General features: G+C 73.5%; 93 protein-coding genes and 2 pseudogenes (2 of these 95 only partly in view). 39 read left to right on the forward strand and 56 right to left on the reverse strand.

Annotated features, from left to right (window positions below; genetic code table 11):
* Both mptB and VT52_RS39570 read left to right on the forward strand, forming a co-directional pair.
* Positions 1 to 945 carry the 3' portion of a polyprenol phosphomannose-dependent alpha 1,6 mannosyltransferase MptB gene (gene mptB, locus VT52_RS17730; protein ID WP_046422542.1) on the forward strand. Its footprint begins 459 nt before the window's first position, so the window shows 945 of its 1,404 coding nt (coding positions 460–1,404); its start codon lies off the left edge, out of view; it ends in the stop codon at positions 943 to 945.
* The gene (locus tag VT52_RS39570) at positions 942 to 2,261 is read left to right on the forward strand and encodes a glycosyltransferase 87 family protein (protein ID WP_046422540.1); all 1,320 of its coding nucleotides are present in this window, start codon (positions 942 to 944) and stop codon (positions 2,259 to 2,261) included. Before mptB ends, VT52_RS39570 begins: the two co-directional genes overlap by 4 nt.
* A 131-nt stretch (positions 2,262 to 2,392) precedes the next feature.
* On the opposite strand, the pseudogene VT52_RS35755 reads toward VT52_RS39570, so the two are convergent.
* From VT52_RS35755 to VT52_RS17750, 3 genes and pseudogenes are all read right to left on the reverse strand, one after another.
* Positions 2,393 to 3,262: pseudogene (locus VT52_RS35755) on the reverse strand (D-alanyl-D-alanine carboxypeptidase family protein); the annotation flags it as partial.
* 104 nt (positions 3,263 to 3,366) lie between these two features.
* Positions 3,367 to 4,515 carry a transcription termination factor Rho gene (gene rho / locus VT52_RS17745; protein ID WP_046422538.1) on the reverse strand — a complete coding sequence of 383 codons (1,149 nt, stop codon included), beginning with the start codon at positions 4,513 to 4,515 and terminating at the stop codon, positions 3,367 to 3,369.
* Positions 4,516 to 4,868: 353 nt separating this feature from the next.
* Positions 4,869 to 5,264, reverse strand: coding sequence for a nuclear transport factor 2 family protein (locus VT52_RS17750; protein ID WP_046422537.1), 396 nt, complete (start codon positions 5,262 to 5,264; stop codon positions 4,869 to 4,871).
* 74 nt (positions 5,265 to 5,338) lie between these two features.
* Here VT52_RS17750 and VT52_RS17755 point away from each other — a divergent pair, with 74 nt between their 5' ends.
* A complete protein-coding gene (locus tag VT52_RS17755) occupies positions 5,339 to 6,082 on the forward strand; it encodes a class I SAM-dependent methyltransferase (RefSeq protein ID WP_046422536.1) in 744 nt (247 codons plus the stop codon).
* A 14-nt stretch (positions 6,083 to 6,096) separates the two neighbouring features.
* Here VT52_RS17755 and VT52_RS17760 read toward each other — a convergent pair whose 3' ends face one another.
* The 5 genes from VT52_RS17760 to VT52_RS17775 all read right to left on the reverse strand — a co-directional run bounded on the left by VT52_RS17760 (position 6,097) and on the right by VT52_RS17775 (position 9,657).
* Positions 6,097 to 7,296, reverse strand: coding sequence for an EstA family serine hydrolase (locus VT52_RS17760; RefSeq protein WP_046422535.1), 1,200 nt, complete (start codon positions 7,294 to 7,296; stop codon positions 6,097 to 6,099).
* Positions 7,297 to 7,398: 102 nt separating this feature from the next.
* A complete protein-coding gene (locus VT52_RS37580; protein WP_143070881.1) occupies positions 7,399 to 7,548 on the reverse strand; it encodes an acetylxylan esterase in 150 nt (49 codons plus the stop codon).
* On the reverse strand, positions 7,527 to 8,105 hold the full coding sequence (locus VT52_RS17765) for an Rv1733c family protein (RefSeq protein WP_046422534.1): 579 nt from the start codon (positions 8,103 to 8,105) through the stop codon (positions 7,527 to 7,529). The genes VT52_RS37580 and VT52_RS17765 overlap by 22 nt, the downstream gene beginning before the upstream one ends.
* A 189-nt stretch (positions 8,106 to 8,294) precedes the next feature.
* The gene (locus tag VT52_RS17770) at positions 8,295 to 9,059 is read right to left on the reverse strand and encodes a ferredoxin reductase (RefSeq protein WP_046422533.1); all 765 of its coding nucleotides are present in this window, start codon (positions 9,057 to 9,059) and stop codon (positions 8,295 to 8,297) included.
* Positions 9,052 to 9,657: a molybdopterin-dependent oxidoreductase gene (locus VT52_RS17775; RefSeq protein ID WP_046422532.1), complete on the reverse strand. Its 606-nt coding sequence runs from the start codon at positions 9,655 to 9,657 to the stop codon at positions 9,052 to 9,054. Before VT52_RS17775 ends, VT52_RS17770 begins: the two co-directional genes overlap by 8 nt.
* Before the next feature lie 233 nt (positions 9,658 to 9,890).
* On the opposite strand from VT52_RS17775, the gene VT52_RS17780 reads away from it, so the two are divergent.
* Positions 9,891 to 10,628, forward strand: coding sequence for a GNAT family N-acetyltransferase (locus VT52_RS17780; RefSeq protein WP_046422531.1), 738 nt, complete (start codon positions 9,891 to 9,893; stop codon positions 10,626 to 10,628).
* A 54-nt stretch (positions 10,629 to 10,682) separates the two neighbouring features.
* Here the strand turns inward: VT52_RS17780 and VT52_RS17785 are convergent, their stop codons facing one another.
* Entirely contained in the window at positions 10,683 to 11,081 is a 399-nt protein-coding gene (locus VT52_RS17785) for a MarR family winged helix-turn-helix transcriptional regulator (RefSeq protein ID WP_046422565.1), read from the reverse strand.
* A gap of 308 nt (positions 11,082 to 11,389) precedes the next feature.
* Here VT52_RS17785 and VT52_RS17790 point away from each other — a divergent pair, with 308 nt between their 5' ends.
* Both VT52_RS17790 and VT52_RS17795 read left to right on the forward strand, forming a co-directional pair.
* Entirely contained in the window at positions 11,390 to 12,199 is an 810-nt protein-coding gene (locus VT52_RS17790) for a putative protein N(5)-glutamine methyltransferase (protein WP_046422530.1), read from the forward strand.
* Positions 12,200 to 12,206: 7 nt separating this feature from the next.
* A complete protein-coding gene (locus tag VT52_RS17795; RefSeq protein ID WP_046422529.1) occupies positions 12,207 to 12,770 on the forward strand; it encodes a GNAT family N-acetyltransferase in 564 nt (187 codons plus the stop codon).
* 22 nt (positions 12,771 to 12,792) lie between these two features.
* Here the strand turns inward: VT52_RS17795 and VT52_RS17800 are convergent, their stop codons facing one another.
* Positions 12,793 to 14,865 carry a SpoIIE family protein phosphatase gene (locus tag VT52_RS17800; RefSeq protein ID WP_206306546.1) on the reverse strand — a complete coding sequence of 691 codons (2,073 nt, stop codon included), beginning with the start codon at positions 14,863 to 14,865 and terminating at the stop codon, positions 12,793 to 12,795.
* A gap of 314 nt (positions 14,866 to 15,179) precedes the next feature.
* Here VT52_RS17800 and VT52_RS17805 point away from each other — a divergent pair, with 314 nt between their 5' ends.
* The 4 genes from VT52_RS17805 (at position 15,180) to VT52_RS17820 (ending at position 19,436) form a co-directional block, all read left to right on the forward strand.
* Positions 15,180 to 16,055, forward strand: coding sequence for a hypothetical protein (locus VT52_RS17805; RefSeq protein ID WP_046422527.1), 876 nt, complete (start codon positions 15,180 to 15,182; stop codon positions 16,053 to 16,055).
* A 112-nt stretch (positions 16,056 to 16,167) separates the two neighbouring features.
* A complete protein-coding gene (locus VT52_RS17810; protein WP_046422526.1) occupies positions 16,168 to 16,542 on the forward strand; it encodes a hypothetical protein in 375 nt (124 codons plus the stop codon).
* 268 nt (positions 16,543 to 16,810) lie between these two features.
* Positions 16,811 to 18,826, forward strand: a complete 2,016-nt coding sequence (locus VT52_RS17815) for an NADPH-dependent 2,4-dienoyl-CoA reductase (protein WP_046422525.1) — start codon at positions 16,811 to 16,813, stop codon at positions 18,824 to 18,826.
* A 31-nt stretch (positions 18,827 to 18,857) separates the two neighbouring features.
* The gene (locus VT52_RS17820; RefSeq protein WP_046422524.1) at positions 18,858 to 19,436 is read left to right on the forward strand and encodes a PadR family transcriptional regulator; all 579 of its coding nucleotides are present in this window, start codon (positions 18,858 to 18,860) and stop codon (positions 19,434 to 19,436) included.
* Positions 19,437 to 19,443: 7 nt separating this feature from the next.
* On the opposite strand, the gene VT52_RS17825 is transcribed toward VT52_RS17820, so the two are convergent.
* A complete protein-coding gene (locus VT52_RS17825; RefSeq protein ID WP_046422523.1) occupies positions 19,444 to 20,010 on the reverse strand; it encodes a hypothetical protein in 567 nt (188 codons plus the stop codon).
* A 207-nt stretch (positions 20,011 to 20,217) separates the two neighbouring features.
* Positions 20,218 to 21,195 (reverse strand): fibronectin type III domain-containing protein, encoded by a 978-nt coding sequence (locus VT52_RS17830; protein WP_046422522.1) that lies wholly within the window; start codon positions 21,193 to 21,195, stop codon positions 20,218 to 20,220.
* A 460-nt stretch (positions 21,196 to 21,655) separates the two neighbouring features.
* Between VT52_RS17830 and VT52_RS17835 the strand changes: the two genes are divergently transcribed.
* Complete coding sequence (locus tag VT52_RS17835; protein ID WP_046422564.1) at positions 21,656 to 22,501, forward strand: glycoside hydrolase family 75 protein; 846 nt, start codon at positions 21,656 to 21,658, stop codon at positions 22,499 to 22,501.
* A 30-nt stretch (positions 22,502 to 22,531) separates the two neighbouring features.
* On the opposite strand, the gene VT52_RS17840 is transcribed toward VT52_RS17835, so the two are convergent.
* From VT52_RS17840 to eccCa, 14 genes are all read right to left on the reverse strand, one after another.
* The gene (locus tag VT52_RS17840; RefSeq protein ID WP_046422521.1) at positions 22,532 to 22,939 is read right to left on the reverse strand and encodes a PTS-dependent dihydroxyacetone kinase phosphotransferase subunit DhaM; all 408 of its coding nucleotides are present in this window, start codon (positions 22,937 to 22,939) and stop codon (positions 22,532 to 22,534) included.
* Between the two features lies 1 nt (position 22,940).
* The gene (gene dhaL, locus VT52_RS17845; RefSeq protein ID WP_046422520.1) at positions 22,941 to 23,540 is read right to left on the reverse strand and encodes a dihydroxyacetone kinase subunit DhaL; all 600 of its coding nucleotides are present in this window, start codon (positions 23,538 to 23,540) and stop codon (positions 22,941 to 22,943) included.
* 45 nt (positions 23,541 to 23,585) lie between these two features.
* Complete coding sequence (dhaK, locus tag VT52_RS17850; RefSeq protein WP_046422519.1) at positions 23,586 to 24,578, reverse strand: dihydroxyacetone kinase subunit DhaK; 993 nt, start codon at positions 24,576 to 24,578, stop codon at positions 23,586 to 23,588.
* Between the two features lie 204 nt (positions 24,579 to 24,782).
* Positions 24,783 to 25,169: a hypothetical protein gene (locus VT52_RS17855; RefSeq protein ID WP_046422517.1), complete on the reverse strand. Its 387-nt coding sequence runs from the start codon at positions 25,167 to 25,169 to the stop codon at positions 24,783 to 24,785.
* Positions 25,170 to 25,411: 242 nt separating this feature from the next.
* Complete coding sequence (locus VT52_RS17860) at positions 25,412 to 25,852, reverse strand: YbaB/EbfC family nucleoid-associated protein (protein ID WP_046422515.1); 441 nt, start codon at positions 25,850 to 25,852, stop codon at positions 25,412 to 25,414.
* A gap of 79 nt (positions 25,853 to 25,931) precedes the next feature.
* On the reverse strand, positions 25,932 to 28,955 hold the full coding sequence (locus VT52_RS38010; protein ID WP_071387468.1) for a WXG100 family type VII secretion target: 3,024 nt from the start codon (positions 28,953 to 28,955) through the stop codon (positions 25,932 to 25,934).
* A 90-nt stretch (positions 28,956 to 29,045) separates the two neighbouring features.
* Positions 29,046 to 29,609: a hypothetical protein gene (locus VT52_RS17870; RefSeq protein WP_053055545.1), complete on the reverse strand. Its 564-nt coding sequence runs from the start codon at positions 29,607 to 29,609 to the stop codon at positions 29,046 to 29,048.
* A gap of 6 nt (positions 29,610 to 29,615) precedes the next feature.
* The gene (locus VT52_RS17875) at positions 29,616 to 29,903 is read right to left on the reverse strand and encodes a WXG100 family type VII secretion target (protein ID WP_037655754.1); all 288 of its coding nucleotides are present in this window, start codon (positions 29,901 to 29,903) and stop codon (positions 29,616 to 29,618) included.
* Between the two features lie 61 nt (positions 29,904 to 29,964).
* On the reverse strand, positions 29,965 to 30,306 hold the full coding sequence (locus VT52_RS17880; RefSeq protein ID WP_167377709.1) for a WXG100 family type VII secretion target: 342 nt from the start codon (positions 30,304 to 30,306) through the stop codon (positions 29,965 to 29,967).
* A 155-nt stretch (positions 30,307 to 30,461) separates the two neighbouring features.
* The gene (locus tag VT52_RS17885) at positions 30,462 to 34,061 is read right to left on the reverse strand and encodes a right-handed parallel beta-helix repeat-containing protein (protein ID WP_053055544.1); all 3,600 of its coding nucleotides are present in this window, start codon (positions 34,059 to 34,061) and stop codon (positions 30,462 to 30,464) included.
* The gene (locus tag VT52_RS17890; RefSeq protein ID WP_143070882.1) at positions 34,058 to 37,339 is read right to left on the reverse strand and encodes a hypothetical protein; all 3,282 of its coding nucleotides are present in this window, start codon (positions 37,337 to 37,339) and stop codon (positions 34,058 to 34,060) included. Before VT52_RS17890 ends, VT52_RS17885 begins: the two co-directional genes overlap by 4 nt.
* Positions 37,340 to 37,343: 4 nt before the next feature.
* Complete coding sequence (gene eccB, locus VT52_RS17895; protein ID WP_143070883.1) at positions 37,344 to 38,822, reverse strand: type VII secretion protein EccB; 1,479 nt, start codon at positions 38,820 to 38,822, stop codon at positions 37,344 to 37,346.
* A gap of 13 nt (positions 38,823 to 38,835) precedes the next feature.
* Positions 38,836 to 40,230, reverse strand: coding sequence for a type VII secretion integral membrane protein EccD (gene eccD, locus VT52_RS17900; protein WP_046422511.1), 1,395 nt, complete (start codon positions 40,228 to 40,230; stop codon positions 38,836 to 38,838).
* 58 nt (positions 40,231 to 40,288) lie between these two features.
* A complete protein-coding gene (gene eccCa, locus VT52_RS17905) occupies positions 40,289 to 44,290 on the reverse strand; it encodes a type VII secretion protein EccCa (RefSeq protein ID WP_476756024.1) in 4,002 nt (1,333 codons plus the stop codon).
* A 454-nt stretch (positions 44,291 to 44,744) separates the two neighbouring features.
* On the opposite strand from eccCa, the gene VT52_RS17910 reads away from it, so the two are divergent.
* Positions 44,745 to 45,095 (forward strand): DUF3040 domain-containing protein, encoded by a 351-nt coding sequence (locus tag VT52_RS17910; RefSeq protein WP_240509801.1) that lies wholly within the window; start codon positions 44,745 to 44,747, stop codon positions 45,093 to 45,095.
* Positions 45,096 to 46,089: 994 nt separating this feature from the next.
* On the opposite strand, the gene VT52_RS17915 is transcribed toward VT52_RS17910, so the two are convergent.
* Positions 46,090 to 46,455, reverse strand: coding sequence for a DUF6479 family protein (locus VT52_RS17915; RefSeq protein WP_206306548.1), 366 nt, complete (start codon positions 46,453 to 46,455; stop codon positions 46,090 to 46,092).
* Positions 46,456 to 46,565: 110 nt separating this feature from the next.
* On the opposite strand from VT52_RS17915, the gene VT52_RS17920 reads away from it, so the two are divergent.
* From VT52_RS17920 to ftsH, 7 genes are all read left to right on the forward strand, one after another.
* A complete protein-coding gene (locus VT52_RS17920; RefSeq protein WP_046422504.1) occupies positions 46,566 to 46,940 on the forward strand; it encodes a four-helix bundle copper-binding protein in 375 nt (124 codons plus the stop codon).
* Positions 46,941 to 47,012: 72 nt separating this feature from the next.
* Positions 47,013 to 48,191 (forward strand): acyl-CoA dehydrogenase family protein, encoded by a 1,179-nt coding sequence (locus VT52_RS17925; RefSeq protein WP_046422502.1) that lies wholly within the window; start codon positions 47,013 to 47,015, stop codon positions 48,189 to 48,191.
* 418 nt (positions 48,192 to 48,609) lie between these two features.
* Entirely contained in the window at positions 48,610 to 48,873 is a 264-nt protein-coding gene (locus VT52_RS39715; protein WP_079175104.1) for a DUF202 domain-containing protein, read from the forward strand.
* Between the two features lie 431 nt (positions 48,874 to 49,304).
* Positions 49,305 to 51,725 (forward strand): phosphoenolpyruvate synthase, encoded by a 2,421-nt coding sequence (gene ppsA, locus VT52_RS17930; RefSeq protein WP_046422501.1) that lies wholly within the window; start codon positions 49,305 to 49,307, stop codon positions 51,723 to 51,725.
* Between the two features lie 97 nt (positions 51,726 to 51,822).
* Entirely contained in the window at positions 51,823 to 52,395 is a 573-nt protein-coding gene (locus tag VT52_RS37590; protein ID WP_143070884.1) for a GAF domain-containing protein, read from the forward strand.
* Complete coding sequence (locus VT52_RS17935) at positions 52,373 to 52,600, forward strand: hypothetical protein (protein WP_046422499.1); 228 nt, start codon at positions 52,373 to 52,375, stop codon at positions 52,598 to 52,600. The genes VT52_RS37590 and VT52_RS17935 overlap by 23 nt, the downstream gene beginning before the upstream one ends.
* A gap of 178 nt (positions 52,601 to 52,778) precedes the next feature.
* Entirely contained in the window at positions 52,779 to 54,767 is a 1,989-nt protein-coding gene (gene ftsH, locus VT52_RS17940; RefSeq protein ID WP_276207950.1) for an ATP-dependent zinc metalloprotease FtsH, read from the forward strand.
* A gap of 135 nt (positions 54,768 to 54,902) precedes the next feature.
* Here ftsH and VT52_RS17945 read toward each other — a convergent pair whose 3' ends face one another.
* On the reverse strand, positions 54,903 to 55,985 hold the full coding sequence (locus tag VT52_RS17945; protein WP_079175105.1) for a lysylphosphatidylglycerol synthase transmembrane domain-containing protein: 1,083 nt from the start codon (positions 55,983 to 55,985) through the stop codon (positions 54,903 to 54,905).
* A 742-nt stretch (positions 55,986 to 56,727) separates the two neighbouring features.
* On the opposite strand from VT52_RS17945, the gene VT52_RS17950 reads away from it, so the two are divergent.
* The 5 genes from VT52_RS17950 to VT52_RS17970 all read left to right on the forward strand — a co-directional run bounded on the left by VT52_RS17950 (position 56,728) and on the right by VT52_RS17970 (position 64,324).
* Positions 56,728 to 58,203 (forward strand): bifunctional aminoglycoside phosphotransferase/ATP-binding protein, encoded by a 1,476-nt coding sequence (locus tag VT52_RS17950; protein ID WP_046422496.1) that lies wholly within the window; start codon positions 56,728 to 56,730, stop codon positions 58,201 to 58,203.
* A gap of 1,240 nt (positions 58,204 to 59,443) precedes the next feature.
* Positions 59,444 to 60,577, forward strand: a complete 1,134-nt coding sequence (locus tag VT52_RS17955) for a site-2 protease family protein (protein ID WP_046422495.1) — start codon at positions 59,444 to 59,446, stop codon at positions 60,575 to 60,577.
* 425 nt (positions 60,578 to 61,002) lie between these two features.
* Positions 61,003 to 61,422: a CBS domain-containing protein gene (locus VT52_RS17960; protein ID WP_046422494.1), complete on the forward strand. Its 420-nt coding sequence runs from the start codon at positions 61,003 to 61,005 to the stop codon at positions 61,420 to 61,422.
* Positions 61,423 to 61,841: 419 nt separating this feature from the next.
* Positions 61,842 to 62,483, forward strand: coding sequence for a CBS domain-containing protein (locus VT52_RS17965; RefSeq protein WP_046422493.1), 642 nt, complete (start codon positions 61,842 to 61,844; stop codon positions 62,481 to 62,483).
* A gap of 350 nt (positions 62,484 to 62,833) precedes the next feature.
* A complete protein-coding gene (locus tag VT52_RS17970) occupies positions 62,834 to 64,324 on the forward strand; it encodes an AAA family ATPase (RefSeq protein ID WP_046422491.1) in 1,491 nt (496 codons plus the stop codon).
* Between the two features lie 257 nt (positions 64,325 to 64,581).
* Here VT52_RS17970 and VT52_RS17975 read toward each other — a convergent pair whose 3' ends face one another.
* From VT52_RS17975 to VT52_RS18005, 7 genes and pseudogenes are all read right to left on the reverse strand, one after another.
* The gene (locus VT52_RS17975; RefSeq protein WP_046422489.1) at positions 64,582 to 64,827 is read right to left on the reverse strand and encodes an acyl carrier protein; all 246 of its coding nucleotides are present in this window, start codon (positions 64,825 to 64,827) and stop codon (positions 64,582 to 64,584) included.
* Entirely contained in the window at positions 64,824 to 66,158 is a 1,335-nt protein-coding gene (locus VT52_RS17980; protein WP_046422487.1) for a dihydrolipoamide acetyltransferase family protein, read from the reverse strand. Before VT52_RS17980 ends, VT52_RS17975 begins: the two co-directional genes overlap by 4 nt.
* Positions 66,159 to 66,161: 3 nt before the next feature.
* Positions 66,162 to 67,109, reverse strand: a complete 948-nt coding sequence (locus tag VT52_RS17985) for an alpha-ketoacid dehydrogenase subunit beta (protein ID WP_240509795.1) — start codon at positions 67,107 to 67,109, stop codon at positions 66,162 to 66,164.
* A 50-nt stretch (positions 67,110 to 67,159) separates the two neighbouring features.
* Positions 67,160 to 68,245, reverse strand: coding sequence for a pyruvate dehydrogenase (acetyl-transferring) E1 component subunit alpha (gene pdhA, locus VT52_RS17990; protein WP_206306550.1), 1,086 nt, complete (start codon positions 68,243 to 68,245; stop codon positions 67,160 to 67,162).
* Entirely contained in the window at positions 68,242 to 70,032 is a 1,791-nt protein-coding gene (acsA, locus tag VT52_RS17995; protein ID WP_046422484.1) for an acetate--CoA ligase, read from the reverse strand. The genes pdhA and acsA overlap by 4 nt, the downstream gene beginning before the upstream one ends.
* 546 nt (positions 70,033 to 70,578) lie before the next feature.
* Positions 70,579 to 71,212, reverse strand: a pseudogene (locus VT52_RS38860) (CBS domain-containing protein).
* Positions 71,213 to 71,868: 656 nt separating this feature from the next.
* Positions 71,869 to 72,432 carry a GNAT family N-acetyltransferase gene (locus VT52_RS18005; protein ID WP_107481367.1) on the reverse strand — a complete coding sequence of 188 codons (564 nt, stop codon included), beginning with the start codon at positions 72,430 to 72,432 and terminating at the stop codon, positions 71,869 to 71,871.
* Between the two features lie 360 nt (positions 72,433 to 72,792).
* On the opposite strand from VT52_RS18005, the gene VT52_RS18010 reads away from it, so the two are divergent.
* Positions 72,793 to 73,560 (forward strand): SDR family NAD(P)-dependent oxidoreductase, encoded by a 768-nt coding sequence (locus tag VT52_RS18010; RefSeq protein WP_046422481.1) that lies wholly within the window; start codon positions 72,793 to 72,795, stop codon positions 73,558 to 73,560.
* Positions 73,561 to 73,591: 31 nt separating this feature from the next.
* Here the strand turns inward: VT52_RS18010 and VT52_RS18015 are convergent, their stop codons facing one another.
* From VT52_RS18015 to VT52_RS18095, 17 genes are all read right to left on the reverse strand, one after another.
* Positions 73,592 to 75,631 carry a radical SAM protein gene (locus VT52_RS18015; RefSeq protein WP_046422479.1) on the reverse strand — a complete coding sequence of 680 codons (2,040 nt, stop codon included), beginning with the start codon at positions 75,629 to 75,631 and terminating at the stop codon, positions 73,592 to 73,594.
* 102 nt (positions 75,632 to 75,733) lie between these two features.
* Positions 75,734 to 76,693 (reverse strand): aldo/keto reductase, encoded by a 960-nt coding sequence (locus VT52_RS18020; RefSeq protein WP_240509796.1) that lies wholly within the window; start codon positions 76,691 to 76,693, stop codon positions 75,734 to 75,736.
* Positions 76,690 to 78,186 carry a GMC family oxidoreductase gene (locus VT52_RS18025; RefSeq protein ID WP_079175106.1) on the reverse strand — a complete coding sequence of 499 codons (1,497 nt, stop codon included), beginning with the start codon at positions 78,184 to 78,186 and terminating at the stop codon, positions 76,690 to 76,692. Before VT52_RS18025 ends, VT52_RS18020 begins: the two co-directional genes overlap by 4 nt.
* The gene (locus tag VT52_RS18030) at positions 78,183 to 79,118 is read right to left on the reverse strand and encodes an adenosine kinase (RefSeq protein WP_046422477.1); all 936 of its coding nucleotides are present in this window, start codon (positions 79,116 to 79,118) and stop codon (positions 78,183 to 78,185) included. Before VT52_RS18030 ends, VT52_RS18025 begins: the two co-directional genes overlap by 4 nt.
* A 113-nt stretch (positions 79,119 to 79,231) precedes the next feature.
* Entirely contained in the window at positions 79,232 to 80,044 is an 813-nt protein-coding gene (locus VT52_RS18035) for an HAD family hydrolase (protein WP_046422475.1), read from the reverse strand.
* Entirely contained in the window at positions 80,041 to 80,586 is a 546-nt protein-coding gene (locus tag VT52_RS18040; RefSeq protein ID WP_046422474.1) for an NUDIX domain-containing protein, read from the reverse strand. The genes VT52_RS18035 and VT52_RS18040 overlap by 4 nt, the downstream gene beginning before the upstream one ends.
* The gene (locus tag VT52_RS18045) at positions 80,583 to 81,473 is read right to left on the reverse strand and encodes an SDR family oxidoreductase (RefSeq protein WP_046422472.1); all 891 of its coding nucleotides are present in this window, start codon (positions 81,471 to 81,473) and stop codon (positions 80,583 to 80,585) included. Before VT52_RS18045 ends, VT52_RS18040 begins: the two co-directional genes overlap by 4 nt.
* Positions 81,470 to 82,498: an ROK family protein gene (locus VT52_RS18050; RefSeq protein WP_046422470.1), complete on the reverse strand. Its 1,029-nt coding sequence runs from the start codon at positions 82,496 to 82,498 to the stop codon at positions 81,470 to 81,472. Before VT52_RS18050 ends, VT52_RS18045 begins: the two co-directional genes overlap by 4 nt.
* Positions 82,491 to 83,597 carry a sugar phosphate nucleotidyltransferase gene (locus VT52_RS18055; protein ID WP_046422468.1) on the reverse strand — a complete coding sequence of 369 codons (1,107 nt, stop codon included), beginning with the start codon at positions 83,595 to 83,597 and terminating at the stop codon, positions 82,491 to 82,493. Before VT52_RS18055 ends, VT52_RS18050 begins: the two co-directional genes overlap by 8 nt.
* Positions 83,590 to 85,686 carry a glycogen/starch synthase gene (locus tag VT52_RS18060; protein WP_046422466.1) on the reverse strand — a complete coding sequence of 699 codons (2,097 nt, stop codon included), beginning with the start codon at positions 85,684 to 85,686 and terminating at the stop codon, positions 83,590 to 83,592. Before VT52_RS18060 ends, VT52_RS18055 begins: the two co-directional genes overlap by 8 nt.
* A gap of 8 nt (positions 85,687 to 85,694) precedes the next feature.
* Positions 85,695 to 87,140 carry a hypothetical protein gene (locus VT52_RS37030; RefSeq protein WP_046422464.1) on the reverse strand — a complete coding sequence of 482 codons (1,446 nt, stop codon included), beginning with the start codon at positions 87,138 to 87,140 and terminating at the stop codon, positions 85,695 to 85,697.
* 3 nt (positions 87,141 to 87,143) lie between these two features.
* On the reverse strand, positions 87,144 to 87,959 hold the full coding sequence (locus tag VT52_RS18070; RefSeq protein WP_053055540.1) for an ABC transporter permease: 816 nt from the start codon (positions 87,957 to 87,959) through the stop codon (positions 87,144 to 87,146).
* Positions 87,956 to 88,768 (reverse strand): ABC transporter permease, encoded by an 813-nt coding sequence (locus VT52_RS18075; protein WP_046422462.1) that lies wholly within the window; start codon positions 88,766 to 88,768, stop codon positions 87,956 to 87,958. Before VT52_RS18075 ends, VT52_RS18070 begins: the two co-directional genes overlap by 4 nt.
* Positions 88,765 to 89,760 carry an ABC transporter ATP-binding protein gene (locus tag VT52_RS18080; protein ID WP_046422460.1) on the reverse strand — a complete coding sequence of 332 codons (996 nt, stop codon included), beginning with the start codon at positions 89,758 to 89,760 and terminating at the stop codon, positions 88,765 to 88,767. Before VT52_RS18080 ends, VT52_RS18075 begins: the two co-directional genes overlap by 4 nt.
* Positions 89,757 to 91,058: an aspartate aminotransferase family protein gene (locus VT52_RS18085; protein ID WP_046422457.1), complete on the reverse strand. Its 1,302-nt coding sequence runs from the start codon at positions 91,056 to 91,058 to the stop codon at positions 89,757 to 89,759. The genes VT52_RS18080 and VT52_RS18085 overlap by 4 nt, the downstream gene beginning before the upstream one ends.
* Positions 91,055 to 91,471: a cupin domain-containing protein gene (locus VT52_RS18090; RefSeq protein ID WP_046422456.1), complete on the reverse strand. Its 417-nt coding sequence runs from the start codon at positions 91,469 to 91,471 to the stop codon at positions 91,055 to 91,057. Before VT52_RS18090 ends, VT52_RS18085 begins: the two co-directional genes overlap by 4 nt.
* A gap of 53 nt (positions 91,472 to 91,524) precedes the next feature.
* On the reverse strand, positions 91,525 to 92,757 hold the full coding sequence (locus VT52_RS18095; protein ID WP_046422454.1) for a sedoheptulose 7-phosphate cyclase: 1,233 nt from the start codon (positions 92,755 to 92,757) through the stop codon (positions 91,525 to 91,527).
* A gap of 150 nt (positions 92,758 to 92,907) precedes the next feature.
* On the opposite strand from VT52_RS18095, the gene VT52_RS18100 reads away from it, so the two are divergent.
* The 5 genes from VT52_RS18100 (at position 92,908) to VT52_RS18120 (ending at position 99,771) form a co-directional block, all read left to right on the forward strand.
* A complete protein-coding gene (locus VT52_RS18100) occupies positions 92,908 to 93,780 on the forward strand; it encodes an oxygenase MpaB family protein (protein WP_046422545.1) in 873 nt (290 codons plus the stop codon).
* A 72-nt stretch (positions 93,781 to 93,852) separates the two neighbouring features.
* Positions 93,853 to 95,418, forward strand: coding sequence for a phytoene desaturase family protein (locus tag VT52_RS18105; protein ID WP_046422453.1), 1,566 nt, complete (start codon positions 93,853 to 93,855; stop codon positions 95,416 to 95,418).
* A 67-nt stretch (positions 95,419 to 95,485) separates the two neighbouring features.
* Entirely contained in the window at positions 95,486 to 96,598 is a 1,113-nt protein-coding gene (locus VT52_RS18110; protein WP_046422451.1) for a nitronate monooxygenase, read from the forward strand.
* Positions 96,595 to 98,154 (forward strand): acyl-CoA synthetase, encoded by a 1,560-nt coding sequence (locus VT52_RS18115; RefSeq protein WP_420856289.1) that lies wholly within the window; start codon positions 96,595 to 96,597, stop codon positions 98,152 to 98,154. The genes VT52_RS18110 and VT52_RS18115 overlap by 4 nt, the downstream gene beginning before the upstream one ends.
* 93 nt (positions 98,155 to 98,247) lie before the next feature.
* The gene (locus VT52_RS18120; RefSeq protein ID WP_046422448.1) at positions 98,248 to 99,771 is read left to right on the forward strand and encodes a fatty acyl-CoA synthetase; all 1,524 of its coding nucleotides are present in this window, start codon (positions 98,248 to 98,250) and stop codon (positions 99,769 to 99,771) included.
* A 49-nt stretch (positions 99,772 to 99,820) separates the two neighbouring features.
* Here the strand turns inward: VT52_RS18120 and paaK are convergent, their stop codons facing one another.
* The gene (gene paaK, locus VT52_RS18125) at positions 99,821 to 101,131 is read right to left on the reverse strand and encodes a phenylacetate--CoA ligase PaaK (RefSeq protein WP_046422446.1); all 1,311 of its coding nucleotides are present in this window, start codon (positions 101,129 to 101,131) and stop codon (positions 99,821 to 99,823) included.
* A 169-nt stretch (positions 101,132 to 101,300) separates the two neighbouring features.
* Here paaK and VT52_RS18130 point away from each other — a divergent pair, with 169 nt between their 5' ends.
* On the forward strand, positions 101,301 to 102,137 hold the full coding sequence (locus tag VT52_RS18130) for an alpha/beta fold hydrolase (RefSeq protein ID WP_046422543.1): 837 nt from the start codon (positions 101,301 to 101,303) through the stop codon (positions 102,135 to 102,137).
* Here VT52_RS18130 and VT52_RS18135 read toward each other — a convergent pair.
* A complete protein-coding gene (locus VT52_RS18135) occupies positions 102,103 to 103,755 on the reverse strand; it encodes an acyl-CoA synthetase (RefSeq protein ID WP_046422444.1) in 1,653 nt (550 codons plus the stop codon). The genes VT52_RS18130 and VT52_RS18135 overlap by 35 nt on opposite strands.
* 168 nt (positions 103,756 to 103,923) lie before the next feature.
* On the opposite strand from VT52_RS18135, the gene VT52_RS18140 reads away from it, so the two are divergent.
* The 7 genes from VT52_RS18140 (at position 103,924) to VT52_RS18170 (ending at position 110,454) form a co-directional block, all read left to right on the forward strand.
* A complete protein-coding gene (locus VT52_RS18140) occupies positions 103,924 to 104,724 on the forward strand; it encodes a crotonase/enoyl-CoA hydratase family protein (protein WP_046422442.1) in 801 nt (266 codons plus the stop codon).
* 58 nt (positions 104,725 to 104,782) lie between these two features.
* Positions 104,783 to 105,724: a Zn-ribbon domain-containing OB-fold protein gene (locus VT52_RS18145; RefSeq protein WP_046422441.1), complete on the forward strand. Its 942-nt coding sequence runs from the start codon at positions 104,783 to 104,785 to the stop codon at positions 105,722 to 105,724.
* Positions 105,721 to 106,770, forward strand: a complete 1,050-nt coding sequence (locus VT52_RS18150) for a thiolase domain-containing protein (protein WP_046422440.1) — start codon at positions 105,721 to 105,723, stop codon at positions 106,768 to 106,770. Before VT52_RS18145 ends, VT52_RS18150 begins: the two co-directional genes overlap by 4 nt.
* Positions 106,767 to 107,933, forward strand: coding sequence for a thiolase domain-containing protein (locus tag VT52_RS18155; RefSeq protein ID WP_046422438.1), 1,167 nt, complete (start codon positions 106,767 to 106,769; stop codon positions 107,931 to 107,933). The genes VT52_RS18150 and VT52_RS18155 overlap by 4 nt, the downstream gene beginning before the upstream one ends.
* A gap of 83 nt (positions 107,934 to 108,016) precedes the next feature.
* Positions 108,017 to 108,259, forward strand: a complete 243-nt coding sequence (locus tag VT52_RS18160) for a DUF397 domain-containing protein (protein WP_046422437.1) — start codon at positions 108,017 to 108,019, stop codon at positions 108,257 to 108,259.
* A 145-nt stretch (positions 108,260 to 108,404) separates the two neighbouring features.
* Positions 108,405 to 109,322, forward strand: coding sequence for a universal stress protein (locus tag VT52_RS18165; RefSeq protein WP_046422435.1), 918 nt, complete (start codon positions 108,405 to 108,407; stop codon positions 109,320 to 109,322).
* A gap of 634 nt (positions 109,323 to 109,956) precedes the next feature.
* Positions 109,957 to 110,454 carry a hypothetical protein gene (locus VT52_RS18170; protein ID WP_046426219.1) on the forward strand — a complete coding sequence of 166 codons (498 nt, stop codon included), beginning with the start codon at positions 109,957 to 109,959 and terminating at the stop codon, positions 110,452 to 110,454.
* Positions 110,455 to 110,467: 13 nt separating this feature from the next.
* Here VT52_RS18170 and VT52_RS18175 read toward each other — a convergent pair whose 3' ends face one another.
* Both VT52_RS18175 and VT52_RS18180 read right to left on the reverse strand, forming a co-directional pair.
* Entirely contained in the window at positions 110,468 to 112,438 is a 1,971-nt protein-coding gene (locus VT52_RS18175; protein WP_046426218.1) for an N-acetylmuramoyl-L-alanine amidase, read from the reverse strand.
* Positions 112,439 to 112,790: 352 nt separating this feature from the next.
* Positions 112,791 to 113,933 (reverse strand): aminoglycoside phosphotransferase family protein, encoded by a 1,143-nt coding sequence (locus tag VT52_RS18180; protein ID WP_046426217.1) that lies wholly within the window; start codon positions 113,931 to 113,933, stop codon positions 112,791 to 112,793.
* A gap of 246 nt (positions 113,934 to 114,179) precedes the next feature.
* Between VT52_RS18180 and VT52_RS18185 the strand changes: the two genes are divergently transcribed.
* On the forward strand, positions 114,180 to 115,343 hold the 5' portion of the coding sequence (locus VT52_RS18185) for a DNA-binding protein NsdB (protein WP_046426215.1). It continues 330 nt past the right edge of the window; 1,164 of the gene's 1,494 nt are visible here — the first part of the coding sequence; the start codon lies at positions 114,180 to 114,182; the stop codon falls past the right edge of the window.

Raw genomic sequence — 115,343 nt, forward strand, 5'->3', positions numbered from 1 at the left:
TCCGTGCTGTCCGGCCTCACCCGGGGCGAGCTGCCCGCGGGCCTGATCGGCATGCGCCTGCTCGCGCTCCTCGGGGTGGCCCTGATGGCGTTCGCGCTGCCCCGGCTCGCCCGGCACAGCGGTGCCGACCCGGCCGCCGCGCTCTGGCTCGGCGCCCTCAACCCGCTGGTGCTGCTGCATCTGGTCGCGGGTGCCCACAACGACGCGCTGATGCTCGGACTGCTCGGGCTCGGCCTGGTCGCCGCCCGGCGCGGGCCCGTTCCGGGCGCCGTACTCGTCACCCTCGCCGCGCTGGTCAAGGCACCGGCCGCGCTCGGACTGCTCGCCGTGGTGGCGTTCCAGGTCCGCGCCGGGCGACGCCTCCTGCCAGCCGCCCTGACCACCGCGGCCGTATGCGCCGCGACCACGGTCGCCGCCACCGTGGCGGCCGGCACCGGCTACGGCTGGCTCGGCGCCCTCGGCACCCCGGTCTCCTCGCGGAACTGGGCGCTGACCAGCCTGCTCGGCCGGGCCACCGGCGCCCTGCTGGACCGCCTCGGCACCGGTCCGGCCCCGTCGGCCGTCTCCGGCTGGCATCTGCTCGGCCTGGTCGCCACCGCCTTCGCGATCCTGTTCATATGGCTGCGGCCGCGCCTCGGACCGGTGTACGCGCTCGGCCTGAGCCTGCTCGCCCTCGCCGTGTTCGGCCCCGCGATCCGCCCCTGGTACGTCCTGTGGGGCCTGTTCCCGATCGCCGCCGCCGCGCCCAGCACCCCGGTGGGGCACCGGGCCGCCGCCCTCGCCGGGGTGCTCGCCCTCGCCGTCCTGCCCGGCGGCGGCCCCGCCGACGCGGGCGAGCTGGTGCTCGCCGTCTGCGGCGGGCTGCTCGGCGTGGTCGTCCTGTGGCAGGCACACCAGGCGGCCCAGGCGCCCGCCGTGTCCCCGGCCCCGGGGCGCGTCGCGTGACGGGTCCGCGCACCGAGCGGGGCAGGCTGCTGCTGGTCCTCGCCCTCGCCGCCGCGGTGACCGCGTTCACCGCGACCGTGCCGCTGCTGCGCGGCTTCTTCGACCTGCGCGTCTACTACGGCACCGTGCACACCTGGGTGCACCACGGCGGCCTCATCTACGACTACCGGGTACCGGGCACGCGGTACGGCTTCACCTATCCGCCGTTCGCCGCGGTCCTCATGCTGCCCCTGGCCCTGCTGGACCGCACCTCGGCGATCGCCGCCTCCCTGGTGGTGAACGCGGCGGCCCTCGGCGTCGTCCTGCGCGTCCTGGCCGGCGACCGCTGGCGGCGGCACGGCTGGTACCGCTGGTCGCTGGCCCTGTGCGCGCTCGCGCTGTTCGAACCCCTGCGGGACACCTTCAGCTTCGGCCAGGTCAATGTCGTACTCCTGGCCCTCGTCCTCACCGACGCCTGGCTGCTGGCGAGCGGCCGGGGCCGCTGGGCAGGCGCCGGGATCGGGCTCGCGGCGGCCGTCAAGCTGACTCCGGGCCTGTTCATCGGGACGCTGCTGCTCGCGGGGCGCCGCCGGGCCGCCGCGCGCGCGACCGCCGTCGCCGCCGCCGTGACCGCGCTCGCCGCCCTGGTGGATCCCGCCGCGTCCCGGTTCTACTGGACCCGGGCGCTGTGGGACACCGGCCGGGTGGGCCGCCTGGACTACGTCTCCAACCAGTCGCTCCAGGGCGTGCTGGCCCGGCTCGGTGCGAGCGGCCGCCCGCTGTGGGCGCTCGCGGTGCTGGCGACCCTGTGCGTCTGGGCGTGGCGGACCCGCCGGGCGGCGCGGTCCCGCGACTGGACCGCCGCCTTCGCCCTCACCGGGACGGCGGCCTGCCTGGTCAGCCCGATCACCTGGGTGCATCACCTGGTGTGGCTGCTGCCCTCCTTCGCGGTCCTCGTACGCGCCGGGCACCGGCGCGTCGCGGGCGCGCTTCACGCGGTGCTGTGCACCAGCGTGGTCTGGCTGTGGTCCGACGACGCCTCGGGCCTCGGCGGCTTCCTCGGCGGCAACCTCTACACCTGGATCGCCCTGGGCCTGCTGCTCGGTCTGCCGACCGGTCAGCCGCGCGCCGCCCTGTCCCTGCCCCGGGCCCTGCCCCTGGCGCGCAGCGCGAGCGCCATCGCGGCCGCGCCCAGCCCGGCGAGTCCCGCCCCGACGGCGGTGCCCGACCAGCCGTCGTCCGGCGTCCCGGACGTGGCCGCGGCCACGGGTGCGGCCGACGCGCTCGGCCGGGGCTTGGGGCGCAGCCCGTCCAGCGAGCCCACCGGATCCACCTGACCGTCCGCCGCGAAGCCCCAGTCGAGCAGTTCGCGCGCCTCCTCGTACACCTCGAAGCCATTGCCGGCCTGAGGGTTCATCACGGTCACCTCCAGGGTGCGCCCGCCCCGCCGGGCGGCGGCCACGAGGGTGTTGCCCGCGTTGGTGGTGTATCCGTTCTTGACGCCGATCAGGCCCGGGTAGGGCGCCACTCCGTCGGCGCCGGTGAGCAGCCGGTTGGTGTTCTCGATGGCGTACGGCGCGCCGTCACCGGGGAACTCGGCCTGCGCGGTGGAGCAGTACTCGGCGAAGTCGGGGTTGCGCAGGCCCTCGCGGCCGAAGACGGCCAGGTCGTAGGCGGAGGACACCTGGCCGGGGGTGTCGTAGCCGTCCGGGGACAGCACCCGGGTGTCCAGGGCGCCCAGGGCACGGGCATTGGTCTGCATTCGCTCGGCGGTGGTCTTCCAGCCGCCGTTCAGCGAGGCGAGCACGTGCACCGCGTCGTTTCCGGAGCTGAGGAAGACCCCCCGCCACAGGTCCGCCACCCGGTAGCTGTGACCCTCCTCGACCCCGACCAGGCTGCTGCCCTCGGCGACGTCGGCCAACTCCTGGTAGCGCACGGTGTGCTGCATCCCGCTGGGCAGTTTCGGCAGCACGGTGAGGGCGAACAGGGTCTTCAGCGTGCTGGCCGGCGGCAGCGCCCGGTGCGCCTCGCTGGCGGCCAGCACCTGCCCGCTGCCCGTGTCGGCGACCAGCCAGGACAGGGCGGAGAGGTCCGGCAGGTCGGGGGCGCCCCGGCGCGGGCGCACCTGCACGCCGGAGCGGTAGAGCAGGGCTGGGGCCGGGACGGCCGCCCGGGGCGCGGGGGGCGCGGGTTCGCCGTCGCGGGGCAGCGCGCCGCTTCGGTGCCGGGCGGCGGCGGCCGGTGCGGCGCCGGTCAGGGCCGGGGAGAACGCCAGCAGGCCCGCCACGCACAGGGAACAGACGGGTACGACAGCCCGATATTTGAATCTGGTGATCATATGATCAACGTACGAACGGGAGTGGTGTGCGCGCGTCGGCCGCGCCGTCCGGCCCAACGGAGCAACCCGGATGCCAGCGGAGCAACCCGGTTGCCGTACCCGGGTCAGGCCGCGGGCAGCGTCGGCAGGACCTGCCGCAGAAAGGCCGCGTTGCCGGGGGTGCGCCGCATCCGCTCCAGCAGGGTCTCCAGGCCCGCCGGGGAGCCCTCGCGCGGGCGCAGGGCGCGGCGCAGCCGGTGCACGGCGCCCAACTCGGCCGGGGTGAGCAGCAGTTCCTCGCGCCTGGTGCCGGAACCGTCGAGGTCCACGGCGGGGAAGACGCGCCGCCCGGCCAGTTCCCGGTCCAGCCGCAGCTCCATGTTGCCCGTGCTCTTCAGCTCCTCGAAGAAGTAGCCGTCGGCACGCGACCCCGTGTCCACCAGGGCGGTGGCCAGGACGGTGAGCGAGCCGCCCTCCTCGGCCTCGCGGGCGGCGCCGAAGAACCGCTTGGGGCCCAGCAGCGCGCCCGCGTCGACGCCGCCGCTGAGAGTGCGGCCGCCCGCGCCGGAGGCGTTGTTGTGCGCCCGGCACAGCCGGGTCAGCGAGTCCAGCAGCACGACGACGTCCTCGCCGGCCTCGACCAGCCGCTTGGCCCGTTCGACGACGAGTTCGGCGAGGGCGATGTGCTCCTTGGCGGCGCGGTCGAAGGTCGAGGCGTACACCTCGCCCCGCACCGTGCGGCGCATCTCGGTGACCTCCTCGGGGCGCTCGTCCAGCAGCAGCACCATCAGCCGGCACTCGGGGTGGTTCCCGGCGACGGCCGCGGCCAGCTGTCGCAGCAGCACCGTCTTGCCGCTCTTCGGCGGGGCAACGAGGAGCCCGCGCTGGCCCTTGCCGACCGGTGTGAACAGATCGGCGACCCGGCCGGCCGGCCCGGCGTCCGGGTGTTCCAGACGCAGGCGCCGGCGAGGGTGCAGCGGTGTGAGGTCGCGGAAGTGCCGGCGGGCGGCGGGGTCGCCGGGCGCGCGGCCCTCGACCCGGGTGACCTCGGTCAGCGTGCGCCGCGCGCCCGTGGCGCCCTCGACGAGGTCGCCCTTGCGCAGCCCGTACCCGCGGATCAGTGCGGCCGGCACCTGCGGGTCGGCGGGGGTGGGGAGGAGACCGGCGGGCCGCAGGTGCCCCTTCCCGTGCCCGTCGATGTCGAGCACGCCGGTGACGAGCGGGGCGAGCGGGGCCTGGAGCCCGGCCGGGGGATGTTCGGCTGTGGTGGTCATGGAGGGGTGTCCTTTCGCGGACGAAGAGCGGGGAAGAGCGGGGGAGGGAGGAACGGCCGCGAACGGGAGGCGGATACGACCTGCCTCCGGGCGGCGGGGAACACGCCCCGGACACGACGGCGCGAGCCATGGTCACGAGGTGGTGCGGAGAAGAAGCCCGGGGCCGTGGAAACGGTTCGGCCGGGGGGGCTGGAGAGAAGACGGCGGCATCGGTGCCGGTACGAGGGGCACGCACATGCGCTGTTCGCACTATACCGGTGCGCTCGGTGTCGTCAACAGACCGGTGCGCGGGGTTGGTCCCGGGGGACGGACCGGCGGGAGGGGCGGCCCCGGTGCGAGCCGCCCCCGGAGCGTCAGGAACGCGCCTGCGCCTCCTCGGCGATCTGTTCGAACCGCGCTCCCATTGCCTCGGCGAGGGCGTGCGCGCCCGACAGCGGACGGACCATGACCATCAGTTCGTCGATCAGCCCCTGCGCGTCGACGTGCAGGAAGTCGCAGCCGGTCAGCTCGCGCCCGCCCACCCGCGCGGTGAAGACCAGAGCGTGGTCGGGGGAGTCCGGGGCGCCGAGCTCGCGGACGTAGCGGAAGTCCTCGAAGACCTGGGAGACCGCGCGCAGGATCGCGGCGGTGACGGCCTTGCCCGTATACGGTTTGAAGACGACGGGACTGGTGAAGACGACGTCCTCGGCCAGCAGCGCCTCCACGGCGTCCAGGTCCCCGGCCTCGACTGCCGAACGGAACGCGTGCATCGGATCACCCCTGTAGGTTGGGTCGGTGCGGATGAGACTGATCAATGGGTACGAGAGCTGACGGGCTGACGGACATGTTCGGACCCGAGGGCCCCTCGCTGCGCGAACTCGCCGTCCAGGCGCTGTCGTCCGTCGAGCACGGATACGACCTGCTCGCGCCGAAGTTCGACCGCACGCCGTTCCGCACCTCCGGCCGGGTGCTCGACGCCGTGGCGCGGGCGCTCGCCCCGCTGGGACCGTTCGACGACGGGCTCGACCTGTGCTGCGGGACCGGCGCCGGCGTGCGGGTGCTCGCCGGGTTGTGCCGCCGCGCCGCCGTGGGTGTCGACTTCAGCGCCGGGATGCTGGACGTCGCCCGGCACCAGGTCCGCGCCGCGGACGGGCCCGCGATCGGCTGGGTGCGCGGCGACGCACGGGCGCTGCCGTTCACCGCCGCCTTCGACCTCGTCGTCAGCTTCGGGGCGTTCGGCCACTTCCTGCCGCGTGAGCTGCCGGGGCTGTTCGCCCGGGTCCACTCGGTGCTGCGGCCCGGCGGCCGCTTCGCCTTCCCGCTGCCGGCGCCGGCCCCCGCGAGCGACCCCCTGTTCTGGACGCTGCTCGGCTTCGACGCCGTGATGCGGGTGCGCAACGCCCTGTGGTGGCCGCGGTTCGTCATGTACTACCGGACGTTCCGACTGGGCACGGTGTCGGCGGAGTTGGCGCGTGCCGGGTTCACGACCGAGCTGCGCGCCCTGCCCGAGTTCGGCCGGCGCGCGGACGGCAGCCCCCGGGTCCGGCTGGTGGTGGCCACCAAGCCGACGACGCAGCAAGGGAGTTGAACCCGGTCCGCCGATCACAGGGCGCTGTACAGGGCGTCGATCAGGGCCATCTTCCGGGGGTCGTCCATGATGTGCGGGCCCATCCGGTTCATGACGTAGCCCAGCGACACCCCCGCCTCCGGATCGGCGAGCCCGCACGAACCGCCGAACCCGTCATGGCCGAACGCCCGCGGATTCGGCCCGTACGCCCCCCGCGGTCCACTGAGCCACAGGCCGAGCCCCGCCTCGCTCGCGCCGCCGAGGCCCGCCCCGAGGACCAGGTCGACACAGCCGCCCTGCCCCTCGCGCACCCGCTCCGCAGCCCCGGGCGTGAGGATCCGCCGTCCGCCGAAGGAGCCGCGCCCGGCGAGGACGCCGTACAGCGCCGCGACCGCCCGCGCGGTGCCGTGCCCGTTGGCCGCCGGGATCTCCGCCGCCCGCCACGCTGGTGTGTTCGCCTGGGCCGTGCCGATCGCCGGGTTGGCCATCGCCGCGAGCGTGAGCCGGTCCAGGCGCCCGAACGCGGATGAGCGTTCCTCTTCCCGGGAGGCCGGGGTGCGCGTCAGCTCGGCGGCCCGCCCGTACTCCCCGGCCGGCAGGCCCACGCTGAAGTCGATGCCGAGCGGCCCGGTCACCTCCCGCTTCAGGAAGGCCCCCGGCTTCAGCCCGCTGATCCGCCGTACCACCTCGCCGACCAGGAAGCCGTACGTCAGCGCGTGGTACCCGGAGCGGGTGCCCGGCTCCCACCAGGGCTCCGTGGCCGCGAGCCGCGCGGTGGTCAGCTCCCAGTCGTACAGGTCCTGGAGGCTGTGCGGTTCGCGCAGTCCGCTCAGCCCGGCGCGGTGCGACAGCAGATGCCGTACCAGCACCTTCTCCTTGCCGGCCGCCGCGAACTCGGGCCAGTACCGGGCCACCGGCGCGTCCAGGTCGAGCAGCCCCCGGTCGGCCAGCAGATGCGCGCACAGCGCCACCGGACCCTTGGTGGTCGACCACACGTTCACCAGCGTGTCCCGCCCCCAGGCCCGGGTGCGGTCCCCGTCCGCCCAGCCGCCCCACAGGTCCACCACGGTCTCCCCGCCGAGGGTGACCGCCACCGCCGCGCCGAGTTCGCGCCGGGTGCGGAAGTTCTCCTCGAACGCCTCGCGCACGGCACCGAACCGGGGATCGCAGAAGCCGTGGATCCCGGCCGCCCGGGGATCCGGCGGGGTCTGCTGGGCTTCGTGCGTGGCTGACATGGGCCCTCCGTGGTCGCGGGAATGCCCGGTCCGTGCCGGTCCCGGACCGCTCCCCCCGAACATACCGACCGGTCGGGCTCCGAGGAAGAGGTGATCTCAGGCTCACGACGGCAGCCGGCGCGTCTTCACCGTGTCGTGGAAGGGGCCGCCGCCCTCGTGGTCGTCGAACTCGTACACCTCGATCGTCTTGTCCGGGTGCGCCCAGCGGTCGTGGCCCGGGACGCGGTTGTTCACGCCCTCGGCTGGGTCCATCTCGGCCCCGTGCGGGCCCACGCCCGCTCCCACTCGGCGAGCCGGTGGCGCAGCGCGATCCGCCGCACGACGGCGCAGCCGAGGAACACCACGCCACCGGCGCAGGCCGCCGCGCACACCCCGACGGTCACCGCGTGCTGCAGGACCGCCGCGCCGGACGACGGCGCGGCGACGACCCGGCCCCGGGAGTCGACCCACACGGGAACCGTGTCCCCGGTCCGGGCCCCGGCCGGCACCCGTGCCCAGGCGGTCCTGGTCCCGCTGCCCGGCTCGGTCCAGTGGATCTCCGCGCCGCGCGGGTGCCCGCGCTCGACCCGGACGGCGGGCGGGGCCGCCGACAACGTGGCCGACACCCGGTGGCGCGCGGCCCGCTGCGCCGCCGCGGTCGCCGCGTCCCGGTCCTGGGCGCGAAGGCCCGCGGCCACCCCGGTCAGGGGCACCACCACGAACAGCAGCACGGCCGCGACCAGCACCGTCCACGCCTCGACGACATCACAGCGCCGCCGCAGCGGATTGCTCCGCCAGCGCCAGCCACGCACACGCACCCGGGTCCGCATGTCCGCCTCCTCGCCGAAGCCGACCGGCCGCCCGCCCCCGCGCCGTCACCCGCTCCGGTGTGCGCGCTGAAGCGTCCACACCCGTCTCGTACCCCGTACGGCGCACCCGGCCCACCCGATGAGCCGCGAGTTCAGGCCCACTTGGGGCACGTTCGGGCCAGGTGCCCCGCTGAGCACCGGCGGCGCGGCTCAGCCGAAGCGTTCGATGCGGATGCGGTCCGCCGGCTGACCCGCGCGGACCAGCAGCCGGGAGACGTGCTCGGCGAACCCGTTGGAGCCGCACACGTACGCCTCCCACCCGTCGGGCGGACGCTCGGCCAGCAGCGGCGCCAGATGCGCGGCCGTCACCCGGCCCACCGGCACCCCGGCGGGGGCGCCGCGCGTGAACACCCGGGTCGTCTCCGCGCCCAGTTCGGCCGCGTAGATCAGCTCCTCGGGGCTGCGCGCCGACACCAGCATCCGCAGCGGCACGGCGAGGCCGCGCGCCCGGTGGTGCCGGATCATCGACATCAGCGGTACGACCCCGGAGCCGGCGCCGAGCAGCAGCGCGGGCCGGTCGCCGGGCCAGGCGAAGAAGCCGCTGAGCGGGCCCCGCACGTCGATCGTGTCACCGGGCCGGGCCACGGTGTGGAACCAGCCGGAGACCTCGCCGTCCGGCACCCGGTCCAGGGTCAGCTCGATGTGCCCGCTGTCGTCGGGCGCGGAGGCGATCGAGTAGTGGCGCTGCGCGGTGTAGCCGTCCCGGGCGGTCAGCCGCAGCATCAGGTGCTGGCCGGGCAGGTGCCCCGCCCACCGGGGCACCGCGAGCCGGAACGTGGCCGCGTGCGGGGTCTCGCGGCGGATCTCCGTCAGGGTGGCCGTCTGCCACGTCGACTCGGCCTGCTCGCTCACGGCGATCCGGCCGGGCACCGCGAACCGGGGCGCGCCGCCGGGCGTGGTCGTCGTCTCAGTCACCCGCGTACCGCTGCTCTTCCCAGGGGTTGCCCCGCGCGTGGTAGCCGTTGCCCTCCCAGAAGCCGGGCTCGTCGTGGTCGAGGAGCGTGATGCCCGCGATCCACTTGGCGCTCTTCCAGAAGTAGAGATGGGGCACCACCAGCCGCGCCGGGCCGCCGTGCTCGGCCGGCAGCGGCTCGCCGCCGTACTCCCAGACGATCCAGGCCCGGCCGCCGGTGAGGTCGGTCAGCGGCAGGTTCGCGGTGTAGCCGGTGTGGGAGCGGGCGACCGCGTGGGTGGCGGCCGCGGCGGGCCGCGCCACGTCGAGGAAGGCGTCGAGCGAGACCCCGCCGAACCGCACCCCGAACTTGGACCACCCGGTGACGCAGTGGATGTCGCCCTCGTACGCCGAGGCGGGCAGGGCGTGCGCCGCGTCCCAGTCCCAGGTGCGCGGACGCTCGACCAGACCGTCGACGCGGAAGGTCCAGTCGGCGGGTGCGAGGTCGGGGGTGACCTCGGCGGACAGGACGGGCCAGTCGTCGCGCGCGTCGTACTGACCGGGCGGCAGCCCCGGATCGTGCTCGCGCGCGCGGCCCGTGAAGCCTCGCGTGACGTTCATACTTCAACCGTACGCTGCCCCGGCGGGTGCCCCATGCCTGGTCACCGGCCCGGTGCCCGGTGGCGGGGCCGGATCGTCCGGTTCCGGGAACAGGACGGGGAAGCGGGAATACCGGACGCGGGCCGCTCCTTGGTCATCCGTACCGGCCGTGGTGCTCCGGGGACGGCGCGAGAGAGGCGAGGGACGGGAATGCGCGAGGCGTACGGCTCCGGCGCGGTGATCGAGGTGGCCGAGTGAGCGTCGTCGGCCCCCGGCCCCATCCGCACGTCCTCGACAACCCGGCCCGCGCCTCCCTCGCCGGCCCGCACGCCCGCTTCGCCGAGCGGCGCGGCCGGGTGCTGCGTTATCCGGTCGACGTCTCCCCGTGGCTGGCGCTGCCCGACGAGCCGGAGGCCCGGGACTGGGCGGACCTCGGCGCGCTGGCCGGGGCGGGCGTGGAGGTCCCGCTGAACGGCTACTGCGGGGACGTCCCGGCGGACTGGGAGATCACCTTCCACGTGGACGGCGTCCAGCTCGTGGACGACGGCCTGGCGGCGGCCCCGGACGCGGAGGCGGTCCGCCTCGGCCCGGCCGATGTGCCCGAGATGCTCGACCTGGTGGCGCGCACCCGGCCGGGGCCGTTCCTGCCGCGCACCGTCGAGATGGGCACCTACCTCGGCATCCGCCGCGGGGGCGTACTGGTCGCCATGGCGGGGGAGCGGCTGCGGCCGCCGGGCTGGACCGAGATCAGTGCGGTCTGCACCGACCCCGCCGTGCGGGGCCAGGGCCTGGCCGGCCGGCTGGTCCTCGCCGTCGCGCACGGCATCCGGGAGCGCGGCGACACCCCGTTCCTGCACACCGGCGCCAGGAACACCGGCGCCATCCGGCTGTACGAGTCCCTGGGCTTCCGGCTGCGCCGGACCACGTCGTTCCTGGCGGCGCGGGCCCCGGAGCGGCTGACGGAGGGGCGGGCGGCACTGCCGGTGGGGTGATCGCCGTCCGGTCATATGAACTGTGCGACGGGGGTGCGGCGCCGGACGGGGCACTCAGTCGGGGCCGATGCCCTCGACCCCCGCGTTGTACCGCTCCAGATAGGCCGCGAACCGCACCAGGTCGTCCTCGGGCCACTCGGCGAGCCGCTCCCGGAAGGCGGCCCGGCGGCGCCGGGTGACCTGGGCGAGGATCTCCTGTCCGGCCCCGGTCAGCCGGAGCTCCTGGACCCGGTGGTCCTCCGGGTCCGGGCGGCGCTCGATCAGGCCCGCGCGCTCCAGCGCGGCGACCTGACGGCTCACCGTGGACTTGTCCAGGGCGTAGTGCGCCGCGAGATCGGTGGCCCGGCAGCCGCCGCTCTCCTCCAGATGGCCGAGCAGGGTGTACGACACCAGGGACAGCTCGGGGTGCATGCGGCCCGCCGAGGCGCGGGCCCGGCGGGCGAAGACCGTCATCTCCCGCTGGATCGTCTCGACGGCCGACTCGGCTGTGCGCACGGGACCTCCCTCCTGCGGCGTTCCCCGGTGGTCCACATTCCGGTTGCAGAGTACAACTCGCGACGTCAGGAGGCCGAACCCGGCCGCGTCCGGTGGGGTATGGTGACCGTCCGGCCGCGGAGATCGCGGCCCCGAGCGCGAGGAGGTGGGACCCATATCCGCTGTGTCAGCCGGGGTGCTCTCCCCTCGTGACGGCGCGGTGCACCGGCAGCGGTGACCGCGGGAGCGCCCTGTGGTCTCGCGCTCCCGAAAGGCATCCGTCATCCATGCCCACTCCTTCCTCCCTTTCCCCCGTGTCCGTCGTCTCCGCGTTGCGTGCCGCCGGGTGCGTGTTCGCCGAGGACGAGGCGGAGTTGATACTCGCCGCCGCCCGTGACGCCGCCGAACTCGCCTCGATGGTGGACCGCCGCGCGGCCGGTCTGCCGCTCGAACTCGTTCTCGGCTGGGCCGAGTTCCACGGGCTGCGCATCGCCGTCGAGCCCGGGGTGTTCGTCCCCCGCCGCCGTACCGAGTTCCTGGTGGACCGGGCGCTGGCCGAGGTCCCGGACGCCTCCGTCGTCGTGGACCTGTGCTGCGGCTCCGGCGCGCTCGGCGCGGCTCTCGCCGCCGCGCTGGACGGGGCGCGGGTGCACGCCGCCGACATCGACCCGGCCGCCGTCCACTGCGCCCGGCGCAACCTCGCCCCCTACGGCGGACACGCCCACCGGGGCGACCTCTACGCCGCCCTGCCCGCCGCCCTGCGCGGCCGTATCGGTCTCCTGACGGCCAACGTGCCCTACGTCCCGACCCCCGAACTCCCGCTGCTCCCCGCCGAGGCCCGCGAGCACGAGCCGCCCGCCGCCCTCGACGGCGGTCCCGACGGCCTCGCCGTCCTGCGCCGCGTCGCCGCCGAGGCCCCCGCCTGGCTCGCCCCCGGCGGCCGGCTGCTGTCCGAGACCAGCGAACGCCAGGCCCCGGCCGCGGTCGCCGCCTTCACCGAGGCGGGCCTGAGGGCGTACGTGGCGGTCTCGCGGGAGTGGTCGGCGCATGTGGTGATCGGGGTACGGGACGGCTCTCCGCGACGACCCTCCCTATGATCACCGCATGATCGAAGGAACACTTGTACGACTGCGGGCGCCGCGCGCCACGGATCTGGACGCCCAGCTGCGCTGGCGCAACGACCCCGAGGTGGTGCACTGGGCCACCGGGGGCGACCCGCATTTCGGGCCCATCACCCGGGAGATCCTGGAGCGCTTCCTCGACGCCCAGCTCCGTCAGGACCCGCGCGTCGAAGGCACATTCATCGTGGAGGACACGGCCGACGGCCGGGCGATCGGGATGGTGGACTACCGCGACGTCAACCCGTTCGCCGGCCGGGTCACGGCCGGCATCACCATCGGGGAGCGCGACCACTGGGGCGGCGGCTACGGCTCGGAGGCGTTGCGGCTGCTGCTGGGGCACCTCTTCGGGGCCTGCGGGTTCCGGCGGGTCGAACTCGACACCTGGAGCGGCAACGAACGCGCCGTCCGCGCCTTCCGCAAGGCCGGGTTCGTCGAGGAGGGGCGGCAGCGGGCCTGTGTGCGGGTGGGACGGCGGTGGTACGACAGCGTGCTGTTCGGGATGCTGAGCGAGGAGTGGGAGCGGCTCACCGACGCGACGGCGGGGTGAGGCACGGGCACCGGCGCCCCCGTCAGCATTCCTTCGCCCGTGCGATGAGCAGCGCCACGTCGTCGTGGTTGTCCGGGTGGTGGAGCGTGCGCAGGAGGAGGTCGCAGGTCTCCTCCAGGGGGCGGGTGGGGTCGGTCAGCAGGGACAGCATGAGGTCCAGTCGTTCGTCCAGGGTGTGGTGGCGGGTCTCGACCAGCCCGTCGGTGTAGAGGACCAGTTCGTCGCCGGGGGCGAAGTCGACGGTGACGGTGGAGAAGGAGACGCCGCCGACGCCGAGGGGGACGCCGGTCGGCAGGTCGAGCAGTTCCGGGGGGTGGCCGGGGCGGACGCGGGCCGGGGGCAGATGGCCGGCGTTGGCGATGCGGCACTGCCCCAGCTCCGGGTCGTGGACGGCGTACACACAGGTCGCGATGGAGTGGTCCAGGGCCGAGGTGGTCTTGTCCAGGTGCGCCAGGAGCACCGCGGGGTCCAGACCGAGCGCGGTCAGCGTGGTGGTCGCGGTGCGCAGCCGGCCCATCGTCGCGGCCGCGCCGATCCCGCTGCCCATGACGTCCCCGACCACCAGCGCGGTCCGCCCGCCCTCCAGCGGGATCACGTCGAACCAGTCCCCGCCCACCTCGCTGGTGGCGCCCGCCGGCTGATAGCGCGAGGCCACTTCGAGCGCGGTCGTCACCGGCGGCCTGCCCGGCAGCAGGCTGCGCTGGAGGGTGAGCGCGGTGTTGCGGGCGTTCTGGTACCAGCGGGCGTTGTCGATCTGCACCGCCGCGCGCGCCGCCAGTTCCCGGGCGAGCAGCAGGTCGTCGGCGTCGAACGGCCGTGCGTTGACGGTCCGTTTGAGGTCGAGCGCGCCCAGCACCTCGCCGCGCGCGATGAGCGGTACCGCGAGATACGAGTGCAGCCCCGCCCGCCCCAGCAGCACGGCAGCCTCCGGGGAGCGGGCGATGCGCGGCAGGTCCTCGTCCTTCACCCGCGGTACCAGCACCGCCTCGCCCGTGCGCACGCACTGGGTGACCAGGCGGTCCGGCCCGTACCGGGCGATCCTGCCGGGCGTGTCCGCGGCCCGTACGACGTCCGAGCCGTCCTCCGGGCGCAGCGCGAGGGCCCGGAGCACCGCCGTGTCCGCGGGGCCGAGGGTGCTCGGCCGGCCCTCCACCACCGCCTCCAGCAGGTCCACGGCGGCCACGTCGGCCAGCTCCGGCACCGCGACCTCGGCCAACTCCCTGGACGTACGGTCCAGTTCGAGTGTCGTACCGATCCGTGCCCCGGCGTCGGCGATCAGCGCGAGCCGGCGCCGCGCCGCCTCCGCCTCCATGGCGGCCCGGTGCTGCTCGGTGATGTCGGCCACCGAGCAGGCCACGCCCAGCACATGGCCCGCGGCGTCCTCCAGCCGGTACAGCGAGACCGCCCAGTAGTGGTCCGTGTCCGGGTCGGCGGGCGTACGGCCGACGATGGTGTCGTCGATGAGCGGGGTGCCGGTCTCCAGCACCCGGCGGGCGCCGGCCTCCATGCGGGCGGTGTCCAGCAGCGGCACCACCTCGGCCATCCGGCGCCCCAGGTGCTCGGCGGCCGGGCGCCCGTTGATCCGCTCCAGGGCGGGGTTGACCGAGACGAACCGCAGTCGCGTGTCGAACACGGCGAGCCCGGCCGGGGACTGCATGACCATCCGCTCGGACAGTGCCACGTCCTGTTCGAGGCGTCGTACGGTCGAGCGGTCGGCGGCGAGCCCGAGGGCGTACACCTTGCCGCGGGCGTCCAACAGCCGCATGTTGCGGAACTCCACCAGACGGGTGCTGCCGTCCTTGTGCCGGACCGGGAAGCCGCCGGCCCAGCTCTGCCCGGTGGCCATGACATCGGCGAAGAGCTTGCCGACCAGCTGCATGTGCCGTTCGTCCACCATCAGCCGGGCGGCGTGCCGGCCGAGCGCCTCCGCCGCCGTGTAGCCGAACAGCTCCTCGGCCTGCGGGCTCCACAGCACGATACGGCCGTCGGTGTCCAGGACCACCGATGCCACCGCGAGCACGTCGAGCAGACCGCCCGGCGGCACGGGGCCGCGGACCGGCTCGCCGCCCTCCGCCGGAGCCCCGGCTGCACTCATGCCACGCACCGCCTTCGCCCGTCCGCACGGCACGTCGTCCCCCGTGCCGGTTCCCCACGTCCTGTCGTGCTCACATCCGACTCTCCGACGCCGTCGCCGTCAACCTCCACCATCTCTCACCCCGGCGGCGGGTGTCCGCCCGAGCCGGCGCCCGGCCGGGGCGCCGGGACCGCTCGCGCGGACCGTACCGCGCGGTCGGGGGCCGCCGGGAGAGTTCATGCCCATGTTCCTGCATTGGCCTGTACATGACGATCTGCGCCGCGCCAGACTGTGCGCCGTTCGAGTGTCCCCACCGCCCGTTCGAGGAGTTGGTCATGCCCGCGTCCGCCCGGTTACGCCGCAACGGAGTCCTCACCGCTCTCGTCACCCTCGCCGCCGCCCTGTCCCTCGCCGTACCCGCGCCCGCCTCCGCGGCCGGCACCTGGACGGAGACCGGCTCGGACCGCGCCGATCCGCTGACCGAGAGCCAGGGGCTGGCCTCGGTCGAGGTCCCGGCGGGCAGTCCGAACCGCTACACCGGTATCGGCACCATCCCGCTGAGCGACTACCTTCGGGGCTGGAACCACGTCGGCGACCCGGACGCGTCGTACGAGGGCTATTACATCGAGCCCTACCAGGCGGACTCCGGCAACGCGAAGATGTACCGCGTCGAGGCGCCCGACGGTTCCTGGTCGGAGTACGTGCACCAGCTGAGCCCCGGTGAGGCCCTGAACAACTCCTGGGACGCGATCACCCCCGACGGGCAGTGGATGCTCTCCGGCGAGTGGGGCACGATGAACCGGCTGCTGGTCTTCCCGACACCGGGTGAGAACCGCGCCACCTCGCCCTCGGCGAACCTCCCGCAGGCCGCCACGGTGCGCCTGGACCACGCCGTCCGCGACGTACAGGGCTGCGACTTCTCCGGCCCCACCACCCTGCTCTGCTCCTCCGACGACTCCGACGGCAGCCTCTTCGGCATCACCGAGCCGTTGCTCCGGATCGATCTGTCGGCCCCGCCGAGCGGCTCCGGTGACGTGACCGGGCACGTCACGGCCCTGCGCCGGCTGCCGCTGCGCAGTGCCTGCTCCGGCACCTTCGAGGTGGAGGGCATCGACTACGACCGGCGCAGCGGCATCCTGCGCGTGATCGTGGTGTCGCCGGGCATCTGCGTGCTCACCGACAGCAAGACCTACAAGTTCTCCCTGGACTGACCCGGCGCAGCGCGTGCGGGTGGCGGGGGGCGGTGCTTTCCTGGGCGGGGGATGGAGCGCGGCGCGGCGGGGTACCCAGCGCAGCGCGGCGCGGCCGCGAAAGGAGCGATCAATGGCGAACAAGGACCGGTCGCATCCGGAAACCGTCATGGTGGAGATCAGCGGATGCTCCAAGGAGGACGCGCGTCTCGTCTTCGAGGCGCTGAGCGCGTGCTTCGCATCCGACCGGGGCAGCGACGAGGTGCCCCAGCAGCTCCACGAAACCCGCCCGATGGTGTGGCTCGGCAGCTACGAGGTCGAGGACACCCGGCGCCAGGGCTGTCCGCCGGTCCACCTCGGTTCGTCCGTCCAGGCGGACGTCCAGGGCGGCTACTGGGCCGTGGAGCGCTTCCGTCACACCCTGGACTCCATCTTCACCGTCCAGGAGACCTGCACGGCCTCCGGCGACCAGGAGCGCGATCTGCATCTGCGCCTGGAGAGCCGCTGAGCCGGCGCGACACCGCCGGCACGACGCCCCGGCCGGGCCCGTCCCGGCCGGGGCGTACCGTGCCGGGCCCGGCCGGGGGAAGGGCCCGGCCGACGTGTTCCCGGTGACGGTCGCGGACGAGCCCGCCCGAATCGGCCCCGTTGTGATTGTGCCCGTGTGCCCGTGTGCCGACTCCGTGATCCGCCACCCCGTTGTGCAACTAGTTGCATAAATGGGAGCGGGTGCTCTACAACAGGATGCGACCGCACCTGTGCACGGAGGGCCTGACATGAGCCGCTACCCCCACTTGCTGACCCCGCTCGACCTGGGATTCACCACGCTGCCCAACCGGGTGCTCATGGGATCCATGCACGTGGGCCTGGAGGAGGCCGAGCGCGGGTTCGAGCGGATGGCGGCGTTCTACGCCGCACGGGCGCGCGGTGGCGTCGGGCTCATCGTGACCGGGGGCATCGCGCCGAACGAGGAGGGCCGGCCGTACGAGGGCGGGGCCATGCTCACCACCGAGGCGGAGGCCGAGCGGCACCGGGTCGTCACCGAGGCCGTGCACGGCGCGGGCGGCCGCATCGCCATGCAGATCCTGCACTTCGGGCGGTACGCCTACCACCAGGACCTCGTCGCCCCGAGCCCCCTCCAGGCGCCGATCAGCCCCTTCGTGCCCCGCGAGCTGTCCGACGCCGATGTCGAGCGGACCGTCGAGGACTATGTGCGAGCCGCCCGCCTCGCCCGGCACGCCGGATACGACGGGGTCGAGATCATGGGCTCCGAGGGCTACCTGATCAACGAGTTCATCGCCGCCCGCACCAACCGGCGCACCGACCGCTGGGGCGGCTCCTACGAGAACCGGATGCGCTTCCCGGTCGAGATCGTGCGGCGGGTCCGCGAGGCCGTCGGCGAGGACTTCGTCATCGTCTACCGGCTGTCCATGCTGGACCTCGTCCCCGGCGGCTCCTCGCACGCCGAGGTCGTCACCCTCGCCAAGGCCGTCGAGACGGCGGGCGCCACCATCATCAACACCGGCATCGGCTGGCACGAGGCCCGCATCCCCACCATCGCCACCTCGGTGCCGCGCGGCGCCTACACCTGGGTCACCAAGAAGCTGATGGGCGAGGTGGCGATCCCCCTGGTGACCACCAACCGCATCAACACCCCCGAGCTGGCGGAGGAACTGCTGGCCGACGGATACGCCGACATGGTCTCCATGGCCCGGCCCATGCTCGCCGACCCCGACTTCGTCGCCAAGGCCGCCGCCGGCACCCCCGAGGCGATCAACACCTGCATCGGCTGCAACCAGGCCTGTCTGGACCACACCTTCGGCGGCAAGCTCACCTCCTGCCTGGTCAATCCGCGCGCCTGCCACGAGACCGAGCTGGTGCTCTCCCCGACCCGCACGAAGAAGCGCGTCGCGGTCGTCGGCGCCGGCCCCGCCGGTCTCGCCTGCGCCGTCAGCGCCGCCGAACGCGGCCACGAGGTCACCCTGTTCGACGCCGCGAGCGAGATCGGCGGGCAGCTCAACGTCGCCCGCAGGGTCCCCGGCAAGCAGGAGTTCGACGAGACCCTGCGCTACTTCCGCCACCAGCTCGACGCCCACGGGGTCGCCGTACGCCTCGACACCTGGGTGGGCGCCGAGGACCTGGCCGGCTACGACGAGGTGGTCGTCGCCACCGGTGTCACCCCGCGCACCCCCGACATCCCGGGCGTCGACCACCCCCGGGTGCTCGGCTACCTCGACGTGCTGCGCGACAACGCCCCCGTCGGCGAGCGCGTCGCGGTGCTGGGCGCCGGCGGCATCGGCTTCGACGTCGCCGAGTTCCTCACCGACGGCGGCGACAAGGCGAGCGAGGACCCGCGGACGTACTTCCGCAACTGGGGCGTCGACATGGAGTACACCGCGCCCGGCGGCCTCACCGAGCCGCGCCGCCCGGTCCCGCCGCGCCAGGTCCATCTGCTCCAGCGCAAGACCACCAAGGTCGGTGCCGGGCTCGGCAAGACCACCGGCTGGATCCACCGCACCGAGCTGAAGCACCGCGGCGTCACCATGGTCCCGGGCGTGCGCTACGACCGGATCGACGACGCGGGACTGCACATCACCGTCGGTGAGGAGAGCACCGTCCTGGAGGTCGACACCGTCGTCCTGTGCACCGGCCAGGAACCGCGCCGCGACCTGTACGAGGCGCTGGTCGCCGCCGGTCGCAGCGCCCATCTGATCGGCGGCGCGGACGTGGCGGCCGAGCTGGACGCCAAGCGGGCCATCAAGCAGGGCACCGAGGTGGCGGCGGCGCTGTAGGTCCCCTGTGGGCAATCCCTAGGATGAGCCCATGTCACTCCCGCACGCGATCCTCACCGCCCTGCTGGAAAAGCCCTCGTCGGGGCTGGAGCTGACCCGCCGGTTCGACAAGTCGATCGGCTACTTCTGGTCCGCGACGCACCAGCAGATCTATCGCGAGCTGGGGAAGCTGGAGGGCGAGGGGCTCATCCGGGCGCTGCCGGCCGCGCAGCCGTCCCGCGGGCAGAAGAAGAGCTACGAGGTCCTGCCCGCGGGCCGCGCCGAGCTGGCCCGCTGGGCCGCCGCCGGACAGGACCCCAAGCCGCTGCGGGACACCCTCCTGCTGCGGCTGCGTGCCTCGGCGGTGGTCGGCACGGCCGGTCTGGAGGCGGACCTGCGTCGCCATCTGGAGCTGCACCGGCGGCAGTTGGCCGAGTACGAGCAGATCGAGGAGCGCGACTTCCCGCCGGACCGGGACGCCCCCGAGGACCGGCTGCGCCACCTGGTGCTGCGGGCCGGCATCGACCTGGAGACCTTCTGGACCCGGTGGCTCACCCACGCCCTCGCGGAGTTCGCGGAGCTGCCGGACGCCGGGCCGGCCGGGTCCGGTCCCCCTCCCGCAGGGGACTGAGCGGCCCTCAGGACCGGTACGGCTCGGTGCGGCGGCGCAGACACCACCCGGTCGTGACGACCCCCGCGCCCACCAGCGCCGCGCCGAGGCCGAGCGTCAGCGGGCCGTAGTCGCGGGCGGTGCCGCCGAGTCCGCCGTTCACCCCCCGGTTGGGCGCGGGGCTGGTGGTCGTCGTGGTCCTCCCCGGCCGTGAGGTCGCCGCGAGCGTCGGCGTGGACCCGGCGGACACGATCACCGACTGGCTGCCCGCCGTGCTGCCGCTGGAGCAGACCACCACCACGGTGTACGTACCGGGGCTCACCTTGGACCAGCCCGCGGACTGGCTGATCGTGGTGCCCGACAGCGCCACCTGCCGGCCCTGCGCGAAGTTCGCCTGGTTGCTGGTGAGCAGGGCCGCCGTGCCCCAGCTGCCGTTGATCTGGGTGCAGGCGCTGGTGACCACGGAGACGCTGGATCCCGTGGTGCTGACGGAGATGCCGGAGACCGCTGCCGAGGGTGCCGCGAGCGCGGCCGGGAGCACGGCGGCGGCCGCCAGGGTCGGAGCGAAGCGGAGCACGGATATGGAGTTGCGCATCGGGGCCTCCGGCGGCACGGCCGGCGGTACGTCCCATGCGCCGCCCAGGGTCGGGGAACATCCGTGCTGCCTGGTCAGCAGCCAACGCGGCCCCGGCGCCCCCCGCACCCGGACGGCACCCGGCCGGGTGACGGCGACCCACGCCCGGCGCAGGGCGTGGTCCGCCGGGATGCGCCGGGCGGTGACCTGTGGTCGGGGGCGGCCGGGTCAGTGTCCCGTGGTCACCGTGCGCTCCGCCGACCAGCCGCCCCAGGTGCCGTCCGGCAGCCGGGCCCGCAGCCGCACCCGGTGCTCCTCCCCGGCGGTGCGGCCCAGGTAGAAGCTGTAGCGCTCCCGGCCGCGCGGCGGGGTGCCGCCCCACTCCAGCGAGGTCGTGGTGGTGCCGTCCAGCCGGATCGAGTACTCGGTGATCACCCCGTCGGTGTCCGGCGGGTCCCAGGCCAGGTCCAGATAGTAGGCGCCGTCCGTGCGGTGGGTCGCGGCGGTGAAGCCGGTCGGCGCGGTGGCCCGGCCGTCGTCGGTGCCCGGGGTGGTCAGGCGCACCGGCGCGCCGGCGGGGGAGAGGTTGCCGGCCGCGTCGCGGGCCCGAACCGTGAACACGTACCGGGTGCCGGGGCGCAGCCCGGTGACCACGGTCGAGGTCTGCGCCCCGCCGACGCTGTGGACCGGCACCCCGCCCTGCGCGATCTCGTACGACACCACGCCACGGTCGTCCCGGGCGGCGCCCCACGCCAGCTGGACCTCGCGGCTGCCGACGGGGTGCCCGGTGGGCGTGCCGGGGCGGGTCGGGGCCGAGTGGTCGGCCGCGACCCGGGCGGGGGTGCGGGCCCGTACCGTCCGGCTCGGCGGTCCCAGGCGCCCGGCCCGGTCCCGCGCGCGCACGGTGAAGGCGTACGCCGTGGACGGGCTGAGCCCGATGACGTCCACCATGCGCTCGGCGCCGGGCACCTCGGCCGCCTTGGTGCCGCCCCGGTAGACCTCGTAGGAGCGGATGCCGGGGCGGTCGTCGGGGACCGCGTTCCACATCACGTGCACGGTGCCGGCGCTGCCGGCCCGGGCGGTGACCCCGGTCGGGGCGCCCGGCATCCGGCCCTCGTCGCCGTCGCCGGGCCGGCCCGGTCCGCAGGACGCGAGGAGCAGCAGGGCTCCGGCGACCGGCACGAGCGGAAGGGGAACACGTCGCACGGTTCTGCCTCCACGGCTGTCCGGCATTCGATGACGGGTTCGGCATCGACGCCCCGGCAATGGTCCGGACCAATATGGCCCGGCCGGTGCGCCTGCGGCAAGGGGCCGCGGCGGAGCGCTCCGGAAGTTACGTATGCTGATGCTCTCTACGGCTGAACTCCCCTTCACTGGAAGGGAAGTTCAGCCCGTGGCGCGGAACGCTGTCGTCGCCGGATCCGCGCCGGCGCGGGCGGCCGGGGGGGCCGGGTCGAGCCGGTCCGGGCTCCCCGGTCCCCGCTGCCCCTGGGTGCCGACTCCCGTTTATGCGCTTTGTGCACCAAATGCCGAAAATATTCCCTCATGGGTTGTCAGAAGCGTGCTCCATCCGGTCGCTTCGGGGTGGTCCGGCCGGGCGGGTGTCCGGGCCGCGGAACACAGTGGCCTCGACATGTCCCCGAGGAGAGGGTTCCTCATCGTGCGTGTGCGTGTCCCGACAATGACGCTGGCCGCGGCCGGCGTCGCCCTGATCGCCCCCGCCACGCTGCCCGGCGCCGCCGCGGCCCTTCCGCCCGAGGCGCGCCCCGCCGCTCACGGCGAGGGCGCCGGCGCCGCCCCGGCCGCCATCGGCAGAGACGTTCCTGCCGTCGCGCGCCCCGAGCGGGGCGCCACCACCCCGAGCCGGGACAGGACCGCCACCGCCCCGCCCCGCGCGGCGGCCGGGAGCGCCCCGGACCGCGCCGAGGGCTCCGTGACCGCCGCCGACCTGCTGGCCAGGGTCGGCACCTGCGCGGAGATCTCCAGCGGCCGCTACCGCACCGACGAGGACAGCCCCGCGACCGTGCCAGTCTGCGGCGCCCGGGGCGCCGTCTTCTGGAAGGCCGACCTCGACATCGACTGCGACGGCCAGGCCTCGGCCCACTGCAACGCCCTGGCGGACCCGCTGTACTCGCCCAGCACCGCCTATGCGCAGTCCGACGGGCTGCCGCTGAGCGCGGAGACCCTGCCCTACATCGTCGTACCGGCCGCGAGCAGCCGCTGGAACCCCGCCGCGAGCGGATTGCGGGGCGGTTCCGTCGCCGCCGTCGTCTACCAGGACCGGGTGCAGTACGCGGTCGTCGGCGACACCGGTCCGAGCGACCTCATCGGCGAGGCGTCCTACGCCACCGCGCGGGGCCTCGGCATCCCCGCGGGACCCAGCGACGGCGGGGTGCCCTCCGGAGTCACCTACATCGTCTTCCAGGACTCCGAGGCGGACCCCATCGAGGACCACCAGGCGGCGGTGGCGACGGGGGAGCGGCTGGCCCGGCGGTTCGTGACCGACAACTGACCAGCCGCACCCGCGTGCCCCGGGGGCCGCTCACACCTTGCGGTAGTCGTACGCCTCCGTCGCCGCGGCCTCCACCGCGGCCAGGTCCGCGCCCGTGGAGGCCGTCACCACCGCGGCCACCGCCCCTTCGAGGAACGGGGCGTCCACCAGCCGGGTGTCGTCCGGCAGTTCGTCCTCGGCGAGCAGCGCCTTCACCGTCAGTACGGCGCTGCCGAGGTCGGTGAGGACCGCCACCCCGGCACCCCGGTCGACCGAGGCCGCCGCGGCGGAGATCAGCTCGGCACTGGTGCCGAGCCCGCCGCCCTCCGTACCGCCCGCCGGAGCCACCGCGACCGAGTCGGCCCCGCCCGCGAGCCCCTTGGCCAGCGCCGCGACCGCGGCGGCCACCTCCGCGCTGTGCGACACCAGCACGATCCCGACCCGTTTCTCCTCGCTCACCTCAGCCCTCCGCGGTCTCGGCCAGCGCGGCCACCAGCAGCGCCGAGGACGTCGCCCCCGGGTCCTGGTGCCCGATGCTGCGCTCGCCCAGGTAACTCGCCCGGCCCCTGCGGGCCAGCAGCGGGACGGTCGCCTCCGCGCCCTGCTCGGCGGCGGTCCGGGCGGCGGCGAAGCCGTCGCCGAGCGCGTCCACGGCCGGCAGCAGCGCGTCGACCATGGTCTTGTCGCCCGCCGCCGCACCGCCGAGCTTCATCACCCCCTGCACCCCCGTCCGCAGCGCCTCGGCGAACTGCGCCTCGGTGACCTCCGGGACCTCCCCGAGCGCCTTGCCCGTCCGGCGCAGCAACGTGCCGTAGAGCGGTCCCGAGGCGCCGCCGACCGTCGAGATCAACAGGCGCCCGGCGAGCATCAGCACGGCGCCCGGGGTGCCCGGCGTCTCCTTGTCCAGCTCCGCCTGCACGGCCGCGAAACCGCGCCGCATGTTGCTGCCGTGGTCGGCGTCCCCGATGGCCGCGTCGAGGGCGGTGAGCCTTTCCGCCTCGCGGTCGACGGACGCGGCGGTCGCCGTCATCCAACGGCGGAAGAAGTCGGCGTCGAGCACTGGACCTCCAAGCATAGTAAGGGCGTTGAGACGTGTACCGCCGTATCACATCCCCCAGCGCAACGCCGGGGTGCGCACCGGCGCGTCCCACAACCCGAGCATCTCCTCGTCGACCTGGCACAGCGTCACGGAGGCGCCCGCCATGTCCAGGGAAGTGACGTAGTTGCCGACCAGGGTGCGGACCACGGCGACCCCGCGCTCGGCCAGCACCCGCTGCACCTCGGCGTTGAAGCCGTACAGTTCCAGCAGCGGAGTGGCGCCCATGCCGTTGACCAGCACGAGCACCGGGTTGTGCGGGGGCATGTCCTCCAGGATCGCGTGCACCGCGAAGTCCGCTATCTCCCCGGAGGTCATCATCGGCCGCCGCTCCCGGCCCGGCTCGCCGTGGATGCCGATGCCCAACTCCAGCTCGCCGTCCGGCAGATCGAAGGTGGGGCTGCCCTTCGCCGGGGTGGTGACGGCGCTCAGCGCCACGCCGAAGCTGCGTGAGTTCTCGTTGACCCGGCGGGCCATCGCCTCCACCTGCTCCAGCGGCCGGCCCTCGGCCGCGGCCGCGCCCGCGATCTTCTCCACGAACAGCGTCGCCCCGGTGCCGCGCCGGCCGGCCGTGAAGAGGCTGTCGGTGACCGCCACGTCGTCGTTCACCAGCACCTTGGCGACCTGTATGCCCTCGTCCTCGGCCAGCTCCGCCGCCATGTCGAAGTTGAGCACGTCACCGGTGTAGTTCTTCACCACGAACAGCACCCCGGCGCCGCTGTCAACGGCGGCCGCCGCGCGCAGCATCTGGTCCGGCACCGGCGAGGTGAACACCTCACCCGGACAGGCGGCGGACAGCATGCCGGGACCGACGAACCCGCCGTGCAGCGGTTCGTGCCCCGACCCGCCACCGGAGACCAGGGCGACCTGTCCGTGCACCGGTGCGTCCCGGCGGATGATCACCCGGTTCTCCACGTCCACCGTCAGATCCGGATACGCGGCGGCCATCCCGCGCAGCGCGTCCGCCACGACGGTCTCCGGCACGTTGATCAACATCTTCATGCCCGTCTCCCAGAAGCTCAGCAGGTGGTCCCTGACCGGCGTTCTCCCTGCTCAGGCCGGGTGGGACCAGATAGGTGGTCGGAGCCTTGCACCTCAGTATCGACCTTGTGGCCGCGAAGGTCATGTGCGCTGCGGCATTCTGCCCGGCGGCGAACCGCCCGAACCGGCCCCGACGGGGCGCGTCGTGGCGCGGAACCGGCGTGCTCACTGCGCGTCACCTCCCCCCGGCCGGGGCAGCTCGACCACGACGAACGCCCGCCTGCGCCCGGCCGCCGGGTCCCCGTCCGGGTCCGTGGGCGCCCCGCCGGGCGGTGCGTTGCCCTCGGATCGGGTGGTGACCTCGATGTCCGCCAGGCGCGTGACGCTCCGCCCGTCGGCCTGGAGCCGGGCCAGGTGGACCGCGAGCGCCGGGCGGAACACCTCGGCCACCCCGTCCGCGCGCGCCTGGCCCCGGCGCAGCGACTCGCCGAAGTGGGGCAGGCCGCCGCGCGTCCCCTCGGCATGGCCGACGACCACGACCCGGGGCGGCGGGAGACCCGCACGCGTGTTCGCCACCGACGCCCACGCCACCTCGGCGGCCAGCCGGTGCACGGTCTCCGGTCGTAGTCGAAGCCGGTCTACCGCATACCGGTCGGCTCCTCGAACAGCGTCGTGCCGGGTCCGGCGCCGGTCACCTCGTAGTCGCTGGTCGTCAGCGGGCGGGCGCGCAGCAGGTCCAGCGGGTCCGCCGGGGCCGGTGGCGTGGCGCGGCCACCCCGGTCCGCGAGCGCCTCGGCCGCGTGGCCTTGGCCGTCCCTGGGTCCGGTGGTCGTGGCGGGGCGCGCTGCCGGGCGTCATCGGCCGGCACCGCGTCGTACGTCCGGCCGTCCCCGGGCGATGTACTCGCGTACCTCGTCGGGCATGGCCGGCTCCTCGGCGAGCAGTTCCGTGGCGTCGACCCTGCCCTCGATCAGGTCGGTGAGCCGCACCCCTGCCGGCAGTCCGTGCGAGCCGACCTCCGCGACGGCCTCCAGGGCGTTGGCACGGGCCTGGCGGATCGTGGACAGGAGCGCCTCGGAGAGTTCCTTGGGCGCCATCCGGTGGTAGGCGCCGGTGGGGAAGTCGATCGCGGTGACCTCGCCCTGCGCGCTGACGGTCGCCTTGACGGTCTGCCGGGGCGCGGTCGCCGTACCGGTCATCTCGCTGATCCGGCGCCGCGTCTCGACGGCCTCGGTGCGCTGCTTGCGGTACAGCGCCAGCAGGTCCTCTATCTCCTGGTCGTAGGGGCTGCTCATCCGTGTCTCCTTGCGTCGTGCGATGGTGCGGCGGCGGGGCGGCGCCGGGTGGCGGACGTCCGCCGGGTGCCGGACGTGGTCACAGCACCGCCCCGGAGCCGTCGGAGGCCGCCGTGCCCCAGGTGTCGCCCTCCTGGACCAGCAGGTCCGCGATGCCCCGGGACGGCTGCGCCGACTCATCCTCCGCCTCCGCCTCGTCCAGTGCCGGGTCCTGCGGAGGCAGTTCGGCGGTGAGTTCCGAGGGGTCGCCGGCGAACGAGCGCAGCGGGACGGCCGGGACGACCACTTCGCCGGGCCCGGTGGGCCCGGACCGGTTGGGGCGCCAGGTGGAGAGCCAGGGACCGGCCGGCTCCTCCGCCGTGGCACCGGCCTCGCCGGACCAGGTACCGGGGTCCTCCGTCGCACAGCCGGGCGCGAGGACCTCCTCCTCGTCCCCGGCCGGCACGGACCACAGCAGCGGTACGAACGAGGCCCCCGCGCTGTCCCAGGCCGCCGTGTCCTCCGCGTCGGCACCGGCGACCGGCGCCAACGCCACGTGATCATCGGGGAGTCCGGGCCGGTCCGGTCCGGCGGGATCGTCCGTGTCGACCGGCGCGGCGGTGGCGTCGCCGCCCGCCGGCAGCACGACCAGCGCCGCCGCTTCGTCCTCCCGGTGCCGATGCCGCCGATCGGGGGACACCTCCGCCGGGCCGGCCGCGCCCGCGCCGAGGACCGCCCCGGCCACCGCCGCGGCGCCGGTCGCCGCTCCGAGCGGTGTGGCGGGCGGCGTGTCCTCGCCCACGCCCTCCCGGGCCGCCACGACCGGACGCCCGCCGTCGGCCTCCGCCTCCGGCGTCCATGCCCGCGTGCCGGGAGTCAGCAGACCGGAGGCGTCCGACCGCTCCTCCCGCGTCCCCGCGAATGTGGCGCCCGCGCCGGGAATCGCCGGCCCGGCCTCGCCCGTCACGACGGCACTCGGCCCCCCGGCCCCGGCGAGGGGCTCCGCGGGAGCCGCCGCCGGCCGCGGTGCGAGGGGCAGCCCGTCCGAGCCGATCACCACGCCCTCGGTGGGATCCGGCAGGGCGAGACCCTCGCCTCCCGCTCCGGCACCCCCGGTGATCTCCTCCGGCACCCCGGGCTCATCGGCCCACGGCTCGCTCTCGGGCTCCAGCAGCCCCGAGGCGTCGCTCGGCTCGGTCGTGTCGTGCGCGGCCGGTTCGCCCTCTTCCGGGTCGGGGGTCGTGGGCATGCCCTTCATGCCGTTCATCCCCCCGGCCGCGTCCTCCCCGCCCTCGTCGGCCTCCTCGGCGGCGAGCGCGCCGGGAAGTGCCTCCGCCTCCTCGTCCAGCGGCAGCCCGAGCCCCTCGCCGCCCGCGAGCGCGCCGGTACCGCCCATCTCCTCACCCACCTCGGGGTCGCCGGTCCAGGGTGCGGCCTCGCTGTCGAGGAGGCCCCGGGCGTCGCTGGTGTCGAGTGGGGCGCTCTGGGGCATACCGCCCGCACCGGTGCGGGGCATCTTGGGCATGCCGCCCGCGTCGGCACCGGTGAGGCCCTCCTCGGTGGAGAGCCCGCCGGGAGGGCCCGCGGCCTCCGCCTCGTCCAGTGGCAGCCCGAGGCCGTCGCCGCCCGCCTCGGCGCCCCTGCCGCCGATCTCGTCGGCCACGCTCGGGTCGCCGGTCCAGGGTGCGGCCTCGCTGTCGAGGAGGCCCCGGGCGTCGCTGGTGTCGAGTGGGGCGCTCTGGGGCATGCCGCCCGCGCCCGTGCCCGGCATCGTCGGCATGCCGCCCGCGCCGAGGCCCTGGTCTCCCGCAGACAGGCCGTCCAGGGACGGCGACTCGAGCGCGTCGTCCAGGAGCGACGGCGAGTTGAGTCCTTCCGGCAGCCCGGTCTCCGTGCTGAGGCCGCCGGGGAACCGCTCGGGGGAGACGTGGCCGAGTCCTTCCCCCGCGTTCAGGCCACCGGTGCCGCCGACACTCGTGTCGCCGGGGAAGCCCTCGGGAAGGCCGCCGGTGTCCGACCAACTGGCCGGGTCCTCGGAGAGGTTGCCGGCCAGTGAGGGGAGCTTCCCGTCGCCGGTGCCCGACCCGCCCGGGTACGCGGTGGGCGACAGCACCGGCAGGCCGCCGTCCAGGTTGGTGCCGCCCGGGAACGCGGACGGGTTGAGCGCCTGGTCGAGAGCGCTCGGATCGAGGGTGTCGTTGCCGAACGCGCCGTCCGGAAGTCCGTCCGGACCCGTGGCGTTGCCGTCCACGCTCGTGCCGCCGGAGTACGGCGAGGGCGTGGCCGGCGCGATCATCGGGTCCAGGCCCGGCATGTCCGGGTTCGGGAGGCCCGAGGTGTCGGGGGCCGAGAACGCCCGCGGGTCCGGAGCGTTCACCCCGGGCAGGCTCGGGTCGGTCAGATTCGGGTCGGACACGTCCGGGACGTTGTCCGGCACGTCCGGACCGTTCGTGGGACTGGTCACCGGCGGCGGGGTGTGCACCGAGTCGATGGTGACCTGGTACTCGCCCGCGAGGCTCTTGAGGACCCCGCGCATGTCCCTGGTCATCCACTCGACCAGCTGGGGCTTCTCGTGGATCGGGATCAGACCGTTGTCCATGGGCCGCACGCCCATCTTGACGGCCTGGTTGGCGTACCAGGTGTCGATGTCGGCGATCTTCACCTGGGCGTTGTGCAGATTGACCGAGTTGTCCGCGAGCTGCTGCGGCACCGAATTGCCCGCCTCGCCTCCGGAGAGCACGTCGGCGGTCGCCTTCACCTGCCGCGAGAAGGTGTTGATCATGTCGCAGAAGGCGTCCGCCGCGGCCCCCTTCCACGGGCCGTTCTCCCCGGCCAGCGCGTTCGCCTGGTCGGCGAGGCTCTTGGCGATGCCGGTGAGCACCACCTGCGCGTCCAGGAAGTGGCCCGCCGCGTCCATCAGCGACCGGGGGTCGGAGATGCCCTTGGCGCGCTCCTGGTTGGCCTCGGAGCCGGTACCGGCGGACATGCCGTTGATGGCCGCCATGATCTGCTTCCAGTCCCACGAGTTGTAGTCGTCGATCGACCCCGGATCGTTGCCGGGATCGGCGAAGATGCCGTCCCCGCTGTCGCTGAACCCACCGGTGTTGTAGTCCGGGCTGGCCATCTGTGCCCCAGTCTCCCGCTCGCGCCCCTGTCAGGGTCCCCGCCGCTCCCGTCGCCGTCATGACGCACTGGGAGCGGTGGGGACCACCCGTCAACTTGCTCCGCCGCCGGATCCGCCGGCGTCGGTCACCAGGCTGGTGAAGTCGCTGCTCGTGCTCTGCATGGCGTTCTGCAGATCCGTCGCCTTCATCCGCCCGGCGTCTTCCAGAGTGGTGTAGTGCTGCGCCAACTGCTCGACCCCGTCGCGCAGATCACCCAGGCCCCGGGCCAGGTCCTGGAACACCCTGATGTACGACTCCTTGAGCCCGGAGTCGGCGTTCGGACCGTTGACCTTCGCCCGGATCCGGTTCGCGTGGTAGAACGCGCCCGGCTCGGCCTGCACCTTCCCCAGCTCGGTCGCGGCGTCCCGCGTGGGCTGGATCAGCTTGTCGATGTTGTCCGCGAACAACAGCATCGACGGCGTGTCCACGCTGGTGCCACTGCCCGGATCGCCCGAGCCGCCCGGTACGTCGGGAGGGCTGAAGGTCGTGCCCTGGGTCACCGTTCCGTGCCCGTGGCCGATCGTCGTCCCGCCGTCGTACTGCTGCGGATCGCCGGTCGAGTTCGAATTCGAGTTGCCGTTGGAATTCGACGAGGCTGAGATGCCGTCAGTCACCCCGGGTCACCCCCAGAGCCGAACGCCCTGGCGCTCGCCACTGGAGTAGTACTCGTTTATCTCACCGAGCATCTGCGTGGCGGAGGCGGCCTTCTGGGTCATGTCCGCGGCGGCGGCGTCCCACTGCGCCTTGACCTGCTGGTAGGTCTGCTGGGCGTCGCTGGTCCACTCGCTGAGGTGCATCTTCGCCGCGTTGTCCAGCTCGGTGAGGGTCTGGTTGATGCGCTGCGTGATGGAGTTCATCTCGCCGACGATGTAGTCGACCTGCTCCATCTGGACGGTGTACGTGGTCATCTGCTGTCCGGCTCCCTGGGAACGGATGCGAGTACGAAGGGGTGTGTCGGCCGGGGACCGGTCAGACGGGGAAGCCCGGCAGGCCGACGCTGCCCGAGCCGATCTGCTGCGCGACCTGCTGCGCCTGCTGCTGGGTGTGCTCGTGGGTGTTGGCGTAGACGTGGGTGTTCTGCGCCAGTTTCTCCAGCATGGTGCGCAGCGCCTGGTTGACCTTGTCGAAGTCGGTCAGCCAGTCCTGCATGGCCGTGTGGTAGATGTTCGCGGCCTCGCCGCTCCAGCTCGCCCGCAGGCCCTCGATCTGGCCGTCCATCTGCGCGTACGAGCCGGTGGTCTCGTCCAGGGCGGTCTGGAAGCTGCCCTGGGCCGCGGTCATTCCCTGTAGTTCGACTGACGTCAGTGCCATCGTGTGGTCCTCTCTCGAACGGCGGCGCCGGCCTCGGCCGCTGACAGCGATGTCACACCCATGGGGGGTGCGCATCGGCGCCGGATGGTGGGGGGTTCACCCGCCGTCCGCCGCCGCGCACGAGGCCGTGCGCGGCGGCGGGGGGCGGACGTCTCTCATGTCTGCACCAGGGGCCTCGCCCGGGGCGGGGGCTCCGTGGTGTCCGGCCGGCCGGCCCCGCCGTGCGGGGCGTCCGCCGGGCGCGCCGCCGTGGCCGGGTCGGGGTGGAGCGGGTGCGCGCCGTCCGCGCGCGGCTGCGGATCGGCGGGTACGGCCGTCCGCCCGGCCTCGGGCGCCGGCGCACCGTTCGCCGCGGGCGCGGGTCCGGCCGCCGAGCCCGCCGCCGCGCCCCCCGGGCCCGCGTGGCCCGGACCCGCTGCCGCGCCGGGGGCCGCGGGTCCGGGGAGATCGCTCGCGGAGACGGTACGGGTGCGGGCGGACGCGGCGAGCCGCTCCGCCAGCCGGTGCGCCTCCCAGGCGCCCCCGCGCGGCGGCGAGGCAAGGAAGGCGGCGGCCAGCATCTCGCCCGCGTCGTCGGCCAGTCGGAAGCCGAAGGCCCACAGCCGGCGGCGTACCAGCTCGATGGCCTGCTCCACGGTGTACGGGTCGAGCCGGAGATATTCGGCGAACTCCCCTGCGATGTCGGCACGTTCGCTCACCAGGGCGCGCAGCTCGGCGGCCGAGCCGCACAGTGCGAGCACAGTGTCGCAGGGGGTGCCCGCCAGCCGGGCCAGTCCGTCGAGCACCGCCGCGCGCTCGGCGGGCGAACGGCGGCCGAGGGCGTCGTCGAGCCGCACCACCAGCACCCCGCCCTCGGTCTCCTCAAGGGCCGCGGCCAGCCGGTGGGCGGGCTGCTTCGGGAAGCGTGCCGGGAGCGCGGAGAGCCTCACCTCGTGCACGGTGCCCGAGGTCAGCAGGCCCGCCTCGGTCAGACACCGCGCGTAGGACCGGGCCAGCGCCCGCCGGCCACTGCCCTGCGGCCCCTCCAGCACGATGTTGGCCTGCGCGGACACCGCCCGGCCGGGCTCGCCCCGGGCGCCGGCGAGCGCCGCCACCCGGGTGGCCAGGGCGGTGCGGGCCGTGTCGAGTCCGGTCATCGCGGCCAGCTTCCGCAGGCCGGACGACTGGTGGGGTGCGGCGGCGGGCGCCGTGACGGGTCCGCGGGCCGGGCCCGCGGGCTGCCGGTCCTGGGCGCCTCGGCCATCGGTCCGGTCGGCCGGCCCGCTCGCCGCGGCCGCCGGGCCGCCGCCCGGGGCCTCCGCCGCGCCGCCCGGCACCGTGATGACGTCCGCGCCGTCGAGGCGGGACAACTCCGTGTCGTCGCCCGGGGGTTCGGCGGCGAGCCGGGACGCCTGCCTGCTGATCATCTCCTCGAAGACCTGGCGGGCCACCCGTCCGTTGCCGAAGGTGGCGCCCTTGGGCACGTCCTGGAAGTAGCGGTCCAGGGCCTCCAGCGCCGAGCCCGACAGCTCGTAGTAGTGCTTGGCGCACAGGCCCCGCACGATGGTGACCAGTTCCTCGGCGCTGTAGTTGGGGAACTCCACGGTGCGGGCGAAGCGGGAGGCCATGCCCGGGTTGGAGGCGAGGAACTGCTCCATCTGCGCGGAGTACCCGGCGACGATCACCACGACCTCGTCGCGATGGTCCTCCATCAGCTTCATCAGCGTGTCGACGGCCTCCTGCCCGAAGTCGGGACCGTTGCCGCGGGACTGGTTGGTGAGCGTGTACGCCTCGTCGATGAACAGCACGCCGCCGAGCGCCTTGTTGAAGACCTCCGTGGTCTTGATGGCCGTACCGCCGATGATCTGGGCCACCAGATCGGCGCGGGCCACCTCGACGATGTGGCCCTGGCTGAGGATGCCCAGTTCCGCGAGGACCGCGCCGTAGAGCCGGGCCACCGTGGTCTTGCCGGTGCCGGGCGGCCCCGCGAAGACCAGGTGCCGGCTCATGGGCGGCATCGGCAGGCCCATCTCCTGACGACGCTGCGCCATCTTGTTCAGGTTGATCAGCCCGGTGACCTCCAGCTTCACGCTCTCCAGGCCGACCAGTCCCTCCAGCTCCGCGAGGGGTCCGGTGCCGGTGTGCGCGGCCTGCCGGGTCGCCGCGTCGCCGGCCGCCGCGCCGGTGCCGCCGGTGCCGCCCGCGCTGTCGGCCGTGCGGCCGGACGCGTCGCCGCCGGTGTCCACGCGTTCCACCGAGACCCGGCCCGTCTTGAGCTGGCGCACCGGGACGCCGCCGTTGTCGCGGATCTCGCAGTCGTGCACGCGCACCGCTTCGTCGGTGTTGCAGCGCACGCCGTCGCCGCCGTTGTCGAAGACCGTGCAGTTGGTCAGTTCGGCCCGCGAGGACGCCTGGACGTTCACGCCGTGGCCGCGCGCCCCGTTGACCCGGCAGCCGACCGCGGTGAGGGAACCGCCCGCGCTGATCCGGATGCCGTCGCCGTCCGCCCCGGTGAACTCGCTGTCCTCGGCGCTGAGTTCCGCCTCCGCCCCGACGAGCGTCGAGCAGCCGGTGAACGCCGAACCGGTGACCTCGGCGCGGGCACCCGAGGCGAGGGCGAGGCCCGTGCCGCCACCGGAGCGCAGCCGCAGCGCGGACAGTGCCGCCGAGGCGCCCTCGGACAGCTCGACACCCGTCGCCAACTCGGCGTTGCTGACGGTCAGCCGAGCCTCGGCCCCGACACCGCGCAACGCGGTGCCCCCGGCGCCGGCCGTCAGCCGGTCCAGCACCACCGCACCGTCCGCCGCGTGCACGGCCGCCGTAGCCGCCCCTTCGACGGTCAGCCCCGTGCCCTCGGCGTGCCCGCCCGCCTCCACCAGCAGCCCGGTCGGGGTGCCGGTGATCCGGCAGTCCTCCAGACGGGGCCCGGCGCCGGCCGAGACATGGATGCCCTCGCGCCGGGCCCCGGCGACGAGGCACTCGCGCAGTACCGGCGCGCCGCCCTCGCCGATCCGGACCGCCTGACCACCGGAACCGGTGAACGAGCAGCGGGTGAGGACGACTTCGGCCGCACTGGTCAGATACGCGTCCAGGGCCGCGCTGCCGCTCACCTCGACACCGGTGAGCGTGGCGCGCGCGTTCTGCTCCACGGCGAGGGCCGGCTTGCCGCTGCCGCTGATCCGGGTGGCCTCCACCACCGCCGTCGCGTGCCCGTTGACGCAGATCCCGTTGCCCCGGGCCCGGTCGAGCCGGCAGTCGCGCAGGGTGAGCCGGCCGTGCTCGGCCACCACGACCGCCGAGGAGCCGACCTCCTGGATGTGCGTGCCCTCCACGGCGTTGGCGCCGCCGGAGGTGATCACGATGCCCGCGCCCCGCGCGTTGGTGACCTGGCAGCCCCGCAGCGCGACCACACCGTCCTGCCAGGCCAGCACGGCCGCCCAGGCCTCGCCGGTGATCCGGCAGCCGTCCAGCGCGGCCTGCCCCCGGCGCACGTCGAGCACCGGGGCGTCGCGGTCGCTGCCGGAGAGCTGGAGGCCGGTGAGCCGCACCGCCTCCGCGTCCAGGACGAGGGTGCTGCCCGAGGCCGCCGCGATCTCCACCGTGCCGCCGGTGCCCTCGGCGGCCAGCGTCACCGCGCGGTCGATGTACAGGCTCTCGTCGTAACGCCCCGGCGCGACGGTGATCAGCGCGCCGTCGGTGGCGTCCGCCAGGGCGTCGGCGATGGCACGGTAGGCCCCGGGGCGGTCGGGGGACACCAGAAGCACGGGCCGGGTCACAGATTCGCTCCCTCGTCAGGCGCACTCAGGTCGCCGCTGTCGCCTTCGCCGCCGCCGGAGCCGCGCGGGCGTTGCCGTGTCACCGGTGCCCCACCGATCAGGCCCGGGGGTGTCCCGAGGCCGTCGTTGTCACCCCGCTCGTCCCGGCCCGCCGCGTCGTCGGCGCGCAACGCGGCGGCCGCGCGGTCGAGACCGTCCAGGGCGATCTCGTCCAACGGCACCCGCTGGACGTCCACCTTCCCGTCGGAGGCGATCTCCGAGGGCGACAACTCCCGCAGCAGCACCGGGCCTTCGCCCTCCGCGGGGCGCAGCACCTTGAACGTGGTGCCGGGCAGGAAGACCACCCGGTCCGGCTCGGCGGGGTCGATCAGATTGGTACGGCGGGCGGTGATCGACCAGATGAGGAAGTCGGTGGCGCCGTGCGGGCCGGGCCGCGGGGCGCCGTACGCCGTGCAGAACGCCCACTCCGTCACCAGCCGGCCCTCCCGGAACCACGCCCGCTCCGCCGCGCTCGCGCGGGCCCGCAGCAGCGCCGCGCCCCGGTAGGACGGCAGCCTGCGCAGCCCGGCCGCCACACAGCGGGCCAACGGCACGTGCGGACCGACCGCGGCGGCGCGTACGGCGGCGTTGACCCGCGCACCGTCCCCGGACAGGAACAGCCGTACGGCCACCAGGTCGGTGAGCGCGTCCGCCGCCTCGCCGCGGGCGCCGCCGCGCAGTCCCGGCGATTCCGACATCACCCGGGACACCGTGCCCGCGACCGCGTTGTACTGCGTGCTGAGCGTCCGCCGCACCCAGTCCCGCTCCTTCTCGGTGCCCCGCTCGGGGGGTACGGCGCAGGCGGACGCCTTGGGAGCGGGCTGCACGCGGACGCCGGGGACCGCCGCGGGAGCGGTCGTCCGGGGCCCGGGACCGCCGGGCGCGGCCGGTGCGGGAGCGGACGGCGCCGGCCCGTCGGCCCGACCGGGGTCGGCGGGCGCCACGGGAGCGGCGGCCGGGGAGTCGGACTCCAGCCGGATCGACGGCGCGGGCCGGGCGGCGGGCTTTGCCGCGACCGGCCGGGAGGCGCGGTCGGGAGCCGCCGGAGCCACCGCGGGCTGCGGCGGCAGCTCCGGTTTCTCGGCCGCAGGGGCGGGCGGTACGGCCGCACCGGTGCCGTAACTGCCGGGAGTGCGCGGGACCGGGCTCACCGGCTGCGGCCGCGGCTCCGGCGCGGGCCTCTGCTCCGCCCCCGGGGCGGGCCGCCGCATGGGTACGCCGGTCCGCGCCGGGCGGTCCGAACCCCTGCCGCCGGGCTCGTCCGCGGGGCGCGGGTTCTCCTTCGGCGGCTCACCCGGGTGCCCCGGCTCGGACACGGCCGGAAGGTCGGGCAGCGGAAGGCGCGCGGGCCCGGCGGGACGGGGCGACGCGGGCACCGGCTCGACGGGACCGGGCGTCGCCGGCACCGGGCCCTGGCCCGCGGCCGTCGCTGCCGGCCCGTCGGCGGCCGGCGCCCCGGACATCGGGTCCGGCCCGGTGCGCGGCGCCTCCCGCGGCTCCGCACCGGGCCGCGGCGCCCGCGGTCCGGGCTCGGGCAGGGGCGCGCCCCCGGTCGCGGTGGCGGCCGACGCGGTGGCGTCGGTCTCCCGCTCGGGCCGGCCGGCCGCCGAGGGCCCACCGGTCACGGGGACGTCGTCGCCGGACTCGACCCTCGGCAACCCGGCCCGCGGCGCCGCGGCCCCGGTCCTGGCCGCGGGGGGTGCCGCCCTGTGCGGTCTGTGCGGTACCGCCGCCGCGCTCCCCCGTACCCGGACGGTCGTCCCGTCGACATCCAGTCGCGCGAGCGCCGAAGCCGTGTCCGGCCCCTCGGCCCGTACGAACGCGTGTCCTGCCGCCGCGGTCGCGGCCGGGCTCCGCGAACCCCAGGGCGCCACCTCGGCGTTCCGGGTCCGCCCTCGGAAGGCCCCGGTGGCGATCGCCCGCGGGCCGGTCGCCGTGGCGTCCTGCGAGGACCACAGGTGGGCGTCGTCCGCCGGCACCGCCACGCGGCCCGGCTCGTCGGCCGGGGCGACGGTGAAGCCCTCGCGGCACTCGGGGTCCAGCCGCCACAGCATGTCCTCGGCGAGCGAGCGCATCCGCTCGGCCGCCTCCGGGGTCCCGCGGTCGTACAGGATCGCGGCACGGCCGGGCGCGGCCGGTACGCGACGCACCGCGTCGCCGTCCGCGGGCTCGGCCGGCGGGCGCATCCACAGCCCGCTCTGCACCACTTCGAGCACCGCGTCGGCGGCGTACTCGTACACACCGGTGGTGATCTCCGGCACCCCGAACAGGGGCCGGCGCAGGCCGAACAGGGCGGGCGGGGCGGGGACGCCCCCGGTGCGCGGGAAGTACATCAGCTCGCTGACGAAGGGCCGGTGACCGAGCGTGCCGTCCGGCCGCACCGCCGCCACCTCGGGCGAGGCGAGGCCGTCCCGCGACTCGACCGGCACGCCCGCGTACAGCACCACCTGCTGGCCGAGCGCGTCGGCGAGTTCCTGGCCCAGCGCCTCGGCGCCCTCGGGCAGCACGACGGGACCGAGGTGCAGGAAGCGCACCCAGGAACGCGCGGACGGCAGGACCGTCTCCCACAGGCGGGTCACGTCCGCCAGGGTCACCGGCGTCCCGCCGGGGCTGCCGAGGATCACGGTGAGGATGTCGGGATGGCTCGGCAGCCGGTCCACCAGGCGCCGGCCGCTCCCGGCGGCCGGATGGTCGTGCGGACTGCGCACCCACACCCCGCAGGGCGCCGGCTCGGCGATGCCGTTGCCGCTGGTCGTCCAGGGGCGGTCGAAGGTGGAGAACTCCCAGCGCGGCTTGGGGAATCGGCGCGAGTCGCGCTCCGCCGCACGGCCGGGCCGGAACCGCAGCCAGCCCGCGCCGTGCTCGCTCGGGATGAACAGACCGCCCCCGTCGGTCGGCAGCACCGCGCCGTCCGGGGCGAGCACCAGCCGGCCGAGCCGGTCCGCGATCCGCTGCGCGGCGCGCCGCGACTCCTGGGGCGTGCCGCGGCCGAAGACCAGGCGCAGGCTCTCGCCCCGGCCCGCCAGCAGCCGCGCCACCGCGTCCGCCGAGCCCTCCAGCGACCCGTGGGGGAGATCCACCACGGCCAGGGTGTGCTGGGGGTCGGCGGCGAGCCCCGCGGCGAACGCGGCGGCGTGCGGATCGGGTTCGCCCTTGGGGTGCACCAGCAGTGCCCGGCCCTCGGCCCGGCACTGCAACGCCGTCCCGCCCGTCCGGCCGGTGCCCGGTCCTCTGCGCATCCGCTCACCCCACCCGTGCGGCGGAGCCGGTGGCGGACGGATCGGCTGACACCGCCGGGACCGGGGCCTTGCCCGAGGTTTCGCCGGCACCCGAAGTGCCCTGCTGTTGAGCGGAGTCGGCCGAAGGAGGGAGCGTCGTCGCGTCCTGCCCCGCCTTCACCGTCAGCGCCGCCGCCGAGCGGTCGAGCACCGGTCCGTGCGGGAGCGCCACCAGCAGGCTCTCCGGCAGCGCGGTCGCCGCGGCGCCGCCGATGCCGAGGGACCGCGCGGCGGAGGAGCCCAGCGGGTAGACGATGCCCTGATCGGTGATCAGGAAGGTGTGCGGGTTCGCCACCCGGGCCGTGACCCCCCGCTGGTCCACGGCGTACACACCGTGCGACGGCGGCACCAGCACCCGCTGCTCCCCGGTGGCCGCCGGGCCGCCCTCCACGACGACAGCCGCGTTCAGGCGGGCGCCCCGCGTGCTCTCCCGCAGGCACACCGCCTGCCCGGAGGTGTCGACGGCCGGGGCGCCGAGCACGTCCGGCACCCCGCTGTCCAAGGAGTGTTCGGCGGCGACCCGGGCGGAGGCGATGTCGGTCACCGACACCTCGCGGGTGGCCGGCGCGCCGGGCCGGGCCGCGAGCAACGCGGCCTCGGAGGCGCTGACCTGGGTCACCCCGTCGACGGTCATGACGTACGTGTGCCGCGCGCCCGCCGCACTCATGGAGAACAACTGGCCCACGGTGACGGGCCGTCCGGCGATCCGTCCGGCCGCCGCGCCCATCCGGTCGAGCTTCGCCGGGGCGAGCGCCGCCCCGGTCGGTACGGCGGCCAGCCAGGCGGCGGACGCGGCCACCGGCCGGTCGCCGTCGAGGCCGAGCGCGATCAGCGCGGACTGCGCCGGCACCGGGTACTTGGTGCCCCGCCACAGCACGAACCGCCGGCCGCCCGCGGACTTCAGCAGCAACTGCCGTCCGGCGGGGAAGGCGCCCGCGTGCGCGCCCGGCGCGAAGTCGACCAGATGGCCGGACGGCAGATCCGGGCGCAGGCAGTCGGTCCAGGAACCGGCCAGCAGGGTGGCCGGGGTGGGCAGGGAGTCGGGCGCGCCGTCGATGCCGACCGGCGCGCCGTGCGGGACCCCGCTCAGCGCCTCGGCCGTGACGGTGCGTACGGCGGCGGCCTTGCCGGTCAGCAGCAGTGCCGAGGCGTAGTTGCGCACCGGGCGCAGCCGGCCGTCGAGGAAGAGGTAGCGGGTGCCGGTCTCCTTCTCCACGACGATCGAGCCGGGCTCGCGCCAGGCCGCCGTGGTCACCGGCGACAGCTTGCCGTAGGCCAGGAACCCCAGGGACAGCAGGACGACGAGTCCCGCGCCGAGGAAACTGCCCAGCGCGGCCCGCTTGGTGGGGCTGTCGCCGCGGCCGGGGTCGCCGGTGACGAGGGCGGTCGCCAGCCGGCCCATGGCGAACTGGTACGCCTGCATGTGATCGCGTCGGGTCTGCACGCTTCGGCCCCTCTCAGCTCGTCAGGGCGCGGAAGTAGGCGTACGCGTGCAGAACCTGGAGCAGCAGCGGCAGGAGAGCGATCGCGGTGGCCGTCTCCAGCAGATCGCCGCCGTGCCCCCACACCGGCAGCAGCCGGCCGCCGGGCAGCCGCCACGCGGCCACCAACAGGGCGAGGACCGCGGCGATCAGTACGGCCACCACCATCACCCGGGCGCCGTCGCCCGCCGCGGCGAACCGGGTGAGCGCCACCGTGACCAGACCGGCGGCCCCGGCGAGCACGGTCGGCACACGCTGCGCGGACCGGTTCAGACCGCGTGCCCGCAGCAGCACCGCGCCCGCGAAGACCAGCGGCAGCAGCCAGCCGATCCAGCCGCCCTCGCGGGTCATGTACCAGAAGCCGGCCGTGTAGACGAGCGCGGAGGACACGCTGAGGGTGTCCAGGAAGGAGCCCGCCGACTTGACCTTGCGTTCCACCCGCTCCTGCGGCTCCGGCTCGATGTCCTCCTGCAACTCCGCCGCGTCGTGCGGGAGCCGGGGCACCCGCAGCCGGGCGGTGCGCAGCGCGAGCCGGGGGCCGAAGTGGCCGAGCACGAACAGGGCGACCGCGACCACGGCGACCGCCTGAGCGCCGTGCCAGTGGGTGGCGCGCATCAGCCCGGTCCCCACGGCGGCGGCGAGCGCGGTGCCCAGCGCGGTGCCGGGGATCACCGGCGGCACCGGGCGCAGCGCCAGCAGCGCCACGGCCACCACCACGACACCGCCCGCCGCGGCCAGCACCCCGGGCAGCCCCGGCGCGAACCCGCCGTGCGGCCCCTGGCGGAACGTCAGCCCGGCCAGCGCGCCGAACGCGAGCGCGCCGAGACCGGCCACCAGCACGGCGCCCTTCTCGGCGGCGAGCCGGTCGGCGGCCACGCAGCCGGCGGCCAGCACCACGGCGATCACCCCGGCGCCGGCCGAGGCCGCGAGCCCCGGACCGAACCCCAGCAGCGCCCACGCCACCGCGGGCAGCGTCAGCACCGCCAGGGCGAGGGCCAGGCCCCGGGTCAGCGCGGGGCGCCAGCCGCCGGGCAACGCGGCCACGACGTGCGCGACCCCGTCGGAGACGTCGTCGAAGTGCAGCGCGGGCAACGGCTCGTCGGCGGGCCGCAGATGGAGCACCTCGCCATGGCGCAGGTGCGCGCTCGCGGGGGTGGCGTCGGCGTCGAACGGTTCCTCGCCGAGCCGTTGCAGCACCCAGGGCGTACCGCGGTCGGCCGCCTGTGCCGTCACATGACGCACCAGTACCGGCAGCAGCGCGGAGACCGGTGTGGTGAGCGGGATCGCCAGGTCGGCCCGGCCGGTGGGACCCACCACCGTGACCCGGCAGACCTCCGAGGCGGGTGCGGTGACCGCGGGGGCTGTGGTCATCGGACTGCTCCTGGGGAGGGGGAGGTTGAGGGGGCGGGGGAGAGTGGGCTGAGGTCGTTCACGACGGCACCAGCCCGGTCTGCACGAGCCGTACCGAACGCCGGGTGACGAGCTGCGCCCGGCCCGCGGGCAGCGTGCGCGGCTTGGCCTCGCCGAGGAACTTGCCCTCCTCCTTGGGGTAGGAGAAGAGCAGGCCGGGATTGCCCAGCTCCCACAGCCGGCGCAGCACCGGGTCCATCATGGCGCGGATCGATCCGGAGGTGCTGCGGGCGACGACCAGATGCATGCCGATGTGCAGGCCCTGCGCGAGCAGGGGCACGAGGGGCGCCATCGGGGAGGGGGCACCCGGGGCCCCGGAGAACAGGTCGTAGTCGTCGATGAGGACGAACAGCAGCGGCCCCTCCCACCAGTCGCGGCGGCCGAGCTGCTCCGGGCTGATGTCCGGGCCCGGCACCCGCTTGCCCACCGACACCGAGGCACTGGTGGCCAGTTGGGAGAGCGCGTCGCCGTCCACGACGTAGCCGACCCGGTACGCCTCGGGAACCGAGTTGAGGAGTCCCCGCCCCGGGTCGGCGACCATGATGCGCGCCTCCCCGGGGGTGTAGCGGGAGGTGATGGCGCGGATCATCAGGCGCAGCGCGTTGGTCTTGCCGGTCTCGCCGTCGCCGAAGACCATCAGATGCGGGTTGGCGGTGAAGTCGTGCCAGACCGGTTCGAGCCGCTGCTCGTCCCAGCCGAGGCAGACCTTGAAGTCGCCCTCGGGCGAGGGGAGATCGGTCACCGCGAGGCGGGTCGGCAGCAGCCGGACGCCGGGTGCGGGGCGGCCCGTCCAGAAGGTGTCGATCTCCGCGACGGCCGCCTTGGTGGCCGTCGTCAGATCGCCGGTCCCGCCCGAGCCGTCCAGGCGGGGCAGCGCGGACAGGAAGTGGTGGGCGGCCGCGGTCAGACCGCGCCCGGCCTGATGCGGTACGGCCGCCGCGGTCCGGGAGCCGACCTCGGACTCCATCGAATCGCCCAGCCGCAGCTCGAACTTGGTGCCCAGCAGGTCGCGCAGCCGGGGCCGGAACTCCGACCAGCGCACCGCGGAACCGATCACGTGCAGACCGAACGACAGCCCGCGCGCGGCCATCTCGATGACCCGGGGCTCCAGTTCCTCGTAGTCCTGGCGCAGTGTGCCCCAGCCGTCGACCACAAGGAACACATCGCCGTAGGGGTCGTCGATCTCACCCGTGGCCCGCAGCCCGCGGTAGGCCGCCATCGACTCCAGGCCGCGTGAGGTGAACTCCTCCTCGCGCTTCTCCAGCAGCCGGCTCAGCTCGGCGACCGTGCGCAGGACGCGGTCGCGTTCGAGGCGGGTGGCGACCGAGCCGACGTGCGGCAGCCCGGCGGTGGAGACCAGACCTCCACCGCCGAAGTCCAGGCAGTAGAACTGGACTTCCTCCGGGGTGTGGGTCAGCGCCAGGGACAGCATCAGGGTGCGCAGCAGGGTCGACTTGCCGGTCTGCGGGGCGCCGGCCACGCCGATGTGGCCGTCGGCCCCGGAGAGGTCGGCGACCAGCAGCTCGCGCAGCTGCTCGAAGGGCCGGTCCACGATGCCGAGCGGCACCCGCAGCGAGCCGAGTGAGGGATGGTCCGCCGCGCTCATGCCGCGCGCCGGGTCGGGCACGATGCCCGGCAGCAGCTGGTCCAGGCTCGGGGACTCGGTCAGCGGCGGCAGCCACACCTGCCGGGCCGGCGGCCCGCTCTCCTCCAGGCGCCCGATCAGCACCTCCAGGAGACTCTCCTCGTTCTGCTCACCGCCCGACGCCTTCGCGGCCGCCTCACGTGCGGCGGCGGCCGACGCCTCCCGGGCGGACTCCAGGGCCTGCTGCTCGGCGACGCGCTCGGACATCAGCGTGCCCTGCCGCTCCAGCCCGAACGGGGTGACCTCCTGCCCGGCGGCGGCCGGCTGCGCGGACCGCTCCGCCTCGCCCACCGGTTCAGGGGCCGCGCCGGAGACGTAAGCGGCCTTGAAGCGGACCAGGTTGGTGGTGTCCACCTTCAGATAGCCGTTGCCCGGCGCCGACGGCAGCTCGTAGGCGTGCGACACGCCGATGACACTGCGCGACTCCATGGCGGAGAACGTCCGCAGCGCGATCCGGTACGACAGATGGCCCTCGACCTTGTGGATACGGCTCTCGTCCAGCCGCTGGGAGGCCAGCAGCAGATGCACCCCGAGGCTGCGCCCGAGGCGGCCGATGGAGACGAACAGGTCCACGAACTCCGGCTTGCCGGCGAGCAGCTCGGAGAACTCGTCCACGATGATCAGCAGCGACGGCAACGGTGTCAGGTTCGCCCCGGCGCCCCGCGCCTTCTCGTAGTCGAACAGCGAGGAGTACCCGGACTCGCGCAGCAGTTCCTGGCGGCGGATCATCTCGCCGTTGATGGAGTCGCGCATGCGGTCCACGAGATGGATCTCGTCGGCCAGATTGGTGATGACCGCCGAGGTGTGCGGCAGCCGGTCCATGCCCAGGAAGGTCGCGCCGCCCTTGAAGTCGACCAGCACCAGGTTGAGGATCTCCGAGGAGTGCGTGGCGACCAGGCCCATCACCAGCGTGCGCAGCAGTTCGCTCTTGCCGGAGCCGGTGGCACCGATCAGCAGGCCGTGCGGGCCCATGCCGCCCTGCGCCGACTCCTTGATGTCCAGCTCGACCACCTCGCCCTCCTCCGTGACGCCCAACGGCACCAGGAGACGGGCGGACTGGGTGACGCGCGGGCGCCACTTGGCGGCCACGTCGAAGCCGCGCGGGTCCCGGATGCCCAGCAGCGAGGTGAGGTCGAAGTCCGAGTCCAGCGGCCGGTCCACCAGGTCCACGCTGCCGCTGGTGCGCATCGGCGCCAGCAGCCGGGCCAGCGTGTCCGCCTCGGTGCGGCTCAGTGCGTCGGCCTCGGCGGTCACCGTGTCGTCGCCCGCCGGGAATTCGACACCGGTTCCGCGGGTGGTGAGCCGCAGCACCTTCGGACCGCCGGTCATCGCACCCGTCGCGTCCAGCAGGACCACGTTGCGCAGCCCGCCGTGCGTGAGCCGCGACGTCTCCGGCATCCGTACGCCCTGCGCCACGATCACCACGAACGGCTCGGCCACGCTCGGCGAGGCATCCGGGTCGTGGTCGGGCCGGTCCCGCACCTCGGTGCCGAGCAGTTCCATCAGCGCGTCGTGGTCCTCGGCGGCGAGCCGCACCTGACCGGCGTCGTCCTCCTCGTGCGGGTGCGCGTTGTGCGGCAGCCACTTGAGCCAGTCCCACTCGGCCCGCGCCGAGGCCCCGCCCAGCAGGGCGATCCGCAGCTCGTCGGGGGAGTGGAAGGCGGCGAGCTGCGCCACCATGGCCCGCAGCAGCCCGAGCGCGAGCTCCGGCTCACCGGCCAACTCCACGCTGGTGAAACGCCGGAGAGCGACGGGGATCGGCAGCCGTGGCACCGTCTGGTGCGCCCTGGTGAACCGGCGCAGCGAGATCGCGGTCAGCGGCTCCAGGTCCTCCACCGGCTTGGTCTGCGGTGGCAGGAACTCCAGCGCGGCGCGGCGTACCCCCTGTCCGATACGGACGCGGGCGAAGTCCTCGTGCGCCGGGCGGCGTTCCCACAGCCGGGTGCCCATCACCAGCGCCCACAGCCGTCCCGGATCCGGGTTGTCCCACAGCAGGGCGGCCCGCTGCTGCTCGGCGGCCTGCCGGGCCTGCCGACGCTTCTGCGCGAGATAGCGCAGGTAGTCACGCCGCTCGGCCCGCATCCTGCGCCGGCGTTCGGCACCGGCCCGGCCGATCTGGGTCAGCGTCATGCTGACCATGGCGATGCCCATCATCCCGGACATCATGTACGTGGTCGGTCCGGCGCTGCGCATGGAGAACATCAGCACCATGGCTCCGGTGCCCAGCGCCATGGGCAGGTACATCAGCGCCGATCCGAAATCGGCGTTCGCCGGCTCCCCCAGAACCGGCGGCTCCGCCAGCTCGACCTGTCCCTCGGGGAGCTGCGGACCCTCGGCGCGCGGTGAGCGTCTGGCCACCACGGTGCTCAATGGCACGGACCTTTCTGAAGCGCTCACGCGGACATGGCTGGTCAACCACTCCTGCGTGGGCGCGGATTGATGCTTGGTGATGTGGAGGGCAGTGATCCACTACTGGGCAGATGATAAGCACGGGAAGGGCGGGCCGGGTGAACACATCTCAGCCCCGGGGCGCCAACTGGGAAATTTTGCTTGGCTTTTGAAATGGCCGATCGGCGTGGATTGCGACAACTGACACTCACTTTCCTCTGCTGCGAGGGGTGTTGATGACCACTTGAGATTCACCCGTGTACGGCGGGCAAGGGGTGAATCTCTGGCTACCGCGGCATGAATGCACGGCGCGGTCTCCGATTCCGTCGTCTTGAGTGACGTATGGGCTACGCACCGTGCCCGCGCTTCGGTGCTCGGGCGCGGGGAACTCGGAGAACCGGATGCCGCCGACCGCGCAGGAGGTGCCGTCGCCGTGGACGAGATGTGGGACGGACCCGAGAAGACCCGGCTGTCACCGCGCGAGCGGCTGGCCCTGATGGACATCGAGGCGCACCTTCGGCAGGACCGGGGCTTCGCCCGCCGGATGGGCGGCGGGGCCCACCGGGAACGGGGGGAGCGGGCGCACCGGCGGATCTGGCTGCCGACGGGTGTGTTGCTGCTGACCCTCGCGTCCGCGTTCTGCGTGGTCATGGGCATCAGCACCGCGGACCCCGGGCTGCTGTGGTGCTTCGCGGTGCTGTGGCCGCTCACCCTCTTCCAGGCGCTCCGGCTGCTGTGCAGGCTGGCGCGCCGCAGGGGGAGGGCGGGGGAGCGGTCGGGCTCCCGGCGCTGAGCCTCGCGCCGTGGATTCGCCAGGTACGGCCCGCGCCCGCACCCTGGCGGCCGTGTGCCCGTCCCTCCGCCGCGGCCGGGCGCGCCGGCTCCCCTGGCGATCGAGTCCTGCGTCGTGGAGGGCCTGCCCGCCGGGGGCGCGGTGCTGTCGCGCGTGTCCGGCACCCTGGACGAGTGCGGCGCCCGCCCCCGGGCGGAGGGGCCGCGCGGCCACCCGGAACAGGCGGACCGCCCCGATCTGATCGTCGTGCGGGTCCGGCCGGGCGTCCGCGAGGCCGTGCGCGAACTGGACCGCGCCCCCGCCGGGGTGGCGGAGCCGCCCGTCTGGCGCTCACCGATGGCCGATCCGCCGCGGGCCGTCGTGCCAGGATCTGCGCCAGGAGGTCCGCGCGCTGCGCCCCCGGCTCCGCGCGGCTCCGGCGATCGGGACGGCCCAGGGTGTGCTCATGGCCCGCTACGTCCCGCCCGGGGCCGACAGCGCCCTCCGGGCGCCGCGGCGGACCTCCCGGCGGTTCGACGTGCCGCTGCGGGCCCTCGCCTGCGCCGTCGCGGTGGCCCGCCCGCCCGACGGCCCGACTCGGTTCCCCGCCCGCCGCCCGTGCCCGCGCCGCGCATCCCCGCCCTCACGGACCGCGACCCCCGCCGGCGGCGACGGATGCGGCCGCGACGGGGGTGAGGCCGAGGCGATCGCCCGTGGGCGTGGGCCGACCCCGCCCAGGCCGAGACCCTCGGCCTGCTCGCCGCCGACACCGCGGCGTGGCCGGGCCTGGTACCCCCTGCACCACCTGCATCGCCGACTGACCTGCGCAATATGAGCGCGGCCGAGCCCCGGCCCCGGGTCCCGGCCCCCGGGTCATGAGCGCGGCCGGGCCCCGCGGGCGCCGGGCACCCGGACGCGCCCGGACAGGCGGCATGTGGCCCACGCCGGGCGCCCGCACGCCGTCCCGCACGGGGGCGGCGGCGCGCGGCCCGGCGCGGGCCACGGTCACCGATCGTCAGTGAGCGCCGAGTCCCCCGCCTCCGAAGGACCCGCTGGACCCGCTGCTCCAGCGCGGACGCTTCTGGTCCTCGCTGGTCTTGGAGTCCATGTTGCTCAGTTCGTACGGGGTGAGCGGGCGGCCGCCCTTGGGTGTCTTGGGGACCTCCTGGTAGTCCCGGTTCTCCCGGATCTCGTGCACCGCGCCCTCCGGCGGCAGCTTGGGCTGCTCCTCCGGGCGTGGGCGAGCGGACTCGCTGGACTTGACGCGGGAGGTCAGCCAGAAGCCGCCGGCGAGCAGTGCCAGCACCCCCATGGCCACGACGAAGAGCACGAGGCCTATGAGGCCGCTCGGCGCGGCCAGCTGCATCGATGCGGTGTTCATAGGAGAGGGATACCCCTCCGATAGTCGGATGAACCGAGCAAACGGAACAAACGCGACCATAACCGTCATGAGCCGGGTTTGTCCCGGTTCCTCGGGGCAACCCGCACGCTGTGACCCAGCAGGCTTCCCCGCAGCAGCTCTACCGGTTCCTGGAGGACCGCTTCAGCTGCGCCCAGGCGTGCTCGGAGTGCGCCCGCGCCTGCTCGGTGCGGGTCAGCATGGTCGATCCGGGCGGCCCGGAGTGCCAGGAGCGGGTGCGCAGGCTGGGGATCATGTGCGCGGAGGTGTGCGACGCCACCTGCCGGCTGCTGTGCGAGGAGACCAGGCAGGACGAGGAGGGGCTGCGGGGCCGGGTGGACTGGTGCCGCCGGATCTGCCTCGAATGCGCCCGTGCCTTCGAGGGGCACCCGGGCGCCGAGTCGGCCGCGATGGCCTGCCGGTCCTGCGCCGGCGCCTGCGTCGACTTCCTGGAGGCGCTGGCCTGACGCTTCCCAATTTCTGGAACACGTTCTACGGTGTGCGCCGTCAGGACCGCCCGTGGGGAGCCTGGAGGCGCCGTGCACCTCGATCACACGCCCGAGCAGCAGCGACTGCGCGCCGAACTGCGCGCCTACTTCGCCCGCCTGGTCCCGGACAACGCCTACGCCCGGTACGCCGACCCGGCCGCCCGCAAGCGCTTCTACCGCGAGACGATCCGCACGCTCGGCACCGACGGCTGGCTGGGCGTCGGCTGGCCCGAGGAGTACGGCGGCCGGGGCATGTCGGCGATGGAACAGTTCATCTTCTTCGACGAGGCCGCGCAGGCCGGCGTGCCGCTGCCGCTGATGGCGCTGAACACGGTCGGGCCGACCCTCATGAAGTTCGGCACCGAGGAGCAGAAGGCGTACTTCCTCCCGCGCGTGCTCTCCGGCGAGATCGACTTCGCGATCGGCTACAGCGAGCCGGAGGCGGGCACCGATCTGGCCGCGCTGCGGACCAGGGCCGTGCGCGACGGGGACACCTACGTCGTCGACGGGCAGAAGATCTGGACGACGAACGGCGACACCGCGGACTGGGTGTGGCTCGCCGTGCGCACCGATCCGGACGCCCCGCCGCACCAGGGCATCACCATGCTGCTGGTGCCTACCTCCGACCCCGGTTACTCCTGCACGGTCATCAACACCCTGGCCTCCCACGACACCACGGCCAGTTACTACGAGAACGTCCGTGTCCCCGTCTCCCGCCGCGTCGGCGCCGAGAACCAGGGCTGGCGGCTGATCACCAACCAGCTCAACCACGAACGCGTCACCCTCGCGGCGCACGGCACGATGGCCGTCCGCGCCCTGCACGACGTCCAGCGGTGGGCGGCACGGACCGAACTGGCCGACGGCCGCCGGGTGCTCGACCTCGGCTGGGTGCGCCGGCTGCTCGCCCGCACCCACACCCGGCTGGAGGCCCTGAAACTTCTCAACTGGCAGATGGTCACCGCCGTGGAGGACGGCACCCTCACCCCGCAGGACGCCTCCGCCGTCAAGGTCTACGGCTCCGAGGCCCGCCGCGACGCCTACGCCGCCCTCATGGAGATCACCGCCGCCGCGGGCCCCCTCAAGGAGGGCTCGGCGGGTGCCGTCCTGCACGGCGAACTCGAACGCGGCTACCGCTCGGCCGTCATCTTCACCTTCGGCGGCGGCAACAACGAGATCCAGCGCGAGATCATCTCCTGGATCGGGCTGGGGATGCCGAGAGTGCGGCGCTAGTGCTCTGCCCGACACGTCGGCCATCGGAAGAGCGTGCGGTCGCTGGGCTGCGGACAGCGGGCGAGGATGCCCAACTGACCCTAGGCTGAAGCAATGGACGGTGAAGAACACGTCTGCCCCGTCTGCGGGTGCTCCGTGGCGGAGGTCGTCCGGCGGTACAAGACCCTGGGCGTGTGGGTGCCGGTATGGGGCCCGGGCCGTGCCGGAATCCCGACTGCAGATTGTTCGCCCGGATGCTCGGCGGGAGTCGGGAGGGGTGCGTGCGAAGGAACGGCGCATAGGCGCCGTGGGCGTCCCACGCGTTCTCCCAACCCGGTGGTCGCCGGGGCGATGTGACCCGGCGTTCGACGGGTACAAGTGGGCGACCGCGCCGACGGACGGCGGGAAGGGCGGGAAGAAACCGGACGGTGCCACACCGATGCCGAGTGGCCATGCCTCGGAGCACCTCGCCCACGAACGTACCTGTCTGGCGTGGCCGCGCACGGGCGTCGCGGTGGCGGGCCTTGGGGTGGCAATCGCCAAGTTCGCCCCGCACCGAGGGGTTCACGTCGTGGCCTCGGGTGTGATCCTGGTCTTCCGCGGTCTTCTGGTCAGCGCTTACGGCACGATCCGTACCGCTCGGTCGGCTCGGTCGACCGGCAATCGGGGTCCGGGCGGTTCCTTCCGGCGCGGTCCAGCGTGATCACGTTCTGTGGCCGTGATCGCTGTCGGGGGGCTGCCCTGATCGGCTCCGCCTCGGGGGAGGGTACGGCCGGAGCGCTTCATGGCGCGCGTCTCCCCGTGCACGGTGCGCTCCTGCGCTCACCTGGCTCACGTCTCCGAAAGTCGCCTCACGTCTCCGAAAGTCGCCGGGCCGGCCGCCGATCGCACGGCGACGGGCGCCGGGCCAGGCCGGCGGCCTTGAGCGTGCCGGACCGGCCGGTCACAAGCCCATGGCCCGGGCGCCGGCGTTCACCGGGACCACCGGCCCGCCCCGCCCTCCGACTCGATTGAGGTTGCCCGGCTCACGGTACTCGTCGCGGAGGCCGACGCCCCGACGCCCCGGCGCCCTGACGCGTCGGCAGCCGGGATCCGCCACGAACGACCGGTGCCCGACACGGGAAGGAGAGCGCGATGACTGAGCAGGACCTGGCCAGGTGGCTGGAGGACTTCTCGATGGCGGACATCGCCGAGGTCGGCGGCAAGAACGCCTCACTCGGGGAGATGCTCCGCGAACTGGCGCCGCGCGGCGTACGGATCCCGAGCGGCTTCGCGACCACCGCGTACGCGTACCGGTACTTCCTCACCGCCAATGACCTGGGCCCCCGCGTGTCGGAGCGGATCGAGGCGCTGCACCGCGGCGCTGACCTGGCAGAGGTCGGCGAAGCGATCCGGCGACTGTTCCTGGACGCCCGGTTCCCGCCCGACCTGGCCGACGCCCTACGCCGCAGATACCGCGAGCTGGGCGACCGCCTGCGGCGGGCCGACCCGGACGTCGCGGTGCGCAGCAGCGCCACCGCCGAGGACCTTCCCGAGGCCAGCTTCGCCGGGCAGCAGGAGAGCTTTCTCAACATCACGGGCGAGGAGGCACTGCTGGCGGCCTGCAAGCGCTGCTACACGTCCCTGTTCACCGACCGGGCCATCAGCTACCGGGAACACCACGGCTTCGACCATCTGAAGGTGGCCCTGTCGGTCGGCGTGCAGCAGATGGTCCGCTCCGACCGTGCCGGAGCGGGCGTGATGTTCACCCTCGACACCGACAGCGGGTTTCCCCGGGTGGTGCTCGTCAACGCGGCGTTCGGCTTGGGGGAGTCCGTGGTGGGCGGCCGGGTCGACCCGGACGAGTACCAGGTGTTCAAGCCGCTCCTCGCCGATGCCGGCGCCGATCCGGTGATCTCCAGGACGGTCGGCGGAAAGCACATCAAGGTCGTCTACGGCGACGGCCCGCGGCAGCCCACGGTCACCGTGGCGACCACCGAGGAGGAGCAGGCGGCGCCCGTGCTCGACGACGTGGAGATCCTGCGGCTGGCGAGATGGGGCGTGCTCATCGAGGATCACTACGGGCACCCGATGGATATCGAGTGGGCCAAGGACGGCGACACCGGTGAGCTGTGTATCGTGCAGGCCCGGCAAGAGACCGTACAGGCCCGAAAGCAGGCTGCCACCCTGCGCTCCTTCCGGCTGAGGGAACACGGCGCACGACTGACGACCGGCCTGGCGGTCGGCGACGCCATCGCCGCCGGAGCGGTGTGCAGGCTGCGGAGCGCCGCCGACATCGGACGGTTCCGGGACGGTGCCGTGCTCGTCACCGAGACGACCGACCCGGACTGGGAACCGATCATGAAGCGAGCGGCGGCCATCGTCACCGACCACGGCGGACGCACCTCACATGCGGCCATCGTCAGCCGGGAACTCGGTGTGGCCGCCGTCGTCGGCACCACCGATGCCACCCGCGCGCTCGACGACGGCAGGGAGATCACCGTCTGCTGCGCGGAGGGTGAGGAAGGCGTGGTCTACGACGGGCTCCTCGACTACGACGAGCAGGACGTCGACCTGGCCGAGGTGCCTGCCACGACGACCAGGGTGATGCTCAACATCGCCAACCCCTCGGCCGCGTTCCGGTGGTGGCGGCTGCCCGCCGACGGCGTCGGGCTCGCCCGGACGGAGTTCGTCGTCAATGCGCATATCAAGATCCATCCCATGGCGCTGGTGCACTTCGACGAATTAACCGACGAGGCCGACCGTGGCCGGATCGCCGAGCTGACCCGTAGCTACTCCGACAAGACGGAGTACTTCGTCGAGCGGCTGGCCTTCGGCATAGCGCGCATCGCCGCCGCCTGGTGGCCCAGGCCGGTGATCGTGCGGATGAGCGACTTCAAGACCAACGAGTACGCCAGACTCATCGGCGGCGGACAGTTCGAGCCCGCCGAGCACAACCCCATGCTGGGTTGGCGAGGTGCCAGTCGCTACTACAGCGAGGGCTACCGCGAGGGTTTCGGCCTGGAGTGCCGGGCACTGCGCCGGGTCCGCGACGGGATGGGGCTCACCAACACGGTCGTGATGATCCCCTTCTGCCGCACTCTCGGGGAGGCCGACCGGGTCCTGGAGGCCATGGCGGCCCACGGCCTGGTCCGCGGCCGCAACGATCTGGAGGTGTACGTGATGGCGGAGATCCCCTCGAACATCATCCTCGCCGCAGAGTTCGGCGACCGCTTCGACGGGTTCTCCGTCGGCAGCAATGACCTGACCCAGCTCACCCTCGGTGTCGACCGTGATTCCGAACAACTGCGCGCACTGTTCGATGAGCGTGACCCGGCCGTCACCACCAGCATCCGGTCCTTGATCCGCGCCGCCCATCTCAGGGGCCGCAAGGTGGGCCTGTGCGGCCAGCGCCCCAGCGACGACCCCGGTTTCGCCCGCTTCCTGGTCGATGCCGGTATCGACTCGCTCTCGGTGACTCCCGACAGCTTTCTCCTGGTCAAAGACAACGTCGCCGCCGCTGAACGTGCCCAGCGACCGGCGGAACCGCCCCCGGCCGACGCGTCGTCCTGCTGATGGCCGTGCCCGTCTCCGCCGGCCGCCCCGCCGTCCGTCGCGGCGGGCCGGCGGCAGGGCCGGACCGTGGCCGCCCGCCCGATCTGGAGCATGTGTCATGGCTGCTACTGAGAAGGAACCGGGCAGACCGGACCCGTCGGCACGGTCTCCCGCCGCGCCGGACCCGGCGCCTCGCTACTGTCCCGACCCCGCCTGCCTCCAGCTCGAACACGCGGTGGAGAACCTCCTGGCCACCAGGCACGAGGTACGACGCACCCAGGGCCGGACGCGCGCGTTGCTGCGCGCGGTCACGCTGGTCACCGACCAGAACGAGCCGGCCGAGGCGTTGCGGCAGCTGGTGACCTGCGCGCGTGATCTGACCGGGGCGGCCTGGCCGGCCGCGCCTACGCCACAGGACGCCCCAGATCACCGGCGACGCCCGCATGGATGTGTACACCGGGGCGCGCATCCGCCGACCGAGACGAGTCCGAGGCCGGCCATGGCCGTTCCGCTCGCCGATCGCGACGCACCCGTGGGCGCGCTGTCCGTCGCGCGGGCGCCGAGCCGCAGGCTCTTCGGCGGAACAGGGGTGGAACTCCTCGCCTCCTTCGCCGTCCAGGCGGCGCTCGCCCGGCGCATGACCGGTACACCGTGCGGACGACGAGCGGTTGAGCCTCCTCAAGGACCGTGACCGCATCGGAGCCGACCTGCTCGATCGCACCGTCCGGGATCTCTACGCCATGGGCCTCGACCTGCACAGCGTCGCCGGGCGCCTCGACGTGGACCGCCGACAGGCCGTACTCGAGGCGGTCGGCCGTATCGACAAAATCATCAAGGACGTCATCGGTACCGTCCTCGACCTCCGGACCCGCCCACGAGGGTCGGACCGACGCTAGTCGGTCTCGCTCCTCTCCCATCGGCAGACCGGCAATCCGGAGAGATGCCGTTCCTGCCCCCGGCCGAACCGGCTCCCGCCGGGGCCATTCGACCCCTGTCGCCCGGGGAGGACCCGGTGGAAGCTGGTGAGCGGGGTACATGCCGACAGAAGGGCGTGTGGTGATCACACGAGTGCGGATGCCGCACCGGCATCTGACGCCCCCCGCGAAGCCGGGGTCGCCGCGCGAACCGTCTCCACCTCCGTCCCGGCAACCGCAGCCGCTCGGCGGACGGTGGATCTTCTGGTGGATCCTGATGACTTTCGTCGTCGTCCTGCTGCTCGCCCGCGCCCGCTCCGGGCCACACGCGACATCGCTCTCCTACAGCGACTTCGTCGGCAAAGTGGGCGCCAGCCAGGTGCGGACGGTCGACATCAACGACAGAGGCGCGATCAGCGGCACTCTGGCGGACGGCACGAAGTTCACCACTCAGGTCCCCACCGCACTGGGCACCGGCGCCCAGCTCCAGCAGCAGCTGACGTCACACCATGTGCAGATCAAGGCCAGCCAGAGCAGCGGCGGCGGTTCGGCGTGGTTGTCCGTGCTCTTCTCGTTCCTGCCGTTCCTGTTGCTGATCGGCTTCCTCGTGTGGATGGGGCGACGGGCCGCGGGGTCGGTGACCGGCGGACTGAGCGCCATCGGACGCTCGCGTGCGAAGATCATCGAGGCGGAGCGGCCCACCACCGGGTTCGGCGACATCGCCGGCTATGACGGGGTCAAGCAGGAGATCAGCGAGGTCGTCGACTTCCTGCGCAACCCTGGCCGGTACACCGCCGCAGGTGCCAAGGGGCCCCGTGGCGTGATCATGGTGGGGCCGCCCGGTACCGGTAAGACGCTTTTCGCGCGGGCGGTCGCGGGCGAGGCGGACGTGCCGTTCCTGTCGGTGACCGGCTCGGCGTTCGTGGAGATGTTCGTCGGGGTCGGTGCCTCCCGGGTGCGCGACCTGTTCGAGCAGGCCCGCAAACGCGCCCCGTCGATCATCTTCATCGACGAGATCGACGCGCTCGGGTCACGGCGCGCCGGCGGGGCCCGGCTGGGCGGCAACGACGAACGCGAGCAGACCCTGAACCAGCTGCTGTCCGAGATGGACGGCTTCGACCAGTCCAGCGGCATCGTCGTCCTGGCCGCCACCAACCGCCCCGACGCCCTCGACCCGGCCCTGCTGCGCCCCGGACGTTTCGACCGGCAGGTCACCGTGCCGCTGCCCAACCAGGCCGAGCGGGCCGCGATCCTCGCCGTCCACGCCCGTGACAAGACCCTGGCTCCGGATGTCGACATGGATGCCGTGGCGCGCGCCACGCCCGGCTTCTCCGGCGCGGACCTCGCCAACCTGGTCAACGAGGGTGCCATCAACGCCGTACGCGGCGACCGCACCCGGATCGAGCCGCACGACCTCGACGCCGCCCGCGATCGTGTGCTCCTGGGGCGCCGGGAGTCCTCCAACGCGTTGCTGCCCGAGGAGCGCCGCTCGGTCGCCGTCCACGAATCCGGGCACGCCCTGGTCGCGGCGCTGTGCAAGCACGCCGATCCGGTGGCGAAGGTCACCATCCTGCCCGCCGGCGTCACCCTCGGCGTCACCGAGCAACTTCCCGAAGCGGAACGCCACCTGTACAGCGAGAGCTACCTCACCGACCTGCTGGCCGTACGCCTGGGCGGGCGCGCGGCCGAACTCGTGGTCTTGGGCGAGGGATCGACGGGAGCCGCCAACGACCTGGCCGGAGCCACCCAGATCGCCACCCGCATGGTCCGCGAGTTCGGCCTCTCCCGCGAACTCGGCCCGATCGGCTACGCATCCTCCCATCCGCGTCTCCTCGGCGAGACCACCGAGGAGCCCGGCCCGCCGCCGTACTCGGAGCAGACCCAGCGCATGGTGGACGAGGAAGTCGCCCAACTGCTGCGCCAGGCCGAGCAACGGGCGATCACGCTGCTGCGCGACCACCGGCCGGCCCTGGAACACCTGGCCGGACAACTGGTCGCCCACGAGACCGTCGACGGCTCCGTCGTCCTCGACGCCCTGCGCCAGGTCCGGGGCCGCGCGGACGGAGACGGAAGAGACGATGCCCCTGACGCCGACGCATCGCCGTCCCCCGGGCATCCACCACCGAGTTCGCACACTCCACCCCGATGACCGCAGACGGTGTGCCGGCCTGGGAACGGGTGTCCCGGTCCACGCAGTCCAGGGGCCGCTGTCCCGGAGCCGGTGGCCGGCCGGGCTGTCGTCGCAGTGGACGGCTCCCCAGCCGACCGGGCGCCCATGGGCCGCTCAGTGCCGGATCCGGCAGTGGGGCGGGGGCTTTCCCTCCCCTGCCGAGCGGGTCCGGCCGAGGCTCAGGCCGATCCAGCAGGCCCATCCGATCGGCTGCAGCGCCCAGTAGCTGACGATGCGGTAGAGGAACGCCGCTGCGATCGCCTGACCGGGTGCCAGACCGTGCAGGGCGAGCAGCACCGAGAGGGTCGCTTCGGCGATGCCCAGACTCCCGGGCGTCAGGCGCAGGCTGCCCGCCAGCTGCGTGAGTGCGTAGCAGAAGAGGAGACCGCGCCACGGCACCCCGATGCCCAGAGCCCACATCCCGGCTGCCAGGCACGCCGCATCGAACGTCCAGTTCAGAAGGGCGAACAGGATCGGCCAGAGCCACGGAAGCAGTCCCGGTCGCACACGGCGAGCCTGGCCGACCAGACCGTTCAGATCCGATTCCAGCCGCCGGACTCGCCCGTACCGCGTGCCCGCGTACGTCCAGACACGGCACAGGACATGCCGGAAAACCGCCCAGCGGGAGAGGCCCAGAAGCACCAGCCCGACGGCGGAAGCCAGCAGGAGCACCTCGACCACCGGCCGTACGAAGGTGCCAGGGCCGCTCGGCCCCATGACGACCAGGCCGAGGACGAGCAGTAGAAACAGGCTCAGGGCCGAGGCCATGCCGGCGGCGACCAGGACAGCGAGAGCCAGCGGCTGGCCCGCGCCGCGACGGGACATGTACTGCGACAGCCACGCCGCCGAGAACGCCGCGCCGCCCGGCAGCGTGCCCGCCAACGCGTTCGCGGCCACCGTGGCGCAGGTCATCCCGCGCAGGCTCCACCGCACCCCACCCGCCCGCAGCAGCCAGCGCGGCCCGGCGGCGAAACACACGACCGACGCCGCTTCGAGTGCCACCGCGGCCGCGACACCCGGCAACCGGACACGGGCGATCAGGTGATACGCCTCCGCGAGCTCGTGCCGCCGGGAGAGCGCGACCACGGCCGCGGCCGCGAGGACCAGCCCCGAGGCCAGCCACCAGAGCCGGCCCGGCCGGAAACGGAACGCCGGTGAAGGGCCGCCGACCCGGACCCCCGATCCTGGCTCTGGCATCCGCCGTCACCTTCGAGCGCGACGGGGGAGGAGCGCGGTCCCGGTCCCGGTACGGCTCGCCCAGGGCCGTCGGCACGGGGGCTTCCTTCTCACGCGCGCTCCCCTTTCCCTGCGGTCGCCTCGGTGACGACCGAGTGAGCGGACGCACACCGGCTCCGCGAGCATTCACTTCGAGCGTATGAAGCGGCCCCCTCACCGCGCTCCGTGGAACGGGGGACCCCGTTTGGAGCGCGGCGGCCGGTATTCCCGGTGATCCCCGCCCTCGCGCGCCGACCGGTTCGTTCGTCCGCATGCGCTGGGAAGAGGACCGGGGGATCCTCGGAAGACAGAGAACGAATCGCGCCTGGTGTACGGGCGACATCCGGGACCCGTCCACACATCCGGGCTCCTCCCCGCCCTTCCAGCTTCTTACGATACGGAGGCCGCCGCCGTGCAGTCAGCCGTCACCGTGGGCCTCGACGGCCCGCCCGAGCGCGTGGTCGCCGCACGTCGCGCCCCGGACGAGCCGAAAGGCGCAGCCCCGCCCCGCGGCTGCCGCACGCGGGGCCGGAGCGGACCGTGGCGCGGGTGCGCGCCGAGCCCGTGGAGCAGGAGAGTCCCCAGGCGGCCGCGAACCGTGTCGGGCGCCACCCGGTCGCCGTCGTCCCCGATGACTGAGCCCGGCCCCGGCGTGCCTCGGGCCGACACGTCCGCGGTTCGGCCGGGAGCCCGGCACGACGGCGCCCCGCCGGCACGCGCGGCCGTGTGCGAGACCCACACCGCGACGCTGTTCTTCGTCGGCGACCGGGCCTACAAGACGAAGAAGCCGGTCGATCTCGGATTCCTGGACTACACCACGGTCGCGGCGCGCCGGGCCGCGTGCGAGCGGGAGACAACCCTCAACCGCCGCTTCGCCCCCGATGTCTACGTGGGACTGGGCGAATTCCGCGGCCCCGAGGCGCAAGCGCCCGAACCACTCGTGGTGATGCGCCGCATGCCGGAGGACCGCCGCCTCTCCCGCCTCGTCCGGGCGGGAACCGCCGTGGACGACGTCCTGCGAACCGTCGCCCGGAACCTGGCCGCATGGCACGCGGCGGCACCCCGCGGCCGTGACGTGGACGAACAGGGCACGCGAGACGCCCTGTCGGCACGGTGGGAGGCGAGCTTCGCACAGGTTCACGCGCTGGCCGCGGAGGGGGGCGTGGCCGACGACCTGACGCAGATCGAGCGGCTGGTGCGCCGCTATCTCGCCGGTCGCCAGCGGCTGTTCGAGGCCCGCATCGAACAGGGTCGGGTGGTCGACGGCCACGGCGACCTCCTCGCCGAGGACGTCTTCTGCCTCGACGACGGCCCCCGCGTCCTCGACTGTCTGGAGTTCGACGACCGTCTCCGCTATGTCGACGGCCTGGACGACGCCGCCTTCCTCGCCATGGACCTCGAACGGCTCGGTGCCCCGGAGGCCGCGGCGTATTTCCTCGCCCGGTACAGCGAGTACTCGGGGGACTCCGCGCCTCCTTCGCTATGGCATCACTACGTCGCCTACCGCGCCTTCGTCCGCGCCAAGGTCTCGGTGATCCGGTCCCGCCAGGGTGCCCCGGAAGCCGCGGCGGCGTCGCGGCGGCTCGCTTCCCTGGCGCTGCGCCACCTGCGCACCTCAGCGGTCGGCCTCATCCTCGTCGGCGGACCGCCGGGCAGCGGGAAGTCGACGCTGTCCGGCGCCCTGGCCGACCGGCTGCGGGTCACCCTGCTCAGCAGCGACCGCGTCCGCAAGGAACTGGCGGGGATCCCGGCGGAGCAGTCCGCGGCGGCCGGATACGGCGAGGGGCTGTACACGCCCGAGTGGACGGCAAGGACGTACGCCGCCCTGCTCGACCGGGCGGCCGTGCTGCTCGCCTCCGGCGAATCGGTCGTCCTCGACGCCACCTGGTCCGGTGCCGCACAGCGGGAAGGCGCCGCGCGTGTGGCCGAACGCGCCAGTGCGGATCTGGTCGCGCTGCACTGCCATGTGCCGGGCGATGTCTCGGCGGCCCGGCTGAGCACGCGCACCTCCGGCCCATCCGACGCCGGCCCCGAGATCGCCGCGGCCATGGCCGGCGGGGAAGCTCCGTGGCCCGAAGCCGTCCCAGTCGACACCAGCGGCGCGCTGGAGTCCGCCGTCGCACAGGCGCTGACCGCTGTACGCCCGTGGGGCACCGGACAGGCCCCGGTCTTCCACCGCCCCCGCACGGAACCGGACTGATGCCCGCGGAGCGCGATTCGCCTTCACCCCGGCTCACGCTGCCCGACGTGGGCGGGAAGATTACATGTACTGCCCCTCACCGCACGGCCGTGCTGATCGCAGGGGGACCGACGGAGCCCGCGGCCGAAGCTCGCCGGGCTCTTCCACGTTCCCCGGACAGGTGCGCCCTGTCATGGGCCGGATGGGGCCACCCAGGGACTGTTGCCGCACGCGGAGGAGCGGAGGAGGGCCACTCGGCCCCGTGCCGCCCGGTCACCGCCCGGCCGAACGGGGCATGGCCGACGCGGCCTCGCGTGTGAAACCCTCGATCGTTCGCCGCCGGCGCGTCCCAGGATCCGAGGACCGTCGACGGCCGTGCTCCGCGCGGAAGGCCCCCGGCGTCCGCCCGGCTTGCCTGACGGCCCGGGATATCGCGGGCCGCCCGCCCTGAAGCGATGAACTCTTCCGTCTTGCTCCGTCCAGTGCCGCCGGTAGCTGAGCGCCTGCTGACGGGTCAACGCGTCGCGGCACAGGTCAAGGGCTCCGGCGGCGTGCGTCTTCCTGGAACCTGGTCCTCACCTCGGGCCAGAGGGACTGGGCCCCTGTCGACGGCGCCTCGGCCGTGCTCATGGTGGCGGTGCGCCGGTCGTGCTCCTTCGTACCCGGCACACCGCCTGTCGGGCAGGAGTCGGCTCGTAGTGGTCGGAGGCCGTCATGCGGTCTTGGCACCAGGGGGAGAACGGCCACGACACGCGGGCCCGACGCCGTAGCGAAAGATCCAATTCGCACCACCACTCCGCACCAAGAACGCCTTGGCACGTCTTCCATGCTGAAACAGTCCGTCGTCACCCGCATGCCGGTAACCTCGGGGGAAGCCGCCCGGGCCCGTCCGACGAGCGCGTCCAGTGGATGCTCGCCAGGGCCGTCATCGGCAGCGCCCGCTCCGCACGCGTTCGAGGCGAGGCCCGGCGAGGTCAGTCCGAGGAGGCCGGGCGCCGCTGCCAAGATCACGGCCCGACCATGGTGAGGGACCGGGATGAACCCGGCGGTTCGGGACGGGCGGGCTTTCCTGAGCGAGGATGGACGGAGCGAGGACGCGGCCGGGTGATCGAAGGGTGTCGTTTCCGCCCCTCTCATGTGGGGGCCTCGTCTGCGGGCTCGCACCACTCACACGAAAGACATCGCAGCCGGCGCCCCCGGCGTTGACCGGGGAGCGCCCACCACCGGTACGTCCGGGGGCGAGCTCGAGCAGGGAGGCGCTGTGCGGGCAACCTTTACGCTGGGACGGATCGCGGGGGTCCGGATCGGGGTCCACTGGAGCGTGCTGCTCATCTTCGGCATCATCGCGTTCGGTCTCGCGCAGGGCCACTTCCCCCAGGTGTATCCGGGCCGTACCCCGCTGGTGTACTGGGCGGCGGGCCTCGGGACCGCCGTGGTCTTCTTCGCCTCTCTGCTCGCCCACGAACTGGCGCACGCCGTGGTGGCGCGGCGCAACGGGGTGGTTGTGGACGACATCGTGCTGTGGCTGCTTGGCGGGGTGGCGCGGCTGAAGTCGGAGGCGTCCAGTCCGGCGGCGGAACTGCGGATCGCGGGTGTCGGCCCACTGGTCAGCCTCCTGCTGGGCGGACTCTTCCTACTGGGCACCTGGCTGCTCGCCCTGGTGTCGGCGCCCAGACTCCTGGTCGAAGTCGCGGCCTGGCTTGCGGGCATCAACCTGCTGCTTGCCGTCTTCAACGCCCTTCCCGCCGCTCCGCTCGACGGAGGGCGGCTGTTGCGTGCCTTCCTGTGGTGGCGTACAGGAGACCGGCTGCGGGCGACCGCCGGGGCCACCGCGGCCGGACGCGGCCTTGGCTGGCTGCTCATCGCGCTTGGGCTTGTGGTGTTCATGAGAGGAGGCGGGCTCGGTGGCCTTTGGCTGGCTCTCATCGGCTGGTTCCTCATCGCGGCGGCCACCGCTGAGGGGCGGCAGGCGCAGTTGCGCGGTGTGCTTGCCGGTGTCTCTGTGCGGGACGCCATGACAAGGGACCCGCTCACGGTGCCCGCCACCCTGACGGTCGCGGATCTGCTGGCCGATCCGCGGTACCGGTACCGGCATTCGGCGTTCCCGGTGAGCAGTGTGGACGGGGCGACGGTCGGGCTGGTGACGCTGGACGGCGCCAGGCGGGTGCCGCCTGAACAGACCGGGACAGTGACGGTGGGCGCGATGATGGTGCCGCTGTCGCGGACCGCCGTCGCTGGTCCGGACGACTCACTGGCGGATCTGCTGCCCCGCATGGAGACCGGGGCCGAGCACCGCGTCCTGGTGATGGATCAGGGCAGACTCGTCGGGATCCTGTCGTTGTCTGACGTCAGCCGTACGGTGACCTGGCTGATGGGTGCCGCTCCGAGGAGGTGAGGAGTCCATCGCGGAGCCCTCGGTCAACGGCCCTTCCCTCACTTCCAGGTCGGATCGCCCCGGCGTGCCCGGCGCCCGAGCACCACGGCGCTGCGCGTGCCGCAGATGATCGAGGCTGTTCGGCGTAGCCCGCAGCGAGCGGTCCACGCCTGTCATCTCCGGGTATGCCGGTGCCGTGCGGTGGTGCGGCTGCCAACCGGCCCCGCCCGCCCTAGCATGGAGTTCTGGGCGGGGAAAAGGAGAAGCCGCCGTGGCGCAACCGCTGCCCGTGCGGGCGCACCGTGCCGGCGCTGCAACTCCACCGTTGAAGAAGTCAGCCTTCGCGTCTGCAGATGACGCCTCTCGGCTGCCGATTGCCTGCCGGAATGCGGAGGGAATTCGAGAACCCGTACCGGGCATGAGCCCACATCAGAAAGGTAGAAACCATGACCACTGCGCGGGACATCATGCACACCGGCGCCACCTGTATCCAGGAAAGCCAGACGCTGGAGGACGCGGCGCGCAAGATGAAGGAACTGGACGTCGGCGCCCTGCCGATCTGCGGGGAGGACGACCGCCTCCACGGGATCATCACCGACCGGGACATCGTGTTGAAGTGCCTCGCCAAGGGCAAGGACCCCCGGACCGTGACCGCAGGCCAGCTCGAACAGGGCAAGCCGATCACTGTCGACGCGGACACGGACAGCGACCGTGTCCTCCAGGTCATGGAGCAGCACAAGATCCGGCGGCTGCCGGTCATCGAGAACCACCGCCTCGTAGGCATGATCAGCGAGGCGGACCTTGCGCGCCGCCTGCCGGAAGAAAAGGTGGGCCACTTCGTCGAGGCCGTCTGCGTGGCCGCCTGAATTCGGGCAACGTGCACAGCCTGGTAAATACGTGCGGCTCAGGTGCGTCACCTCTCGTGGTGGCCGAGGGGCGACTCATCGGGAGGCTCTCCTTCGGCGGCCGCTTCTGGGGACTGATCCAGGAACTGACGGCTGACATGGCTTCGGCCTTCGGTGCCGTCCACCGCAACCCATAGGAGCCTTCGCGCGCGAACACGAGGAACGCTCAGTGAGGACAGGGAGATTCCTCGGAATGAGTCCAGGATGACGCCGCCGGTCAGGTGGCGTCCCTCGTGTTCCCCCCGAATGTCTGAACGTCGCCCAGATTCGGGACCATCGGCTCGGGAAGCGGCCGGACACGCAAGGAGCACAGTGGAAGGCAGGGGGACGCGAGCCGGCGTCCGCGCGGTGCGCGTCGCACGCGGGAAGGAACTGTCACGATGTCCGCCCAGCACAGCACCGTCAGCGAAGTGATGACACGCGATGTCGTCACCGTCGGCCCTGACACCCCGTTCAAAGAGATCACCTCCGTCCTGACCGCCCATGGCATCAGCGCCGTGCCCGTGGCCGACACGCGTGGTGCGCCCGTAGGACTGGTCTCCGAAGCCGACCTGCTCCGCAAGCAGGCCGAGCGATCCGAGAAGTACGGCGAGCACGAGAGGGCCAAGGCACGCGCGGAGACCGCCGCCGGGCTGATGACCACACCCGTGATCACCGCTCACGCCGACTGGCCGGTCGCCCAGGCGGTCCGGACGATGGACCGCCACCGGGTCAGGCGGCTGCTGGTCGTGGACGAGACCGACCGCATCATCGGCATCGTCAGCCGCTCGGACCTGCTGCGCGTCTTCCTGCGCCCGGACGACGAGATCCGCGAGGAGATCCGCGACGACGTCCTGAAAGGGATGCTGCGGCTGGGCGGCACGGAGGTGCAGGTCTATGTCCACGACGGTGTCGTCACCCTGCGCGGGGCGGTCGAGAATCGCAGCACCGCACAGATCGCCGAACGACTCGCCATCGGCGTGGACGGGGTCGTCACCGTCAGGCCGCTGATCGACTACACCGTCGACGACATGGTCGCGTAGGACCGACCGCCACCGCATGGCCGGTGCGCGTCAATGGCGACCGGCTCGTTCGGCGCCCGGGAACGCAGCCGACGACGCAGGCGACAAGTCGGGTGCATCGCGGATCAGGTCCGGCTCGCGCACGGATCGTACAGACGCGCGCATGGACGTCTGCGGTGTGGCAGGCCGCTGCAGCGATGTCTGGCTTTCGCACAGCGGACAAGGACTGACGGGCTGAGAGGAGGCAGGCAGGCGGAAGAGGCGCCATCAGGGCCTGACCTGCTGTGTCCGTACGGGGCCGTTCATGTCGCGATGTCCGGTGATGGACGTTGTACTGGTGGCAGGAGTGCTGTCGAGCGAGGGGAGTAGTCGTGTCGCCGTCTGAGGTTTCTCGTCCCGCGAAGCCGAAGACGGTTTTCGACCGCGACGCCGAGTGGGACGCACTCGTCGCGTTCGCCGGTGACACCCGGCCCGGACCCGGCCTCGGTGTGATGTCGGGACGGCTGCGGCAGGGCAAGACGTACCTCCTGAAGGCACTCACCGCAGCCCTGGGCGGCTTCTACTTCGGAGCGCAGCCGGCGGCTGAGGCCGAGTCTTTGCGTCGGCTTGCCGACGAACTGTCCCAGTACACGGGCACATCCCCGCCGAGCCCCTGGCGGGGCTGGGAGGACGCCGTCGACGCTTTGCTCGCGCTGGGAGACCGGCGTCCCGTCCCGATCGTCATCGACGAATTCCCCGAGCTCGTGAGGCAGAGTCCCCCGCTGCCCTCCGTCATCCACAGTGCCTACCGGCGTCTGCGCGAGACGGACTTTGACAACCGTGCGCGCCTGGTGCTGAGCGGCAGCGCCCTGCCGGTGATGCACCGGCTGTTCAGCGCGGCCTCACCGCTGCGCGGGCTGACCGACCTGGAACTCACCCTACGTCCGCTGGACTTCCGACAGGCCGCGCGGCTGTGGAACATCGACGACCCCCGCCTCGCCCTGCTGGTCCATGCCGTCGTGGGCGGAACGCCCGCCTACTGGGGCTACGTCGGGGAACGCCCGCCCGGCGGTCCGGGCGGCTTCGACGCCTGGGTGTGCAGAACCGTGCTCAACCCCCGGACACCCTTGTTCCTGGAGGCACATCACCTGCTGCAGGAGGAAACCGACCACTGGGACCGTGCCCTGTGCCACTCCGCCCTCGCCGCCGTCGCCTCGGGCTGCTCGACACAGGGCGAGATCGCGGAGCGCCTCGGCGCTCCGCTCACCGACGCCGCTCGCTGTCTGGCTCTGCTGCGGGACAACGGTCTGCTGCATGGCGAGCCCGACGCCTTCCGCCCGAACCTGATCCGGTTGCGCATCACCGAGCCGCTGCTGGCCTTCGAACATGCGGCCGTCTGGTCCTACCGCTCGGCACTGGAGCAGCAGGACGCCGGCGAGGTCTGGCGGCGCATGCGCCCCGTCTTCGACTCCGCGGTGGTCGGCCCCCATTTCGCCCAGATCTGCCGGGACTGGGTCATGGACTTCGCCGCCCCGACCGTCTTCGGCGCGCACCCCGCGACGGCCGCCCACGGCTCACTCCCCGACCCGGCGCGCAGCGCCGGCCGCGATGCACAAGCGGAGGTAGTCGTACGTGGCCCGACCGACACACATTCCTCGGCCCTGCTGTCCGTGGGGGTGGCGCGCTGGGACCAGGTCATGGACCTGCACCACCTGGAACAGCTCCGTCACCTCCTCGACCTCCTCGCCGCCCACGGTGAGGACGTCACCCACACCCGACCTGCCTGCTACAGCGGAGTCGGCTTCACCTCCGCGCTCCGCGCGGCCGAGGTCAACGGACATGTCGTGCTCGTCGACCTCGACCGGCTCTACCAGGGGCGGTAGACCGGCAGCAGCTGCGAAGCGAGCGGTACCCTGCGGTGATCCGGTTCAGCCGGAACCCCGCTTGCCGTGCCCGCCCGGGCAGGCGCTCCCGGTGCGCCGCCGGCACGGGGTTGCCGGCACTGAGGGTCAAGCGCCGGTCGTGACGACCACCCCGTTGCGCCGCGCCACCACGCGGGGGTGCTCATGGGGGTCAAGGGACGCTCCGGTGCCCCGGGAATCCACGGGACGCTCCGCGTCGTCACGGCGGGGACGGCAGGTCACTTGGTGCGGGCGACGAGGAAGTCGGCGCTGCCTGAGAGCGTGGTGAGGTAGGGGGTGTCCTCGTCGTCGATGCGGAGGCCGGTGCGTTCGCTGAGGGTCTCGATGAAGCCGAGGAAGTCCAGGGAGTCCATCTCGAGGGCGTCGCGGAAGGCGTCGTCGAGCCCCAGCCCTGCCAAGTCGGCGTCGGGGACGACCTGGACGATCGACTCCTTGACCACGTCGAGTGCATCGGTCCGGTTCACAGTTGCTCCGGGGTGTGCAGGAGGTGGTCGACGGCCGTGAGGTAGTGGGCCCCGACGGCGCCGTCCGTTGCTCTGTGGTCTGCCGACAGGGTGGCCGTGACGACGGGCCGTACGCCCAGCAGGCCGTCGACGGCGCACGGCCGGTCGACAATCCGCCCGAAGCCGACCAGAGCGACTTGTGGCGGGTAGATGACGCCGAAGACCGTTTCCACGCCCTGATCACCGAGATTGGTGACCGTGATCGTGGGGTCGGACACTTCGGAGCTGCGCAGCCTGCCCGTGCGGGCACGCGCGACCAGGTCCTTCAGGCCGTTCATCAGCTGCCGGAGCTCGAGGGTGTCCGCGTCGTGCAGGGCGGGGGCGACGAGACCTCCGCGGCGCAGGGACACCGCTACGCCGAGGTGTACGCCCTCGCCGGCGGTGTAGTGGTCATCGGTCCAGAAGCCGTTGAGCTCGGGCACCTCTCGGGCTGCCAGGGCGGCTGCCTTGAGCAGCAGGGCCGCAGGGAGTATCCGCTCGGCGACAGGGCTGCGCCGGTTGTGTTCGTGGAGCCAGCCCATCGCTGGGGCCATGTCGATCGTGGTGGACAGGTAGTAGTGCGGGATGTCCCGGTTGGCGCGGGTCATCAGGCCGGCGATCGCCTGACGCCTGGCTGCCGTCCGGTCCTCCGGAGGGTGTGAAGGACGCACCGGGACGGTGAGGTGCCGCGGGCCCGCGGCCGTGGGGCCGGGGGCTGCCTTGCGCACGTCCGCGGCACGGATGGCGGAATCCCTGCCGGTGCCGGTCACCGCGGCCAGGTCGACGCCCCGTTCGGCGGCGAGCCGACGGGCAAGTGGGGTGGCCCGTACACGCGCCTGCCCAGCCGCCGTCGTGGCGGCCGCTGCCTGCTCGACGTCGGTTCGGGTGAGACGCCCTCCGTGCCCGGACCCCTGGACGGCTGCCAGATCGACGCCAGTCCGCTCCGCGAGGTGTCGGACCAAGGGGCCTGCCTCGACGTGCCCGCGGTCCTGGGCCGCGGGCGGCGCGGATACCGGGGCCGGCGCGGGCCGTACCGGCGGTTTCTCCTCGGCCTTCTCGGGTTTTCCGGCACCCTCCGCCGCCGGTTCGATCAGCGCGAGCGGCGTGCCGACCGGCACCGTCGTGCCTGGCTCGATGAGCAGCTCTCCCATCCTGCCGGTCGCGAAGCACTCCACCTCGATCGAGGACTTCGCGGTTTCGATGACGGCCACCGGATCGCCCTTGCGGACCAGCTCACCGGGCTGTACGAGCCACTCCTGGAGCGTGCCCTTGTCCATGTCGGCGCCCAGGGAGGGCATGGTGAACTCGGCCATGGCTCAGTCCACCGCCCGGTGTGCGGCCGCGACGATGTCGGCGGTCTGCGGCAGAGCGGCTTCCTCCAGCCGCCGGGCGTAGGGAATGGGCACCTCGGCGCTGCACACCCGCTCGACGGGTGCGTCCAGTTCGTAGAACGACCGCTCGGCAATGCGGGCGCACACCTCCGCGGCGAGACTTCCGGTACGCCAGGCCTCATCGATGACCACCGCACGGTGGGTACGAGTCACGGAGGCGGCGATGGCCGCGTCGTCCAGAGGCCGGAGCGCGCGCAGGTCGATCACCTCGGCTTCGACGCCCTCGGCGGCCAGTTCGTCCGCCGCGGCGAGGGCTTTGGGCAGCGAACCCCCATATGTGATGAGGGAGATGTCCGTGCCGGGTCTGCGGATCGCGGCGTGGTCCAGGTCCACGGGGCGCGTGGGCGGGCGGAGCTCGCCAGAGAGGTTGTACAGGCTTCCGTGCTCGAAGATCAGCACCGGATCGGGGTCGGCGAGCGCAGGAGCCAACATGTGGCGGGCGTCCTCGATGGTGGCGGGGGCGAGGACACGGATGCCGGGGATGTGGGCGTACCAACCCTCAAGGCTGTGCGAGTGCTGGGCGGCGAGCTGCCGTCCGGCACCCGTGGTCATCCGGATGACGATCGGTACGGGCAGTTGTCCTCCGGACATGTGCAGCAGGGTTGCGGCGTTGTTGAGGATCTGGTCCAGTGCCAGCAGACTGAAGTTGACGGTCATGATCTCAACGATGGGCCGCATCCCGGCCAGGGCCGCGCCGATGCCGGCGCCCACGAACGTGGACTCCGACAGGGGGGTGTCGCGGATGCGTTCGGGGCCGAACTCCTCCAGCAGGCCGAGGCTCACGCCGAAGCATCCGCCGTAGCGGCCCACGTCCTCGCCCATGAGAAAGACGCGGTCGTCGGAGCGCAGGGCCTCACGGATCGCCTCGCGCATCGCCTCTCGGTAGGTTGTCTTCGATTTTTCCGTCCCGTCGGCTCCCATGGTCAGCTCACCGGCCCCGTCGAAGCACTGGTGACATGGCGGAGAAGGTTCTCGACCGGCTCCTCGGGCGCCTTTTCGGCCGCTTCGACGGCGTGGTCGATCTCCTCGGTGATCTTCTGCTCGATCCGTGCGAGCTCCTCGTCGACGGGCTCGCCGTTCTCCCGCATGCGTTCCATGAGCCGGTTGACCGGGTCTCGGTCCTTCCACTGTTCGATCTCCGCTTTGCCGCGGTAGCGGTCCGGGTCGTACATCGAGTGGGCGCGGAAGCGGTACGTGCGAAGTTCCAGGAAGTGCGGCCCGGTGCCGGTCCGGATCCCCTCGACGGCCCGTCGTGAAGCCTGCTCGACGGCCTCCACGTCCATGCCGTCCACGGCCCAGGCGGGCATGCCGTAGGAGGCGGCGCGCATCGCCAGATCGGTCTGCGCGTGCTCCCGGGTGAGGGCCGTGCCCATGGCGTAGAGGTTGTTCTCGCAGGCGAGCAGCAGTGGCAGATTCCACAGGGCGGCAAGGTTTGCCGTCTCGTGAAACTCACCCTCGGCGAAGGCACCGTCGCCGAAGAAACAGCAGGTGACACGGTTCTGTCCGCGCATGCGGTCAGCGAGGGCGAGACCCGCGGCCAGCGGGAGCCCGCCGGCGACGATCGCGCTGCCGCCGTAGAAGCGGCGGCTCGCGTCGAACAGGTGCATGGACCCGCCCCGCCCTCCGCTGCAACCGGTGGCCTTGCCGTACATCTCGGCCATGACGGCCTCGGCTGCGATGCCGCGGGCCAGCGCGTGGCCGTGCTCGCGGTAGGTGGAGACGACCGCGTCCTCGGATGTCAGTGCCTGGTTGATCCCGACGGCGACGGCCTCTTCGCCGATGTAGAGGTGGACGAAGCCGCGGATCTTCGCGGCGCTGTACAGCTCGACGCAGCGTTCCTCGAAGCGTCGGATGCGCAGCAGCGACTCCAGCAGGTTCGCTCGGTGCTGGGCAGCCGACCGGTCGGCAGGAGGCGCGGTCCTCGGGCCCTGTCTGTTTCTCGCGGTCTTCTTCGCAGGCTTCGGGGCAGCCGTGGCCTTCCGGGTGCGTGCGGGGCGCGCCAGACTCATGCGGATCCCTCCAAGGTGGACAGGTCCCCGACAGGTAGGCCGAGTTCACGTGCACGCAGCAGTCGGCGCATGACCTTGCCGCTGCGGGTCTTGGGTAGGTTCTCGTCGAACGCGATCTCCCTGGGCGCGACGGCGGGGCCCAGCCGCCTGCGGGCGAAGGCCAGCAACTCCCGTTCCAGACCGGCAGACGGCTCGATGCCGGGGCGCAGCGAGACGAACGCCTTCACCACGTTCCCGGCGACGGGGTCGGGCCGGCCGATCACTCCGGCCTCCGCGACGGCCGCGTGCTCCATCAGCGCGCTCTCCACCTCGAACGGGCCGATGAGGTGCCCCGCCGACTTGATGACGTCGTCGGCACGCCCCACGAACCAGTACCAGCCGTCCGCATCCCGCCGGACCAGGTCGCCGGTCAGGTACCAGCCGTCGGCGAACGCGGCCTCGTACCGCTCCTTGTCGTGCAGATAGCCGCGGAACATCGACGGCCAGCCCGGACGCAGCGCCAACTCGCCGTCGGCGTCAGGGCTTTCCACCTCCCGCACCTTGCCGTCGATCACCAGGGCCCGTCCGTCCTCGCCCTGTTGCAGTACCGCGGCTTCAACGCCGGGCAGGGGGCGTCCCATCGAGCCGGGCCGGATGTCGCAGGCAGCGAAGTTCGCGATCATGATGCAGCCGGTCTCGGTCTGCCACCAGTTGTCGTGCACCGGCAGTCCCAGCACATCCTGGCCCCAGACCACGGCCTCGGGGTTGAGAGGTTCGCCGACGGAGGCGATGAAGCGCAGGGCCGACAGGTCGTAGGAGCGCGGCAGGTCGTACGGGCCCTCGCGTGGGGTCACGCGCATGAGCATCCGCAGGGCGGTGGGCGCGGTGTACCAGACGGTGACCTTCTGCTCGCCGAGCACGCGGTACCAACGCCGGGCTTCGTAGTCGCCCTCGTCGACGACCACCGTCACGCCGTGGACGAGGGGGGCGATGATGCCGTACGACATGCCGGTCACCCAGCCGGGGTCGGCGGTGCACCAGTACACGTCCTCGGGGTGCAGATCCAGCGCGTACGCGGCCGTTGCGTAATGGGCGACCACCGCTTCGTGGACATGGATCGCGCCCTTGGGAGTGCCGGTGGTGCCACTGGTGAAGTGCACCAGGGCCATGTCCTCGGGCGAGGTCGGCGGGATCGTGAAGGTGTCCGGGGCAGCGGACATCAGCTCGTCGAAGGAGACCGTGCCGGGCAGGTCCCCGGCGCCGGGCCCGACGATCACGACGTGTTCCAGCCCGGGCAGCGATGTCCGGCGCTCGGCCACCTTGCGGTGATAGAGGGCCGCGGTGGTGACCAGGACCTTGGCGTCGCCCAGGCGCAGTCGCTGCTCCACCGGGTCGGGACCGAAGGCGGAGAAGAGCGGGCACAGCACGCTGGTGTTCTTCAGCGTGCCCAGCACCGCGGTGTAGAGCTCGGGGCAGCGACCGAGCAGGGTGAACACGCGGTCGCCATGGCCGACGCCGAGCGACCGCAGGACGTTCGCGAAGCGGGACGTACGACGAGCCAGTTCGCCGTAGGTGACGGTCGAGACGGTGTCGTCGCGGGAGACGCACTTCAGGGCGGGCTTGTCCGCGCGCTCCGGACCCGCATGTCTGTCGACCGCCTCGTACGCCATGTTCAGACCGCCGGCGGGCAGACCAGCCAGCGCGCCACGTGCCCGCGACCAGGTGAAACCGGAGCGAGCCTGGTCGTAGTCGGTGAGGCGCGGCGTCACACGGGGTGCAGCGTCCTTGCGGATCATCTCCCTCGGCATATGGCGCTCCTCCCGACACCTGGCCCACGTCTTCAGAATCGCCGAGCCCCTCCCGGACCGCATCGCGACGGGGCGTCGGCTACGACCCGTCTGCTGGGTGGCCGTGCCGCGGGTCCGGTGAATGACCGGGCCCTTCGGCTCCCTACGGAGCGCGCTGGTCGGACACGCAGGAGGTGACTCTCGTGTTTCCCGGGCCGGACGCGCTATCTGGCGTACCTCGAAGAACGGCCGGTCCGGGCCTGGCGGCGCTGGGCACCAGCGCGGAGGCGCGGCGCCGGTATCGATCTGCCGCCCGGGCAGGGGGGCGTGCTTTTGCGCCCCAGCCGCGGTATCTCGGTCCCGACGAATGCCGCTCCCGGCTTTCCCCCCACGGTGTGGGGCGCATCGCGGTGTCGACACCCGACGGCCCGGCGGTCGTCCCGCGAACTAGGAGGTCATCGAAGATGCGAGCGCCTTTCGGACCGCGCCCGAGTCCGAACCTGCGGCGAGCGACCGTGGGGACGGACATCCCTCCCGCGCCATCGGTGTCCGCCGTCGGCGGACCTGTCACCGTGGGCTTGCCGGCCCGGCCGGATCCTCGGACGCACCGGTCAGATGGGGTTCGGCGTCCACAACCCCCCTCTACGGCGAGGACGAGGCGCACGGCCACCGAGATGAGCGCGGTGTCCTGGATCCTGCCGCGGAGGGTGACGACGCCCTCGTGCACGTTCACGTGGATGGTGTGGCTGAGGGCGGGGAAGAGGTGGGACACCACCGTGCGGCGGACCTCCTCCTCGATGCTCTCGTCGGACCGGAGGAACACCTTCAGCAGGTCGCCACGGCTGATGATGCCTTTGGCGCCGGGGCGCACCGTGAGGGGGGTGCTCATGAGTTCCCCGGCGGTCACCGCTCCCGCCTTGGCGAGGTCGGACATGCGCCGGCGCTGCTCGTAGAGGCTCGGCACGCTGTCGCGGAACTCCTCCTTGGCCAGCAGATCGGCTTCGGAGACCACGCCGACGACGCGCCCCTCGCCCTCCAGGACCGGCAGGGCGCTGACCTTCCACTGCTTCATGGTCTCGACGATCTCCTCGAACGGCGCGTCGCGTCCCACGGTCACCACCGTCACGGTCGTCACATCACCCACGATGTGCGGGGTCTCCGGCGCTTCAGATCGCCTCCTCCATGTCCGAGACGCGCGCAGCGGCCCCCTCACCCTCTCCTTCCCGGCCGTATGACTCCACCATCGCCGCAATCCGGCACGGCGCAACCCGGGCCGACGAGCCGCTCCGAGGGCCGGTCCGCATGTCGCGGCGGCACCTGGGCGGCGCACCGGTAGTCATAGGGGGGTGCTCGCGGTGGCCGCGCAGGAAGGCGGTGAGGGCGATGGAATTCCCGCTGGTCGTGGGCGTCCGGCGGATCGGATTCCAGCCTGCTGTCGTGTGACTGCCTCGCCCACAGGGTTCGGCAACGCGGCGGACCGGCGGGAGAGCCGCCGGTGCCCGCGTGGCTTGAAGGACCGGGTGGCCGATCGGAGAGCCACTGCCGCCGCGTGATGCTGGATGCGGTCCGCCACGGGGTCGACAACGGCGCGAAGAGGGCCGATCTGCCCCCGGATTTCCCGCCGTATCTGCGTGCACGCTTTCGCCCGCCGCTGGCAGGTGACGGGTCTGTTCGCCGAGTTTCCACGACCGACTGCGCGTCCGCGTGCGGGACAAGGAAGACCGGAAGGCGGGCCCGATGGCCGCGATCGCGGACTCGCGGTCACCGCCGGCGGCGACGGACATCCCGTGGTCCACACGCGAGTTCCAGCGGTTGTCGAATCCGCCTACGGCCTCGGCGGGTGCGCCGCGTGAAGGGTCAGCATCGCGCCCACTGCTCCTTGGTGATCTCGTACCGCACGCCCCCGTGCTCGGCACCCTCCACCATCTCCATGTCGGGGGGAGTGGGGATGGTGTCCGTGAGCGTCATGCCGAGCTTCTCCATGACATTGCGCGACCCGCGGTTCACGCTCATCGTCTCCGCCCAGACCATGCGCACTCCGAGCCCGGTGAACCCCTTGCGCAGCAGCGCCCGCGAGCCCTCGGTGGCGTAGCCCCGGCCCCAGGACGGCTGCCGCAGCCGGTAGCCCAGCTCGGTCCGGTCCCGCGGTCCGTCCGGCTCGGGCCGCAGGCAGAACCAGCCGACGAACGCCCCGCCCTCCCTCTCGTACGCTGCGAACAGCCCCAGATCGCCGTCCCACTTCTCGTAACCGGCGATGATGGACGGCAGATGGCGTTCGCGGACGATCTCCGGCTCGGTCGCCTCACCCCCGGACAGGTAGCGCATCACCGCCGGGTCGCTGTCCAGCTCGATCAGCAGATCGGCGTCGTCGGCGGTGAATCGGCGCAGGGTCAGGCGCTCGGTCTCCAGGTAGCTGTCCACGGAGCAGATCATGCCCGAGCCGGGCAGTGCGTCCAACGGGTTTTCCGCGGGCCCGTCCGGCGCCGGTCCACGGGGTGGGCGTCCGGTCCTGCCCGACCTGCTCGGCGAGGACGGCGTCGAGCGGCCGAGGCGGCCTCGGCGGGGGTCTGCGCCTGCCTGTCACGGTGGCTGGGAACCGGAAGACCACGCGTCCGGCGAAAGCGCCGCGTGGGCAGGATGCGGGATCCCGGTGGCGCGTCTGTGCGCCGTCCGGGTCAGCCGACGGCGGGATATGCGTGATTTGTCCCTCGCGTGCCTCTACGCTTCGCCGGGGCTCACCGCCCGCCACCGGCACCCACAAGCCCAGAGAGGACTCACGCCATGTCGGCTCCCGTGGTCGTCATCACCGGCGCGCTCAGCGGAATCGGGCGTGCCACCGCCGTGGCCTACGCCCGGCAGGGCGCCGACGTCGTGGTCTCGGGCCGGCGCCCGGACCCCGGCAAGGAACTCACCGGGGAACTCGAAGCGCTGGGCGGCCGGGCCCTGTTCGTGCGGGCCGACGTGCGCGTGGAGGACGACGTCCGCGACCTCGTCGACCAGGCCGTCGACCGCTTCGGCCGGATCGACGTCGCCCTCAACAACGCCGGCACCGAGGGGCGGTCCGCCCCGATCACCGCCGTCACGGCCGACGACTACGCGGCCGCCTTCGACACCAACGTCAAGGGAACCCTGCTGTGCCTCAAGCACGAGTTCCGCGTCATGCGGGAGCGCGGCGGCGGCAGCATCGTCAACGTCAGCAGCGTGTACGGGCGGATGGGGTACCCGGAGATCGCCGTCTACGCCGGCAGCAAGCACGCCGTCATCGGCATCACCAAGGCGGCCGCCCTCGAAGGCGCGGCCCACGGCGTCCGGGTGAACGCCATCGCTCCCGGTTTCACCCGGACCGGGATGTACGAGCGGGTCACCGGGGACGAAGGGACGCGCGAGGCGGTGAACTCCGTGCTGCCCATGCACCGGCCGGGCACCCCGGAGGAGGTGGCCGACGCCGTGCTCTTCCTCGGGTCCGGCCGGGCGGCGTACATCACCGGCCAGACCCTCACCCTGGACGGGGGCCTCATGGCGGGCTGGCCGCTGTTCCCCGGCGCCTGACCCGGCCCTCGGCCCCCGCCGGCTCACCTGCTCACCGCTGCCCGCCCGAGCCGCTGGCCGTCCCGCGCGACCTCAGTTCCGCGCCCCGGCGGCGCACGGCGCCCGGGGTGCGCAGTTCATGGTCGAGCAGGCGGGCGGCGAGACCTTCCCGGTCCTCGGGGGCGAGGGCGGTCACCGCGGCGATCAGCTTCTTTGCCGTGGCCTCGTCGATGGTGGCCGGGAGGGGGGCCTGGCCCAGGAGGCGAGCCGTCTTTGGGTCCAGCGGGGCCGGGTCCTCGACGGCCGGGACGAGCGGTGCGCGGCGCAGGTGCCCGGCGGCCTCGTCCGGCAACAGGTCGGCGTAGCGCGGGAGTTCGGTGTCCGGAGCGATCAGCAACAGATGCTTGGCGATGAGGGCGGCCTCCGGGAAGGGGGTGCGTACGGCCAGCGGGGCCAGGGTCCCGGGGGGCAGGCCCAGGACGCAGCCCGCGTGCAGCAGCACCTCGCGGACCCGGGTCGCGGCGGGTACGTCGGGCAGCAGGGCGCCGGTACGGGCGAGGAACCCGGCGACGGTCTCCTCGGCCGCCGTGCCGTCGAGGTGCCCGGTGCCCCGGTAGTAGCGCGTCAGGTAGGCGTACCACCAGGCGAGCTGGACCTCGTACAGCTCGGCCACCACCGACTCGTAGGCCTGCCGCGGGAGCAGTTCGCGCAGGGCCGGCACCAGCTCGCGGTAGACGAGGCGGACCCAGGTGTGCGGGGAACGCTGGATGCCCCAGCACTCCCCGTGCGCGTAGTCCCCGATCAGCTCGGCGACGCTCAGCTCCCCGGCGGCGAACTCGGAGCGCACCGAGGTGCCGGCGACCTCGAAGCGGTAGAAGTGGTCGGCGGACGCCGGGGGCCGGGGCGCGGGCAGCACCTGGTCGATCAGGTGCTCCAACTCCGAGTAGCGGGAGTGGAGTCGGCCGAGGTCGAGCGGCAGGCGCGGGAAGAGCGGGTCGGTGAAGCGCCGTTTGAGCTTGGCGATCTCCTCCGACAGCGCCTGGTAGAGGAAGACCTTGTCGAAGCGGTGGCTGAACGACAGCCCGATGTAGGGGAAGACGGTGCAGCCGCGGCACTCCGAGCGGTGGCCGACCTCCTCGTCCCGCACCCGCAGGAACTCGGGGTCCTCGACCAGTTCGCGCAGCGCGCGGTCCCAGGCGACCGAGTTGTCGAAGGCGTGGTAGCAGGGCAGGACGAGGCGCCCGTCGGGGCCGACGGTCAGGATTCGCTTGTTGGCGTAGCAGTCGGTGGGCGCGGTCGGGTCCAGGGTCTCCATGTACTTGCGGAAGTGCAGGTTGACCAGCGCGAACGGCTGGTGCAGCAGCCGTATCAGCTCTTCGGCGATCGGGCCGCCGGTCGGCTCCGACTCGTCCATCCGCCCGGCGCGGCCCGCCGTGGCGTCGGCGAGCGGCCGGCCGTTCTGTTCGATCAGCTTCAGTTTGCGGGCCGTGCGGTTGGTGTCGCGCACGGTGTCCTGCTCGTCGAAGTACTCGAACATCCCGGAGAAGTACACGGTGGTCCGGTTCTCGTGGGCGAAGCGCAGCAGGTCGGGTATCTCGTCCACGTTCTCCCGGGTCACCACGCAGATCAGCTTGAGGTTGCCGCTGCCGGTGGCGATGACCTTCCGGATGACGTCGAGGGCCCGGTCCAGCGTGGGCACCCCCCGGATCCGCCGGTACCGGTCGGGCCGCAGGGTGTCCAGGGAGACGTTCATGGTGTCGACGTGCGGCACGATCGCCTCGATGTGCTGCGCGAAGCGGATGCCGTTGCTGGTTATCTCCACGGCCATGCCGAGCGACTTGGCGTACTGCACGACGCCGTCGATGTGCGGATGCAGAACCGGCTCGCCGCCGGTGAAGTCGACGTAGCGCACCCCGAGTTCGTACAGCTCGTCCAGGATCCGGCGGCCCCGCTCCAGGGTGAGTTCCTCATAGCCCTTGAACTTGTCGTCCTGCCAGACGTTGCAGTAGCCGCAGAGCGAGTTGCAGCGGAAGGTGATGTAGAAGCGGGCCGAGGTCAGCCGGCCCCGGTCGGTGGTGGTGCTCGCGGTCACGGTCGGTTCTCCGTCGGTCGGTACGGCGGGGGAGAGCGGGCGAGAGGTCCCTGTCGGGGGAGTCCCGGGGGCGGTGGAGCCGGGCCCCTGGGTGCCGGTTCGTCAGGGCAGCGGGGTGCCCCGCGCCGTGATCCACAGCTCGTACCACTCCTCGTGCGTGAGGTCCGGTGCGCGCAGTGCCGCGTCCCGGCAGGCGCGGATCCGGTCGGGGCGGCTGGTGCCGATGACCGGGACGATGCCGGCGGGATGGCGGGCCAGCCACCACAGCAGGACCGTCTCGGGGGTGGTGTCCTTGCTCCGGGCCAGCCGGCGCAGCAGCCCGGCGGTGGGGGAGTCGGCGTCTCCGGTGTACCGGCCGGCGGCCAGGGCGCCCCACGCCTGGAGCTGGACGCCCCGGTCGGCGCACGCTTCGAGGGTGCCCTCGGGGAAGCCGTTGGAGGTGGCCGCCGAGGTGTTGAGCAGCACGCCCGCCTCGACCCAGTCGCGCCGGGCGAGGCTCATCTCCAACTGGTTCGCCACCAGCGGCAGTTCCAGGCGGGACTGGAGGTGTGCGATCTGTGCGGCGCCCATGTTGGAGACGCCGAAGCGGCGCACCAGCCCTTGCCGGTGCAGCTCGCGCAGGGCGGCGGCGATCTCCTCGGGGCCGGTCAGCGGGTCGGGGCGGTGCAGCAGCAGGGTGTCGATCACCTCGGTGCGCAGCCGGGCGAGGCTCTCCTCGACCCGCCGGAGTATCGATTCCCCGCGCAGGTCGTAGTGGCCCGGCCGCTTCCCCTCGGCGAGCCGGATCCCGCACTTGGTCTGCACGGTGATCCGCTCCCGCAGCCCCGGTGTCCGGGCCAGGACCTCGCCGAACACGGCCTCCGACGTACCGAACCGGTAGATGTCCGCGAGGTCGAACACGGTGATCCCGCACTCCAGCGCGGTCTCCACGGCGGCCTGCGCCCGGTCGACGTCCCCGGCGGTGTACGGCGTACGGTCCCAGCCGCCGCCGAGCCCCATGCAGCCGTAGATCAGCCGTGCCTCGGGAGCGCGTCCGGCGGGATCGGTGGGTACGGTCGTCAACTGGCCGCCTCCTTCAGGGCGTCGGCGAGGAGTTCGGCCGCGGCGAGCACCGGGAGCTGGGTGTTGGCCGCGGGCACGGAGGGGAGCACGGAGGCGTCGGCGACGCGCAGGTTGGCCACGCCGTGCACCCGGCCCTCGCCGTCGGTGACCGCCAGCGGGTCGGCCGCGGGGCCCATGGCACAGGTGCCGACGGGGTGCCAGTAGGTGCCGAGCCGGGCGCGCAGCCCGGCGTCGGTCAGCTCGGACGGGGGGACGGCGCTCGCGGCGCCGGCCAGCGGGGCGAGCGCCGAGGTGGCCGCGAGCCGTTCCGCGATCTCCAGTCCCTCCCGCAGCACCGCCACGTCATGGCCGTCCGGGTCGCCGAGGAACCCGGGATCGATGTCGAGGGGTTCGGCGGGGTCGGCCGAGCGCAGCCGGACCCGGCCGCGGGAGGCGGGCTTCATCAGGAAGGCCGCGATCCCGGCCTCGTACCGGCCCGGCGGCAGGCTGCCGAAGAGCGGGTCCCCGGCGGAGGGCAGGATGTGCAGGTCCCAGCCGTCCGCCGGGCAGCACGTGCTGGCCGCCCGGATCAGCATCCGGCTGACGTACAGCTCGCCCTCCTCCTCCTGGGCGGCCAGCGCCACGTCGAGGTCCGGGGCGGGGGCGCGGGGGACGAACACGCCGGGCTGGTCCGACAGGTTGGCGCCGACGCCGGGCAGGTCCACCTCGGCCCGCACACCCGCCCCGCGCAGCTCGTCCGCCGGTCCGATGCCGCTGCGCAGCAGCAGCCCGGGTGAGCCGAAGGTGCCGCAGGCGAGGACGTAGGTGTCGGCGGTCAGGGTCTCGCGCCGCCCGTCCGCGACGACCTCGGCGCCCACGACCCGGCCGCCGTCGAGCACCAGCCGGTCCGCCGTCGTGTCGCCGAGGACGGTGAGGTTGGCGCGGGAGCGGGCCGGGCCGAGATAGCCGAAGGCCGCGTTCCAGCGCAGCCCGTCGAGCGCGTTGAGCAGCGGGGTGCCGCAGCCGGGTGCGCCCGGTACGCCCATGTCCACGTCCTGGTACCCGAGTTCGCGGGCACCCGCGAGCGCCGCGCGCGCCCAGACGCTGAACTCACGCCCGGGTACCGGCCGCAGCCGCATGGCCGCCACGGCCCGCTCCCGGTACGGCGCCATGGCGGCGGCCGACCAGCGGGGGCCGCCGGCCCGGGTCCACTCCTCGTGGTCGGCGTCCGAACCCCAGGTGTGCCAGCAGCCGTTGACGCAGGAGGAGCCGCCGAGGACCCGGGCGCGCAGCCGGTGCACGGCGACCCCCCGCTCCCACATGTGGTCGCGGGGCAGGGCGTGCGCGTCACGCAGCGAGCGCGGCCAGGCGTCCGGGTCGGTACCGTGGTCGGGGCCTGCCTCCACCAGGCAGACCGTGCGGGCGGGGTCCTCGCTGAGCCGGGCGGCGAGCACACAGCCCGCCACCCCGCCGCCGAGCACCAGCACGTCGTGGTGGCCCGTGAAAGGACTCATCCGATCGCCTCGGCGGCCTGTTCGCCGGCGTCCGCCGCTGCGACGCGGGCGAGGAGCTGCTCCCGCGAGATGGCGTCGGCCCGCGTCGAGGGCACGGTGCAGGCGTGGGCGCCCGCGATCACGCCGTAGCGGGCGCAGCGCAGCGGGTCCAGGCCGTCCAGCCGGCCCAGCAGGAAGGCGGCGGCGAAGGCGTCGCCCGCGCCGTTGGAGTCCACGACGGGCTCGGGCGGGTCGACGGCGGGCACATGGGCCAGCTCCCCGTCGGCGAGCAGGTAGGCGCCCTCCGCGCCCGCGGTGGCCACGACGATCCGGGCCCGGCCGCGCGCCGCGATGTCCCGCATGGTGTGCTCCGGGTCGGCCAGCGCGGTGGTGGAGAGGAAGACCAGGTCGGCGGCGAGCGCGAAGGGCTCGTGGTACGGGTTGACGCCGTCCCAGTTGTGCAGGTCCGTCGAGATGCTCAGCCCGGCCTCGCGCAGCACCGGCAGGGCGTACGAGCACGGGTGGGTGATGACCACGTGCGCGTGCCTGCTCGTCGCGGCGAGGGCGCGCAGGGTGTCCTCGGGCAGCCGGTCCGACTCCTGGCTGCGGGTGTCGTCGTAGAGGGACAGCCGGCGCCCGTCCGGACCGACCAGGTTGACCGCGCGCTTGGTGCCGGCGGCGGAGGGCACGTCGGTGAGCGGGATGCCCCGGTCCCGGTGCAGCGCGCGCACCAGGTCGCCCTCCTGGTCGGCGCCGACCAGGTCGATGTGGTGGGCGCGCAGGCCCAGGGCGCTGACCCCGAGCGCGACGAAGTCTCCGCTCTGCCCGGCGCGGGTCACGATGCCCGGCCGGATCATGTAGCTGTCGGCGTAGGGGATCGGCAGCTTCGGCACGTGGACGACGGTGTCCACTCCCGCGCCGCCCAGGACGAGGACGTCGGTCTCGGTGGTCATGGCAGTCGGCTCGTTTCTCTCGCGTCGCTCGGGTTGGTGAGTCAAGCAGTCGCCCACATCTCTGGCAATAACTTGCTGCAATTTTCAGCAAGTTGCATCAGTGGTCGGGCCGGTCAAGGGGCGGGCGTTCGAGGGAACAGGCGTTCAAGGACCACCGCGACACCGTCCTCCTCGTTGCCGGGCGCGATCTCGTCGGCGTGGCGCCTGAGTTCGGGGTGGGCGTTGCCCATCGCGACGCCGTGCCCGGCCCAGGCGAGCATCGGGATGTCGTTGGGCATGTCCCCGAACGCGACCGTGTCGGCGGCGCCGAACCCCAGCCGGTGTCCGGCCGCGGCGAGTCCGCTCGCCTTGTCCACCCCGTCGGGCAGCAGCTCGACCATGCCCTCGCCGGAGTGGGTGACCCCGACCAGCCCGGCGCACACGGAGCGCGCCAGCGCGGCGAGGCCGTCGTCGTCCAGCGTCCGGCTGCGGATGAGGACCTTCTCCACGGGCCGCGTCCACAGCCCCTCCGTGTCCTCGACCAGCCGCCAGCCGTGCCGCACCCGCTCGCCGAAACCCGGCGTGACCAGGAACTCCCCGGCCAGCCCCGCGGTCACCACTCCGAGCGCCAGCGGGCCCGCCACCTCGGCGAGCCGTGCCACCAGCGCCCGTACGACGCCCCGGTCGAGGGTCGCCGAGGACAGCAGGCGGTCGGCGCCGACGTCGTACAGCTGCGCCCCCTGCCCGCAGACGGCGAGCCCCCGGTAGCCGAGCGGCGCCAGCAGGTCCCGGCAGCCCGCGGCCGGACGGCCCGTCACCACCAGGTGCCGGGCGCCGCGGGCGACGGCCCGTGCGAGCGCCGCCCTGGTACGCGGCGAGACGGTGAGGTCGCCGCGCAGCAGGGTGCCGTCGAGATCGGTGGCGACGACCGTGTACCGGGGCGTCATCCGGCCCCGCCCCGGTGCAGTGCCAGCAGGGTGTACGCGGCCAGGGTCGCCGCGTCCGTGATCCGTCCGGCGCGGACGAGGTCGCGCCAGTCGGCCGGGGCCGCCCGGCGCTGGCGCATGTCGGCCTCGGTGGCCTCGCGTTCGGGCGGGCCCGGTGTCAACTCCTCGGCGAGGAAGACGTTGCAGCCCTGGCTGGCGTAGCCGTAGGCGACGTGCACCAGGCCCAGGTACGTCATCCGGGCGGCCCGCAGCCCGGTCTCCTCGCGCAGTTCGGCGCGGGCCAGTTCGAGCGGCGGCGCTCCCGTGTGCCCGGCGGGCCAGGAGCCCTGCGGGAACTCCCAGTAGCGGCCCGCGACCGGGTAGCGGTACTGCTCGACCAGATGCAGGGCACCGTCGTCGTCCCGGGGGATCACCAGGGCGTAGTCCGGCTTGTCCACGACGCCGTACACGCCCTCGCTGCCGTCGGGGCGCCGGACGTCGTCCTCCCGGACGCTCATCCAGGCGTTGCGGTAGACCTCGCGGGAACGCACGGTACGGATCACGGCGCGGCCTCCAGCAGGTCGCGGACCCCCTCGGCGACACCGCGCACGCGCAGCCCGTGCCGGCCGAGCACCTCGTCCAGCAGGGTGCTGGTCAGACAGGTGTGCGTGGGCCGGCTCGCGTACCGTCCCGCCGCCCGGGGCACCCTGGTCACCCGCGACCGGGGCACGCCCAGACCGTCCGCGATCGCCTCCGCCCACTCGGCCCGCGAGACCCGGTCCGGGCCGCCGAGGTGCAGCAACCCGGGCGCCCCGGGCTCCAGCACGGCGGCGGTCACCGCGGCGACGTCCTCGACGGCCACCGGCGTCGTCCACTGGTCGCGGGGCGCCTCCACCCGCTCGCCCGCGCGCAGCCGGTGGGCGCAGGCGGCGAAGAAGTTCAGCCACTTGGCACAGTCCGCGGGCTCCCAGCCGTAGACCAGGCTCACCCGCAGCACGGTGGCGTCGGGGGCCGCGCCGACGATCCGCTCGGCGGCGAGCTTGGCCCTGCCGTAGGCGTTCGCGGGGGCTGTCGGGGTGGTCTCGTCGTTGTCGGGGCGGCTGCCGTCGAAGACGTTGTCCGTGGAGATCAGCACGGTACGGCGGCCCCGCGCGGCCGCCGTCAGATGGCGGGCCGCGGCGCTGTGCAGCGCGAGGGCCCGCCCGGGGTCGGCCTCGCACCAGGTCACGTCCGAGGGGCCGTGCACCAGCACGAGCCGGTCGGGCCGCACCTCGTCGACGGCGCGGGCGCAGGCGGCCGCGTCGGTGGCGTCGAGCCGCACCCAGGGCGCGGTGTCCCGCGGCGGTGGGGTGCGGGAGGCGAGGACGGGGGTGCCGCCACCGGCGGCCAGCCGCGCGGCCACGGCGCGTCCGACGAAGCCGCTGCCGACGATCAGCGTGGTCGTGCTCATACCGTGGTCACCGCCCCGAGTCCCACGCCCCGCGCCGCCAGCAGCCGGCCGGCGCCGATCAGTCCGTGGTCGTCGTCCGGGGCGCCGAGCGTCACCATGCGCCGGATGCCGTCGGCGTCCAGACCGAAGCAGCCGAGCCGCTCCAGCTCCGCGTCGAGGAGCTGGACGTAGCGGGGCCCGACGGCGAGGGCGAAGCCGCCCATCAGGATGTACCGGCGGATGCCGATGGAGGTGAACACGGAGATGATCGCGGAGGCGAGATGGGGGAGGACCGAGCGCAGGACGTCCGTCGCGAACGGGTCGCCGCCCCGGATCGCGGCGGCCAGGGCAGGGTTGTCCAGCCGGTCCGGATCGGGCGCGGCGGCGGCGAGGGCCGAGCGGGCGTAGCCGAGGGGGTCGGCGTGGGCGGCGCGGCGCGCGGCGGCGAGGGTGCCGCGCCCGGAGGCGATGCCGCCGAGGTGGCCCCGCCCGCCGCAGTCGCAGCGGGGCGCGCCGGGCGAGGGATCGCAGGGCCAGTGGCCGAGTTCGCCGCCGTGGCCCTCCGCGTCGAGCAGCACCTCGCCCGCCCGGTACACCTTGCTGCCGATCCCGGAGCTCACCGTGATCAGGCAGAACGGCGGCTCGTCGGGGCCGTGGACATAGCGCCACGCGGCGGCCGTCAGATCGTTGACGACGACCACGGGCAGGCCGAGGCGGTCCTCCAGCGACTGCCGCACCGGCAGTGGCTCGCCGGGCCCGCCCCAGATGGTGGGCGCGGCCAGCGCCCGGCCGTCGGCGGTGACGGGGCCGGCGAAGGCGACCGCCAGCGCGCCGCTGCCGTGCCGCCGCACCGCCTCGGCGCACAGCACGGCGAGCTGCTCGCGCACGCGTTCCTGGAGGACCGCGACGGGCGCGCCGGGATGCCGGTCGAGACCCTCGGTGGGCGTGCGGCGCACATCGGACAGGGCGCCGGTGGTGAGGTCGTAGCGGGCGGTGCGCAGGGTGGTGCCGCCCAGATCGACCACCGTGCAGGCGGGTTCAGACACCGGCTCCTCCTCGGGGGGAGGCGGCCGCGACGGACTGCACGGTGCCGTCCTCCAGGACGATCGCGGAATCGATGTCGGCGCCGTCCGGCACCTCGGAACTCGGCAGCAGCACACTGCGCCGTACCCGCGCTCCGGCACCGATCCGGGCGCCGGGGAAGGCGACGCTGTGCTCCAGCAGACCCCCGTTGACGAGATCGGCCGGGACCAGGCTGCGGATCACCCCGGGCGCGGAGCCGACGACCTCGCGCGGTACCCCGGGCCGTATCGTGCACGGCAGTTGACCGACCGTCAGCGGGGGCCGTTCCGAGACGAGCGCCAGATGCGCCCGGTGGTAGCGGTCGACGGTGCCGATGTCCTCCCAGTGTCCCGGCACCTCGTGGCCGAGGATCAGCTCGCCGCCCGCCAGCATCGCCGGGATGACGTCCCGGCTGATGTCGTGCTGCCAGTCGGTGCCGTCCAGCCGCTCCAGATAGTGGTGGAGCCGGGCCGCGTCGAAGACGCAGAACGCCGCGAAAACCAGATCGCTCGTCGGCTCGGCGGGCTTCTCCACGAACGCCGTCAGCCGTCCCGCGGCATCGAAGTCGACCATGCCGAACAGATGGACCCAGGCCCGCTCGATCCGCTGGTAGGCCACGGTGAGCGCGGCGCCGGAACGCCGGTGGGCGGCGATCAGCGGCCCGTAGTCGAAGCGGTACACATGGTCCGCGTGCAGCACCAGCACCTCCGAGGTGCCGGGCCCGAACAGGTACGGCGCCTTGCGGATCAGCGCGTCGGCGGTGCCCCGCTCGGGGGTGCCGCCGGGCGGCGCGGGCAGATGGCCGGTGCCCTCGCGGTACCCGCGGTCGTACGGCCCGAAGTGCACCCGGAAGCCGGGGCGCCACCACGTGCGGTACAGGTCGTCCATCAACTGCCGCTCCGCGTACTGGGACAGCAGCAGCACCTCGCCGAGCCCGGAGGCCTCGGCGTTGGCGAGCGAGAAGTCGATCAGCCGGGCGGCACCCCCGAACGGCACCAGCGGCTTGAGCCGGCCGTGCCCCAGCGGCCCCATCCGGCGGCCCTCGCCGCCCGCGAGCAGCGCGGCGCGCACCCCGTCAGCCATGGCGCACCACGTCCCAGGCGGAGCGCCCGTCGGCCAGGGTCAGCAGCAGGTTCAATTCTCCTCCGGTGTAAGGCAGTTCGTGCAGGGCCAGGGTGAACTCGCCCGGCCCGGTGGTGGCCGCCCGGTGCACCACCGTTCCCCGGCGTCCGGCGCCCGCGGGCTCGGCCCACAGGACGGCCTCGACGCGGGCGGCATGCGGCAGCCGGTAGGTGAGCCGGCCGTCCGCGAGCCGGTGGCGGGCGCCCAGGCGGGCCCGCAGCCCCGGGTCGTCGCCGGCGGCGCGGGCACACCGTGCGAAGTCGGCGCGCGCCCAGGCCGCGTCGAACAGGGCGCGGCGCGCCTCGGCGTCCAGGGGGCGGCAGCGGGCGTAGGTGTCGGCGTCCCCGAGCCGGGCCGCGGCCTCGGCGATCGCGTCGGGGTGCGAGGCGTACGCCTCCTCGGGCAGCAGGTCGAACCAGCCGTGCCTGAGGAGCAGCCCGAGGTCCCGGGTGGGCTGCTCCCCCTGCCACAGCGGCGTGAAGGCGTCCAGATGCCGGCGCGCCGTGTTCGCCCAGGTGAACCACCGTGCGGTCGCCATGGAGTTGGAGCGCAGACGTGCGTACTCCCGGGGGTGCTCGCGGAGCAGGGCGGCGGCCTCCTCGATGCGGCGGGCCAGCGCGTCGGCGAGGAGCGAGTCGTCCTCGGAGAAGGAGCGGTTGACGGCGAAACCGGTGGCCCCCGGGGTGCCCAGCGGATCGGCGGCATGGCCGAAGTGGGCCATGCCCAGCTGGGCGGTGGCGATCGGGACGGCGCCGACGGCCATCGCCTCGCCCTGCGCGATCAGGAACGTGTCCATCTCGAACTTGGACGGGAAGAGGCAGAAGTCCGAGGAGGCCGCGTAGGCCATGATCCGTTCCTCGGCGACCCGTTCGCACTCCAGGTGGATCCGGTCCCCGTGGCGCTCGGCCACCTCGCGGATGAACGGATGACCGATCCCGTCGTCGCTGAGGCAGCGCAGCACGAAGTTGGCCGCCAGGCCCTCGGCGAGGACCCTGTCGACCGCGCGGAACAGCTCCAACTGCCCCTTGTGATGGAGGGCGTAGCGGGCGTTGTGGAAGAACGTGGGCAGCGCCGGGTCCAGTCCGAGTGCGCCGAGGACGGCCGCGCGGTCCACGGCCGGCCGCTCCGGCGCGGTCCAGCGGTCGCCGATCGCACAGCCCCCGACGAAGCTCTTGTGCGCGTTGCGCCGCACCGTCTCGTGCACGGGCAGCTGGCGGAACGGCTCCTCGAAGGGGGTACCGGCGAAGTCGGTGTAGAACTCCAGGTGGCCCGGCGAGAGGAAGTCCACCAGGTCGGCGTGGTCGGCGACCAGGTCGTAGACGCCGATGTGGCCGGGGCCGTACTCGTAGTGAAGATGGGTGCGTTGCTGGTAGGCGCTCTGCACCGACACGGGGGGCGGCCGCTCGTCGGGAAGGGCGAGCGGCGTGTCCAGGAACTCCAGGAGCCGTTCGACCTCGGGCCGGTACACCTTCTTGGTGATCGGCATGTTGCTCTGCACGGTCCCGACGACCAGCTTCGAGGGATCGGCGCGGAAGGCCGCGGGCATCAGGTAGTGGTAGTACGGCTCATGGGCGTGCACCAGTGCCTTCTCGTCGCCGAACCGGGCGCGTACGAAGCGGATCGTGTCGACCTGGTAGGCGAGCGGCTTGAAGAAGACCAGGTCGTGGCCCTTGCTGTCGTAGGGCGGGTAGAAGCGGTCGGGGAGCGCGTCCAGCAGCCGGTTGGACAGGAAGTACAGGTCGACGCCGGCCAGGCGCAGCCGGTGCGCGGTGGTGGTGAGCGGGATGCCCACCTCGCCCGGGAAGCGTTCGCCCCAGGTGTCCGGGTCCAGGACGAGCGGCAGTTCGTAGGTGTCCTCGTGGTCCAGGGTCTCCAGGTCGTAGGAGGCCCGCAGTTCGGCCAGGCGGCCGTGGGCCGGGGTGACGACCGAGACGCGGTGGCCCGCGTCGGCGAAGGACCGGGAGAGGTTCCAGAGGTAGACGGAGATGCCGCCCTGGAGGAAGCGGTGGTCGAAGCCCCCGCACTCGAAGTAGGTCTCGATGATGTGCACGGGTGTCCTCATCCGCCGGCCGGGAGACGGCTGGTCTCCACGGCGTGCCGCAGGTTGATCGCCGCGTGGTAGGCGCGGTCGTGGGCGTAGGCGTAGTCGAGCTCGTGGATCAGCCGGCGCAGCCTCAGCAGTCGCCAGGCCGGATGGCTGTCCCGGTCCGGGCCCGCGTCGGCCAGCAGGTTCCCGGCCCGCGCGGCCCACCGCCCCGCCGCCCGCCGCAGCCGGGCGAGACCGGCCAGCCGCTCCTCGCTCCAGCCGGGCGTGTCGGGGCGGGCGCCGGCCGCCTGGAGCAGCGCGGTGCGGCAGGTGTCCTCCGGATCCGTGCCGAGGGCGCCGGCCGCGTGGTCGGAGAACTCGTCGGCGGTGAAGATCTCCAGCCCCCGGGTGAGGGCGGCCAGGTCCTGCCACGGCGACTGCGCGGTGGCCGGGTCGGCCGGGTCGGCGCGCGGAGTGGACAGGTCGATCACGCACAACTCCCAGCCACCGTCCGCCCGTTCGGCGCGCAGCACATGGGACAGGTGCAGGTCGCCGTGGCACGGACCGGTGGGCCAGGGCCGCGCCGGCAGCCCGGACACGCGGGTCAGCTCGCGGGACAGCCCGGTCGCCGCCGCCTCGCGCACCGCCACCGGGTAGCGGGTGTCGGCGAGGATCCGCGGGGTGAGCCGGGCGAGCCGTTCGCCGCTCTCGTCGAGCACCGCCTGGGCCGGGAACTCCGGGTGCGGGCCCAGCCGTTCGGCCAGCTCCCGGTGGAAGTCGCGCAGGAACCGCCCGGTCTCCCGCAGCGGCGCGACCAGGTCCCGCTGGGAGGCGCCGACGGCAGTGTCCGGCTCCACCCCGTCCGCCAGCAGGGGCCACAACGCCCGGATCCCCGCCCGCAGGGGCACGTTGAGCCCCTCGCCCTCCGCGAACCGGTACAGCACCCCCAGCGGCTCGCGCGCCCCGGTCGCCGTGTCCACGTACGTGTAGTCGCCGACCGGCCGCTGGGTGCGCCCGCCGTCCGCCATCAGGCGCAGCAGCTCGGCCTCCCGGTTGCCGGTGCCGATCCGCCGGTAGCTCTTGTGGGTGTGCGCGGTGCCGCCCAGGTCGATCAGCGACAGCGCGTTGGAGCACCAGCCCGGGTCGAAGGGCAGCGGACCCCGGTAGACGGCGGGCGCGCCCCGGAACTCGATCACGTTGCCGCGCGCGGTCGGCAGCCGCAGCCCCGCGCGCAGCGCGTCGACCACCGCGAGGTCGAACGCCCTCGTACCGGCTGCCGGCCGCCCCGGCTCGGTGTCGAGGACCGGGACGAACCAGCGGGTGGCGCCCGCCCCGACGAGCAGCAGCCGGACCTCGCCGAGCACCGCCTGGTCGTACAGCTCGAAGGGGCCCCGGCGCCCGGCCTCGTCCATCCAGGGGGCGTCGCGCAGCAGTCCGGCGGTCGCGGGCGCGGGGGCGCCGGGCAACAGGGTGTCCATGGGTCAGCTCCCGGTCATCTCGTAGCGGTCGACGCCCCGGTGCCAGACGACCAGGGCGAGCGTCACCGCGGCCGCGGTCACGGCGAACAGCCAGGGCAGCATCCCGGTGCGCCCGAAGAGCAGACAGGTCGCGGGGACGTAGGCGGTGAAGGCGTAGGGCAGCAGCCAGGTCAGCAGCCACCGCAGGGAGGGGTGGTACAGGTCGAGCGGGTAACCGGAGAAGTCGCCCAGCTGGTTGGCCGCGTACAGGGCCGGGAAGCTGTTCGTCGTCCAGAACGCCAGAGACGCGAACAGCGTCTTGACCGAGGCGAGGATCAGCGTCCCGCACAGCACGAGCAGCGGCAGCAGCAGCCACTGCACGGCGCTGAGGCGCAGGTCGAGCCGGTCGGCCGCGTACCAGGTCAGGGCGGCGCCGGTGAACAGCTCGCCGAAGCCGTCCGGGTACAGGAACCGCTCGGACAGCAGCGCGAAGAGCGGATGCACCGGGCGGATCAGATAGCGGAAGAAGTCGCCGTTGCGCACCAGCTTGCGGGCCATGACCCACAGCTGGTCCGTGAACATCCGGTCCAGGCCGCGCGGCAGCAGCGAGAAACCGAGCAGGAACAGCACCTCGTGGTAGTTCCAGCCGGCGATCCGGGGGGTCTGCCGGAACACCATGCCGACCACGGCGGCCTGGCACACCACCCGCAGCACCAGACCGCCCGCGCCGAGCAGGAAGTCCATCCGGTACTCGGTCAGCCGGTGCACGCTGACGGCGCTGAGGTGCCAGGTCAGCCGCGCGTAGCGGGCGGCCGTCGCGAGGGGCCCCGGTGAGCTCATCCGCCCAGCACCTCCACCCGTCGCACGGCGCCGCGCCACGCCAGCGCGGCCAGCGCGCACAGCGCGAGCGCCCAGCCGAACTGCACCGCGAGGATCCCGGCCGCGCCGGCCGCCCCGTCGTAGCGGCCGAGCAGCAGCCGCAGCGGGCCGTCGACCATGCCCTGGAACGGCAGCACCCGGGCCACGGCCGCGAGCGGCCCCGGCATCAGCGAGAGCGGCACCACCTGTCCGGCGAAGAACGCGACCACGCTGTCCTTGACGACGCGCACGCCCCAGATGTTGGTGGTGACGAACCCGGCGAGCCCGACCAGCAGGTTCACCCCGAAACCGATGACCAGGGACAGGGCGGCGGAGAACGCGAAGAGCAGCATGCCGCCCCAGGTCGGAGTGGTCAGCGGCAGCAGCAGCGCGTACAGCGCGACGACGGGTACGGCGACCAGTGCGGCGTTGGTGAGCGAGACCGGCAGCCCGGTGGCGAACCGGGACAGCGGATAGCTGACCGGGCGCAGCAGCGAGACCGCGATGTCCCCGCGCTGGACCTCCCCGGAGACCTCCTCGTCCACCCTGCTGGCCTGCGTCAGGCCGAGCACCTGGGCGAGCAGCACGTACGTCGTCAGGCGCGGCAGGTCGTAGCCGCCGGGCAGCCCGCCCGGCCGGCCGGCGTACACCGCGCGCCACAGGAAGACCTGGACGCCGACGGCGGTGGTGGCGGTCAGGGCATTGATCAGGAAGGTGGAGCGGTACTGGAGCAGCGACTGGAGGCTGGAGGCCGCGAACGGGGCGTAGCGGCGCAGGGCGGGGGCGTTCACGCGGCCGCCCGGCCGGCGTAGATGCGCCGCAGCACCATCTCCAGGTCGGGTTCGGGGGCGACGCAGTCGGTGACGTCGAAGTGGTCGAGCAGGAAGCCCATCACCTGGCGGGCGGTCCAACGGGCCACCGGGTACTCCACCTTGACCCGGCCGTCCTCGGCCGGTGCCGCCGACGCCCCGTCAAGCCCCTTCTCGATCAGGGCGATCGCCTCGTCGGCGGTGCCGTGGTGCTCGAAGACGACCGCTCTGGTGTCGGCGGTGCGCAGCAGCTCGTGCATGGTCCCGCGGTGCACGACCTCGCCGTGGTTGACGACCAGGACCCGGTCGCAGATGGCGGTGATGTCGCCCATGTCGTGGCTGGTGAGCAGCACGGTGGTGCCGAGTTCGGCGCTGACGTGGTTGACCAGCCTGCGCACGGCCTCCTTGAGCACCAGGTCGAGACCGACCGTCGGCTCGTCCAGGAAGACCACCTTGGGGTCGTGCACCAGGCTCGCCGCGACCTCGGCCCGCATCCGCTGGCCCAGGCTGAGCTGCCGGACCGGGGTGTTGCCCAGCGCGTCGAGGTCCAGCAGCTCCTGGAACAGGGCCATGTTGCGCCGGTAGACGGCGTCCGGGATCTCGTGGACGCGGCGCAGGATGCGGAACGAGTCCGGCACCGGCAGGTCCCACCACAGCTGGCTGCGCTGCCCGAACACCACGCCGATGTTGGCGGCGTTGCGCCGCCGCTCCCGGTACGGCTCCAGGCCCGCGACCAGGGCGCGGCCCGAGGTCGGGGTCATGATCCCGGTGAGCATCTTCACCGTGGTCGACTTGCCCGCGCCGTTCGCGCCGATGTACGCGGCCTTCGTCCCGGCCGGGATCTCGAAGGACACCCCGGACACCGCCCGCACCAGCCGGTGCTCCCGGCTGAACAGGGTGCTGAGGCTGCCCAGCAGACCGGGCCGCCGCTCGGCGACCCTGAACTCCTTGACCAGGTTCTCCGCGACGATCACCGGGCGTCCTCCGTGGCGCGCTCCAGGGCGCGGTCGAGCAGCGCCAGGCCCTCTTCGAGGAGCGGGCGGTCGATCGTGAACGGCGGTGCCAGGCGCAGCACATGACCGCCGATCGCGGTGCGCAGTCCGAGGTCCAGCGCGTGCCGGTACACGGCCTGGGCGATCTCCGGGGCGGGCGCGCGGCTCGTACGGTCGCGCACGAACTCCAGCCCGTGCAGGAGCCCGAGCCCGCGCACCTCGCCCAGCACCTGGTGCCTGGCGTGCAGTTCGGCCAGCCGTTCCTCCAGCAGGGCACCCAGCTCGGTCACCCGGGCGAGCAGGGTGTCCCGTCGTACGACCTCCAGCGTGGCCTTGGCCGCGGCGATGCCGAGCGGATTGTTCGCGTACGTCGACGCGGTGGACCCGGCTCGGCCCGTCTCGGGATGCCGCAGCACCGCGGACCGTCCGGCCAGCGCGGCGAACGGGAATCCCGAGGCGAGTCCCTTGGCGAGGGTCACGAGATCGGGTTCGATGCCGAACCGCTCACCGGCCAGGAAGGTACCGGTGCGGCCGCCGCCGGTGAGCACCTCGTCGGCGACCAGCAGCACCCCGTTCTCCCGGCAGCTGTCGGCGATCTGCGCCCAGTATCCGGGCGGCGGCACGATCACCCCGGCCGCGCCGAGCACCGGCTCGAAGACCAGCGCCGAGATGTTCGGCTTCTCCGTGATGTGCCGGCGCACCAGCGACGCGCAGCGCACCCCGCAGGAGGGGTACTCCAGCTCCAGCGGGCAGCGGTAGCAGTACGGGGAGTAGCCCAGCACGCTGTTGCCCGCGAACGCCTGGTGGCCGATGTCCCAGTGGACCAGCATCCTGGCGCCCTGGGTCTTGCCGTGGAAGCCGTGGCGCAGTGCCCCGATCCGGTTGCGGCCCGGTTCGGCGACGGCCTGCACGGCCCGCAGCGCGGCCTCCACCGCCTCCGCTCCGGTGGAGAAGAAGGCGTAGGTGTCCAGCTCCTCCGGCAGCAGCGCGGCGAGCAGCTCGCACAGCGCGGCGCGGTCGGCGGTGGCGAAGTCGTGCACGTTCCACAGCCGGCCGGCCTGTTCGGTGAGCGCGGCGACGACCTCGGGGTGGCAGTGGCCGAGCGACTGGGTGAGGGCGCCGGCCGCGAGGTCGATGTACTGGTTGCCGTCCAGGTCGGTGAGGACGGCGCCGCGGCCCTCCGTGAAGACCCGGCGGCCCAGCGCCGACTCCTCCGAGGCGCCGGGTGCCAGATGCGCCGACTCCCGCTCCAGCAGCTCCCGTTGGTGCGGGCCGGTCATCCGGCACCGCCCAGCGGACCGACCTCGAAGACCAGCAGGGTGATGTCCTCGTCGCCGTCGTTGGCCAGCCCGTGCTCACCGTGGGGGCGGTTGGGGACCACGTCACCGGCGCGCACGGTGAACTCCTCGCCGTCCAGGGTCATCCGGCCCCGTCCGGACAGGATCACGTACGTCTCCTCGTCGTCCGCGTGCTGGTGCGGACCGATGGAGGTGCCCGGGGGCAGCACGACCAGGTCGATGAACGCGACCGGCGCCCCGGCCCCGGCGCCGGGGTAGGCGCGGTGGGCGCGGATCGTGCCGGTGCCGCCGTGGTCGCCGGTCACGTCACGCAGCAGCCCCTCGTACAGGTTGGTGACCCGGGTGCGGACGGGTTCGGGCCTCGGGGCCCCCGGCTCCGGCAGGGCAGGACTCATCGCGGTACGGCTCCAAGAGGGTCGCGGGTGAGGGGAGTCGGCGTCGGGCCGGGTCAGCACGCGGCGGTGAGCGGCGCGGCGGGCGAGGTGTCCCCGGCGCGGGCGGCCAGGGCGTCCAGCGCCTCCTGGAGCGCGGCGCCGGGGATGTCGTCCAGGTCGTCCACGAAGACCGCCGAGCCGATCCCGTCGGGCACCACGAGGTGCAGCCGGCGGCCCCGGCGCTCCCAGGACGCCTTCAGGGCCCGGTCCATCAGTTCGGGTGTGCAGGTCTCCGCGTCGAACACGGGCAGTCCGAGCGCGCCGATCAGGGCGACGATCCGCTCGCAGTCCCCGGCGTCCAGCAGGCCCAGCACACGGGCGAGTTCACTGGAGAGTGCCATGTCGACGGCGACGGACTCGCCGTGCGCGATCCGGTACCCGCTGGCCGTCTCCATGACCGGCCCGAAGGTGTGCCCGAAGTCGACCAGCCGGGCCAGGTCGTGCTCGCGCAGGTTCGGGCACAGCTCCTCCATCATGAGCCGCATCGAGGTGCGCAGCACGTAGTCCTCGACACCGCGCCGCCCGAGCCCCTCCTCCGCGAGCGCCGCCGGGGCGGCGCAGGGCCGCTGGAAGACCTGCGGGCACTCCTCCAGGGTCCGGAACAGCAGGGCGTCCTTGATGATCGCCATCTTGGCCGTCTCGCCGAGGCCGCAGCGGATGTCCCGGGGTGCCAACGTCCGCAGGAACGCCGGGTCGTTGAGGGAGGCGTGCGGCGGATGGTAGGCCCCGAGCATGTTCTTGGTGCCCAGGGCGTTGACACCGGTCTTGACGCCGACGCCCACGTCGACCTGGCCGACCAGGGTGGTGTTGACCTTCACGTAGCGCACGCCGCGGCAGTAGATCGCCGCCGCGAAGCCGACCAGGTCGCAGGTGACGCCCCCGCCCACGGCGAGCATCACACCGCCCCGGTCCAGGCCGGCCGACTTGGCCAGCGCGCAGATCTCCTCGACGGTCTCCATGCGCTTGCCGTCCTCGCCGCCGGCCAGGACGTGCACGCTCCAGGTGCCGGGGGCGAACCGCGCCGCCAGGTAGGCGCGCAGCCGGCGCCCGTACAGCCGGTCGACGGTCGGCCCGGTGAAGGCCACCACGCGGCGCCCCTCGCAGCACTCGGCCAGCAGCGGGTTGGCGGGGGAGAGCACCTCGCGGGTGAGATCGACGCGGTACGAGGTTCCGTCCGGGGCGCGGAGGGTGAACCCGTTGTCATCGCCGCGGACCCCGGATTCGGCGGCGGATGTCTGCGCCGTCACGACACTCCTCGAATCGGCCGGATTCACCACCGGCTGGCCGTCAACTGCGATCAACAGGGCCTGAGTTAAACAGGTGTCCGAGTGCGTCTGCAAGAACTTGATGAAACTTGCTGCTGATTCTTGCAAGCCGAGGCGGCCATACTGGCGGGCATGGGCGATCCCGGTCTCTACACCCCGCGCTCCGTGACCTGGCAGCTGCACGGCGACCCCATGATGTGGGTGGCCGGCGTCCGCGCCCTCTACCTCCAGGCCCTGCTCCCGCGCGCGGTGCGCGGCGTGCTCCAGAACTCCGACTTCCGGCGGGACGCGTGGGGCCGCCTCGGGCGCACCGCGGACTTCGTCGGCGTCACGACGTACGGCACGACGCGGGCCGCCGAGCGTGCCGGTGCCCGGGTCCGCGGCATCCACCGGAGGCTCACCGCCACCGACCCCGCGACCGGCGAGCGGTACGGGGTCGGCGAACCCGGGCTGCTGCTCTGGGTGCACTGCGCGGAGGCCGACTCATATCTGCGCGTGCTGCGCCGCTCCGGCTACCCGCTCACCGACGCCCAGGCCGACCGCTACATCGCCGAACGCCGCGTCAGCGCCCGCCTGGTGGGTCTCGACCCGGAGCAAGTCCCGGCGAGCCGTGCCGAGCTGGCCGCGTACTTCGCGGAGATGCGCCCCCACCTCACGGCGGGCCCCGAGGCCCGGGAGATCGACGACTTCCTCCGGCGCCCGCCGGTGCCGCCCCTGCTGGTCCCCGCGCGCGACCTGCTCTGGTGGCGGGTGGCGGCCCTCGCCTACGCCGCGCTGCCCCCGTACGCCCACGACCTGTACGGCAGACCCGCCCCCGACCCCGCCGCCGTCACCCGGCGCCTGCGCGCCACCGGCACCGTGCTGCGCCGCATCCCGCCCCACCTGCGCTGGCAGCGACCCCCGAAGCACATCCTGCGCGCCGTGTCCCGCCTGGGCCCAGCCGCGTGCCCGGCCCCGCACAAGGTCCCCCGGGGTCCCTGGGCCGGACCGTGCCGGGCGCTCTGAGCCGGCCCGATCCCGAGGAATGACCCCGGCCGCCCCCTGGCCCCGCCGGATCACCCCGTGTTACGAAGGATCATGTCCGTGAACCAGGGAACCCGTGCGTACGACGCCGTCATCGTCGGAGCAGGTCACAACGGTCTGGTCGCCGCCGCCTATCTGGCTCGGGCCGGGCGCTCCGTGCTGGTGCTGGAGCGGCTCGGCCACACCGGTGGGGCCGCCGTGTCCAGCAGGCCGTTCGCCGGGGTGGAGGCGCGGCTCTCGCGCTACTCCTACCTGGTCAGCCTGCTGCCGGGGAAGATCGTGGCCGACCTCGGGCTGGACTTCCGGCTGCGCCCGCGCACCATCTCCTCGTACACCCCCGTGGAACGCGCGGGCCGCCCCACCGGACTCCTCGTCGGCGGCGGCGAGGCGCGCACCCGGGACGCCTTCGCCAGGCTGACCGGCGGCGAGCGCGAGTACGCCGCCTGGCAGCGCTTCTACGGCATGACCGGGCGCGTCGCCGAACGCGTCTTCCCGACCCTCACCGAGCCGCTGCCCACCCGGGACGAGCTGCGCCGCCGCATCGACGACGAGAGTGCCTGGCGGGCCCTGTTCGAGGAGCCGATCGGGGCCGCCGTCGAGGAGTACTTCGAGGACGACCTGGTCCGGGGCGTGGTCCTCACCGATGCCCTGATCGGCACCTTCGCCGACGCCCACGACCCCTCGCTGGCCCAGAACCGCTGCTTCCTCTACCACGTCATCGGCGGCGGCACCGGCGCCTGGGACGTGCCCGTGGGCGGCATGGGCGCCCTCACCGACGCCCTCGCGGCGGCCGCCCGTGCGGCGGGCGCGGAGATCGTGACCGGGCACGAGGCGGTCCGTGTCACCGGCGACGAGCACGGCGCCGAGGTCGCCTACCGCACCGCCGACGGCGAGGGCGTCGCCGCCGCCCGGCACGTCCTGGTCAACGCCTCGCCGCAGGAGCTGGCCGCCCTCACCGGGGACACGCCCCCGGAACCCGCCGAGGGTGCCCAGCTCAAGGTGAACATGCTGCTCACCCGGCTGCCGAGGCTCCGCGACCCCGACGTCGACCCCCGCGAGGCGTTCGCCGGCACCTTCCACATCGCCGAGGGCTACGGCCAGTTGGCCACCGCCCACGCCCAGGCCGCCGCCGGCCGGCTGCCCGCCGCACCGCCCTCCGAGATCTACTGCCACTCCCTGACCGATCCCACCATCCTCGGCCCCGGACTCGCCGGGCGCGGCTACCAGACCCTCACCCTCTTCGGCCTGCACACCCCGGCCCGGCTCTTCGACCGCGACAACGACGCCGCCCGCGAGGAACTGCTGGCCGCGACCCTCGCCCAGCTCGACGCCCACCTCGCCGAGCCCCTCGCCGGCTGCCTGGCCACCGACGCCGACGGCCGCCCCTGCATCGAGGCGAAGACCCCGCTCGACCTGGAACGGGACCTGCGGCTGCCCGGCGGCAACATCTTCCACCGCGCCCTGTCCTGGCCGCACTCCCAGCCGGACACCGGCCGCTGGGGCGTGGAGACCTCGCACCCGCGGGTCCTGTTGTGCGGGGCGGGAGCGGTGCGCGGGGGAGGGGTGAGCGGCGTACCCGGGCACAACGCGGCGATGGCGGTGCTGGAGCAGGACCGCTAGCGAACCGAAACTGACAGTACGTCAGAAGAGTCTTCCGTCGTGCGGGCCGGTGCGGCATCCTGCGCCCATGCAGACGGAGCTGAGCGACCAACTGGGCATCGAGCACGCCGTCTTCGGCTTCACGCCGTTCCCCGCCGTCGCCGCGGCCATCAGCCGCGCCGGCGGCTTCGGCGTGCTCGGCGCCGTCCGCTACACCGCCCCCGACGACCTCAGACGCGATCTCGACTGGCTCGACGCGCACACCGCCGGCCGCCCCTACGGCCTGGACGTCGTCATGCCCGCCCGCAAGGTCGAGGGCGTCACCGAGGCCGACGTCGAGGCGATGATCCCCGAGGAGCACCGGCGGTTCGTGCGCGACACCCTCGCCGCGCACCGGGTCCCCGAACTGCCCGCGGGCGAGGCGGCCGGCTGGCGGATCACCGGCTGGATGGAACAGGTCGCCCGGAGCCAGCTGGACGTCGCCTTCGACTACCCGATCCGGCTGCTCGCCAACGCCCTCGGCCCACCGCCCGCCGACGTGGTCGCCCGCGCCCACGAGCGGGGCGTGCCGGTCGCCGCGCTCGCGGGCAGCGCCCGGCACGCCCGGCGGCACCGGGACGCGGGCATCGACATCGTGGTGGCCCAGGGCTACGAGGCCGGCGGGCACACCGGGGAGATCGCCACCATGGTGCTCACCCCGGAGGTCGTGGAGGCCGTTGCCCCGCTGCCCGTGCTCGCGGCCGGCGGCATCGGCAGCGGAGCGCAGATCGCCGCCGCCCTCGCCCTCGGTGCCCAGGGGGTCTGGCTGGGCTCCCTCTGGCTGACCACCACCGAGGCCGAACTGCACTCGCCCGCCCTGACCCGCAAACTGCTCGCCGCCGGGTCCGGGGACACCGTCCGCTCCCGCGCCCTGACCGGAAAACCCGCCCGCCAGCTGCGCACCGCCTGGACCGACGCCTGGGACGACCCGGCGGGACCCGGCCCGCTGCCCATGCCGCTCCAGGGCCTGCTGGTCGCCGAGGCGGTCTCCCGCATCCAGAGGCACGAGGTCGAACCCCTGCTGGGCACGCCCGTCGGGCAGATCGTCGGCCGGATGACCAGCGAGCGCGACGTCCAGACCGTCCTGGACGACCTCACCCGCGGTTTCGAGCGGGCCGTGGACCGCATCAACCGCATCGCCAGAAGGAGCGGCACATCATGAGCGCACCGATGACGCCTCCCCCCGGCTTCTGGGCCCAGGCCGCCCAGGACCCCGGCCGCACCGTCCTGATCGCCCCCGACGGCGAGGAGTGGACCGCCGGCCGGCTCCGCGCCGCCGCCGACCGGCTGGTCCACGGGCTGCGCGCGGCGGGCCTGGAACGCGGCGACGCCTTCGCCGTCGTACTCCCCAACGGCGTCGAGTTCCTCACCGCCTACCTCGCCGCCACCCAGGCCGGGCTCTACCTCGTCCCGGTCAACCACCACCTGGTCGGCCCGGAGATCGCCTGGATCGTCGCCGACTCCGGCGCCAAGGTGCTCATCGCGCACGAGCGCCACGCCGACGCCGCACGCGCCGCCGCCGACGAGGCCGGCCTCCCGGACGAGGCACGGTACGCGGTCGGGACCGCCCCGGGCTTCCGGCCGTACACCCGGCTTCTGGACGGGCAGCCGGACTCCGCGCCGACGGGCCGCGAACTCGGCTGGGTCATGAACTACACCTCCGGTACGACCGGACGCCCGCGCGGCATCCGCCGCCCGCTGCCCGGCAAGGCCCCCGAGGAGGCCTACCTGGGCGGCTTCCTCGGCATCTTCGGCATCACGCCGTACGACGGCAACGTGCACCTGGTCTGCTCGCCGCTCTACCACACGGCCGTCCTCCAGTTCGCGGGCGCGTCCCTGCACATCGGCCACCGGCTGGTGGTGATGGACAAGTGGACCCCCGAGGAGATGCTGCGCCTGATCGACATCCACCGGTGCACCCACACCCACATGGTCCCGACCCAGTTCCACCGCCTGCTGGCCCTTCCCGAGGAGACCAGGGCCCGCTACGACGTCTCCAGCATGCGGCACGCCATCCATGGCGCCGCGCCCTGCCCGGAGCACGTCAAACGGGCCATGATCGACTGGTGGGGGACCTGCGTGGAGGAGTACTACGCGGCCAGCGAGGGCGGCGGCGCCTTCGCCACCGCCGACGACTGGCTGAAGAAGCCCGGCACGGTCGGCAGGGCCTGGCCGATCAGCGAACTCGCGGTCCTCGACGACGACGGCAACCGGCTGCCGCCCGGCCGGCTGGGCACGGTCTACATGAAGATGAACACCGGCGGCTTCGCCTACCACAAGGACGAGGACAAGACCCGCCGGAACCGCGTCGGCGACCTCTTCACCGTCGGCGACCTCGGCTACCTGGACGAGGACGGCTGCCTCTTCCTCCGCGACCGCAAGATCGACATGATCATCTCGGGCGGGGTCAACGTCTACCCGGCCGAGATCGAGTCGGTGCTGCTCGCCCACCCCGCCGTCGCCGACGCCGCCGCCTTCGGGATCCCGCACGACGACTGGGGCGAGGAGGTGAAGGCCGTCGTGGAACCGGCCCCCGGGCACCAGCCGGGTCCGGAGCTGGCCGCGTCGATCCTCGACCACTGCGCCCACCGGCTCGCCGGGTTCAAGCGGCCCCGAAGCGTCGACTTCGTCGCCGAACTGCCCCGCGACCCCAACGGCAAGCTCTACAAGCGGCGGCTGCGCGACCCCTACTGGCAGGGGCGCACCCGGCCGGTCTGACCCGGCGCCCTCCCGGCGGGCGGGCGCCCGGTGGCGATCCGGTCCTGCCGCGGTCCTTGACCCGCGCGCCCCCCGGCCGCAGGATCTGCGGTCATGAGCGAGGGACAGGGCGGCACGGCCGCCGGACAGGGCGGCAGCACGGTCGACGCGATGTTGCGGCGCAGCGCCCGCCGCACCCCCGCACGGATCGCGCTGGAGTACGGCGAGCGCGCCTGGACGTACGGCGAACTGGACGACGCGGTCTCCCGCGCGGCCGCGCTGCTGCTCGCCGAAGGGCTCGCCCCCGGCGACCGGGTCGGCGCCTTCGGCCACAACTCGGACGCCTACCTGATCGCCTTCCTCGGCTGCGCCCGCGCGGGCCTGGTCCACGTCCCGGTCGACAACCACCTCACCGGCGACGACCTTGCCTACCTCGTCGGGCAGTCCGGCAGCGCCCTGGTGCTCGCCGACCCCGGCCTCCTGGACCGGCTCCCGGAGGGGGTGCGGTCGCTGCCGCTGCGGGACACCGGGGACTCGTTCCTCGCCCGGCTCGCGGACACCCGGCCGTACGACGGACCGGGGCCGCGCTCCGAGGACCTGGTGCAGCTGCTCTACACCTCCGGCACGACCGCGCTGCCCAAGGGCGCGATGATGACCCACCGGGCCCTGGTGCACGAGTACGTGAGCGCGATCACGGCCCTGGACCTGCGCGCGGACGACCGCCCCGCGCACGCGCTGCCGCTCTACCACTCGGCGCAGCTGCACGTCTTCCTGCTGCCCTACCTCGCGGTCGGCGCCACCAGCGTCGTCCTGGACGCGCCGGACGGCGACCTCCTGTTCGACCTGATCGAGTCCGGCCGCGTGGACAGTGTGTTCGCGCCGCCCACCGTGTGGATCGCGCTGGCGAACCGGCCCGACTTCGCCACCCGCGACCTCGACGGGCTCCGCAAGGCGTACTACGGCGCCTCCGTCATGCCCGTGCCCGTCCTGGAGCGGCTGCGCGAGCGCCTGCCGGACCTCGCCCTCTACAACTGCTTCGGGCAGAGCGAGATCGGCCCCCTCGCCGCGGTCCTCGGCCCGGCCGAGCACGAGGAGCGGCCGGCCTCCTGCGGGCGGCCCGTGCTGTTCGTGGAGGCCAGGGTCGTGGACGAGGAGGGCCGGGAGGTGCCCGACGGCACGACGGGCGAGATCGTCTACCGTTCGCCGCAGCTGTGCGAGGGCTACTGGGACAAGCCCGCGGAGACCGCGGAGGCGTTCCGCGACGGATGGTTCCGCTCCGGCGACCTCGCGGTCCGGGACGCCGAGGGCTGCCTCACCATCGTGGACCGGGTGAAGGACGTCATCAACTCCGGTGGTGTGCTGGTCGCTTCACGGCAGGTCGAGGAGGCCCTCTACACCCATGAGGCGGTCGCCGAGGCCGCCGTGGTCGGCCTGCCCGACACCCGCTGGATCGAGGCCGTCACGGCGGTCGTCGTACGGCGCGGCGAGGTGACCGAGGAACAACTCGTCGCGCACGTACGGGAGGCGCTGCCCTCCTTCAAGGCGCCCAAGCGGGTGCTGTTCGTGGACGCGCTGCCGCGCAACGCCAGCGGGAAGATCCTCAAGCGGGAGCTGCGGGACCGCTTCGCGAAGGGGTGAGGCCGGGCGTCCGCCGGCCGTGGGCGGCGGCGTCCGTCCGTTCCGCCGCTCACCCCTGTCCGGTGTCGCGCGGCCGCAGGTCCACGATCCGGCGGATCTTGCCGACCGAGCGCTCCAGCGACTCCGGCTCCACGATCTCCACGTCCACCGACACCCCGATGCCGTTCTTCACCGCCGCCACGATGGACCGGGCCGCCGCCTCCCGCGTCTCGGGCGTGGCACCCGGGCGCGCCTCGGCCCGCACGGTGAGCGAGTCCATCCGGCCCTCACGGGTCAGCCGCAGCTGGAAGTGCGGGGCCACCCCCGGCGTGCGCAGCACGATCTCCTCGATCTGGGTGGGGAACAGGTTCACCCCGCGCAGGATCACCAGATCGTCGCTGCGCCCGGAGACCTTCTCCATCCGCCGGAACACCCGCGCGGTGCCGGGCAGCAGCCGGGTCAGGTCCCGGGTCCGGTACCGGACGATCGGCATGGCCTCCTTGGTCAGCGAGGTGAACACCAGCTCGCCCCGCTCACCCTCCGGCAGCACCTCACCGGTGACGGGATCGATCACCTCCGGATAGAAGTGGTCCTCCCACACGGTCAGCCCGTCCTTGGTCTCCACGCACTCCTGCGCCACTCCGGGCCCGACCACCTCCGACAGCCCGTAGATGTCGACGGCGTCGATCGCGAACCGCTCCTCGATCTCCCGCCGCATCTGCTCCGTCCACGGCTCGGCCCCGAAGATCCCCACCCGCAGCGAGGTCGTACGCGGGTCCACGCCCTGCCGCTCGAACTCGTCGAGCAGCGTCAGCATGTACGAGGGCGTCACCATGATCACGGCCGGTTCCAGGTCCTGGATCAGCTGCACCTGCCGCGCCGTCATGCCACCGGACGCGGGGACGACCGTACAGCCGAGCCGCTCCGCGCCGTAGTGGGCACCGAGCCCGCCGGTGAACAGCCCGTACCCGTAGGCCACGTGCACCACGTCACCGGGGCGCCCGCCCGCCGCCCGGATGGAGCGGGCGACCATGTCGGCCCACATGGACAGGTCGTTCCCGGTGTAGCCGACCACCGTCGGGCGGCCGGTGGTGCCGCTGGAGGCGTGCAGCCGGCGGATGCGCTCCCTGGGCACCGCGAACATCCCGAACGGGTAGTTCTCCCGCAGGTCCGCCTTGGTGGTGAAGGGGAACCGGGCGAGATCCTCCAGCGAACGGCAGTCCTCCGGGCGGATCCCCGCCTTGTCGAAGGACTCCCGGTAGAACGGCACCTGCTCGTAGGCGTGCCGCAGCGAGGCGCGCAGCCGCTCCAGCTGAAGTGCCCGCAGTTCCTCGGGGCCGAGCCGTTCGCCCGCGTCCAGCAGCTCCCGCGCGTCCGCCATCGGCACGTCTCCTCACCATGACATTCCGGACGACCGATCATTCGGTCGAACTGTTCGGGGCCAGTAATTCAGGCCAGAGGGGTTTCGGACAAGGGGGCTGCGGAGATTTGTCGTGCCGCCTGCGGAAATGCCTTGCGGCCGGGCGCGCCGGAGCGGGATTCTCATGCCCATGCCGACCTTCACCACGGCCGACGCCACCCGGCTCGCCTACCACCTGCGGGGCGAGGGCGAACCCCTCGCCGTCCTGCCGGGCGGCCCCATGCGCGCCTCCGCCTATCTGGGGGACCTCGGCGGGCTGACCGCGCACCGCCGCCTGGCCCTGCTGGACCTGCGGGGCACCGGCGACTCGGCGGTGCCGGCCGACCCGGCGACGTACCGCTGCGACCGCATGACCGAGGACGTGGAGGCCTGGCGCGACCACCTCGGCCTCGACCGTCTCGACCTGCTCGCCCACTCCGCCGGTGCGGCCCTGGCCATGCTCTACGCGGCCCGCCACCCCCAGCGGATCGGGCGCCTGCTGCTGATCACCCCGAATCCGTCCGCCCTCGGCCTGCGGGCCACGGCCGAGGACCGGCTCGCCGCGGCCGGGCCCCGGGCGCACGAGCCGTGGTTCCCGGAGGCGTACCCTCCCTTCCGTGCCTGGCTCGCGGGCGAGGGGGGCTTCGACGACAGGTTCCTGCCCTTCTTCCACGGCCGCTGGGACGACACCGCGCGGGCCCACGCGGAGGCGGAGCCGGCACAGACCGACGACGAGGCCGCCGGCCGGTACTTCGCCGAGGGCGCCTTCACCCCGGCCGCGACCCGCGCCGCCCTCGCCGAACTCGCGGCCCCGGTCCTCGTGTACGCGGGCGCACTCGACGGTGGGCCCCGCCCGGACCTCGCCCGCCGGGTGGCCGCCTGCTTCCCGAACGCCGAGGTCAGTGTCCAGCCGGGCGCCGCCCACTATCCGTGGCTGGACGATCCGGAGGAGTTCAGGAGGCGGGTCGCCGGGTTTCTCGACCGGTGAGCCGGCTCCCGGCCGCCGCCTGAGCCACCTCCCGCGCCCAGCGGTAGTCCGCCTTGCCGCTCGGCGAGCGGCGGATCGCCTCGGCGAGGACGAGCTGGCGGGGGATCTTGTATCCGGCCAGCCGGGTGCGGCAGTGGCTCCGCAGATCGGACAGGGAGAGGCGGGGCGCGCCCGTGCGGAGCTGCACCACGGCCGCCACGTGGTTGCCCCAGGTGGCGTCCGGCACCCCGGCGACCAGGGCGTCGTACACGTCCGGATGCGCCTTGAGGGCTTGCTCGACCTCCTCGGGGTAGACCTTCTCGCCGCCGGTGTTGATGCACTGGGAGCCCCGGCCGAGCACGGTGAGGACGCCGTCCGTGCCGACGGTGGCCATGTCGCCGAGCAGCACCCAGCGCAGCCCGTCCCGCTCGAAGAAGGTCTCGGCGGTCTTCCGCGGGTCGTTGTAGTAGCCGAGCGGGACATGACCGCACTGCGCGACACGCCCGGTCCCGCCCGGGGCGACCGGCTCACGGGTCACCGGATCGACCACCCGGGTACGGGAGTTGACCCGCAGCCGGAAGCCGCGCTCGGGCCCGGAGTCCTCCGTCGCCGTGCCGTTGAAACCGGACTCGGAGGAACCGAAGTTGTTCAGCAGCACCGCGTTCGGCACGAGCGCGGCGAACTGCCGGCGCACCGTCTCCGACATGATCGCGCCGGAGGAGGAGACGCTGAACAGGGCCGAGCAGTCGGTGCCCTTCATGGGTCCGTTCAGCGCGTCGATCAGCGGGCGCAGCATCGCGTCGCCGACCACGGACATGCTGGTGACCTTCTCCCGCTCGACCGTGCGCAGCACCTCCTCGGGCGCGAACCTGCGGTGCAGCACGACGCGTTGCCCGAAGTTGAAGCCGATGAAGGCGGTGAGCGTCGAGGTGCCGTGCATGAGCGGGGGAGTGGGGAAGAAAGTGATGCCGGCGCCGCCCGCGGCGACCCGCTCGGCCAGCTCCTCGGGCGCCTTCACCGGCTCACCCGTCGGCGCCCCGCCGCCCAGGCCCGCGAAGAACAGGTCCTCCTGACGCCACATCACACCCTTCGGCATACCGGTCGTGCCACCGGTGTAGATGATGAACTGGTCGTCGCCCGACCGGCCTTCGAAGCCGCGCCGCGGCGAACCGGACGCCTCGGCGCGCGCGAAGTCCGCCGCCCCGCCGATCCCCGCCGGACCCGGTCCCACCCGCAGCAGCCGCCGCAGCCCCGGCGCGCGCGGCGCCGCCGCGGCCACCCGGTCCTCGAACTCCGCGTCGTAGACCAGCGCCACCAGATCCGCGTCCCGGTAGAGGTACACCAACTCCTCTTCCACATAGCGGTAGTTGACGTTCACCGGAACGATCCGCGCCTTCAGGCAGGCCAGCACCGTCTGTACGTACTCGACGCCGTTGTACAGATGCAGGCCCAGATGCTCCCCGGGGCGGATCCCGCTGTCGGCGAGGTGATGCGCGAGCCGGTTGGCCGCCGCGTCCAGCCCGGCGTACGTCAGCCGGCGTTCCGCCCCCGTGCCGGGATGGTCGAGATACACGAGCGCCTCGCGGTCCGGCACCGCGTCGACCACCGACTCGAACAGGTCGGCAAGGTTGTACTCCACCGCTCCTCCTGACCCCGTCGGTCCGTCCGGCCATCAGCAGAGCAAAGCCCGCCGGAACTGGGAAGGCCCAGGAGCAAAAGAAACTGACTGCTCGTCAGAAAAGCCTTGAAGTGCCCGGCCGTCTCCTGCAACCTGTTCTCGTTCTCACCGAACCGAGGGGAGAGGCCCATGGGCGGGACGGAACACCTCACCGTGCGGCGCGAGGGCGCCACCCTGGTGCTCACGCTCGACCGGCCCGAAGCCAGGAACGCGCTGTCGCTGCCGATGCTCGTCGGCCTCTACGACGGCTGGCTGGAGGCCGACGCGGACGACACCGTCCGCTCCATCGTGCTCACCGGTTCCGGCGGCTCCTTCTGCTCCGGCATGGACCTGAAGGCGCTGGCCGGCGACGGCATGCGGGGCCAGGCGCACCACGACCGGCTGAAGGACGACCCCGACCTGCACTGGAAGGCGATGCTGCGCCACCACCGCCCCCGCAAACCGGTGATCGCCGCCGTCGAGGGCCACTGCGTCGCGGGCGGCACCGAGATCCTCCAGGGCACCGACATCCGGGTCGCGGGCGAGTCCGCCACCTTCGGCCTGTTCGAGGTACGGCGCGGACTCTTCCCGATCGGCGGCTCCACCGTCCGCCTGCAACGCCAGATCCCGCGCACCCACGCCCTGGAGATGCTGCTCACCGGCCGCCCCTACAGCGCCCGGGAGGCCGCGGACATCGGCCTGATCGGGCATGTCGTGCCCGACGGCACCGCCCTCGGCGAAGCGCTGGAGATCGCCGAGCGGATCAACGCGTGCGGCCCGCTCGCCGTCGAGGCCGTGAAGGCGTCCGTGTACGAGAGCGCCGAGATGACCGAGACCGAGGGCCTCGCCGCCGAACTCGCCCGCGGCCGGCCGATCTTCGCCACCGCCGACGCCAGGGAGGGCGCCCGCGCCTTCGCGGAGAAACGGCCCCCCGACTACCGGCGCGCCTGACCGGCGGAGCCCCGACGCCCCATGTCCTCGACCGACGCGCCCGACCCGAGGAGCCCCGATGCCCGACGTCCTCAAAGCGCCACTCGTCGTCGAATTCCCCTTCACCCGCTCCCTCGGTCCCGTCCAGCGCGCCTTCTTCACCGGCCTGCGCGAAGGCGTCGTCCTCGGGGCGCGCACCACCGCCGGACGGGTCCTCGTGCCGCCCGCCGAGTACGACCCCGACACCGCCGCGGAACTCCACGACCTGGTACCCGTCGCCGCGACCGGCACGGTCACCACCTGGGCCTGGAACCACGCCCCCCGAACCGGCCAGCCCCTCGCCCGCCCCTTCGCCTGGGTCCTCGTCCGCCTCGACGGCGCCGACACCGCCCTGCTGCACGCCCTCGACGCCCCCGGCCCCGACGACGTCCGCACCGGCATGCGGGTACGCGTCCGCTGGGCGGCCGAGCGCACCGGCGCCATCACCGACATCGCCTGCTTCGAGCCGTACGACGGCCCCCCGGAGCAACCCGCGGCGCACACCGGAGAGTTCGAGAACCCGGTCACCGGCATCGTCGCCCCCGCCCGGCTCGACTACACCTACACGCCCGGCCGCGCACAGTCCGACCACCTCGAATCCCTGGCCCGGCGCAAGATCGTCGGCGAACGCTGCCCCTCCTGTCGCAAGGTCTACGTCCCGCCCCGCGGCGCCTGCCCCACCTGCGGCGTCGCCACCGGCGAACACGTCGAGGTGGGCCCGCGCGGCACCGTCACCACCTTCTGCGTCGTCAACATCAAGGCACGCAACCTCGACATCGAAGTGCCCTACGTCTACGCGCACATCGCCCTCGACGGCGCCGACCTCGCCCTGCACGCCCGGATCGGCGGCATCCCCTACGACCACGTGCGCATGGGCCTGCGCGTGGAACCGGTGTGGACCGACGGCGCCCGGCACCCCGACCACTACCGGCCCACCGGCGAACCCGACGCCGACTACGACACCTACAAGGAGCTGCTGTGACCCGGCAGATCGCGGTCGTCGCCTTCGCGCAGAGCGACCACCGGCGCACCACGGACGAACTGTCCGAGGTCGAGATGCTGATGCCGGTCCTGCACGAGGTCCTCGCGCGAACCGGCCTGAGAACCGCCGACATCGACTTCACCTGCTCCGGCTCCAGCGACTACCTCGCCGGGCGCGCCTTCTCCTTCACCATGACCCTCGACGGGGTGGGCGCCTGGCCGCCGGTCTCCGAGTCCCACGTGGAGATGGACGGCGCCTTCGCCCTGTACGAGGCCTGGTCCAGACTGCTCACCGGGGAGGCCGACACCGCCCTCGTCTACGCGTACGGCAAGTCCTCGCCCGGCCCGCTGCGCGACGTGCTCACCCGCCAGCTCGACCCCTACTACCTCGCCCCGCTGTGGCCCGACTCCGTGGCCCTCGCCGCGCTCCAGGCGCAGGCCCTGCTCGACGCCGGGGACACCGACGAACACGCCCTCGCCGCCATCGGCGCCCGCAGCCGCGCCGACGCCACCGCCAACCCGCACGCCCAGCTGGCCGGCCCGGTGCCGCGCGGCGACCACCTCGTACGACCCCTGCGCACCGGCGACTGCCCGCCCATCGGCGACGGCGCCGCCGCGGTGATCCTCGCCGCCGGCGACCGGGCCCGGGAGCTGTGCGCGCGGCCCGCCTGGATCCGGGGCCTGGACCACCGCATCGAGCCCCACTCCCTCGGCGCCCGCGACCTGACCGACTCGCCCTCCGCGCGGCTCGCCGCCGAGCGGGCCGGCGCCTTCGAACGGCCCGTGGACACCGCCGAGTTGCACGCTCCCTTCAGCTCCCAGGAGGTGGTCCTGCGCAAGGCGCTGCGCCTCGGTGACGAGGTGTGCGTCAACCCCTCCGGCGGGGCCCTCGCCGCCAACCCCGTCATGGCCGCCGGACTCATCCGCATCGGCGAGGCCGCCGCCCGCGTCCACCGCGGTGCCTCCGACCGCGCCCTCGCGCACGCCACCTCCGGCCCCTGCCTCCAGCAGAACCTGGTCGCCGTACTCGAAGGGGATCCACGATGAGCAAGGAGCCCGTGGCCGTCGTCGGCATCGGCCAGAGCAAGCACGCGGCCGCCCGCCGCGACGTCTCGCTCGCCGGGCTCGTCCGGGAGGCGGCCCAACGCGCCCTGGACGACGCCGAGCTGGGCTGGGCCGACATCGAAGCCGTGGTCATCGGCAAGGCGCCCGACTTCTTCGAGGGCGTGATGATGCCGGAGCTGTATCTCGCCGACGCGCTCGGCGCCGCGGGCAAACCCGTGCTGCGGGTGCACACCGCGGGCTCGGTCGGCGGCTCCACCGCCCTGGTCGCCGCGAACCTCGTGGCCGCCCGGCTGCACGGCACCGTCCTCACCGTCGCCTTCGAGAAGCAGTCCGAGTCCAACGCCATGTGGGGACTGTCCCTGCCCATCCCCTTCCAGCAGCCCCTGCTCGCCGGGGCCGGCGGATTCTTCGCCCCGCACGTGCGCGCCTACATGCGGCGCAGCGGCGCCCCGGACACCGTCGGTGCGCTGGTCGCCCACAAGGACCGGCGCAACGCCCTCAAGAACCCCTACGCCCACCTGCACGAACACGACATCACCCTGGAGAAGGTGATGGCCGCGCCCATGCTCTGGGACCCCGTCCGCTACTCCGAGACCTGCCCCTCCTCCGACGGCGCCTGCGCCATGGTCCTCACCGGCCGCGCCGGAGCCGCCCGCGCGCCCCGGCCACCCGCCTGGCTGCTCGGCGGCGCCATGCGCAGCGAGCCCACGCTGTTCGCGGGCAAGGACTTCGTCTCCCCGCGGGCCGGCCGGGACTGCGCCGCCGACGTCTACCGGCAGGCCGGGATCACCGACCCGCGCCGGGACATCGACGCCGTCGAGATGTACGTGCCGTTCTCCTGGTACGAGCCCATGTGGCTGGAGAACCTGGGCTTCGCCGAGGAGGGCGAGGGCTGGAAGCTCACCGAGGCCGGGGTGACCGCGCTCGACGGCGACCTCCCCGTCAACATGTCGGGCGGAGTGCTGTCCACGAACCCCATCGGCGCCTCCGGCATGCTCCGCTTCGCCGAGGCCGCCCTCCAGGTGCGCGGCCAGGCCGGGGAACACCAGGTGCCGGGGGCCAGGAAGGCACTCGGGCACGCGTACGGCGGCGGATCGCAGTTCTTCGCCATGTGGCTGGTCGGCGCCGAGCCACCGGAGCGCTGAACCTCCTCCCCACGTGGGCTGTTGGGCACCGGGAGCGGTCGCTAGGCTGACCCGCGGACGACGACACCGGGAGGAGCACGGACGTGGCCGAGAGCACCACCCAGCACAAGCCGCTCAAGGGCTGGGACAAGCCGGATCTGGACCTCAGCGAGGCCGAGTGGCGGTCCAGCAGCCGAGGCAGGGGCGATGTCCAGATCGCCTTCGTCGAGGGCTTCATCGCGATGCGCAACAGCGAGCGGCCGGAGAGCCCCTCCCTGATCTTCACCCCCGCGGAGTGGGGCGCATTCGTCTCCGGCGCGCGGGAGGGGGAGTTCGACCTCACCTGAGGACGGTCCGCACCCGGCCTGATCTGAACCGGGGGTGTTGCGCGCCGTTTTCCGGACACGTGACCCACAGCGCCCCGCCGGGGCCGATGCCTGATGGAGGCTGGCCCCAGCAAGCGAGAAGGTCGTGTTCCGGAGGTGAGGAAGCATGAGCGCTGCGCCGGTGATCGCCGCGGTGGACGGTTCCGAGGACAGTCTGCGCGCGCTGGAGTGGGCGGCGGACGCCGCCCGTCGCCGTGCGGCACCGCTGCGGGCGGTGCACGTCCGCCAGTACGCCGCCTGGGGTCAGACCGACGTCCTGGTGGCCGGGCCGCCCGAGGAGGAGGGCGACCCCGTCCTCGACGAGGTGCGCGCCCGGCTCGCGGACCACGCGCCCGAGACCGTGGAGTACATCGCGCTGGAGGGCGCGCCCAGCGCGGTGCTGCCCGAACTCGGCGCCGACGCCCAGCTGATGGTGCTCGGCTCCCGGGGCCGCGGCGGCTTCGCCAGCCTGCTGCTCGGCTCCACCAGCCTGGCCGCCGCGCGGGACGCCGAGTGCCCGGTGGTCGTCGTACCCCCGCCCGGCCGCGAGGTGCACGGCGAGGGCCCGGCCGAGCCCGGACCCCGGGTGGTGGTCGGACTGAACGTGGACAGCCCCGACGAGGCCACGCTCGCCTTCGCCTTCACCGAGGCGGCCCTGCGCGGCGCCCGGGTCCAGGCGGTCGCCGCCTATCCGTGGCCCCTTCAGACCTGGTCGGCGCCGGGCCAGCTGGTGCCGCCCATGCCCGACGAGGAGGCCATCGCGAACGAGACCCGGGCGCTCGCCGAGGGCTTCCTCGCCCCGCACCGCGAGCGCCACCCGAGCGTCCGCGCCGACTCGGAGGTCCTGCCGGGCGACGCGGCGGGCAACCTGGTGGCCGCCTCCCGCGACGCCGAACTCGTCGTCGTCGGCCGTCACCGCCGACGCCTGCTCGCCCCGGCCCGGATGATGGGCTCCGTGACCCAGGCCGTCCTGCTGCACGCGGCCGCCCCGGTCGCGGTGCTCGCGCCGGCGCCGGGCGAGGGGGGCGTGCGGGCGGACGGGTGAGGGGAGGCGGATGCCGGTGCCGGGGGAGATCCGCCGGGGGCCGCGGCCGCCGCGACCCGGACGATCCGGGCGGGCCGCGGCGGGGTGACGCCGCTGCCCGCCGGCCGCCGGTCGTCGCCGAGCGGTCCGGGGTGCCGGAGTCGCCGTTCCCCGCACGGACCGACACCGGCCTCGGGCGTTCGGTGGGCTTCACGGACGGGGTGCGCCGGGCGCTCGGCCGGGACAGCGCGACGCCGGGGAACCCCGGGACCGGCTCGGCGAGCTGCCCGACCGGTTCTCCGGGGCGTCCGTCACCGGGGTGCGGGCCCGGCCGGCGGACGGTCCGCTGGTGCCGCCGTCCGGGCCGGCCCCGGGCGTGGGCACGGTGATCGCGGCGCGGACCGGACTGCCGCTGGTCACCGGGGAGCCGCGCGACCGGGAGCGGGTGCCGCGCGGTTCGCCCCCGGTCCGGTCCCGTGTCGCCGGAGGCGGTCCGGCACGTCAGCGGGTCCCGTGTGATCGGCCGCCCCCGTCGGGCCCCCTCCACCGACGGCCCCGCACCCCCTTCCCCACCCCGCCGGGGCCTGCCTCCGCCCGCCCCACCACCGGGTGCCCGCAGGTCACTCAGCCCTGCCGGGGCACGTACCATGGCGGCATGTCGTTCCTCCGCCGCCGCAGCGCCAATCCCGCCGGGCCCGACTTCGACGTGCTGGCCATGGACCCGGGCGACTGGCCGGGCAACCTCGGTGCGGGTCTGCTGCCCGCGCCCGACGGCACTTGTCAGGGTGTCTTCCTGCGCTACGACCTCTTCGGCGGCCGCGGCCCCGCGATGATCATCGGCAATCTGCCGCAGGGCTCCCCGGCCCGCGAGGTGGCCGGGGAGGAGATCCCCTTCGAGGTGGGCCAGCTGCTGCTGGCGCTGGAGAACGACGAGGAGGTCACCGTCGTCGGCACCGAGGACACCCCGGTGCTCCAGGGCGACAACCTCCTCATCGTGCGCCGGCTGAAGCTCTCCGAGAGCCGGATCTCCTGCGTGCAGTTCGACCGCAGCGACGGCGTCCTCGTGACCATCGCCGCCTGGGACCGGCCCATCACCGACGACCTGTACGCCCTGCTGAAGCCGCTCCCGGCGGAGCTCTTCCAGCAGGGCTGAGGCCCGGGAGCGGTCAGCTCGCCGAGTTCTCCACGGTCACGTCCGCCGCCCGGACGAACTCGACCCGGTGACCGTACTGGATCTCGTAGTACAGGTCGTCGCCCCGCACCACCTGGTGCGAGTCCGGGGTGAAGGTGACCGAGTAGTAGTACTCGCCCGGCATCTCGTCACCGACCACGTACTTCTGCCCGGCGGGGACGGTGTACGGCAGCGGCACGACCGACGGGGCGGGCACCCCCGCCGGATAGGCGGACTTCTCCGGGTAGGCACGGCCGTACACCGGGATGCTGGTCAGACCCTCCTTCGGCGTGATCACCAGTCCCTTCGCGGAGACGGCCGCCGGGTGCTTCGCCGGGTTCTGGAACCACGCCTTCTGACCGAGGTACCAGATGGCCGTCCAGTCGCCCCAGTGATCGGCGACCGCGTACTGCTGGCCGGTGGAGGCCCGCGAGGACACGTCGTTGACGTCGATCGTCGGTGTCGTACCGCGCCCGACGTCCGTGATCAGCGGCGCGTTCACATCATGGTCCGAGTACAGCCGGACCTCGCTGGAGCCGTGCGCCGCGCAGGGCTCGCCAGCCGTGGCGCAGCCCGTGTAGGCCGGCTGGTTGGCGGCGTAGTCCGGCCTGATCGTCACCAGGCCGCCCTGCCTGCCCGCGGTCTTCTTGAACGGGTGGCCGAGCAGCTGGAAGTAGTGCGCCCAGTCCCAGTAAGGCCCCGGGTCGGTGTGCATGCCGGGGATGGTGGACGCGGTCGGTCCCGGCACGTTGTCGTGGCCCAGGATGTGCTGCCGGTCCAGCGGAATGCCGTACCGCGTGGACAGGTACTTCACCAGACGTGCCGAGGACCGGTACATCGCCTCGGTGAACCAGGCGTCCGGCTCGGCGAGAAAGGCCTCGTGCTCGATCCCGATCGAGCGCGCGTTGACGTCCCAGTTGCCCGCGTGCCAGGCCACGTCCTTCGCCTTGACGTGCTGGGCGATCAGCCCGTCGGTGGAGCGGATGGTGTAGTTCCAGGACACATAGGTCGGGTCCTGGATCAGGTTCAGCACCCCGTCCCAGGTGCCCTCGGTGTCATGGATGACGATGTACTTGATCTGCTGCGACGCGGGGCGGTCGCCGAGGTCGTGGTTGCCGTAGTCGTCGTCGCCGAACTGGGCGTACGCCGCCGGGAGCCACTCGCAGGACACCGACTTCGGGCACTCGGCGCCGTCGTCCCGGACGGTGCGCAGACCGGTCCGCGACAGCTGAGCGGTGTCCGGGGCGAGACCCGGCTCGGCGGCCAGGGCGACCCGCTGCCCGGCGTCCGTGGTACGCCGCTCGCCCGTGCGCAGCACGTCGTAGACGTCGTCGGCGTACGACGCCGCGGTCGCCGTGTCGTCGGCGCCGGAGAACCGGGCCACCGCGCCGTACCATTCGGCCGGGTCCGCACTCAGCGGCTCGCCCAGCCGCCGTTGCTCGGCGGCCAGCAGGGCGGCGCCGCCGGACACGTTCGCGGCCGGGTCGGTGCGCAGCTTCGTGGCCGGGATGCCGGTCAGCCTCGCCGCTTTGGAGAGGGTCTTCAGCCGGGCCGGCAGCGCGGACTCGGCCGGCACCTTCGTTTCGGGGTGCGGTGCGGGGCGGGAGCTGTCCCCGCGGGCGTCCTCGGTGCCGTCGGCGAAGTGCTCCGTGCCGGCGATCGCGGTACGGGCGTCCGTGAGGTGCATCGGGCCGTAGCCGCCGGAGACGCTGGGCGCGCCGCCGTGGTAGTCCCAGCGGGACTGGAGGTAGGAGACGGCCAGCAGGACGCTCTGCGGCACGTGGTACTCGGCGGACGCGGAGGCGAACGCCGACTGCAGCCGGCCGGGGGAGGAGTCCGGGGCGCTCTGGGCGGGGGCCGCGCCGAACAGCGGCAGCAGCAGGGCCGCCGCGGCGAGCGGTACGGCGGCCCGCCGCAGATGTCTGTGGCCGGGCGTGGACGGGGAATCAGGGGCGGAACCTCGCAATGCGGCCTCCTGTGACGGGCGGGCGTGGCGGGGCGTGCGGCGCCGAACTGGGTCAGTGGTATCGGCTGGCCGACGATCCGTCAATAATGCAATCACCAGGGAGATTTCCCACGTCACGAAGGGTTTCGGCGAGTTTCGCAGCGGCGGTGGGCGGGCCTGCGGGGCGTCAGTGGCGTAGACCAGTGGTGCCGCGTCGCTGGTCGCGGGCGTACCGGCCTCGGGTGCGGCGGCCGTACCGGGGTCAGGTGCTCGCCGCCGAACGGCCGAAACGATTCCCCCGCGCGGCCGCACCCGTACACACGAAGGCCCGCGGCGCGCCGCCACTCCTGGCGCACCGCGGGCCCTCGCCCCTTCAGCGCGTGCCGACCGCCGCACGCACCGCCTTGCGGGCCATCTGGCAGTCGTCGTGCAGCCGTCGCAGCAGCAGCCGCTGCTCCTCGCCCGAGGGCACGGCACCCGGGTGGGGCATGCCGGGGGCCGCCGGGGGCGGGTCCTGCATCGAGCGCTGGACGGCCGTCTCGTACCGCCGGATCTCGCGGGTCAGCAGCAGCATCAGGTTGACCAGGAAGGCGTCCCGGGAGGCCGGGCCCGCCGACTGGGCGATCTGGCTGATCTGCCGCCGCGCCGCCGGGGCCTGACCGAGCACCAGCCACAGCGTGGCCAGGTCGTGGCCCGGCAGGTACCAGCCGGCGTGCTCCCAGTCCACCAGCACCGGACCCGCCGGGGACACCAGGATGTTCGACAGCAGGGCGTCGCCGTGGCAGAACTGGAGCATGGCGCCCCGCCCCACCTCCTGCGCGATGCCGTGCAGCAGCTTCTGGAGGTCGTCGAGGTCCCGGTCGGTGAGCAGCCCCGACTCGTGGTAGCGGGACATCTGTTCGGCATAGTCCAGGGGCATGTCGAACAGACCGGCCGGCGGCCGCCAGGCGTTCACCCGGCAGATCGCGCCCAGGGCCGCGCGGATGTCGGCGCGGGGCGGCGCCTCCATCGGATGCCGTTGAAGCGCCGCCACCCGGCCGGGCATCCGCTCGATCACCAGGGTGCAGTTGTCCGGATCCGCCGCGATCAGCCGGGGCGCCCTTACCGGGGGCCGGTGCCGGACGAACGAGCGGTATACGGCTATTTCGTGGCGACTCCGCTCCGCCCATGCCGGGGCGTGGTCCAGCAGGCACTTGGCGACGGCCGTGCTGCGCCCGGTGGTGCCCACGAAGAGTACGGAGCGCGCGCTGCGCCGCAGTACCTGGACCGGCGCGAACTCCGGGCAGATCCGCTGCACCGCGGCGATCGCGGTGCGCAGTGGGGCGCCCTGGGGGCCGGACAGGTCCAGTCTCCCGCTGAGCGGCGGGACGGGCTGCCCCGGGACCCGCCGGGGGCGGGGCGCGCCCAGCACGGAGCCGCCCGGACGCGCCGCCGGGTCGAGGTACGGTCCGCCGCCCGCCGGGCGGGGGCGCAACGGCCGAAGCGGGGCGGACACGGAGGACGATGCCGCGTACATGGGAGATACAGATCCCTTCGTTGCCTGCGGTGCCTGCCTGTGAGGTCCTCGCGTCAACCCGGCCCGGTCCCCGGGTGCACCCTGGGGAATGTCCCCGGTGAGACCGGGTCGGGGTGGCGCTTTCCTACCTGACACCCGATGACCCCTGGCACACCATCTGGCGCACCCTGGCGAACCCTGGCGAATAGTCGCCCGGCAACTCTCACGGGGCTACTGTCAACTCAGCCGAGAACCTGGGGGCTTGACGTGAGCGGACGACCCAACACCCGCCTTTCCGATCTGTTCGGCCTGGCCGGCTGGTCGAAGGGCGAACTCGCGAGGCTGGTCAACAGGCAGGCGGCGGCCATGGGCCACCCCCAACTGGCGACCGACACCTCCCGGGTGCGGCGCTGGATCGACATGGGAGAGATCCCGCGCGATCCCGTGCCGCGGGTGCTGGCGGCCCTGTTCACCGAGCGTCTCGGCCGTGTCGTGACCATCGAGGACCTCGGTCTGGTGCGCCACGGGCGGGCAGGGAAACGGCAGGGCGACGGGATCGAGGAACATCCCGACGGAGTGCCGTGGGCGCCCGAGCGGACCGCCGCGGTCCTCACCGAATTCACGGGAATGGACCTCATGCTCAACCGACGCGGCTTGGTGGGCGCGGGTGCCGCGCTCGCCGCGGGATCCACACTCAGCAGCGCCATGCACGACTGGCTGCACACCGACCCGGTCCTCAGGGCCGACAGCCCCGCCCTCGACGACCCCCTGCACCCCGGTCCCGCCGGTTTCGACCGTTACGAGGCCGCCCCCATCGGCTCGGAGGAGGTCGCGGAGCTGGAGCGCTCCGTCGAGGTGTTCCGGGCCTGGGACGCGGCCCGCGGCGGCGGCCTCCAGCGCAAGGCGGTGGTGGGCCAGCTCAACGAGGTGGGCGGCATGCTCGCCTACCGGCATCCCGCCCACCTCCAGCGGCGCCTGTGGGGCGTCGCCGCCAATCTGGCCGTCCTCGCGGGCTGGATGTCCCATGACGTCGGCCTGGAGCCCACGGCGCAGAAGTACTTCGTCATCGCGGCACACGCCGCCCGGGAGGGCGGTGACCGGCCGCGCGCCGGGGAAGCGCTGTCCCGGGCGGCCCGCCAGATGGTCCATCTGGGCCGGCCCGACGACGCGCTGGACCTGATGAAGCTCGCCCAGTCCGGCGGGGGCGAGCGCCTCCAGCCGCGCACGAAGGCGATGTTCCACACCATCGAGGCCTGGGCGCAGGCGGCGATGGGCAAGGGCCAGGCGATGCGCCGCACCCTCGGGCAGGCGGAGGACCTGTTCGTCGCCGACCGGGGCGACGGCGCGCCTCTCGACTGGATGCAGACCTTCAAGGCCGAGGACCTGTACGGCATGCAGGCCCTGGCCTACCGCACGCTGGCCGAGTTCGAC

This window comes from Streptomyces malaysiense, assembly GCF_000980885.2.
GTDB lineage: Bacteria > Actinomycetota > Actinomycetes > Streptomycetales > Streptomycetaceae > Streptomyces > Streptomyces malaysiense.

Coding starts and splice junctions, on each gene's coding strand:
- VT52_RS18070 (WP_053055540.1), bottom strand. CDS start 87,959: ATGAGCTCACCGGGGCCCCTCGCGACGGCCGCCCGCTACGCGCGGCTG.
- VT52_RS17875 (WP_037655754.1), bottom strand. CDS start 29,903: ATGACCACGTACACCGTCCAGATGGAGCAGGTCGACTACATCGTCGGC.
- VT52_RS17805 (WP_046422527.1), top strand. CDS start 15,180: ATGCCCGCGTCCGCCCGGTTACGCCGCAACGGAGTCCTCACCGCTCTC.
- VT52_RS18120 (WP_046422448.1), top strand. CDS start 98,248: ATGAGCGAGGGACAGGGCGGCACGGCCGCCGGACAGGGCGGCAGCACG.
- VT52_RS18110 (WP_046422451.1), top strand. CDS start 95,486: ATGCAGACGGAGCTGAGCGACCAACTGGGCATCGAGCACGCCGTCTTC.
- ppsA (WP_046422501.1), top strand. CDS start 49,305: ATGACTGAGCAGGACCTGGCCAGGTGGCTGGAGGACTTCTCGATGGCG.
- VT52_RS18085 (WP_046422457.1), bottom strand. CDS start 91,058: ATGACCGGCCCGCACCAACGGGAGCTGCTGGAGCGGGAGTCGGCGCAT.
- VT52_RS17800 (WP_206306546.1), bottom strand. CDS start 14,865: ATGAGTGCAGCCGGGGCTCCGGCGGAGGGCGGCGAGCCGGTCCGCGGC.
- VT52_RS17810 (WP_046422526.1), top strand. CDS start 16,168: ATGGCGAACAAGGACCGGTCGCATCCGGAAACCGTCATGGTGGAGATC.
- VT52_RS18035 (WP_046422475.1), bottom strand. CDS start 80,044: ATGACGCCCCGGTACACGGTCGTCGCCACCGATCTCGACGGCACCCTG.
- VT52_RS18100 (WP_046422545.1), top strand. CDS start 92,908: ATGGGCGATCCCGGTCTCTACACCCCGCGCTCCGTGACCTGGCAGCTG.
- VT52_RS18010 (WP_046422481.1), top strand. CDS start 72,793: ATGTCGGCTCCCGTGGTCGTCATCACCGGCGCGCTCAGCGGAATCGGG.
- VT52_RS17815 (WP_046422525.1), top strand. CDS start 16,811: ATGAGCCGCTACCCCCACTTGCTGACCCCGCTCGACCTGGGATTCACC.
- VT52_RS18045 (WP_046422472.1), bottom strand. CDS start 81,473: ATGAGCACGACCACGCTGATCGTCGGCAGCGGCTTCGTCGGACGCGCC.
- VT52_RS17860 (WP_046422515.1), bottom strand. CDS start 25,852: ATGAGCAGCCCCTACGACCAGGAGATAGAGGACCTGCTGGCGCTGTAC.
- VT52_RS39715 (WP_079175104.1), top strand. CDS start 48,610: ATGCCGAGTGGCCATGCCTCGGAGCACCTCGCCCACGAACGTACCTGT.
- VT52_RS17795 (WP_046422529.1), top strand. CDS start 12,207: ATGATCGAAGGAACACTTGTACGACTGCGGGCGCCGCGCGCCACGGAT.
- VT52_RS18105 (WP_046422453.1), top strand. CDS start 93,853: ATGTCCGTGAACCAGGGAACCCGTGCGTACGACGCCGTCATCGTCGGA.
- VT52_RS17755 (WP_046422536.1), top strand. CDS start 5,339: ATGTTCGGACCCGAGGGCCCCTCGCTGCGCGAACTCGCCGTCCAGGCG.
- VT52_RS17960 (WP_046422494.1), top strand. CDS start 61,003: ATGACCACTGCGCGGGACATCATGCACACCGGCGCCACCTGTATCCAG.
- VT52_RS37590 (WP_143070884.1), top strand. CDS start 51,823: ATGGCTGCTACTGAGAAGGAACCGGGCAGACCGGACCCGTCGGCACGG.
- VT52_RS17945 (WP_079175105.1), bottom strand. CDS start 55,985: ATGCCAGAGCCAGGATCGGGGGTCCGGGTCGGCGGCCCTTCACCGGCG.
- VT52_RS17785 (WP_046422565.1), bottom strand. CDS start 11,081: ATGACGGTCTTCGCCCGCCGGGCCCGCGCCTCGGCGGGCCGCATGCAC.
- VT52_RS17790 (WP_046422530.1), top strand. CDS start 11,390: ATGCCCACTCCTTCCTCCCTTTCCCCCGTGTCCGTCGTCTCCGCGTTG.
- VT52_RS18025 (WP_079175106.1), bottom strand. CDS start 78,186: ATGAGTCCTTTCACGGGCCACCACGACGTGCTGGTGCTCGGCGGCGGG.
- VT52_RS18115 (WP_420856289.1), top strand. CDS start 96,595: ATGAGCGCACCGATGACGCCTCCCCCCGGCTTCTGGGCCCAGGCCGCC.
- VT52_RS18165 (WP_046422435.1), top strand. CDS start 108,405: ATGAGCGCTGCGCCGGTGATCGCCGCGGTGGACGGTTCCGAGGACAGT.
- VT52_RS17980 (WP_046422487.1), bottom strand. CDS start 66,158: ATGGCCGAGTTCACCATGCCCTCCCTGGGCGCCGACATGGACAAGGGC.
- VT52_RS37580 (WP_143070881.1), bottom strand. CDS start 7,548: ATGGACCCAGCCGAGGGCGTGAACAACCGCGTCCCGGGCCACGACCGC.
- VT52_RS17750 (WP_046422537.1), bottom strand. CDS start 5,264: ATGCACGCGTTCCGTTCGGCAGTCGAGGCCGGGGACCTGGACGCCGTG.
- dhaK (WP_046422519.1), bottom strand. CDS start 24,578: ATGAAGATGTTGATCAACGTGCCGGAGACCGTCGTGGCGGACGCGCTG.
- VT52_RS17965 (WP_046422493.1), top strand. CDS start 61,842: ATGTCCGCCCAGCACAGCACCGTCAGCGAAGTGATGACACGCGATGTC.
- VT52_RS17775 (WP_046422532.1), bottom strand. CDS start 9,657: ATGAACGTCACGCGAGGCTTCACGGGCCGCGCGCGCGAGCACGATCCG.
- VT52_RS17760 (WP_046422535.1), bottom strand. CDS start 7,296: ATGTCAGCCACGCACGAAGCCCAGCAGACCCCGCCGGATCCCCGGGCG.
- VT52_RS18090 (WP_046422456.1), bottom strand. CDS start 91,471: ATGAGTCCTGCCCTGCCGGAGCCGGGGGCCCCGAGGCCCGAACCCGTC.
- VT52_RS18180 (WP_046426217.1), bottom strand. CDS start 113,933: ATGTACGCGGCATCGTCCTCCGTGTCCGCCCCGCTTCGGCCGTTGCGC.
- VT52_RS37030 (WP_046422464.1), bottom strand. CDS start 87,140: ATGGACACCCTGTTGCCCGGCGCCCCCGCGCCCGCGACCGCCGGACTG.
- VT52_RS18170 (WP_046426219.1), top strand. CDS start 109,957: ATGTCGTTCCTCCGCCGCCGCAGCGCCAATCCCGCCGGGCCCGACTTC.
- ftsH (WP_276207950.1), top strand. CDS start 52,779: ATGCCGCACCGGCATCTGACGCCCCCCGCGAAGCCGGGGTCGCCGCGC.
- VT52_RS17915 (WP_206306548.1), bottom strand. CDS start 46,455: ATGAACACCGCATCGATGCAGCTGGCCGCGCCGAGCGGCCTCATAGGC.
- VT52_RS18145 (WP_046422441.1), top strand. CDS start 104,783: ATGCCCGACGTCCTCAAAGCGCCACTCGTCGTCGAATTCCCCTTCACC.
- VT52_RS17825 (WP_046422523.1), bottom strand. CDS start 20,010: ATGCGCAACTCCATATCCGTGCTCCGCTTCGCTCCGACCCTGGCGGCC.
- VT52_RS17985 (WP_240509795.1), bottom strand. CDS start 67,109: ATGCGCGAGGCGATCCGTGAGGCCCTGCGCTCCGACGACCGCGTCTTT.
- paaK (WP_046422446.1), bottom strand. CDS start 101,131: ATGGCGGACGCGCGGGAGCTGCTGGACGCGGGCGAACGGCTCGGCCCC.
- VT52_RS17910 (WP_240509801.1), top strand. CDS start 44,745: ATGTGGGACGGACCCGAGAAGACCCGGCTGTCACCGCGCGAGCGGCTG.
- acsA (WP_046422484.1), bottom strand. CDS start 70,032: ATGCCGAGGGAGATGATCCGCAAGGACGCTGCACCCCGTGTGACGCCG.
- VT52_RS18140 (WP_046422442.1), top strand. CDS start 103,924: ATGGGCGGGACGGAACACCTCACCGTGCGGCGCGAGGGCGCCACCCTG.
- VT52_RS17765 (WP_046422534.1), bottom strand. CDS start 8,105: ATGCGGACCCGGGTGCGTGTGCGTGGCTGGCGCTGGCGGAGCAATCCG.
- eccD (WP_046422511.1), bottom strand. CDS start 40,230: ATGACCACAGCCCCCGCGGTCACCGCACCCGCCTCGGAGGTCTGCCGG.
- VT52_RS18030 (WP_046422477.1), bottom strand. CDS start 79,118: ATGACCACCGAGACCGACGTCCTCGTCCTGGGCGGCGCGGGAGTGGAC.
- VT52_RS18155 (WP_046422438.1), top strand. CDS start 106,767: ATGAGCAAGGAGCCCGTGGCCGTCGTCGGCATCGGCCAGAGCAAGCAC.
- VT52_RS17820 (WP_046422524.1), top strand. CDS start 18,858: ATGTCACTCCCGCACGCGATCCTCACCGCCCTGCTGGAAAAGCCCTCG.
- rho (WP_046422538.1), bottom strand. CDS start 4,515: ATGACCACCACAGCCGAACATCCCCCGGCCGGGCTCCAGGCCCCGCTC.
- VT52_RS38010 (WP_071387468.1), bottom strand. CDS start 28,955: ATGGCCAGCCCGGACTACAACACCGGTGGGTTCAGCGACAGCGGGGAC.
- VT52_RS17890 (WP_143070882.1), bottom strand. CDS start 37,339: ATGCGCAGAGGACCGGGCACCGGCCGGACGGGCGGGACGGCGTTGCAG.
- pdhA (WP_206306550.1), bottom strand. CDS start 68,245: ATGAGTCTGGCGCGCCCCGCACGCACCCGGAAGGCCACGGCTGCCCCG.
- VT52_RS18130 (WP_046422543.1), top strand. CDS start 101,301: ATGCCGACCTTCACCACGGCCGACGCCACCCGGCTCGCCTACCACCTG.
- VT52_RS17880 (WP_167377709.1), bottom strand. CDS start 30,306: ATGGCACTGACGTCAGTCGAACTACAGGGAATGACCGCGGCCCAGGGC.
- VT52_RS18055 (WP_046422468.1), bottom strand. CDS start 83,597: ATGGCTGACGGGGTGCGCGCCGCGCTGCTCGCGGGCGGCGAGGGCCGC.